Below are 88,476 nucleotides of genomic sequence, written 5' to 3'. Positions count from 1 at the left end.
CACATCGTCGACGGTGGGTGACGGGCCCTCGGCCGCGTGTGCCGAAGTGGTGGGGTGGTGACCGGGCCGGGGGTGGCCCGCACCACAGCCCTCACCCGTCGTGGCCCGCGCCGTCACCCGCTGTGCCCGGAATAGCCTCGGGCCATGAGCAACGAGAGCGATGCAGGGGCCGTCGGCGGCGCCGAGGAGCCTGTCGGGGAGCCCGGCGCGGCGACCGCGCCGGCCGGGTTCGAGCTGGGTACCGACGGGCCCGGGGTGATCCTGGCGGGCCTGGACGGCTCGGACTCGTCCTGGCGGGCCACCGCCTATGCGGCCGGCCTCGCCCGCCGGCAGAACGCGACCCTGGCCGTCGCGTACGTACAGCCCGTTCTCGGTGCGGCCACCGCGCTCGCGGGCGCGGCCGTCGAGGAGACCACCCGGGAGATCGCCGACGAACTGCTGGGCGCCCTGCGTGAGGCCGAAGACCGGCTGCGCGACGTCTGGCGGCTGGACTGGCGCTTCCTGACCGTCCGCGGCGATCCGTTCACCGGGCTGGCGCGGCTGGCGGACCAGCTGCGGGCGGACGCCGTCGTCGTCGGGGCCTCGGAGCAGGCCGGGCACCGGGTGATCGGCTCGGTGGCGGTGCGGCTGGTGAAGGCGGGGCGGTGGCCGGTGACGGTGGTTCCGTAGCGCATCCCGTCGGGGAGGGGGCGGAGCAGGGTGGGGGACGCCCCCCGGGAGGACGGAAGGGCTGCGTTGCCGGCCGGAAGCCGGGAACGCAGCCCTTCGCTCTACGGAGGAAGCGGGAAACGATCGGGAAAGCGGCGCAGGCCTGTCAGCCGAGGAGCGAGATGCTGTTGCCGCAGATGTTGAACTGCGCGTTGATCGGGATCTGGATCTGGTTTCCGGAGAGCACGCCCGGGGAGCCGGTGACGATGCCGCTGGCGGTGGCGCTGCCGGTGTTGATGCAGGTGGTCCCGCCCTGCGAGCCGTCGAGCAGCACGCTGTCGGCGAGCGCGGCGGCGGGGTTGCCGGCGACCACCGAGGCGGGGGCGCTGAACCCGGCGCTGTCGCAGTCGCCCGCGAACGCGGGGCCGGCGGAGAAGACGGCCAGCGCGGCGCTGAAGCCGGCGGCGATCAGGTACTTCCTGGTGTTGGTCATGCCGGAAGGAATAGCCAGGCGACACGCCTGACACGACACAATCCGCCCATACGACCACCCGAATGCAGTCCTGATCCGCCCCCGATGCAGGAGCCGCGCCACCCGGTCGGAGCAGCGCCGCCCCCGCCGGAGTGCGGACGGCCCACCCCCGGGGCCGTCGGCCGCCCGGCGATAGGGTTCGTGACCATGACGGACACCCGGACCGCCACCCCGACCGCGGCGTCGGCCGCCACCCCGACCGACACCGCCGCCACCCCGGCCACAGGCGTGGCCGCCACCGACGACACCGCCGCCACCCCGGCCACAGGCGTGGCCGCCACCGACGACACCGCCGCCACGACCTCCGGCAGCGACCTGCACCTCGAACTGCCCGCCACCGGCGGCCGACGCGCCGCGCTGATGGCCGCCCTGCGCGAGGCGATCCGCAGCGGCCGCCTCGCCCCCGGCACCCGGCTGCCGCCCTACCGCGCGCTCGCCGCCGACCTCGGCATCGCCCGCAACACCGCCGCCGACGCGTACGCGGAGCTGGTCGCCGAGGGCTGGCTCACCGCCCGGCAGGGCTCGGGCACCACCGTCGCCGACCGGGCCGAGCCCGTCGCCGCGAACCGGGCGCGCCGGGCGTCCCCGCCCCGGCGGCTCGCCCACGACCTCCGCCAGGGCCAGCCCGACGCCGCCTCCTTCCCGCGCACCGCCTGGCTGGCCGCCGGGCGCCGGGCGCTCACCGCCGCACCCAACGAGGCCTTCGGGCCCGGCGATCCGCAGGGGCGGCGCGAACTGCGGGCCGTCCTCGCCGACTACCTGGCCCGCGCCCGCGGAGTGCGCACCGACCCCGAACGGATCGTCGTCTGCTCCGGCTTCGCCCACGCGCTGCGGCTGCTGTTCGACGGCGCGGGCGCCGTGCTGCCCGCCCGCAAGCACGGTCCGCTGGCCGTGGAGGCGTACGGGCTGGCCTTCCACCGCGCGCTGCTGGCGAGGGCGGGGGTGACCACCGTGCCGCTGCCACTGGACGAGGACGGCGCGCAGGTCGGCGGGCTGGCCGCGCTGCCCGACGTCCGGACGGTGCTGCTCACCCCCGCCCACCAGTTCCCGACCGGGGGGCCGCTGCACGCGGCCCGGCGCGCGGCGGTGGTCGACTGGGCACGCGGGCGCGGCGGGCTGGTCCTGGAGGACGACTACGACGGCGAGTTCCGCTACGACCGGCAGCCGGTCGGCGCGGTGCAGGGGCTCGACCCGGAGCGGGTGGTCTACCTCGGCACCGCGAGCAAGAGCCTCACGCCCGCCCTCCGCCTCGCCTGGATGGTGCTGCCCGACCACCTGGTGGACCGGGTGCTGGCCGCCAAGGGCGAGCGCGAGGCCTGGGCGAGCACGCTCGATCAGCTGACGCTCGCCGAGTTCATCGACTCGGGCGGCTACGACCGGCACGTCCGCCGGATGCGCCGCCGCTACCGGGACCGCCGCGACCACCTCGTGGCCGCCCTCGCCGCGCGGGCGCCGCACATCGAGGTGTCCGGCATCGCGGCCGGCCTCCACGCGGTGCTCCGGCTCGCACCCGGCACCGAACGCTCGGTGCTCAAGGCGGCCGCGTACCGGGGGCTGGCCGTGGACGGGATGGCGGACTACCGGCACCCGCTGGCCGGGCAGGACGCGATGCCCGCGACGGACGGCCTGGTGGTCGGGTACGCCACGCCGCCGGACCACGCCTACCAGGCGGCCGTCGCCGCGCTCTGCGACATCCTGCCGTCGCCGGTCTGATCGCAGCCCGAGGGCCGAGCGCGGCTCCACACGGGCCGAGCGCGGCTCAACGGGGGCAGCGTGCGGCTCGACGGGCCGAGCGGGCTCGACCGGGGCGGGGTGCGGCCCGAAGGTAAGGGGGCGGGCCGAGGGTAAGGGGGCGGCCCCGCTGCGGGGAAGGCGCGGCGTAGGCAATGGCCCGCCGCGTCCGCTCCACTGTCATATGCCCGTACGGGCATGGGCGGAGACCGGCGCCGGCCGCGGCCGCGCCCCCTACGCTCCCTGGTCATGCGCAGAACACATGTGAGCCGCTTCGGAATTGCCGCGATCCTGGCCCTCGTCATCGGTCTGCTCCTCTCGGCCGCCCCCGCCCAGGCCGACACCCCGTTGCTCGTCGTCAGCTCCGACAGGGCGACGGCGACCCCGGGTTCATCGGTCACGCTCACGCTGACCCTGAGCAATCCGCACGACACCCCCGTGCAGTTCGTCTACCAGTCCATCCAGCCGACCTACGGCACCACCCAGATCGCCGGGCTGAAGTACGCGTTCTCCTCCTGCGGCGGCAATGTGAGCGGGTGCGACACCGGCGCCACCAGCGGGCTGGTCCACCACACCGTGCCCGTCGCGGCCGGTGGCAGCACCACCGTCACGCTCACCTACGACATCGCCGCCGACTCGGCCTGCGGCTCCGGCGCGCGGATCGACTTCTACACCTACATCTACGACGAGTACCAGGCCGGTGCGGCCTCCGACTCCGGCATCCTCGACGTCCCCGGCAACGAGGTCACCTGCTCCTGAGCCGCCCCGCAACCGGCAGTCCCGGACTCCCCGGGATGCCCCCGAACCCCCGTCAGGTGCCGGCCGCCCCCGTACCGGCACCTGACGGGCCGTCCAGGCGGAAGCGCGGAAGTGCGGAAGCGCGGGAACGGAGAAGCCCGGAAGCACGGACGTGCAGAAGCCCCGAAACACGGACGCGGGGACGCGGGATGCACGGACTGTCAGACCCGGATGGCAGGCTTGGGCCCATGGCCGAACCGCTGACCACCGACGCGCCCGAGCCCGGCACGCCGACCGGGACCACCACCGCGACCAGCCCCGATGGTGCCCTCCCGGACTGGAGCGCCGTACGTCCGGGCGAGACGCTGCCGACCGACCTCGGGCTTCCGATGCCCTTCGCCGTGTACGAGGCGATCCGCGCGCGGGCGGACGCCGACACCGCGCCGCTGGTCGACCGGCTGTTCCGGCCCTCCCTCGCACTCGATGCGGCGGCGGCCGGCCCGGAGGCCGGACGGCTCGGCGGACTGCCCGCGCTGCCGGAGGGTACCGAGTGGCCCGAGTTCGCCGGCCGGCCGATGCAGTTCCTCGCCGGGCTCGACTGCGGCGGGCTGGCGGAGGCCTTCCGCGCCACCGGCGACGGCGGTGACTGGCCGCTGCCCGAGGACGGCCTGCTCCTCTTCTTCCACGACGACTGGATCTCCGACTTCGGCGGCCGCGGCTGCCGTGTCCTGCACGTCCCCGCCGGCGCGCCGCCCCGGCCCGCGCCGGAGAGCGAGCTGAGCACGCCCGCCGTCGCGGCCGTCCCCGTCCGGGCCCGCTGGCAGCTCTCCGCTCCCTCCTACCAGGACCAGGAACTGGAGAACCTCTTCCCGGACGACTTCATGATCGCCCTCGACCTCGCGGCCGACTTCCGGGACCACCTGCCCCGCCCCGACGTGCGCGTACTGGGCTGGTGCGACACCGACACTGGCCGCCCCGCCGGACACCGGCCGCTGCTCCAGGTCGAGAACCAGGCCCTGGACGTGGAGTGGGGCGAGTGCGTGAACGTCTCGTTCTGGATCACCGACGAGGACTTGGCGGCCGGTCGCTTCGACCGGGTCCGGCACGGGTTCGAGGTGGCCTGAGCGGCGGCGCGAGCGCGTCCGGCGCGTCGCCACTAGGCTGCTGGGAGAGGCCGCGGCACCCGCTCGTGGCGGCCCGCGGCGGAGGCCGAGCGGCCCGGGGGAGGGGCCGGGGCGGAGCGGGCCGGAGCGGGCCGAGGTGAAGCGGTGAGCGCCGAAGCGGTGAGACGGACGTGGCACCAGAGGGATCGTCGGTACCGGTACCGGAGCAGCACGACGCGCCCGAACCCCCGGTGGCCGAGCTGCTGCGCACGTTCCGGGCCCACCCCGCCCAGCTGCCCGAAGTGCTCGCCGTGTTCGCCGTCCGCCACCGCGGTCCCCGTGCCGCCCGCCGGGTCGCCGCGCTGCGGGCCGCGCACCCGGACGCGCCGCAGGGCGAGCTGGTGGCGCGGTCCGTCCAGCACGCCCGGCGGGTGAGCCAGAGCGAGGGCGCATTCGTCGGCGGTCCGTTCCTGTGGCTGGTGCCGTTCGCGTTCTGCACCGCCCTGCTGGAGCAGGGGCAGCTGCTGCTCGAACTCGCGGCCCTGGCCGGCAGGGACCCGGCCGCGCCCGCGCGGGCCGCCGAGGTGCTGGTGCTCCAGGGCGCCCACCCGGACGTCGCCGCCGCCGAGCGCGCCCTCGCGGCCCCGCCGACCGCGGGGAGCGGACGCCGCCGCCGCGGGATCTGGTCGCTGATCTGGCGGATGGCCCGGCTGCTCGGGCTGACCAGCGAGGGCGTCGACCCGCCGCCTTCCCGTTGGCGGACGGCCGGCTCGTGGCTACTGGTGATGGTGGTCCTCCTGGTCGGCATGGTCGTTCCGCTGGTGTGGCTGCCGTATATGGCGGTCTCCTACGCGCGCGCCACCGACCGCGTCGGGGTCCGCGCCGTCGACTTCTACTTCGGTGGCGACCCGGCCGGCTGGGCCGAGCATCGCCGCGCGCGCACTGACCCCGGGATCGTCGCGGCGGGCGTCCGGGCGGGGGTGTCGCTGGTGCTCCCGGTGGCGGCCGTGGTCACCTTGCTGCTCGCCGACGTCCGAGTCGCCGGGAGCCGGTGGCCGGTCCTCACCGTCGTGCTGTTCGGCCTGTCCGGGCTGGTGGGCGCGCTCTGGTACCGGCGCCGCCGGCGTACGCGCAGAGGCTGAGCCCGGGGGCGTGCCGGTGGCGGCGGTGGGCGCGGGCCGGGCCGTGCCGGTGGCGGCGGTGGGCGCGGGCTCTGGTCGGACAGTCCGCCGTCCGCCGTCCCGGGCGTTGTCCGTTCGGGGATCGAACGCCTGTCCGCACGGTTGGTGTCTCCCCGGCCGGGCCCCCCATCCGGCCGCTGCTCCGTTCGGATGGATGGGATGGTTCCGGGCCGGGGGCGATTCGCATGCACAGGAATTCGGGGTTCCGCCTGGGGGCAGTTGACGGATTCCAACCGCCGCACGGTCGAGATTCACCCTATCGGGCGGCACTCGCTGTGCGTACGAGATCTGCCGGGTGGCGGTGATCTAGGGTTCCCGGTGGGCCGCCCGAGAGGGCGGAGAAGAGCGCGGATCATTCGCCAACGCCCCCACCATGACGCCTATCTGACGATCTGCCACGGCAGCTGCCGAGGCGGGTCGGCGTGACCTGACCAGATGAAGGAGAACCCTGCCGATGCCGGTGGACACCAGCCCGGAGACACAGCAGGTTCCGCAGCAGTCGAGCCTCACGACGGCCGCTGCCCGCAATCTCGCGACCACCACCAAGTCCGCGCCGCAGATGCAGGAGATCACCTCCCGCTGGCTGCTCAAGGTACTGCCCTGGGTGCAGGCCGCGGGTGGCGCCTACCGCGTCAACCGACGCCTCACCTACACCGTGGGCGACGGCCGCATCGAGTTCATCAAGACCGGTTCGGAGGTCCGGGTCATCCCGCGCGAGCTGGGTGAACTCGCCCTGCTGCGCGGCTTCGAGGACGACGACGTGCTGACCGCCCTGGCCGACCGCTGCGAGCAGCGGGACTTCGGTCCGGGTGAGGTGCTGGCCGAGCGCGGCGCGGCCGCCGACCGCATCTACCTGATCGCCCATGGCAAGATCAACCAGGTCGGCACCGGCAAGTACGGCGACGAGACCGTCGTCGGTGTCCTCGGCGACGGCGACCGTTTCGGCGAGCAGGCCGTGCTCGACTCCGACGCCGTCTGGGAGTACACCGCCAAGACCGCCACCGCCGGTACCGTGCTCTCCCTGCCCCGGCGGGAGTTCCAGGCGATCCTGGACGGCTCGACCGCCCTCCAGGACCACATCCGTGACTTCCTCGCGCTGCCGCTCCAGCGCCAGAACGAGCGCGGAGAGGCCGAGATCGCCATGTCGGCCGGCCACCGGGGCGAGTACGAGCTGCCCGGCGCCTTCGTGGACTACGAGCTGAAGCCGCGCGAGTACGAGCTGAGCGTCGCGCAGACCGTGCTGAAGGTCCACACCCGGGTCGCCGACCTCTACAACCAGCCGATGAACCAGACCGAGCACCAGCTCCGGCTGACCATCGAGGCGCTGCGCGAGCGCCAGGAGTTCGAGCTCATCAACAACCCGGAGTTCGGCCTGCTCAACAACGCCGACTTCGACCAGCGGATCCAGACCCACTCCGGCCCGCCCACCCCGGACGACCTGGACGAGCTGCTCAGCCGCCGCCGCGACCCGGACTACCTGCTCGCCCACCCGCGCGCCATCGCGGCGATCGGCCGTGAGCTGAACGCGCGCGGGCTCTACCCCCACCATGTCGACCTCGGCGGGCAGCAGGTGCCGGCCTGGCGCGGGGTGCCGATCCTGCCGTGCAGCAAGATCCCGATCACCAAGGAGAACACCAGCTCCATCCTGGTGATCCGGACCGGCGAGGACAACCAGGGCGTCATCGGCCTGCACCAGACCGGCATCCCGGACGAGTACCAGCCCAGCCTCTCGGTCCGGTTCATGGGCATCAGCGAGAAGGCGATCATCTCCTACCTGGTCAGCGCCTACTACTCGGCCGCGATCCTGGTGCCGGACGCGGTCGGCGTCCTGGAGAACGTCGAGATCGCGCACGGCCGCCACTGAGCGGTCCGCCGGGCCGTCGGCCACTGACGGCCGGACAGGACGCGGTCCGGCCGTAACCCGGCCCACCGGAAGATCGTTTCACCTGATGTCGGACGGCCCGCCCTTCGAGGCGGGCCGTCCGGTGTCGGCCCTCCCGGCGCCGGCCGATCCTCCCCGACGACGCTCCCGACGATGCGAGAGGTGCATGGAGCCCATGCTGAAGCGACAGCAGTCCCAGCGGCCACGACGGATACCGGTGGACGGGCAGCCGTGACCGCAGACCTGATCATCGTGAGCGGTGACGGCGGCGTCCTGCGCGGACGCCGGGTCCGGTTGGCCGGAGCGGCGGCCGGGGTCGCCGCGCTCTGTGCGCTGCTCAGCGGCGCGGCCGGAGCCCGCGCCCCCGAGCACCAGAGCGGGGGTAAACCCCACGGCCCGGTGGTCGAGACCTGTGTCGACACCGACACGGACGTCTCGGTGTCGGTCGGCAAGGGGGGCGTGGACGTCGAGGTCGACGTCGACGTGGAGGTCGGCGTGACGGTCGACCTCTCCGGGGTGCTGCACCACCCCAAGCCGCACCCATACCCGCACCCGCACCCGCATCCGCACCCCAAGCCCGGTCACCACCACCCGTGCCCGACACCCACCCCTACTCCTACGCCCACCCCCACTCCTACGCCCACCCCCACCGCAAGCCCGAAGCCGACACCGACGTCGACACCCGTTCCGACGTCGCCGCCCAGACCCACGCCGGCGCCGTCACCGCCGCCGGCCCCCGCTCCGGTAACGCCGGCCGCGCCCACCCCGACGCCGAGGCCCACCCCGCCGCCCGCGTCACCCCGGCCGACGCCGCCACCCGCGCCGAAGCCCACCGCGCAGCCGGTCGTCCCGCCCCCGGCGCCCGCACCCGAGCCGCCCGCGCCGACGGTCGCCCCCAGCCCGCCGGCCCCCAGCCCGGTGCGGCCCCAGCCCGTGGTCAAGCCCGTCCGGGTGCCGCTGGCCCCGCCGGTGCCCACGCCGCAGCGCCACCACGGCAGTTCGCCGACCAGGACGATGCTGCTGGTCACCGTGCCTGCCGTGCTCGCGGCGGCGGCCCTGCGCCCGCGCGGCGGCGGCCGGTCCGGTCGCGGTGGCTCCGGCCGTTCCTGACCGCGGCACGGGCGCCGACACCGCCCCGCGCCGAGCACGTCCCCCGGCGTGCGGCCGCTTCCTACGACGCGGCCGGACGGACGCCGGACCGACCGGCCGGTGAACCCGGCCGGAAAACCCCAGCCGAAGAAGGGAGTTCCCATGTCCGAGTGGTTAGCGCTGGCCATCGCCATGTCTGCGGCCTGCGTCGTCGTGGTGGCGGTGGTGCTGCTGAGGCACCGCCGGGCCCGCCAGGACGAGGACACCGACGAGACGCCCGACGTCATCGAGTACATGACGATGATGATCGGCGTGGTCTACGCGATCGTGCTCGGCCTCGCCATCGCAGGTGTCTGGGAGGCGCGCGGCGCCGCCCAGGACGACGTCCTGCGCGAGGCCCAGTCGCTCCACGAGGTGAGCGAGCGCGCCCAGGTCTACCCGGTCGAGTTCCGCGACAAGGTCCGGGCCGATGTGGACGCCTACGTCTCGTACGTGGTCGACGTCGAGTGGAAGTACATGCGGGACCACGGCGAGATCTCCGAGCAGGGCACCGCGCTGCTGGAGAAGCTGCGTACGGACGTCGCGACCCGCACGCCCGCGTCGGACCTGGAGGCCCAGGCCTATCAGCCGATCATGGACCGGATCGGCATCGCCGACGAGACCCGCAACGCCCGTGGCCAGAACGCCGGACCGACCATGCCGGGCGTGGTCTGGTTCGGCCTGATCGTCGGGGCCGTGGTGACGGTGGGCATGGTCTTCGCGCTCCAGATCCGGCGCTCGACCCGGGAGTTGCTGCTCGCGGGGGCGTTCAGCGCGCTGATCGCCTTCCTCCTCTTCCTGATCTGGGACTTCGACGATCCGTTCGGACGGAGCGTCTCGGTCACCACCCAGCCGTTCACCGACCTCTTCCCGACGCTCGGTGGCGGCCAGGACTGACCCGTCCGGGCCGGTCCGCTCGGATGCATCCTTCGATAATCTGATCGATCCGTCGGGGATCGATCCCGTCGGGTGTCTCCGAAGGGATCGTGAGCCGTGGCCTACCCGCCGCCGCACCAGCCTGCCCCCCATCCGCCGCGGCGCCCCGAGCGGGCGTGGTGGTGGCTGCCCGAGAAGGAGCGTCGGCGGCGGCAGTTGCAACGGCGGGAGTGGCTGGCGTACAAGCGGCAGAACCGCAGGAAGAAGGACCGCGACTGGTCGGACGCCTGCGACGCCTGTGACTGCTGTGACCTCGGCGATCCCTGCCTGATCGCGCTGGTCCCGGTGATGACGGTCGCGGGCGTCCGGTTCGCCCTCACCGGCGGCCGCGGCCCGCGCCGCGGTCACGCCGACCCGGCGGCGCCGGCGCCGGGCGGATTCGCGGCCGGCGTGCTGTACGGCGCGGTGCGGTACTACCGGACCGACATCAGCCCGAAGCGCCCGGCCTGCTGCCCGTACACGCCGACCTGCTCGACCTACGCCGTCCAGGCGCTGCACCGGCACGGTGCGGTGCGCGGGGCCCGGCTGACGGTCGGCCGCCTGCTCCGCTGCCGCCCGGGCGTGGCGCGCCGCGGCAACGGGGCCGACCCGGTGCCGGAGCGCTGACGCGGGACGGCTGACAGCGGAGCACTGACGGCGGAGGCGACCCGGGGGCCGCGCGGATCATCGTGATCCGCGCGGCCCCCGGCCGTATGTGACGAAGCGTCAGCGCTGGAAGAAGATCAACACGGATCCGGATAGCCTGCGGCCGAGAATCGCCGAGCGACCAGCAGCCCAACTCATCCTGAAAGGATCAGCAAGGCCGACCATGGCTGAGCCGGTTCCCTTCTCAACTGGCCTGCGCCTTGTCAGTACCGCCGACCCCGTTCGCGCAGCCGGCGGTTGCGCCTTGCTCGTCGTCGAACTTCCTCCTGACGCGCCCGCTCGGCTTGCGCACGGGCGCGCTCAGCTCCTGCATCCTTCCGCTTGGCTTCCGCACGGGCCCGTCGCCGGGCCTCAGCGTCCGGGGCCTCTGCGGCACGCGGGGTCTGGAAGTGCCTCTGCTCGTCGGAGCGCGGAGGAGGTGGCACGTCCGTCCTCCAGGTATGCCCGCCGGACTGCGGCGGTTCCTGCTCGGCTCGCGCGTACGGCCCAGGAGGAAGCGGTTCCGCCGGACTCCCGGCTGGGCCGCCGGCGATCCACCGGCGCAACGCGACGCAGGCGACCAGCGGCCCGACGACCAGCGAGAGCAGCCACAGCATGACGACCGTGGACCAGAGGGTGCCGTGGGGCCTGGGGCCTGGCAGAAGCGATCCCAGCAGCACCATCAGCACGAACAGCGCCAGCCAGGTAGCGACGACCACAGCCGCCGCCCGAGCGGCAGCCACCACATACCCCATAGGTCCCCCTCGTGGCAGTATCGGCATCGGATTGCGCCCACAACTGATCGCCTACCGTTGGTCATTACTCCTGACGCAGCAGCACACCCACCGTGTCTTACCCGCTCGCTAACAGGCTATCTGCGGTTCACGTTCGCCAAAAGAACAGGTTGACGCACAGAGCGGCATGGTGGCCCCAAAGGATCAGATGTCAGTGAACCCACGTACGGTCTGCCCATGGATGATCAGCGGTCGCATTCTTTCTCGACAGACGATGTCAGAACCTTGAAGCCGGTTCTGCGGTTCCCGGGGGGCCAGTAACGCGAGCGGGCGTACTCCTACGGTTGGGGGGCGGACATGAGCGAAATACCGACGCACGAGAAAGAAGACGTGGGACAGGCGTGGGGCCGTGTCACCAGCTGGCTCAGGCAGAACGCTCCCAGCGTTTTCGCTGGTCTGGGCGGCCCGGGCAGCCAGACGGCCATCAGCGATGCTGAAGAGCACATGGGGCTGAAGCTGCCGAGGGAGATGGTGCAGTGGCTTCTGGCCAACGACATCGATGGTGAGGAGCAACCCAACGCCGGCTCGTGCCTGGTGGCGCTGGGGTGTGAGGGAGTCATCCCGAACGGCGGTCTCCTGCTGGGACTCACAGATATTCAGCGTGTCTACCTGCACATGTGGGGCTTGGAGAAGAGGGAACCGTCCGCAGACCCCGAACGGCCATTCTGGCGCCGGGAGTGGGTACCGTTCGCCGCGGAGAGCGACGGCTTCTACGGCAGGTTCCTGGACACACGCACCGGAACCGTCGGTTCTTGGAGCGAGGAGCAGAACCCTGAGGAAGGACGCTTCGCCTCACTGGCCGACTTCTTCCACGATGCGGCGGACCACCTCGAAGGGGTGTCCTCAGAACATCCGAGGGGAACCGTCAGGGGCCCCGTGGGGGACAGCGGTGCGGAGGACGAGGCGATACGGCTATGGGCCCGAGCGAACGGCTACCTCGTCAATGACAAGGGACGTATCCCTGCCCCCATCCGAGAGGCGTACGAAGCCTCGCTGTGAGCACCGAGGCTGCCCCGTTGCTGACCAAGCCAGCGGCTCACACGCCGGTTGGCAGCCTGGTTGGCTCCTGAAGCCGTCAGTCCGCACCCTCCTCGCCATTGTCGGCACACCGGACGATGATCAACTTGAACTGTCCACATAAACTCCGACATGGCGTTCGGCCTGTACAAGACGGGGCGAACATGCGGGCCGCGACGCGGCCGGTGGGCGCCGGGGAAGACACGCCCTGCCGCATGGATGGTGGCCCGATACTCCCGGCCCCCGGCGCGCTCGGCCATGAAGGCCAGAGCGGCAACCGTCCCATGACCGCACGCAGGCAGTTCTCCCTCGGCGGTGAAGAAGCGGAGGGACACGACCGGACCGCCCCGTCGGCTGTCGTGCACCGACACGAAGACGGCATGCGACGTTCCCGTCAGAGCCGGCACACGACGGCGCTCATCGTCACTCAACGGCTCCTCGACCAGCACCGCGGTGGGACTACCGCCGTGGCCGTCGCGCAGACACGCGCGGACGATCGTGACGGGCAGACCGTATCTACTCATCGCAGTGCCGGGATCCTTGTGCCGGACCGGCGTCCGCTTCCTCCGCCCACCGCTGGCTCCACGCAAACAGCGGTTGGAGGGCGTCGACAAGGTCCCCACCGAGCTGGGTGAGGTGATATCCGTCCTCGCGCAGAGTGAGCAGGCGGACATCGGTCAGCTCGCCGAGCCGGGTACTGAGCACACTGGAGGACATGCGCTCGCACCGGCGCTGCAACTCGCGGAAACCGCCCGGGGCTTGACTCAGCTCCCACAGGATGCGCAGCGTCCAGCGCCGTCCCAGCAGATCGAGTGCGGCCATGACCGGGAGGCCCGACGTGGACCCCCGCACCGGTACGCCGGGCCGCGGTGTTCCGCCTCCCATGTTCCCCTCTCCTCCTTGCGCTTCGCTTCTCGAAGCAGCATAGTGATTCGAAAACAGAAGCACTGGCAACGGGAGTGTCGATGTCGCGATTAGCCCTGCTGGAACCGCCGTACGCCGACCAGGCCGGCGCGCTGCTCGCGCGCATGATGCCCGGGGACGTGCCGCCGATCGGGCTGTTCCGGATGTTCGCCGGGAACCTCCCGATGGCCGGCGCCATGCACGGATGGGGGCGCTATGAGCTGGGCCGACAACTCACCCTGACCATGAGGGAGCGCGAGATCGCCATCGACCGGACACGCGTGCTGTGCGGCTGCGAGTACGAGTGGGGCGTGCACCGAGTTCGGCGGGGGTCGAGCTCCCCGGTGCCGCAACCCTCGCTCACGTCAGAAGGCTGCGACTGTGAGAGCGCGGCTGCCACCCAAGCTGGGCAGCTGCACCCACTTCACCGGATGCACGAATTTCGCGTCTTCCCTGCCGGGGGCTCCCGATGAATGAAATCGATACGCAGGTCCGAGAGTCGGCGGTGGGAACCGCGCTGGCTGAGGACTGCGCCGGCGACGACGTCACCACGCTCTGGGCGGTGCCCGCCGACGCGCGTGCGCACGCGCGCATCCTGGCCCGACAGGACGGCGTGGTCGCCGGCCTCCCGCTTCTCGGTGAGTTCTACCGACAGCTCGGCCACGACGTCGAGGTGAGTGTGCGCCTAAAGGACGGAGAACGTGTTCAGGCGGGACAGAGCCTGGCGGAACTGACCGGACCGTCGCGCGCCATCCTCACCGGGGAGCGCACCGCATTGAACTTCCTGATCCGCCGGCGCCATCACCCACAGTGCGCCGGCGTTCGACCTCGGTCTGCTGCTGGCGCCGACGGCACCAGCGGGTGGCGGACACCCGGCGAGGTTCGGATGAGGCCGTGTCTCCTCCGGTGAACCAGGCCGGATCAGTACGTCCTCACAAATGCCCGGTGCTCTGTCGCCGGGATCGAGCAATCTGAGCGTCAATTCGCAGCCGGACATGTCCGGCCGAACACAGGAGGTTTCCATGGCCAAGGGCTACTGGGTCAGTGTCTACCGCGCCATTTCCGACCCTGAGAGGCTGACTGCCTACGACAAGCTGGCCGGTCCGGCTGTCCGGGCTGGGGGCGGGCGCCTCCTGTCCCGTGGCGGTCGAGTCGTCGCCCACGAGGCCGGAAACACGCAACGTGTCGTTCTGATCGAGTTCGACAGCTTCGAACAGGCCGTCGCGGCCTACGAGAGCGAGGCATACCAGAAGGCGCTGGTGGTCCTCTCCGACAGCGTCGAGCGCGACTTCCGCATCATCGAAGGCACCGACTGACCGACAGGCTCAGCCATCGCGGAGCATCCGTCACCTGATACGCCGGACAGAAGCAGGCCAACCAGAAGCCCGACCTGATCATCCCCACCGGCAAGCGCAAGGGACAGAACCCCTCGGTGGCGAGCATCTATCGGGCGCCCGCCGAACACACCAAACGCGAGGCGTACCCCGAAGCCGTCGAGCAGGCCCACGCCGACTTCGCCGACCTCCCCGCCCCAGACGTCCCCCGGCCCCGCCCGGACGCCGCGGTGCTCAGCAGCTCATGACCATGATCGTTCTCGCCGGGATCGCCTGTACCGCAACTGCTCACACCCGGACCACCGGTCCGTACGCATCGACGACATCACAGATCGGACTGGACCAATATTCGCCGTCAAGGACGTCCGCCCGCCGGATGGCCGGAAGCCGCCGCGCCGGTACGGTGGCGGACGGGGCGGCCCCGCCGGACGGACGGGCCCCACCGAACGGAGGACGAGCGATGGACAGCCGGGACTGGGACGAGCGCTACGCCGCGAGCGAGCTGGTCTGGGGAGCGGAACCCAACCGCTGGGTGGTCCGCGAGATCACCGGGCTCGCCCCCGGCCGGGCCCTGGACCTCGCCGCCGGGGAGGGCCGCAACAGCATCTGGCTGGCCCGCCAGGGCTGGCAGGTCACCGGCCTCGACTTCTCCGCCGTCGCCCTCGAACGCGCCGGGCGGCTCGCCGCCGGACTCCCCGGGGAGGTCGCCGCCCGGCTCACCTGGCGCCACGGCGACGCCCGCACCCTCCCGGCCCCGCCCGCAGGCTACGACCTCGTCGTGGTCGCCTACCTCCAGCTCCCCGCCGACGACCGCCGGACCGCGCTGCGCCGAGCCGCCGCCGCGCTCGCCCCCGGCGGCACCCTGCTGGTGGTCGGCCACGACACCACCAACCTCACCGAGGGGGTCGGCGGCCCCCGGGACCCGCGCGTCCTCTTCACTCCGGACGACATCCTCGCCGACCTCGCCGACTCCGGCCTGCGCACCGTCCGTGCCGAGCGTGTCCGCCGCCCGGTCGCCGCGGAGGCCGGCCACCGCCACCCCGCCGAGGACGGCTCGGTCCGGGCCGAGGCGATCGACGCGCTGGTACGGCTGGAGCGGGCCGGCTGACGGGGGGCTGCCGCAGGGCAGGGTGCTCTCGGGAGAGTGGTGTCGATCCTCGGGATCTCTGCTCCGTGCTCGGATGATGTGGTGTTGATCGTAGGAGTGGGGTACCTGGTCTTCTGGGAACGAATGCCGCGCGCGCGGATGGAACGTCGGCCCAGGGAATCTCTACAGTGCTGTAGATTCGAGGCGCGCACGGCGGAGGAACGAGGAGGGCACGATGAGCGTTTCGCTGGCCAAGGGTCAGAAGCTGAGCCTGGAGAAGCCGGGCGGGGGTCGGCTGGGTCTGGTGCGGATGGGCCTCGGCTGGCGCGCCGCGCAGAAGAAGGGGTTCTTCGCCAAGCTGCTGGCCTCGCAGGAGATCGACCTGGACGCCTCGGCGGTGCTGTTCGCCGAGGGCAAGCCGGTGGACGTGGTCTTCTTCCAGCACCTGCAGAGCAACGACGGTTCGGTGCGGCACAGCGGGGACAACCTGACCGGCGGCGCCGGTGACGCCACCGACGACGAGTCGATCACCGTGGACCTCTCCCGGGTGCCGGCCGAGGTCGACCAGATCGTCTTCACCGTCAACTCCTTCACCGGGCAGACCTTCCAGGAGGTCGAGAACGCCTTCTGCCGGCTGGTCGACGAGCAGACCGGCGCCGAGCTCGCCCGCTACACGCTCACCGGCGGCGGCCCGTACACCGCGCAGATCATGGCCAAGGTGCAGCGCACGGCGGGTGGTTGGCAGATGGCCGCGATCGGCCAGCCGGCCAGTGGCCGGACCTTCCAGGACCTGATGCCGGAGCTCGTCAAGCACCTCTGACCCCACCCTTTCGGCTGGCCCCGGCGGCCGGCCTCCGGAAGCAGCGGGGCCCGTCCGATCTCCCCCCGGACGGGCCCCGCACCCGTAGCGCCCTGTCCGCCCGCGGGCAGGGACGATCACACCGCCCCGCCTGGCCGGGGTCGGAGCCGCCGACCCCGGCCGTCGGGGTCAGTGCGCCGAGGGCGAGGGTGCGGCCGAGGGGGAGAGGGCGGCGGAGGGGGTGGCGGTCGCGCTCGCGCTCGCCGACGGGGTTGAGGTCGGGGCAGGGCAGCCGGGAGCGGTGGGCGTGGCCGTCGCGGTGGCGGTGGCCGAGGGGGATGCCGTCGCGCTCGGCGTGGCCGTGCCCGTGGCGGTGGGGACGGGGCAGGTGGTCGGCGTCGCGGTCGGTGTGCCGCTGGGGGTGGTGCTGGGCGTGCCGCCGGGAGTCGTGCTCGGTGTCCCGGTGGGCGTCGCCGTCGGCGTGGGAGTCGCGGTGGGCGTGGTGGTGGGCTTCGCGGTGGGCGTGGCGCTCGAGGTCGGGCCCGGCGTCGGACCGGTCGTCGGTCCCGCGGTGGCCGAGGGGGAGGGCTGCGAGGTGGGCGTCGCCGTCCCGGACGGTGCGGCGGACGGCGTGCCCGAGGCCGTGGCCGACGGGACCGGCGTGGTGGGCGCCGTGGGCGGGAGGGGGGCCGTCGGCACGGTCGCCGGAGCCGGGCGGTCCGGGGTGGTGGCCGGGGTTCCGGTGCCGAAGTGGGCCATCCAGTCCTTGACGGTCCGCAGGTACTCGCCCGAGTTGTTGTAGCCGAGGACCGCCCGGTCGAGCTGGGCCGGGTCGGAAAGGTCGCGGCCGCCCGCGCAGAGGTAGCGGCCGGCGCCCTCGGCGGCGTCGAAGACGTTGTTCGGGTCGGCCTGGCCGTCGCCGTTGGCGTCGACGCCCCAGGTGGCCCAGGTGGAGGGGATGAACTGCATCGGCCCGACGGCCCGGTCCCAGACGCGGTCGCCGTCGTGCCGGCCGCCGTCGGTGTCGGGGATCGCGGCGAAGCCCTTGCCGTCGAGCACCGGGCCGAGGATCGGCCGGTACGTCGTCCCGGCGGCGTCGACCGCGCCGCGGCCGGCCTGGCCGGACTCGACCTCGCCGATCGCGGCCAGCAGCTGCCACGGCAGGTGGCAGCCGGGCGAGCGCTGGGCGAGGGCCGTCTCGGCCTTGCGGTAGGCGGCGAAGACCGTCTCCGGCAGGGCGGGCCCGGTGCGGAACGGTCCGGCGGACGGCCCTTCCGGCAGGGAGACGGGCGGCTGCGGCAGCGGGCTGGTGCCACCGCCGTCGACGGGGAGGCCGCCGCCGGTCGTGTTGGCGAGCGTCGGCTGTGCGGTGCCGGGGAGCGCGGCGCCGGGCAGGGTGGTGGAGGCGGAGACGGCGGTGACCGGCTCGCCGCCGGCGGTGGCCGTGCCTGCCGCCGCGACGGGCACGAGCCCGAGGCCGGTCACCTGAGAACCGGTCAGCGCCGCCAGCGCGGTGAACGCCGCGGCCGTCCCGGTGACGCGCTTGCCCAGTCGCAGCCGGCGCCCCGGGCGCCCCGTGCCGCCGTGTCCAGCGTTGCCCAGCCCTGCCCTCATACCGTGCCCCTCCCCTGACCGTCCGGACCCTCGGGGAACGGACGGGCTGTCACCATCGTGCCTGCCCGTGCATGACAGTTCGCATTGCCGCAATGATTAGTATCACGACGATCTGACGCGGCCCGGGTGAGCGGAGGGCGTCCTGGGCGCCACCGTTCGGTGAACGCGCAGGTGGTGAGGGGGTCGGTCGGCGAGCGGGAGTCAGAGTTCGATCAGCATCCCGTCCTCGGCGACGGCCGCGCCCGCCGCCGCCAGCGCCCGGGCGAGGGCCTCGGTGCCGGGGGAGCCCGGGCGGGCCAGCGGGTTGGTGTTGTTGAGGTGGGTATAGAGGTAGCGCGGTCCGGGCCGGCGGGCCAGGTGGGGGAGCGAGTCCCGGACGGCCAGGTGGCCCATGCCCCGGGAGGAGCGCGAACCGCCGGTGTGCCCGGCGAGTTCGTCGTCGGTGCTGAAGGTGCCGTCCAGGATCACCACGTCCGCGCCGGCCACCGCCCGGTCCATCGCCGGCGTCCACTCGGCGAGCCCGGGCGCGTAGACGGCGCCGGCCCGGCCGTCGGCGTCGGTGAACCGGAAGCCGCAGACCCAGTCCGCCCGGCCCTCCCAGCCCTCGCCGGGGAGGTCGGCCGTGTAGCGGGGCCGCTTGCCGCCGAGCGCCAGCGGCTCGGCGCGCAGGCCACCCGCCAGCTCCACCGTGCGGCCCGGGGTGAGGGTGTGCCAGCCGGCCTTGGTGTACGGGGCGAGCAGAGGTCCGGCCGGGAAGGCCGAGTGGAGCGCGTAGCGGACCGGCAGGGTGGCGTGCACGGTCAGTTCGGCGGCCTCGCGCAGGGTCAACAGGCCGAGCGTGTGGTCGAGTTCTCCGCTGGTGAGCAGGACGCCGCGCAGCGGGGTGTCCCGGGTGCCGCGGGCGGGGGCGAGTTCGGGGGCGGCGAGCAGTTGGCCGCGCAGGTCGGGCGAGGCGTTGACCAGGTACCAGGCGGCGCCGTCGGCGCTGATCGCCAGGCAGTCCTGGCTGCGGGCGGCGCCGGTGCGGCGCGCGGTGGCGCAGCCCGCGCAGCCGCAGTTCCACTGGGGCAGTCCGCCGCCGGCGGCCGTGCCGAGGATCCGGATCTTCAGCGCATTCTCCGGGGGGCGGGGGCGGGGGCGGGGGCCGGGGTGCGCGCGGGAACGGGCCCGGTGACCAGATGATGGTGCGGGGAGAGGTGGCAGGCCGGGTCGGTGGCGCCGGGGTCGCCGGTGAACTGGAAGGCCTGGCAGCGGCAGCCGCCGTGGTCCACCTCGCGCAGCGCGCAGCTGCGGCACGGCTCCGGCATCCAGTCGGTGCCGCGGTAGCGGTTGAACGCGGGCGAGTCGTGCCAGATCGCGGCCAGGCCGGCGGTGACCGCGCTGGGCACCGTCAGACCGGGCAGCTGAGCCGCGGCGAGGCACGGCAGCACGTCGCCGTTGGGCGCCACCACCAGCTGGCGCTGTCCCCAGCCGTCCATGCAGGGCTTGGCGGTGCCGCCGTGGTGGTCGGCGGCGACGTGCACGATCTCGATCCGGTCGCCGTGCCGCTCCCGGGCGGCGGCCACGTCCAGCTCGGCCTGCCGGACCTGCGCCTCGCTCGGGGCGAGGTGTGCGCGGTTGCGCCAGGCCCAGCCGTAGAACTGGGTGTGTGCCAGCTCGACCCGGTCGGCGCCCAGCGTCACGGCGAGGTCGGCGAGCGCGCCGAGCCGGGCCACATTGCCGCGGTGCAGCACGGCGTTGACGGTCAGCGGCAGGCCGGTGCCGGTCAGCAGCGCCGCGGCGGCGAGCTTGCGCTCGTGCGCGGCTAGGCCGGCCACGGCGTCCGCTCGTCGCGGGTCGGCGTCCTGGACGGAGAGCTGGACGTGATCGAGGCCCGCGCCGGCGAGTTCGGCGGCGCGGGCGGCGTCCAGCGGCAGGCCGCTGGTGACCAGATTGATGTAGAGGCCCAACCGGTGGGCGTGGCCGACGATTTCGGCCAGGTCGCGGCGGAGCAGCGGTTCGCCCCCGGTGAGGTGGACCTGGAGCACGCCCAGCCCGCGCGCCTGGTCGAGCAGGCGAAGCCACTGTCCGGTGTCCAACTCGTCGCGCTGAAGGGTGAGTTCGAGTGGATTGGCGCAGTAGGTGCACTGCAGCGGGCAGCGGTGGGTGAGTTCGGCGACCAGGCCGAGCGGTGCCGGCGGGCGGGCCGGGGCACCGGGCAGGCCGGCGGCCTGCCGGGGGCGGGCCGGGGCGCCGGTGCCGTCCAGGGTGAGCAGCCGGCGCCCGGCGAGGTCGGCGAGCAGGTCACCGACCTGGCCGGCGTCCACCCCCTCGTACTCGGCGGCGAGTTCGGCGGTGATGCCGTCCGCGCCGCGGCGGCCGTCGCAGTGGCGCAGTACGGCGGCGGCGGTGTCGTTGAGCAGCAGCACGCCCTCGGGGTAGAGCAGGGCGCCCCGGCCGCGGACCGGGTCGTGCACCAGCCGCACGCCGCGCCGCAGCCCGGGCACCCGGTCGGTCCGGGCGGGGGCGCTCACCGGTCGGCGCCGTAGTCGACCGCGTCCAGCATGGCGCGCAGGACGTCGCACTTGAACGCCAGCGCGTCCAGGGCGGCCTGCTGCTGGGCGGCGGTGACGCAGTGGTCCAGGACCAGTTCGAGCGTGCGGGCGCTGTCCTTGCGGGCGGTGGGGATGCGGTGCTCGAAGTAGGCGTACCCGGCCGGGGCGATCCAGTCGTAGTGGGTGCGCCAGGCCGTGACCCGCTGGGCCATGTGGTCGGGCGAGAACATCTCGGTGAGCGCCGCCGCCACGCCGTCGGTCCACGGCCTGCTCTGGCAGAAGTGCAGGTAGCCGTCGACGGCGAAGCGCACCCCGCGGGCGACGTGCCGCTCGTCGGTGACCTCGGCGCGGTCCAGGCCGACGGCTTCGGCGAGCACCAGCCAGTCGGCCAGCCCGCCCTCGTCCCCGCTCGGCCCGTCCTGGTAGGCGAGCCGCTCCACCCAGGTGCGACGGACCTCCGGCAGCGGGCAGTTGGCGATGATGGCGGCGTTCTTGCGGGTCAGGCAGAGCTGGTAGTACCAGCGGTTGGCGACCCAGCGCCGCAACTCCGGTGGCGTGCAGCCACCGGAGTGCAGGCGCAGGTGGAACGGGTGGGTGTCCCAGTACCGTCCGCGCAGGTCGTACAGCCTGGCCGCGAACCTCTCGCGGGTCAGCGCTTCGGTCACCGAGTGGTCCGTGCGGCGTAGGCGGTGACCTCGGCGCCGGTGCGGTGGCACTCCACCGCGGGGGCGGACCAGGCGGGCTTGGCCGCGGCGGCGGTGGCGTCGCCCGCCGGGCGTTCGGCAGGGACGGCGGGGGCCGGCTGGGGCGTGGTGGTGCACTTCATGGGGGTCCTCCTCGGGACGAGGCCGGGTGGGGGTGGGGCGCATCGGGCCCCGTGGGTCAGGACGCTACGAGCCGCCGGGCCCGGCCGCTGGTCCAACCCGCGCGATCCGCCGACAAACGCGCTCGAACGGGTGACGGACAGGGCGGGCGGGGCCGGGCCCGGGGCGGTTGCTCAGCTGCCGGCGCGGCCGAACGCGATCAGGTGCCCGTCCTTGGTGCCGACGAACACCCGCCCGCCGTCCGTCGCCGGGACGGAGAACCTGGTCACCGTGCCGAGGGCGAAGCTGCGGCGCATCTTGAGCGTGCCGTTCACCGGCACCGGGTCGTACACGCGCAGTTCGCCGTTCTGGCCGCCCGGACCGGTGCCGGAGTAGATCAGCCAGACCAGCGCCGAGCCGGAGGCCGTCCCGTTGGAGGTCACCACCGGTGAGCCGGACGCGTAGCCGAAGCCCTCGGCGCTCGTCCCGGCACTGGTCAGCTGCGGGTTGCCGGAGCCGTCCACCGAGTACTTGAGCGCCCGCAGCGAACCGTAGTTCTCGATGAGGTAGACGTAGCCGCCGTCGCCGCCCCAGACACCCGGGTGGCCCCAGACGCCCTTGTAGGGGCCGGTCGTGCCGACCACCGCGTCGGTGCCGTTCGGGCCCTGGCCGGTGCCGCCCAGGTTGTCGCGGTCCAGCAGGAAGATCCGCCCGTCCTTGCCGACCTGCACCAGCAGGTGCGGGTGCGCGCCGGCGCCGAAACCGGACGGGAGCGCGGCCGGGCCGCCGGAGCCGAGGTCCAGGTCGTTGTGGTCGAGATCCCGGTTGTTGGTCGGGCTGAAGAAGTCCTTCGGGGCGAGGCTGCCGTCGCTGTTGACGCCGAGCCGCACCACGGAGTCGGCGAAGTGGCCCTGCGGACTGCTGCCCGGCCCCTTGGCCGGGGAGGAGCCCGTGCCCGCGCCGTTGCCGGTGGCCACGATGATCCGCCCGGCGCCGTCCGAGACCAGGCCGCCGCCGCTCATCCAGACGCCGCCGTTCTGCGAGTTCGAACCCGACTCGGTCGACCAGAGGGTCAGCTTCCGGCTGGTGGTGTTGACGCCGCCGACATGGCCGACGTAGGTGCCGACCCCGCAGTCCGAGGCGAAGCCGAAGTAGACCGCGCCGTCCAGCAGCAGCAGCCCGGCGCGCTGGGCGGAGGTGGCCGCGTTGAACGGGACGCCGGGGCTGTTGACCGGGTCGCCCTGGACCGGCACCGGCCAGCCGCTGCGCTCGGCGCCCGAGGCGGCGTCCAGGGCGTGCACGGAGAAGTGCGCGCCGCCTTCGTTGGACTTGGCCACCAGGTAGACCGTGCCGGTCGCCTTGTCGTACACGGGCGTCGAGGTGATGCCGGTGCCCGGAGAGAGGCAGGCGGTGGAGGACGGCACGGTAGTGCCGAGGGCGCGCTGCCAGAGGATCTTGCCGTCGGTGGCGCCGACGCCGTAGACGTGGTTGGTCTCCGTGGCGACCACCACGGTCGAGCCGGCCACCAACGGTTGTGCGTACACCGCGCCGTCGACGGCGGTGGACCAGCGCCGGCCGAAGTCCGAGGCCGAGACCTGCGCGGGGCCCAGGCCCGGCTCGGCCGCGTCCCAGGCGTGGCGCATGTTGGTCACCGAGATGGTCGGATTGTCGGCCCGTGCGGGTATCGCGGTGGCCAGGGACCCGGCCGCGGCGGTGGGGGTGAGCAGTGCGAGGCCGGCCAGCAGGGACGCCGCTCTGCGCCGACCCTTCGGGGGCCGGGGTGGGGACGGGTGGAATCGGCTCATGCGATCCGCCTTGGCTGTCGGGGGAGTACGGGGTACGGCGCCGTGGCGTCATTCTGTGAACGCCCGCGCCGTACCCGCATCCGCCCGCAGCCCAGGCCGGGCCCCGTTCACGCCCCGGAGGGAACGGGATGCGCCGCCCGGCGCCCCCGGTCGCCTTCGAACGGCCAGGCCGCCTCCGGGCGGTCCGGGCCGCCGGGCCCCGGCCCCGGGAGCCGCGGCGGCCGGGGATCAGCCCAGCGACTTGGCGAGCACCAGGGCCAGCGTGCTCTCGGCCAGAGCCTCCGCAGGGGCGTTGACGTTGTCGCCGGGGCCGCGGTCCTTCACCACCTCGACGGAGTAGGCCTGGCCGTCGGCGACGAAGTAGACCACCGGGTGGGTGCCGTCCTTGCGCTGCGCCAGCAGCGCCTCCTGGCCCACCCCCGGCACGGCGGTGATCTGGTAGTCCGGGTTCGCCTTGACGGAGGCGAGGACGGTCGGCTTCACCTCGCGGATCGACGCGTACGACTGGCGGGAGCCCCAGGTGCATCCCCAGACCGGGCTGCCGTCGCTCGCCGGGTCGGGGTGGGTCCCGGCGAACGGCCCGCCGGTGCCGACGGCGGTGATCACCTGGGGGGAGTTGAGCAGCGTGCAGGCGTCCGCGGGCCGCTTGGGGGCGGCCCCGGTCGGCGCCGTGGTGGCGGGGGCGGCCGGGGTGGACGCGGCAGGCGCGGACGCCGGGGCCGAGGTGGTGGGCGCGGCGGCCGGGGCGGACGCCGCCGTGCCGGCGGGGGCGGAGGTCGCCGCCGACCCGCCCCCGCCGGAGGAGGAGCACCCTGCCAGCGCCGCGCCCGCGAGCGCCAGCGCGGGCAGCCAGAGGTGCCGACGGCCGTACGGGAGCGGTGACTTGAGCTGCATGGGATCCCCCTCCGATGGCGTCCACCGCGGCGGCGGACTGCCTCGGGCAGGATCCTAGTGGCCCGGTGAGTCCAGTATTTCCGGTTTCGGCAACGGGAGTTGTACGGATCCGTCACGGCCGGCGCCCGGGGCGGACGTGAACCGGGCGCGGCCGGGAGCCGAACGGGCGGTCCGGGGCACGGCGGTGGTGCGCCCACGTGCGGTCGGGCTCCGGGCGGCGCCCGCCGGCGAGCGGCCTGACCTGGCCCGATGTGCCGGCCACCTCATACCAGGGCACGCCCGGAGACGTCACGCTCTACACCATCCGCTCCCCGGACGGGTGATGTTCCGGTGAAAGTGGTCATGCCAGGAACGGGGACCCGTCATCCTGGGCCCGTGACCAGGCGCACCCTGTGACCGAACAGGCGGACCCCATCCCGGTGAACCCGATTCCGGTGAACTCGATTCCGGCGGACCCGATCCAGGCAGATCCCGTGACCAGGCGGACGGAGGCCCTGACAGTGAGCACGAACCTGCCGGAGACCGTGACGGAGCGTCCGGCCGTACTGCCGGCCCCGCCCCGGGTGGTCGACGACCTGGCCCGCGACCTCACCCGCGCGGCGGCCGCGGTCAGGGCGGTATCCCGGGCCGGGCGCAGCGGCGGCGACGTCGCGGTCGCCGCCTACACCGCCGTGGTCTGCACCGGGCGTTCGGCGGCCCGGGCCCTGGAGGAGGCCGCCGCCTGGTGCCGGCAGGCGCCCGAGGCCGAGGTGCACTCGCTGGCCTGGGCCCGCGTCCCCGGCCACTGCGACGACGTCTTCGAGTACCGCGTCACCCTCGCCGTCAGCTTCCCCGACCACGAGACCGGCGAGCACACCGGCGACACCCACCACGCCCCGCGCTGACGTCGGGTTAGGATCCCCTTCATGGATTCTGGGGGCACGAACGAAACGCGGGAAACGGCTGCGGAGGAACGCGAACTCTCCACCGGCGCGGCCGTGATGGTCACCATCGTGGCGGCGCTGGGCGCGGCCGGGGTGCTGCTGGCGGTCTTCCACTGGCTGGGCTGGACCCTCCCCGGTCTCGGCTGGCTGCTCGCCAAGGGCGCCGTCAAGCTCTGTGCGGGCGGCGCCGTCGGGCTGGTCGCCGCCCTCGCCTGGCTCCGCCGACACCGCGCCGGGCGCGAGTAGTCCGAAGGCCTGTCGGCAGGCCGGGCCCGGCACCATTACTCGGCGTGGACGCCCGGCGGGGCGTCCGGCCGGTTGCGCAGGCGGGGGTGGGGTGGACTACGCGTTCACCCCGCCCCTGTCTCAGTTCCCGTCCCGTCCCGTTCCCGACTCCGTCCCCGTCCCCGTTTCCCTCCCCAAGGCGGAGGCGGAGGCGGAGCCGTGCGCGGGGCAGCGCTGCGGCGGGTGCGAGCGCGGGCCCGGGGGGATCCCGGTTCTCGGCCCAAGATCACCAAGGAGTAGGATCGGCCCGCAACACGACGCGAAGGGGAGCCAGTGGCGCGGGTTGCGATCATCGGCGGGGGTATCAGCGGGCTGGGGGCGGCGCTCATGCTCGGCCGGCGGGGCCACACGGTCACGCTGTTCGAGCAGGACGCACGGCAGGCCGGGGAGGACCTGGACGGGGACTTCTTCGACTGGCACAGGCCCCGGATCCCGCAGGCCGTCCAGCCCCACTCGCTCCTCGCACCCGTACGCACCGTGCTGCGCACCGAGGCCCCCGACGTGTACGCGGACCTGCTGGCGCGCGGAGCCTGGGAATACCACGAGTTCGACTGGTTCGGCGAGCACCCGCCGTACCGGGACGGCGACGAGGAGCTGGTGACCCTGCGCACCCGCCGCATCGTGCTGGAGGCCGCTCTGACGGCGGCCGTGCGACGGGAACGCACCGTCGAGGTACGGCGAGGGTGCCGGGTGCGCGGCCTCGCCGTCGAGGAGGGCCGTCCTGCCCGGGTCACCGGCGTGCAGGCGGGTGCGGACGTACACCGGGCGGACCTCGTCGTCGATGCGTCCGGTCGCCGCTCGCCCGTCCCCGCCTGGCTGATCGCGGCCGGCTGCCGCCCGCCCGTGGTCGACAGCCACCGTGCCGGGATCGCCTATCTGTGCCGCTGGTACCGCCTGCGCGCCGACGGCCCCCGTGACCCCGGGCGGGTGAAGAACGGCTCGGCCGCACCGTTCGCGCTCGCCGGCGTCTTCCCTTCCGACAACGACACCTTCGCGGTGAACCTGGTGCTCTCCACGGGGGATCCGACCCGCGGCGCGCTCACCGACCCGGCCGTGTTCGAGGCTGCCGCCCGCCGGTTCCCCGCCACCGCCGCCTGGCTAGGCCTGGCCCCCGAACCGCAGTCGGCCGTCCTGCCGATGGCCGGACTGGACAACCGCTGGACCGCCCTCGCCGATGCTGACGGACCTGTCGTCACCGGCCTGGTCAACGCCGGGGACAGCCTCATCCACACCAATCCCACCCTGGGCCACGGCGCGGCCCTCGGCCTGCGCGCCGCCCAGCACCTCGCCACCCATGCCGACCGGATCGCCGCGGACCCAGTCGGCTACCACACCTGGACGGTACAGGCCCTCCGCCCGTGGTTCGACGCCCAGGTGACGGCCGACCGTCTCAACGCGCAACGCCTTGCGGAGAGTTCACCGATGTCGGACCGGCGGGCCGCCGCCCTCGCCGCCTGCGCCTTCGACGATCCCGTGGTCATGAGGGCCCGGGCCCAGGTGCGCCATCTCCTGCGATCGGCCGACGACGCCTACGGCACGGACGAGGTGGACCGGCACGTCACCGCCTGGCTGGCCGCCAACCCGGACTTCTCGCCGACGTACGACGGCCCGACCCGGGATCAGTGGGACGCACTCATCCCGGCTGAGCGCCCGACCGGCACCTCACCCTCGGCGCCCGGGCCCGTCACCGCTGGACGGTGACGGCCTCGACCCCGCTGAAGTCGCCGGCGGCCAAGTCCTCGTCGCGGATGACGAAGTAGAGCGGGCACTCGGTGAAGTCCGGGCGGCCCGCATCGAGCAGGATCCGTTCCGGGCCCCGGCCGTACGGCGCCACCACGTACTGGTCCGTCTCGCGGTCGGGGCCGAGCAGCACCATGGAGGCGCCGTGCTCCGGCGCGACGTCGAGGGCCGCGGGCCCCAGCGTGGCCAGGCGCTCTGCGGCCTCCTCGGGGAGGTCGACGAGCGGGTCGTCGTAGAACCGCTCGATCCGCGCCGTCATGGCCTTGCCGGCCGCGTACAGCGGGGCGGGCGGGCCGGTGAACTCCCATGGTGGGGCGCCCCACCCGGCGGTGGGGTCGGCGAACGCCGGATCGGCGGCCACGTCGAAGGGGGCGGTGTCGGCGGCCGCCCGGAGCCGGGCTCCGAAAACCCGGTGACCGCGGTCGGCCTCCTTCCCTAGACTCGGCTCGCAGACATGCGCCGCCACCGTTCCGGGGGCGGTGCCACCGTGACGAGTCGAGGGAGGGCAGGCCGTGCGCTACCGCACCGCTGTCGTCGTTCCCTCCTCGCGGTACGAGGTGATCCTGGTGTCCTCGTGCGCCCGGTGCCCGCTGCGCGGCCGGCATCGGATTCCTGCGACGAACGCCTGAACTCACCACCGCGGTGTCCCGGTTGACGGGGTGCCCGGGTGAGGTCCCGCGTGGCCGAGTGCTCTCCGGCCCCGCGTCGTGGCCGTTCCGTCGCCGCAATCGCGCCGCCCTTTTCCGGAACACCCCGAAAGGCACCGGGCCATGCGCACCGACCTCGCCACCACGACCGTCCAGACCATCGCCAGCGTCCGCAACCTCGGCATCCTCGCCCATGTGGACGCGGGCAAGACCACCGTCACCGAGCGCATCCTGTTCCTGACCGGGGAGACCCACAAGCGCGGTGAGGTCCACGACGGCACCACCGTCACCGACTTCGACCCGCAGGAGCGCGACCGGGGCATCACCATCTTCGCCGCGGCGGTCAGTTGCGCCTGGGACGGCCACCGGATCAACCTGATCGACACCCCGGGCCACGTCGACTTCGCCGACGAGGTGGAGCGCTCGCTGCGGGTGCTCGACGGGGCGGTGGCGGTGTTCGACGCCGTCGCCGGCGTCGAACCGCAGAGCGAGTCGGTCTGGCGGCAGGCCGACCGGCACGGCGTGCCCCGGATCGCCTTCGTCAACAAGCTCGACCGTGCCGGCGCCGACCTGGACGCGGCCGTCGCCTCCATCCGCGAGCGGCTGCACCCGGCCCCGCTGGCCGTCCAACTGCCGATCGGGCGGGAGGACGGTTTCACCGGCGTGGTCGACCTGCTGACGATGCGTGCCCTGACCTGGGAGGACCAGCCCGGCCCGGACCCGTACCGCGAGGGGCCGGTGCCCGAGGAGCTGCGGGAGGAGGCCGAGCGGCGCCGCCATGCGCTGGAGGAGGCGGTGGCCGGGCTCCATCCCGGCGCACTGGAGGAGTTCTGCGACCGGGGGTCGCTGGCCCCGGGCACGCTGGCCGCCGCCCTGCGCGACCTCACCCGCACCGGCGAGGCCGTGGTCGTGCTCTGCGGCTCGGCCTACCGGAACCGGGGCATCGAGCCTCTGCTGGAGGCCGTGGTGGCGTACCTGCCCTCGCCGCTGGACGTGCCCGCCGTGCGCGGCACACCGGTCGGCCGTGCCAAGGGCCTTCCCACCGGCCTTTCCACCGGCCTTCCCGCAGGCGATTCCACGGGTGATCCCGTGGGCGGTCCCGAGGGCGGTTCGACGCGCGGTCCCGACGGCACGGTGCTGGAGCGCGCCGCCGACCCGGCCGGGCCGTTCGCGGCGCTGGTCTTCAAGGTGAACGCCACCTCCACCGGCCGGCTCACCTATCTGCGCGTCTACTCCGGAACACTGCGAAAGGGGGACACGGTGCTGGACGCCGGCACGGGACGCACCGAGCGGATCGCCCGGATCCTCCGGGTGCAGGCCGACCGGCACGCCGAGACCGGGTCGGCGGTGGCGGGGGACATCGTCGCGGTGGTCGGTGCGAAGGCCGCCCGTGCGGGCGCCACGCTCTGCGCGCCCGGCGCGCCGGTGCTCCTGGAGCCGACCGTCGCGGCCGACCCGGTCGTCACGGTGGCCGTCGAGGCCCGGCGGGCCACCGACACCGACCGGCTCGCCACGGCGCTGGCCCGGCTCGCCGAGGAGGACCCGTCGCTGGTGGTCCGCACCGACCCGGAGACGGGCCAGCGGGTGCTGTCCGGCATGGGCGAGCTGCACCTCGAGGTCGCGGTGGAGAAGATCCGCCGCACCCACCGGCTGGAGGTCACCGTCGGGCGGCCGCAGGTCGCCTACCGGGAGACCATCGCCGGCGGCGTCTCCGGCCTGGTGTACCGGCACGTCAAACAGGACGGCGGCGCCGGCCAGTTCGCCCACATCGTGCTGGACGTGGCGCCGCTGGACGGCGAGGGGGCCGAGGGTTTCGTGTTCCGTTCCACCGTCACCGGCGGGCGGGTGCCCAAGGAGTACGTCCAGGCGGTCGAGGGCGGCTGCCGGGACGCCCTCGCCGAGGGCCCGCTGGGCGGCCACCCCGTCACGGGCGTGCTCGTCACGCTGACCGACGGGGCCACCCACCCGAAGGACTCCTCGGACCTGGCGTTCCGCACCGCCGGGCGGCTCGCCCTGCGCGAGGCGCTGCGGAAGTCCGGCCCGCTGCTGCTGGAGCCGGTCGCCGAGGTGACGGTGAGCGTGCCCGAGGACGCGGTGGGTGGCGTGCTCGGTGACCTCGCCGCCCGCCGCGGCAAGGTCCAGGGCTCGGCGCCGAGGGCCGGCACCGCGGTGGTCTCGGCGACCGTTCCGCTGGCCGAACTCTTCGGCTACGCGACCAGGTTGCGCAGTCGCACCCAGGGCCGGGGCACCTTCACCACCCGGCCCGCCGGTTACGCCCCGGCGCCGCGGTAGCGGCCGCCGGCCGGGGGTAGGTCCTGCCAGGACAGGACCTCCCCCCGGCCTTGGCCCGGCCGTGCGGGAGCGGAGGAGTACGCCTCGGGGCGGGCGCCGGGCCGGGGTGGCCACGGGCCGGTACGGCTCGGTTGCCGGCGCCGAGCCGCGGTGGTCGAGAACCGGGCGGTGCCCGTCGCGCGCCGTGCGGCTCCCGCAGGTGCCGGCCGCCGGCCGTGGAACCGCGGGCCGCATCATGATCGTCTCTGCTCGGTAGGCGTGGACGAACGATCTGGCGGGGGACGGGCATGGCAGGGACGGCGACCGCGGCACGGGTGGCCTCGACGGCGCTGCTGCTGGGACTGGCCGGTGTGGTCTGGTTCCTCGGCATGATGGCCGGCTTCGACACCCGCCCGACCCGGCCGTGCGTCAACGCGATCGAAGGCGGCTGGAGCGCCCAGGGGTACCGGGCGCCGGAGCACCAGGGGATCCGGTTCGAGGAGGGGTTCTTCCCGCCCTCGCACGTCTGCCGCTGGCCGGACGGGCGCTCCGTCGAGCTGGTGCCGTGGTGGAACGCCCCACTCTTCTTTGGGGCGCTGGCCGGGGCGGTCGCGGTACCGGTTGTCCCCCTGATCCGGCGGCGCCGGCCGGCGCGGAGCGATGGCCTCAGAGCGCCCCGGCATCGCGGGCCGTCCACACCGACGGGTAGAGCGGGCGCCACCCCAGCTCCCGGCGGATCGCCGCGGTCGAGACCTGCCCGTCCCACGGGTCGGGCAGGTCGAGCCCGGCCACGCCCTCCGGCTGCGGCACCCCGTTGATCTCGTGCAGGTCCCAGGCCGTCACCGGCGCGTCGTCGCCCACGTTGTACGTCCGGCCCTCCGCGCCGGGCATGACCGCCGCGCGCCACAGCGCCTGCGCCACGTCGGCGTGGTGGACCACGGCCAGCCGACGGTGCGAAGGCCACCGGCCCGCCCAGTGCAGCGAGGCCGCCAGATGCGGGTCGCCCTCGCCGTAGACGAACGCCAGCCGGGTGACCACCAGCGGCAGCCGGCCTCCCAGCTCCCGCAGCCCCGCCTCCGCCTCGGCCTTCGACGCGGCGTACGCGCCCCAGGAGGCATCCGGGTTCAACCGGTCCGCCTCGACGGCCGGGCGGCCCAGCCCGCACCCGTACACCAGGTTGGTGCTGGTGTGCACGAACCGGCGCACGCCGGCCCCGGCCGCCTCCCGGCCCAGCGCCACCGCCGCGTCCCGGTTCACCGCGAACGCCTCCCCGTCGGGCACCCCGCGCAGCGCCGCCGCCACGTTGACCACCACGTCCGCGCCGTCCAGGGCACGGGCCCGGTCCGCCTGCTCCCGCAGGTCGCCGACCACCACCTGCACGCCGAGCGCCGCCAGGGCGGCGGCCCGCGCCTCGTCCCGCACCAGCACGCGGACCGCGTCCGCGCCGGCCCACTGCGCCAGCCGCGGCACGAACCTGCGGCCGACCTGTCCCGTCGCCCCGGTCACCAGAAACACCGTCATCGTCGACTCCTCGTCGGCCGTTCGTCCGCCGGTCGGCCCGTCCGGCCGCCGCGACAGACTCTTCCGGGCCGGCCGCGGCGGCGGGAGAGACCTCCTCAACCAGGGATCGGCGATCCCTGGCTCGGCGTGCCGCCGGTGCGCGATGCTGAACGCATGATCGACCGACCGGCCCTGGCCGACTTCCTGACCCGTCGTCGCGCGCGCCTCGCCCCCGCCGACGTGGGCCTGCCGCCCGGCGCCCGGCGTCGCACGCCGGGCCTGCGCCGCGAGGAGGTCGCCCAACTGGCCGGGCTCTCGGTCGACTACTACGCCCGGCTGGAACAGCGGCGCGGCCCCCAGCCGTCGCCGCAGCTGGCCGCCGCCCTCGCCCGCGCGCTACGCCTGACCGACGACGAACGCGACCACCTCTTCCACCTGGCCGGCCACGAACCGCCGCGCCGGCACAGCCCGTTGAGCCACATCCGGCCCGGCCTGCTGCTGATCCTGGACCGTCTGCACGACACCCCGGCCCAGGTCGTCTCGGACGTCGGCGACGTCCTCGCCCAGAACCCGATGGCCGCCGCGCTCCTCGGCGACGCGGCGGACCGGGCGCCCCACCTGCGCAACGTGACGGTCCGCTGGTTCGCCGACCCCGCCGCCCGCGCCCTCTTCCCACCCGAGGAGCACGACGCCCTCGCCCGCGCCCACGTCGCCCACCTGCGCGCGGCCCACGCCGCCCGGCCCGGGGACCGGCACCTCGCAGCCCTGCTCGACCGGCTGCGGGCCACCGGCGAGGAGTTCGCCGCCTACTGGGAACGGCACGACGTCGCCGTCCGGCGCAGCAGCCGCAAGACCCTCCTGCACCCGGTGGTCGGCCGGCTCGACCTCGACTGCGAAGTCCTGGCGACCGGCGGCCAGGACCAGCTGCTGCTGGTCTACACCGCCGACCCGGGTTCGGACACGGCGGAACGGCTGGAGCTGCTGCGCGTCGTCGGCAGGCAGGACCTCGGGGCCCCGGAGCCGGGGGGCGTCCTGCCGTGACCACGGCCGACCCGCCGGCTCCGGCCGATCCGCCAGCTCCGGCGGGCCGCCCGGCGGTCGCCGGAGGAGCTCGAAGGGGACCCTGTCATCTGTCAGGGACCGCTCCCGCCGCACCCCTCCTACGCTGCTGACCACTGGCCAGACCAGCCACACCAGAGGGAGATCCACCCATGCGCAAGATCATCCACGCCGCCGCCGCGCTCGCCCTCGCGACCGCCGCCATGACCGCCCTCGGCACCACCGGCGCCCAGGCCGCCGACGGCTCGTGGGACGGCTGCCCGTACGGGGCGGTCTGCGTCTACGGCGAGGGCGCGCCCACCTCCACCCCGCCGACCGACGTGTTCTGGAGCTACGGCGCCCACAACCTGCAGAACAAGACCGGCTGGCACTGGGTCCTCAACAACCAGTCCGGCGGCGCCCACTCCCACCTGTGCCTCGGCTACAACGGCACCAACTGCAACTACGACATGCCCGCCCAGAACGGCGTCTGGGCCGACCTCGGCCCGGTCAACTCCATCACCCTCGAACGCCCCTGAGTACCTGACCGCCCCTGAGCGCCCCGACACCCGCCCCTGCCCCGTGGCCGCCGGATTCCGTCCGGCGGCCACGCCGCGTCCGCGGGCCATGTCCTCATGAGGCCGACATGAGCGCGGAGGCCGGATGCCCGGATGCCAGCTGCCGATGCACGGCTCCGCCCGCGACCTGCTGGGCGAGGCGCTGCCGTCGGTCGACGGCCCGCCGCTGGAGTACGTCGGCGGCGGACCGGTCAACTCGTCTGCGGGGAAGGGCAGGTGAGGTCACGCGCGGGTATCCGGCCGGCGAGCAGGTAGGACTCGACGACGCCGCGGACGCAGGTGTTCGGGCCGGGGTACTGGCCGTGGTCGCCGTTGCCGGTGACCGTCACCAGACGGGAGCCGCGCAGCGCGCGGTGGGCGGAGAGGGCGGCCTCGTAGTACGTCGCCGGGTCGTGGACCGAGTTGAGCATCAGCGTGGGCGGCAGCCCGGCGCCGGTGACGCGGACCTCCGGCGCCGTGGGGGCCGGCCAGGTGGCGCAGACGGCGGCGAAGGCCAGTGTCCGGGCGCCCACCAGCGGCCACCGGGCGGTGTTCTCGGCGCCCCGGGCGGCCCAGACGGAGAGGTCGCGGCTCCAGGCCGTGTCGTTGCAGGTCACCGAGAAGAACTCGGCGAGGAACTCCGGGCTGAGGTACTCGCCGAAGACCCGCCGCGCCGTCGCCCGTGCGGCCGGGTCGGCACCGGGCCAGTCCTCCAGTGCCGTCAGCGAGGTGGCCAGCAGCGGGAAGCCGTTGTCCCTGCTGTAGATGCCCTGGATGGTGCCGTTGTCCAGTTGGTTGGGGCCTATCGTCAGCGTGCCGTCGACGAGCGGGTTGTCGTGCAGGGCGGCGCGCCGCTGCTCCCAGCGGGCCTTGGCCTCGGCGGGGGTGGAGCCGTAGTGGTAGGTGCTGTCGCGCGCCGCGAGCCAGGGCAGGAAGTCCTCGTCGAAGCGGCGCTGGAAGCTCATCGGCTGGCCGAGCTGGAACTGCTCCCAGCTGCCGTCGAAGCCGATGTTGCTGTCCAGCACCATCCGCTCGACCCGCTGCGGGAAGAGCGTCGCGTAGTACGCCCCGATCATGGTGGCGTAGGACGGGCCGTAGTAGGTGATCCGCCGCTCGCCGAGCAGGGCGCGGAAGAGGTCGATGTCGCGGGCGGTCTGCTCGGTGGTCAGGTAGGGCAGCAGGCCGCCGCTGCGCTGCTCGCAGTCGGCCGCGAGCTTGCGGGAGTTGGCGATGACGCGGTCCCGTGCGGCGGGGGAGTCGTCACGGAAGTCCCCGGCGAAGAAGGCCTGGAACTCCTCGGGGGTCTGACAGACGGCCTGGGTGCTGTGGCCGACCCCGCGCTGGTCGAAGCCCACCACGTCGTACGCCGCCCCGAGGGCGGGCGCGTCGTGCGCGAAGCCGGCCGGGCGCAGCAGACCCTTGCCGCCGGGGCCGCCGGCCGCCATGAGCAGCGTGCCGCGCCGCTGGGCAGGGTCGGCCACGCGGTGCCGGGAGACCGCGACGGTGAGGTCCGGGCCGCCCGCCGGGTGGTGCCAGTCGCGCGGGACGGCCATGGTGGCGCACTCCAGCGAGGGCTCCTCGGCGCAGGGCTGCCAGGCGAGGTGCTGCTGCGCGTACCGGGCGGGGACGGCAGGTGTGGCGGGCAAGGCCGAAGTGCCGGCGGCCCCGGCGGTGGCGGGCAGGGTGACGGCGGCGAGCAGCGCGGCCGTCAGGGCGGCGAGCGGCGTCAGGCGCCGGCGCGTGCCGGTGCGGGCGCCGGTGCCGGTACGGCTGTCGGCAGGGGTGGACGGGTCAGGGCGGGTCACGTTCGCGTTCACGTCCATGATCCTGGCCGCCCGGAGCCGGGTGATCGATGGGGTGGGCACCCGTCTTGGGGGTGTAGCTGGAGACACCCCCCGGACGGTGGTTGTCCGGGGGGTGTCCGGGGCGCGCGGCACAGCTGTCGGAGCATCGGCAGCCCCTGGTGGAGTGCCCAGGGGACGAACACCGGGGCAGGACGGACGGTGCCCGCCCTCGACGGCGGCCCGTTGTCCGTGACGGCCGCTAGGCTGCCGTCCGCAGCGATCAGGACGGCACCACAGCAGGGCGGGCGGTACAGACATGACGACGGACCAGGGCATGGACCGGGGGACGGATCACGGCACGCACCGGGGCGCCGGGCGGGGCGCGAGCCAGGCGCAGCGGGCGCTTGCCGCGCTGCGCGCGCTGGCCGAGGAGCTGCCCGACGAGGTGGAGCTGCTGGCCGGCTTCACCGACGAGCAGATGGACTCCTGGCCGGTCTTCGTCCCCGAGGCCTGCCGGGCGGTACTGCGTGAGGTCGGCGGTGTCGAGAGTGACGAGTGGGGCACCTACTCCTTCGGACCGTCCGGACCGGGCGGCTTCGGAGACGGCTACCTGGCCGTCGGCGGGACCGGGTACGAGGGTGGCGAGGTGCTGGTCGGCGTAGGGACCGGGCAGCGTGACGACTGGGGCCCGGTGCTCCTGATCGAGCCCTGGGACGAGGCGGAGAGCACCGTCGAGGCGCCCGGATTCGTCGGGTGGCTGCCCGAGTTCGCCGGCCGGCTGGCCCGGGGCGGCGAGGCCTGGGAGGAGACCGCCCGGGCCGGGACGGTGGCCGCCGTCCCCTCGCTGCGCGCGGCCGCCGACGACCCCGGGCTGGCCCGGCTCGCGGGCCCCGGCGACAGCCTGACCGACGTCGTGGACCTGCGGGCGCTGCCCGGCTACCCGTGCCTGCTCGCCTGGGAGCCCTACTACTCCTTCTCCTACGACACGGCGGACACCGGCAGCAGCGAGACCGGGTTCGCGCTCGCCGGCGACGGCCAGGTGCTGCTGATCCGCAGCCTCGTCAGCGGTGACTTCCTCGGCCGCCCGGTGGCGCGCCCCGCCGTCCCGGCCGACGCGCCCGAGCGCGCGGTGGCCGAGCTGCGGGCCCTGGCGGCGGAGCTGCCCGGTCTGGTCGAGCTGGACGAGGGGTGCGGTGAGGCCGAGCTCGATGCCTGGCCCGTGCCGCTGCCCGGCGACGTGCGCGCCGTGCTGCGGGAGCTGGGCGGCGTCCGGATCGCCGGGCTGGCCCCGGTCGAACTGCGCGCCGGCTCGGCCGCCGCTCGGCTTTCGCCCGCGCTGGTGGAGATGGTCGGTGGCGTGGGGTCCTTCTGGCCGGTCGCGTCGATCGAGTACGGCCGCCGGAGTGCCTCGGTCCAGGTGCGGATCGACCAGGAGTCGGGGGCGTGGGGCTACGTCGTCTCCGTCCCGGCGGACGCGGAGCGGCTCGCGGAGTCCCCGGAGCTCACCCTGCTCGCCGAGTCCTTGCCGCACCTGCTGCTCCGTCTCGCCCGGATCGCCCGCGGCGCGGCGCAGCGGGCGAGGACGGCGGAGGGCGGCGTGGACGGCACCCGCTTCGCGAGCCGGGCGCTGGCGGGCGGTCAGCACTTCTTCCCCAACACCGGCGAGCCGTGGGTCCACCCGGCCCCGCCGCACGGCTGGTCGGCGGACGGTGACCCGCTGCGGGCCGCGGCGGCGGCCCGACTGCCGGCGAACGCGCTGGTGGCGGACCTGCGGGATGCCCCCGTCCCGGCCGACCTCTGCTTCCACCGGGTCAAGGGGTGGGGTCATCGGGCGCGGGCCGAGCGGCTGCGGTTCTTCGGCGGCGGCCGGATCGCCGCCGTCGTCCCGGATCCGGCACCGGACCGGGCCCCGCGGTAACCGGCCGGGCGGGCGCCGGGCGTTCCGCCGGGCCGGGGTCTCCCGCGCCGGGCCGTCGGCCGGTCTCCAAGCGCGACCGGTCGACTACTGTATGCGCGGAAAAGCGGGGGCGGCTGCGGCTCGACCCCCGGCCCTTCGACGCAGGAGACAGACGGTGGCTGAGAGCCTCATCGCGACGCTGGACACGACCCTCGGCACGATCAAGGTCAGGCTGTTCCCGAACCACGCGCCCAAGACCGTCCGCAACTTCGTGGAACTCGCCCAGGGCGAGCGGGAGTGGACGCACCCGGAGACCGGAGAGACGTCGAGCGACCGGCTCTACGACGGCACCGTCTTCCACCGGGTGATCGCCGGCTTCATGATCCAGGGTGGTGACCCGCTCGGCCTGGGCGTCGGCGGCCCGGGCTACAAGTTCGACGACGAGATCCACCCCGACCTCTTCTTCAACCGGCCCTACCTGCTGGCCATGGCCAACGCCGGGAAGCAGAACGGCCGGGGCACCAACGGCTCGCAGTTCTTCATCACGGTCGGCCCGGCCCCGCACCTCAACACCAAGCACACCATCTTCGGCGAGGTCGTCGAGGGCACCGACGTGGTGGACGCGATCGCCAAGACCGAAACCGGTGCCAACGACCGCCCGGTCGAGGACGTCGTGCTCCGGACGGTCACCATCGAGCGCGTCACGTCCTGACGCCGTCGCGCCCGGGCCCCCGCATCGTCGGACCGACGACGTGGGGGCCCGGGCGCACGGTTGTGCCTGCGCGGCGTCCGGTGCGGCACTCCCCGGCCACTCAGTAGGCCGCGGTGAAGCGGGTGCGGTGGTGGGCGGGGTGCTCGGCCTCGTCGATGAGCACGACGGCGAGGTCCTCCATGGAGATGGCCGAGGTGCCCGCGGCGTCCACCACCAGCTCGTCCCGGCCGAGGCGGTAGCGGCCGGTGCGCTCCCCCGGTGCGAGGAGCGCGGCGGGGCTGAGGTAGGCCCAGTCGACCGCGGTGTCGGCCCGGTAGAGGCCGAGCTGCTCGCTGCAGGCGAGGGCGATGGGGAGCCAGCCGGCCGGGAAGTCGGGGCCGTCGACGACGGTGGCGCCGTTGCCACCGGGCAGGGTGAGGCTGCCGGCGCCGCCGACGGCCAGCAGGCGCACGCCCGTTCCGGCCAGGCCGGCCAGCAGGCCCTTGGTGGCGGTGGCCAGTTCGCCCTCGCTGCCGGGTGCCGGGCGGGTGGCGCTGATCACCACATCCTGGCCGGCGGCGAGCCGGGTGACGTCCTCGGCGTTGCGGGCGTCGCCGGTGGCGATCGTGGCCTCGGCCGGCAGACCGTGCGGCCGGGACGGGTCGCGCACGACGGCGGTGACCTGGTGGCCGCGGGCGAGGGCCTCGGCGATGACGCGGCTGCCGACGTTGCCGGTGGCGCCGAACACGGTGATGCGCATGGGGTTCTCCAGAGATCGGTGGGAAAGGGGAAGCGGGTGGCGGGATGCCCGGCGTCGTGCGCGCGGCGGGAAGCGTCAGACAAGCCCTAAGCGGCGTGCTCGCGCGCGGGGTGCTGCTCGTCCGCGGGCCGGGGGAGCGGCGCCGGGGCGGCCGCGCGCGGCCGCTGGGTCTGGGCGGCGACCAGTGAGCCGAGCACGATGACTGCGCCGACCGCCTGGACGGGCGAGAGGTCCTGTCCGAGGGCGAGCCAGCCGAGGGCGGTGGCGACCACGGGGCTGAGCAGTCCGAGGAAGGTGACGGAGGTCGGCGGCAGCGCGTGGATCCCACGGAACCAGAGCGCGTACGAGACGGCGGCGCCGATCAGGCCGAGGTAGCCGTAGCCGAGCAGGTTGGCGCCGGTGAGGTGGGACGGCGGTGCGCCCTCCACCAGGAGCGCCACGGGGACGAGCATCAGGCCGCCGGCGGTGAGTTGCCAGCCGGTGGTGGCGAGCAGTGGGGCGGGTGAGGTCCACCGCTTGGACAGGACGACTCCGGTGGCCATCACGACGGCGCCGCCGAGCGCGGCCGCGACGCCGAGGGCGTCGAGCTGGGCGTTGGCCCGCAGCACCAGCAGGCTGACGCCGGCCACGCCGGCGATGCCGGAGATCAGGGTGCGCAGCGAGAGCCGGTCGCCGAGCAGTCCGGCGGAGAGTCCGGCGGCGATCAGCGGCTGGACGGCGCCGACGGTGGCGGCGACCCCGCCGGGCAGGCGGTAGGCGGCGATGAAGAGGAGGGCCATGAACGCGCCGATGTTGAGCGCGCCCAGCACCAGTGAGCGCCACCACCAACTGCCCGTCGGCAGGCGGCGGGTGACGGCGAGGAGGAGGATTCCGGCGGGCAGGGCGCGGAGCACCGCGGCGAGCAGCGGGCGGTTGGGCGGGAGCAGTTCGGTGGTGACGAGGTAGGTCGACCCCCAGATGGCGGGGGCGAGGGCGGTCAGCAGCACGATTCCGAGGCGATTCCTTAGCACTAAGCCAATGTATCTCAGCGCTAAGGCAGATTGGGGCCGGCCGGGCGAATCAGGCGATGTGAGGTATCTCACCGCTAAGGCATCGCATAGGCTGGACCCGTGGCAGATCATGTGGACCGACTGGTGCGGCAGTGGGGCGCGGAGCGCCCCGACCTCGACGTTTCCCCGATGGAGGTGATCGGCCGGCTCAAGCGGGTCTCCCGCCTGGTGGACGCCGAGCTGAAACGCAACTTCGCCGAACACGACCTGGACGCCGCCTCCTTCGACGTCCTCGCCACCCTGCGCCGCAGCGGCCCGCCCTACCGGCTCACCCCCACCGGGCTGATGCAGTCCGCGATGGTCACCTCCGGGGCGATCAGCCAGCGCCTCGACCGGCTGGAGGCCCGGGGCCTGGTCACCCGCACCCCCAGCGGCTCCGACGGCCGCAGCCGCGACGTGGCCCTCACCCCCGAGGGCCACGCCCTGGTCGACCGCGCCCTCCCCGACCACCTCGCCACCGAACGGCGCATCCTGGCCGACCTCGACCCGCAGCAGACCGAGGCCCTGATCGACGCCCTGCGCACCCTGCTCACCACCCTGGGCGACGGGGACGACGGGGCCCGGTAGCGCGCCCGCGTGCTCGGTGGACCGACCCGTGAGCCCTGTCATCGACCCCGATGGTCAGTGCACCCGGGAGTTGACCGCCACCGCCTTGAAGAAGGTGTAGTGGAACGTCCCGCCCTCCTCCGCGGTGCGGCGCAGGTCGGCGATGCCTTCATCGAAGGCGGCCGCCGTGGTGAGGCCGGCCGCGAGCGCGGCGGCGCGGACGGACTCGACCATCGCGACGAAGGTGCGGCGGGTGAACCCCTCGACCAGCTCCGGGCGGCTCCCGTCCGCATAGACGGTCCGCGGGCGGACGGTGACGTCGTGAAACCCCGCCTCCGTCAGCAGCGGGTACAGGCGCCGCCCGAGCTCGCCGTCGCCGCCCGCGCCGGCCTGCAGCCGGACGAGGTGGTCCACCGTCGCGCGGGCGGCGGGGCTCTCCGGGTGGAAGAACGCCGAGCCGTGGTCGCCCTCGATCACGGTGATCGTCCCGCCCGGCCGCAGCACCCGCCGCAGGGCGGCCAGCGCGGCCACCGGGTCGGCCAGGTGCTCCAGCACGAAGCAGACGAAGAGATGGTCGAAGGAGCCGTCGGCGAACGGCAGCTCGTGCAGGTCCCCGTGGTGCCACGTCACCTGCGCGCCGGGCGCGTGCGCCGCGACCCGGGCGCGGGCCTGGGCGAGCGAGTCGGCCGAGATGTCGGCGGCCGTCAGCCGCACCCCGGGGCTGCCCGCCAGCAAGTGCAGCGTCTGGGCCCCGACGCCGCAGCCCGCCTCCAGCACCCGGCTGCCGGCCGGGTACGCCGTGCCCGCGTGCAGCAGCTCCGCGAGGGTGTCCGCCTGGTCGCCGAGCCGCTGGGCCTCGGTCGTCGAATAGCCGTGCACATAGGCGTGGTCCTCCGTGGGGCCGGTGGCCCGCGACTGCGAGATGGTCTCCGGGAATGTCGTTTCCGTCGTCATGGCCCCAGCCTGGCCCGCACAATGGACCGGTGAACAGGTCCAAAGAGCCGGTCCTCGACAGGTCCAAAACCGCCGGGGCCGACTTCCTGCAGCTCGACACCGCCGACGCCCCGGCCGGCGGGCTCGCCGACTGGCTGGCCCGGCGGCTGCGCCGGGCGATCACGGACGGCCGCCTCCCCCCGGGCAGCCGGCTGCCCGCCACCCGCGTGCTCGCCGCGGAGCTGAAGGTCTCCCGAGGGGTCGTCACCGACGCCTACCGGCGGCTCACCGAGGAGGGCCAGATCGCCGGCCGGGGCAGGGGCGGCACCGTCGTCGTCGCCACCCCCGCGCCGCCGCCCCCGCCGGCCGGGCCGCCCGCCCCGGTGCCCGCCCTGTTCGACTCCGCGCCCGTCCCCGAGAGCTTCGACGCGCTGCGGGCCACTCCCGCCCGGATCGACCTCTCGCCCGGCGTACCCGACCTCGCCGCCTTCCCGCGGGCCGCCTGGCTGCGCGCCGAACGCGCCGTCCTCGACGGGCTCCCCGCCTACGAGTTCGGCTACGGCGACCCGCGCGGCACCCCCGCGCTCCGCCTGGCCGTCTCACACTGGCTCGCCCGTAACCGGGGCATCCGCGCCGACCCCGACGAGGTCCTGATCGTCGCCGGTGCCGCCCAGGCCCTCGCCCTGCTCGGCCAGGTGTTCGGCCGGGCCGGCATCACCGAGGTCGCCGTCGAGGACCCGGGCTCGCTCGGCACCCGCCAGCACCTCGGCCACTGGCTCGCCGCGACCCCGCCCGTCCCGGTCGACGCCGACGGCATCCGGATCGACGCGCTGCGCGCCACCGGCGCCCCGGCCGTGCTGCTCACCCCCGCCCACCAGTTCCCGGCCGGGGTGGTGCTCGGCGGTGAACGGCGCCGCGACCTGCTCCGCTGGGCCGGCGAGGGCGGCCTCGTCATCGAGGACGACTACGACGCCGAACACCGCTACGACCGCGCCCCCGTGCCCGCGCTGCGCGCCGTCCTCCCTGAACAGGTCTGCTACACCGGCAGCGTCTCCAAACTGCTCGCCCCCGCCCTGCGCACCGGGTGGCTGCTCGTGCCGGCCCGCCACCGCGAGGCAGTCCTCGCCGCCAAACGCTTCGCCGACCTCGGCAACGCGGCCCTGCCGCAACTGGTGCTGGCCAGGCTCATGGAGACCGGCGAGCTGGAGCGCCACCTGCGCCTGCTGCGCCCGCGGCACCGGCGGCGCCGGGACGCCATGATCGCCGCGATCGGCGCCCACCTGCCGGGCGCCGTCGTGCACGGCGCGGCGGCCGGTCTACACCTGATGGTCACCTTCCCGGCCGGGCTCGACTGCTCCGACACCGAACTCGCCACGGCGGCGCTCGCGCACGGCGTCAAGGTGCAGCCGCTCTCCTGGCACGCCAGGCTGCCGCACCCGCCCGGGCTGGTGCTCGGCTACGCGGCCGGCGCGCCGGGCGACATCGCCGAGGGCGTCGCGGTGCTCGGCCGGTTGTTAGGGCGGATGGGGTAGCGGGGGCGCGTCGCGCCCGGCCCGGCCGGGCCGGATCCCGATAGCCTGGCGCACCGGATCGCCCGGCCCCCGCCGGTCCCCGTTCCGTCCGCGTTCAGTCCCCGCTCCCTTCTCCATCCGCCCCGAGCCCCGTGCTCAGCCCGATCTGTCGGACGCCCCACCGTCCGGCGCCCCACCGTCCGACGCTCTGCCCGTCCGACGCGCTGTCCGTTCCAGCCCTGTCTGTGCCAAGACCTGTGTCAAGCCCCGTCCCCTACCCGGGAGGCCCGATGCCGTCGCTCCGGCGGACCGTCCGCTGCGCGGGGCTGGCCCTGCTGCTGACCGCCCTGACCCCGGCCCCGGCCGGTACGGCGCGCGGCACCCACCGGCCGCCGCCGCCCATCGCGGAGAGGAACACCCCCATGCCGACCGAGGACTCCCGGCTGCTCGCCGGCCGGCGGATCGTCTACTCCTACCCCGGCCCGACCCCGCCGCCTGCCCTGATCCAGGCAATCCGCGAGGGCCGGGCGGCCGGCGTCATCCTGTTCGGCGACAACACCGCCGTGACCGCCCAACTCCACGCCGCTGTCGAGCAGATGCACCAGGCCGCCGCCGAGGCACCGGGTGGCCGGCCGCTGCTGCTGATGACCGACCAGGAGGGCGGCAAGGTCCGGCGGCTCCTCGGTGCACCCGAACTCTCCGCCCGCCGGACCGGGTTGGCCTCCGACCCGGTCGGCGAGGCCGCCCGGTCGGGCGCCGGCGCCGGCCGCAACCTCGCCGACACGGGCCTGAACACCAACCTCGCCCCCGTCCTCGACGTCTACGACACCCCCGACAACTTCATCGACCACTCCGAACGCTCCTACGGCCAGGATCCCTCCGTGGTCGCCACCTTGGGCGCCGCCTTCCTCACCGCCCAGCAGGGGCTCGGCGTCGCCGCCACCGCCAAGCACTTCCCCGGCCTCGGCTCCGCCGCACGTGACCTGAACACCGACCTGGGCCCCGTCACCCTCCCGGTGCCGCTCGCCGAGCTCCGCGCCCGCGGCGAGGAGCCCTACCGCGCCGCCATCGCCGCCGGCGTCCGGCTGGTCATGACCTCCTGGGCCGTCTACCCCGCTCTCGACCCGGCCCGCCCGGCCGGCCTCTCGTCCGCCGTCGTCCAGGGCGAACTCCGCGAGCGCCTGGGCTTCCAGGGCGTCACCATCACCGATGCCCTCGAAGCCGGCGCGCTGGATTCCTTCGGCGACACCCCCGCCCGGGCCCTCGCCGCTGCCGGGGCGGGTATGGACCTGCTGCTCTGCTCGGCCCGCGACGTCGGCCAGGGCGACGCCGCGGCCGCCGCCCTGGCCGACGGCCTGGACAGCGGCCACCTGGACCGCCGGGCCTTCCTCGATGCCCTCTACAGGATCGACACCCTGCGCTCCTCCCTTGCCGGGCGCGGCCGTTAGAGTGAGGAGCGTACCGGGGAGCAGAACCGAGTGAGGGGCCCGTGGCCGTGGAATGGGTGCGACTGAAGCTCGACCTGGAGGCGTTCGACGGGGCCCGGTTCGCGCCGTACCTCGACGGCGCCCGGCAGGCCGGGATCGTGTTCACCACCATGGCCGCCGTCGGCGACACAGCCGAACACCGACGCGCCCTCTACGAGTTGAACAAGACCTGCGCCGCCGACATCCCCGAGCGGGTGGTCAACCCGGCTCCCTCATAGGACAGTTCGGGCGGGGTGGCGGGGCAGTGGGCGACAGACAGCAGGCGGGGCCGGATGGCCGGGCCCGCCGAGGATCGTCTCGCCCCGGGCCTCGCGGTGCCTGGTCGCTCGGCAATCCCGCCACCCCGATGCTCCACCACCCCGATGCTCCGTCAGTCCGTCAGTCCGTCAGCCTGGTAGCCCGTCGCCTCCTCACTCAGCGTCGAGCAGTTCGCGCAGGTCCAGGAAGCGGTAGCCGCGGGCGCGGACGGCGTCGATGATCAGTGGGAGCGCCTCGGCGTCCAGGCACCGGTGGTCGGGGCTCTCGTCGGGTGCGCCGACGTGGAGTTGGAGGATCGCGCCGGGCACGAGGGCGGCGAGCGCGCGGTCGACGGCCTTGGCGGTGGTCATGCCCCCGGCGGGGCCGAGGTAGCCGTTGGTGTCGGCGGTGAACTCGAGGTCGGCGAAGCCGAGAGCGTTGACGTCGGCGATCCGCTGCGGCGTCGTCTCGCTGTAGGGGAAGCGGAAGACCGGGAGTGGCTCGGCGCCCGAGGCGGTTCGGATCGCGGCGTCGGCGCGCAGCACCTCGGCGCGCGCCTGCTGCGGGCCGAGGTCGGCGAAGAACGGGTGGCTGTAGGAGTGGTTGCCGAGGCCGTGCCCGGCGGCGGCCACCGCGCGGACGGCGTCCGGATGCTGCTCGGCGAACTGCCCGGTGGGGAAGAATGCGGCGGGCGCGGCACGCTCGCGCAGCTCGGTGAGGACGGTGCCGAGCCCGGTCTCGTCCCAGGCGGCGTTGAAGGTGAGCGCCACGACCCGGTCCTCGGTGGGGAGCCGGCGGACCTCGCCGCCGAGCAGTGACGCGGGCGGCGCGGCGACCGCGGTCAGCGTGAGGGCGGCGGTCACGGCGGCGGCGATCGCGAGGAGACGTTTCACGCCGGCTCAACGCCGGCGGCCGGTCAAGGACACGGGTTCGAGCCGGTTCGGGTGTTGCGGTCGGCCCACCAGGCGGGGAGGGCCGGGATCGCGCCATCGAAGGCTGCTTTCCGGTCTGTCCGGTGAGTCGATGCCGGATCGACGGCCAGGCGTTCGAATCGTGTGCGAGGGTGGCGGCACGCCACATGTGAAATGTCACATGTGGTGCTATGAGAAATTGGGAAACGGAGAACCGCATGAACCGAATCACTCTGCTCGCCGCGGGCGTCGCCGGCGCGGCGACCCTGCTGGCCGTTCCGGCCGAGGCGGGTGCGACCACTGCGACGACCACGGCCACGACCGTCACCTGTGGTGCGGCCGGGCTGCAGGCCGGGCTGTCGACCAAGGTGTGCGCCGAGGTCACCGGCGACGGCGTCCAGTTCTACGGGCAGGTCGCCCTGGCCGGGCCGCCGAGCCCGGGTGGTCCGCAGCCGCAGACCCGCGAGCTGCTGACCGGGCTCTCCGGGCAGATCGTGGGCGGCGCCTCGCTCGGCTCGGTGAACGGGCGGACGCTGTTCACGGCCAGCACGGTGCAGGTGCGGGGTGTCGGCGGCACGGTGCCGTGCGGGTCGACCGTGCACGGCAGCTTCAGTGTGGCCGCCTACCCGTGGAACCCGGCGCCGGTGACCGTGGACGTTGTGGTCCCGTGCTGATGACCGGCCGGTAGTGCGTACGGCGGGGCCCGGGAGGCGGCGGACTCCCGGGCCCCGCCCGTTCGGCTGCGAATACTCGGCCGGAGAAGGTGCGGCTGCGGGCGATCGCGGGCGCTGCCCGCGGGCTCGGGCGGTCGCGATGCGATGACGACTTGAAGAATTCTTCATCCGCAGGGGATGATGCTCCACGGCCGAACCGGCCGAACCGGCCGAACCGGCCGAACCGGCCGAACCGGCCGAACCGGCCACCGGCCGGTGGCGGCACCGGCCACCGCCCATCGGGTACCCCGCCCACCGGGCGCCACGGTGCGCAGGCGAGCACCAGGGAGGGAGCGGACGATGCCGGTCCCGCTGTACCAGGCGAAGGCGGAGTTCTTCCGCACCCTCGGGCACCCGATCCGCATCCGCGTGCTGGAGCTGTTGCAGGACGGGCCGAGGCCGGTGCGCGAGCTGCTGGCCGAGATCGAGGTCGAGCCGTCCAACCTCTCCCAGCAGCTCGCGGTGCTGCGCCGGACCCAGCTGGTCACGGCCACCCGCGAGGGCAACACCGTGGTCTACGCGCTGAGCACGCCGGACGTGGCCGAGCTGTTGCGCGCCGCCCGGCGCATCCTCACCGACCTGATCACCGACCAGGGCGCGCTGCTCACCGAGCTCCGCTCGCCCGGTGCCCGCGCCGTGCAGGCCGCGGACGCCGGGCGCGCCGCCCGCACGACCAGCAGGTGAGAGCCGGGAGGGCGGCGTCCCACACCCGCCCGGACCAAGCCCACGCGGCACGACCGCCCGACCCGAAGGAGAACCCGGCCATGGCCGACGGCATCAGCGACGAGAAGAGCAGGCGCAAGGCCATGCTGATCCGCGCGGGCATCTACATCTTCGCCACACACCTTTTCGCCGGATTCGTCATCCTGCTCTTCACCCTCGGCGACCGCCACTGAGGTGGTGCCCCTGATCGGGGGCACGACCGTCACCGAGGCTGTGACCATCGCTGAGGCCGTGGACGTCACCGAGGCCGTGACCATCGCTGAGGCCGTGACCGTCACTGACGTACCGGCGGGTGGTGCTGGTCCACGCGTGGACGCCGTCGACCAGCTCCCGGGTGCCGTTCAGATACCAGTGGCCGGCCGGGTGTCGGAGCAGCAGGCGCCGCCGGAGGGTGTCGCTCTCCTCCCTCAGACGTGCGACCCGGGCACGGACCGCCGCCGCGGCCTGGGTGCGGGTGCAGCCGCGGATGCGTTGCAGGGCCAGCACGGTGTTGAAGGCCACTGCCGCCTGGCGCTCCTCCCGCTCCAGTGAGTACAGGTCGTTGATGAGCGTCGCCGCGTCGGCGGTGTGCGCCCGCAGCCGGTGCAGCGCGGGGTCGGCGTGCAGCCTGGCCGGCGCCTCGGCGCCGTGGACCCGCTCCAGTATGTTCATGAACGGGTAGAGACAGCTGGCGTGGCGGCGCAGCCGCACGGTCTCCGGCAGGCCGGGGGAGGTGCGCCCGGCCCGGTGGGCGGACTCGGCGAGGAAGGTCTCCAGGCAGGACCGCCACTCGACGGTGCTCCGCCCGCGCCAGGCGGGGGACATGGCGTCGCACTGGCGTTGCCACAGCTCCCGCCACGAGTGCAGCAGCGGCGGGTCGCCGGCCGCGGCTGCCGGGGCGTCCCCGTCCAGGACGGCGAGCAGCGGCTCGACGACGGCGTGCGCCTCCGTCGGCCGGCGGCCGGGAGGGCCGTCGAAGCGGTCGTCGAGGATGGTGAACCAGCCGAGCACGTCGACCAGCAGGTCGAGTTCGGCGCCCCGGGCCCGCGGGTAGGAGTGGCCGATCAACGCGGGGAGCGCGTAGGCCTGGTAGCGCGGCAGCTCGGCGGGGGAGAGCAGACGGTGGTGGAGCGCCCAGTCGGCGTGCCGGTCCGTGGCGGTGCGCAGCTCGCCGGGGAGGCGGCGACGGGCGGCCGCGGCGGGCAGGCGAGGCGCCGGGTACGCGGGCCGCGCCGGCCGCGGTACGGCGGCGACGGCCGGTGCGGCCGTGCCCGGTGTGGCGGCCGTGCCCGGCGCGGTTGCCGCGGCGGCTTCGACGGCTGCTGCGGCGGCCGGTCGCGAGGTGGCGGGCCGTGCGGCGGCCGGCCGTACGGTGGGCGCCTTCGGTGCGCCGGGGGTCTCGCGCGGGGCGAGTCGGACGCGTAAGCCCTGGGCCTGGACGGTGGTCCAGACCACCTCGCGGGCCCGGGTGCCCGGGACCGCCGTCGGCCGCCAGCGGCGCAGGATCGCGGCGGCGGCCACGGTCAGCTCCGCCCAGGCGAACGCCTCGCCGATGCACTTGTGCTTGCCCGCGCCGAACGGCAGAAACGCATGCCGGCCGGCGCTCGCCGTGCCGCCGCCCCCGTGCCGCCGGCCGGGCTGGAAGCGCAGTGGATCCGGGTAGAGCAGCGGGTCACGGTGCAGCGCGGTGAGGCTGTAGAGCAGCTCGGTGCCGGCCGGGATCCGGTACGGGCCGAGCTCGACCGGCACGCCTGCGGTCCGCATCAGGAAGGCGTTCGGCGCGTGCAGCCGGACCACCTCCCGGGTGACGCTGCGGGTGTACGTGAGCCGGGCGAGCGCCTCCGGGGTGGGGACGGTGCCCGGTGGGAGGTGCTCGTCCAGCTCGGCGAGGACGCGGGCCTCCACCCGGGGGTGCCGCAGCAGCTCGTCGATCAGCCAGGTGAGCGTGGTGGAGACGGTCTCCGTGCCCGCGCCGAACATGGTGATCGCCTCGGAGCGGACGTCCGCCTCGGTGAGCGGGCGGCCGGTGGCCGGGTCGCTCGCGGCGCGCAGCAGCCCGGGCAGAGTGGTGTCCGCGGTGCCGCCGGACCGCCCGGAGCCGTCGGCCGGGCAGCCGGTCGGCCGCGCAGCGCCGTTGACGGCCTGGTCGACCACCTGGTTCAGCACCCGGACGGCAGCGTCGAACCGCCGGTTGAGCGGCAGCGGCAGCCGGGCGAACGCCGGGTGCGGGTAGAGCGACTGGACGATCTGGCCCTTCACCATGTCGGGCAGAGCCCGGTGGAAGGCGAGCGCGGCGTCCTCGCTCAGCCGCGCGTCGAACAGCGTCCGGGTGACGATCTCCAGTGCGAGGTGGTTCATCTCCATGGCGACGTCGAGGACTTGGCCCGGCCGCCAGCGTGCGGCGCGCTCCTCGGTGACCTGGTGCATCACCGCGAGGTATCCGGCCATACGGTCCGGGCCGAATGCGGGCTGGACGACCCGTCGGCGGTCGCGGTGCGCCTGGCCCTCGGACATCAGCAGGCCGTCGCCGAACGCGGTCTTGAGGGTGTCCTGGACGGCGCCGCGCGGGCAGTCGTGGGCGAGCGTCACCAGCAGGGTGTGCACCAGGCGGGCGTCGGTGACCACACAGACCGTGCGCGGCCCGAGCCGGATGCGTACGACGCCGCCGTGGCGGGAGAGCGAGCCGAGGAAGCCGAGCGGATCGCGCAGCAGGGCGGGGGCGTGGCCGAGGCCCGGGAGCGCGCCCGGCGCGAGCGGGGGAGCGGCCGAGGCGGCCGGCCGGGGGGCGCTTCCGAAGGGAACGATCGGTCTACGAAGCTCGGTCGTCAGGGGCATGACATCACCTCTCATCAGGGGGACCGGCGCGGCGGGCCCGCCGGAGCCGCCGCCGCGACAGGCGGGATCCGAGGGCCCCCGACCAGGGCGGACCCCCACGCACGCCGTGAACAGAGGGGCGCACGCCATAGCAAACGCGCCGGTCCGGCGAGCGTTGCGCCATACCTCGGGGGATCACTCCATCGGCGGATCGAGCGCGCCGTCCCCAGGACTCGGCGCGCGGGGTGGGCGAGTCGGGCGGCGGAGGTGTGGTAGGCGCGCCGGCCGGTGGGCGGTGCGGCCGGGGGAGGGTGCTGAACCGTTCCCGCGCCGTCAGGCCCGGTGGCGCGGCGGAAAGTCGGCGTCCACCCGGTCGAGCCATCGGTCGGCCGCCGCGGCCAACCCCTCGGCGGCCTCGACGGGGTGCTCGAACCACTCCTCCCAGTCCTCCACCACCTCGCCCGCCACCTCGACCTCCACCATGGCCCGCCACGGCGGCCCCCAGCGCAGGTCGAACCCGCAGCGGCGCGGGAACCCGAGCGCGCAGACCACGAGCAGGCCCGGCGCCTCGACGAAGCCGGTGACGGTCGCCGCCACGATCGGGCCGGTGCGGTGGTACTCCAGCCCGGCCCCGGTCCTGCCCGCCCGCACGCCGAGTCCGGCGGCAGACCGGCGCAACCGGCCGGCGGCGAGGGCGAGTGCGGCCTCGACGGCGGGGGCCTCGGCCTCGGTGAGGGCGGGGAAGACCCAGCGCGGGTCGCCCCGGTCGAGCGGGATCGTCCCGGTCTCGGTATCGGTCTCGGTCTCGTTCACGGGCGGAGTCTGGCCGGGGGTGGACGGTGTCCGCAACCGGCCCTCGGACGGGACGGCCGGCGTGGTGGGTACCCGCATCATGCCCGCGACCGGGCGCCCGCTTCCGTGTGCAGGGCCTGACCTGGGCGGACGGCCTCGGCCGAAGGCGCGTCCGCCCTTGCCTCCCGGGCAGGGTCCTTCGGCCCTCGGCCGGAGGGCCCCCGCCGGTCCAACATGGTCCGGGACCCGTCCGGTCGGTCCGACGCCCGTCAGTACGGCCCGCGATCCGTCCGTACGGTCCGCAACCCGTGTGCACGTCCGGAACCGAGGAGGAGCCTGATGACCCGTCCGGGCGGCCTCACCCGTGGGCGGTTCGGCATCCATGTCGATCCGGGCGGCGGTGTCGGCCCTGCTTGTCCGCCGCCGCCACGACGGGCACGAGGGCCACGACGGCCTGATTGCGCCGGTGGAGACGGCCTTCTGACGGGCAGGACATGATCGGGTCGGGGCCCGGGCCCGGGGCAGGCAAGCAGACGAGCGACGACAACCACGCGACGAGAACCACGCGACGAGAACGCGAGCGACGAGAACCCAGGCGACGAGTAAAGAACGACGAGTACACCCACCGACGGGCACACCCGAAGCAGAAGGCGGAACAGGACCATGGACTGCGAAGAAGTCATGCTGACCGTCCGGATCACCGCGGCCGAGCGGGCGCTGCTGCGCGCACTCGCGCGCGGCCACGGCAGCGACGTGTCGGAGGTGGCGGCGGACGGCCTGCTCGACGTCATCCCCGCGCTGCACGGCGACGCCGCCGCGCTCCGGCTGACGCGCGTCCTGGCCCGCCCCGCACCCTGCGCCGTCACCCTCTGGCTGCCCTCGCCCGTCGCCGACCTCCTCCCGCTGCTCGGTGACCGGGTCGCCCTGGACTGCGGGCTGTCGACCTGTCCGGCGAGCGCCGCGCTCGCCGCCGCGTTGCGGCTCTGGCTGGCCGGCGACCCGGCCCGGCTCGCCGCCTCCCTCGCGACCATGCACGCGCCGAGGGCCTCCCGGACCGCCGTCCCCCTGCTGGATGTGGCGGCCTGAGTGCCCTCTCCCGCCGCCGGCGTGGTCACCCGGCCCCCGGTCCGCGGCAGTTTGTGCACGGCAGCACGGCAGCACGGCACTACGGCAGCACGTCGGGCTGCGCGCACGGGCGTGTCCCGCTGCTCGGCCGGGACGTCGGAGACCCCCCGTCCGGAGGCTGCCGTGGCAGCCGGAGTGACGCTTCGTCGGAGGTGTCCCGGAAGGTCTCCCTGAACGTCTCCCTGAACGTCTCCCGGATTGCTTCCCGGGTGGTGTCGCGGGTGGTGGTGCGGGTGTGCACGGTGAGTTCGAATGGCATGTCCGGGGCGGGAAGTCTGCTGGTCAGGGCTCTGGTCAGGGCTATCTGGCGGGTCTAGCATTCCGGTCACGGCAGCCGGAGCCCGGACCCCCCGGGCGGCCCGGCCGGGTGGCCGCCACCACCTCCTGTCGGGGAGCGCGTACCCCCCGAGCGCGCTCCCCGGCACCGCCGCGCGCCGACTGCTCTGGGCCGCTCGCGGCCGGACGGGGCGGCACGATCATCATCGCCGGATCCCCCGGCCGGGCTGACGTCTGCGCCCGGTCGCGCCGGCAGCCGCGCCGCTCGTGGCAGGCCGTTTCAGGCCGTTGCACGCCCAGCACGGAACCTCTCCCGACGGCCGTCCGGCCGGGCGCCGCGGCCGCGTGTACCGAAGCCGGACGGAACGGGCCCCAGTCCGTGTGCGACCGGAGCCACCGTCAGGCCCGGAGAAGGGCCGGTGGCGGCGTCCGCGGCCGGGGCCGCCGATCCGCCTGATCGAATTTCGAAAGAGGTTTCTGTTATCCCCTCCCGTCGTGCCCGGTCTCCGTGGTGTCGGAAGGCCCGGCAGCCACGTTGCGTGGCGCGGGCCTCGTACCGAGGACAGGAGAGAGCGCGATGGGACACCGGAGCACGGAACACCGGCGCAAGCGGCGCACGAGGTCGGGGCGCCGCACGGCGCTGCTGGCGGTGGCGGTGGCGGCCGGACTGGTCGCGGGCGCACTGGGCATCCAGACCGCGCTGGAGCCGGCCGCCGTTCGGGCGGGCGTCACGGCGGCGGTGGACGGATCGGCCGACCGGGCGGAGGCGGGCACGGCCGGAGTCGTCGCCGACGACGGCGGGCCGGGGGAGACCGGTACCGCCGAGGGTGCCACCCAGGCGCCCGCCCCGAAGCGTGATCAGAAGGCCGCGCCGCTGCACGAGATACCCAAGGACCAGCCGGAGCGCGGTCTGGTCTATGCCGGTCTGACCCTGCCGACCGGCGACCGGTGCGCCGGTTCGCTGGAGGTGACGGGCGGGCAGCTGTGCAGCCACGGGCCGGACGCGCCGCCCAAGGAGGTGGACATCCACAAGGACGTCCCGCCGGTCGCCGCCGCGGCTGCCCAGGTACCGGCGCTCACGCCGCCGGCCGACGCCCAACCGCCCGCCGCCGCCGACCTGTTGAAGGGTTCGGTGCCCGTCCTGGACGCCGGCCAGAAGGCGCTGCTCAGCGACGCCGGCACCCCGGCGGCGGGCGCCCCCGCGGCGCCGCAGCAGACGCCCGCCGCCGGCTCCGCCGTGGTCTGCGACGGCGACGGCAGCGCCGGCAACCGGGTCCAGGTGGTGTACGTCCACACCGCGAGCAGCGACCGCTTCGCCCAGTACCTGCCCTCGTTCAAGAAGTGGGCGGCGGAGGTCGACACCATCTACAACGCCAGTGCCCAGGAGACCGGCGGCGTCCGGCACGTCCGCTTCGTCACCGAACCCGACTGCACCGCCTCGGTGTTGAACGTGCAGATCTCGGACTCCGAGATCGGCGACTTCAACGCGAGCAACCGCGCGCTCGCCGCGCAGGGGTTCAACCGCAAGGACCGCAAGTACATGATGTTCACCGACGCCAAGGTGTACTGCGGCATCGGCACCTTCGCGGGCGACGAGCGGCCCGGCCAGGACAACCTGAGCAACTTCGGTCCCTCGTACGGCCGGACCGACTCCGGCTGCTGGGGCGGAAACACGGCGGCCCACGAACTCGGCCACAACCTGGGTGCGGTGAGCAACAGCGCACCCAACTCCAGCAAGGGTGGCCACTGCGTCGACGAGTGGGACCTCATGTGCTACTCGGACACCCCGTACTACCCGGCGATGAAGACGGTCTGCCCGGACAACGCCAGTGACAGCCGGCTCGACTGCCGTCACGACGACTACTACAACACCGCGCCCGCGCCCGGCAGTTACCTGGCCACGCACTGGAACGTCGCCAACAACCGTTTCCTGATCGCCGGCGGCGGTACCGGCCCGAACCCCACCCCGACCCCCACGCCCACCGCGACGGCCTCGCCGACCCGCACCCCGACCGGCACGCCGACCGCGACGCCGACCCGTACGCCGAGCCCGACCCCCACGGCCACCGGGGGCACCCCGAGCCCGACCGGGACCCCGTCGCCCACCGGGAGCACCACCCCGACCCCGACCCCCACCCCGACCGCCACGCCGACCGGCGGCACCACCGGCCCTGACACGACGGTCAGTCAGATCACCCAGAACTCGGTCGTGCTGAGCTGGCCCGCCGTCCCGGCCGCCGCCGGCTACGACGTGCTGCTGAACGGCCAGGCCATCGGCACCGTCCGCGCCACCGTGGTGGGCCTGGTCCGGCTCGCCCCCGGCACCTCGTACACTGTGGCCGTCGCCGTCCGCGACAGCGCGGGTGCGGTCTCCAAGCCCGGCCGCGCGGCCACCTTCCGCACCCTCGCCGACGCCGGCCGTCCGCAGCCCGGCGCCAAGTACACCCTGGTGAACGGGCTCACCGGGCAGGCCGCCGACCTCTGGGGCAGCTCGCTGAACGACGGCACCGTGGCCATCGCCTACCAGCGCACCGGTTACGCCAACCAGAAGTGGACCTTCGAGGACGCCGGATCCGGCGCGGTGCGGATCAAGTCCGCCCGCTCGGACAAGTGCCTCCAGCTCGGCGGCGGCCCGGTGGCCGGCCAGTACCTCGCCCAGCAGCCCTGCTCCGACGCGGCCGCCCAGAAGTGGACGCTCACCGCGTCGGGTGGTGGGTTCACCCTGAGCGCCGAGGGCTCGACCCTGGTGCTCGGCGTCAGCAACCGCTGGTACTACGGCGGTTGGCTGCTGGAGCTGCAGAAGCCCAACGGTCAGGCCTACCAGTCCTGGTCGCTGCAGAAGACCTCCTGACCTGACCTCGGGCCCGTCCTCGAACACCGCTCTGCCCGAGGGTGTTCGAAGACGGGCCCAGGCCCGTTGACACCCACCCGGGTGCGGCCGCCGCCCGTGTCACCGCGGCGGCGGCCGCACCCGGGTCACCCCCACGAGGAACCCCGCCATGCGTACCCGACCGCTCGCCGCCGCCCTCGCCCTCGCCGGGGCGGTCGTCCTCGGACCCGCCGCCCTCCCCGCCGCCGCTCACGGCGACACCGTCCACCTCGACGTCACCGGCCAGGAGGGCGGGCACGTCACCACCGTCGCCACCTTCGAGAACGACCACGAGCCGGTCGTCGAGGAGTTCGCCGGATCACTCTCGGCCACCTCCGCCGACGGCCGCTCGGCCGGCCCGTGGCGGCTGGTCGCCGTCGCCGGCCACCCCGGCTCCTACACCACCCGGGAGATCCTGCCGGCCGGCCACTGGCGGATCAGCGTCGACTGCGCCTTCCCCTCGCTCGGGCACGGCGAGCGTGAACTCGACGTCGAGGCGGCGGCCATCACCGACCCGCCGCTGCCGACCCCCACGGCCGCCGTGCCGACCCCGACGACCACGGCCGCGCCCACCCAGGCCGTCACCGCCGCGCCCACCCCGGCCGTCACCGTCGGCCCCACCCCGGCCCAGGGCGCCGGCCCGTCCGGCACCGTCGGCCCCACCCCGGCCCAGGGCGCCGGCCCGTCCGGCACCGCCGCGCAGCCCCCGCAGCGGTCGGAATCGGGCAGCACTCCGGACGCGGCCACCTGGGCGGCCATCGGTACCGCCGTCGCGGCCGTCTTCCTGGTCAGCCTCGGCTACTGGCTTCGCCGCCGCTGCCGCAGGAGCTGACCCGCAGCCCCACGGAGTGATCCGCGGCCCGGTGGAACCGATCGTTCCCGTCCGGCAGTCCCCACTGTCACCGGACGACGACCGAGACGTCCGACCAGGCAAGGGAGCAACCGCATATGAAGAAGGTCCTGATCACCGGTGGCGCGGGTTACATCGGCAGCACGGTGGCGTCCGCGCTGCTCGACCAGGGCATCACGCCCGTCATCCTCGACGACCTGTCCAAGGGCCGGGCGGAGTTCGTCGAGGACCGGGCGTTCTACCAGGGCGACATCGCCGACGGCGCGCTGCTCGACCGGATCTTCGCCGAGCACCCGGACATCGACGCCGCCCTGCACTGCGCCGCCCGGATCGTCGTCCCGGAGTCGGTCGCCAAGCCGCTCTTCTACTACCGCGAGAACGTGGCCAAGACCGTCGAGCTGCTCGACTCCCTCCAGCGCAACGGCTGCACCCGGGTCGTTTTCAGCAGCTCGGCCTCCATCTACGCGCCCACCCCGGACGCCCGGGTGGACGAGACCTGCGCCGTCGACGCGAACAGCCCGTACGCGCGCACCAAGCAGATGATGGAGCACGTCCTCCAGGACTGGACCCGGGGTGACGGCGCCGAGGGGATCCGCGTCATCGCCCTGCGGTACTTCAACCCCGTCGGCGCCGACCCGCAGCTGCGCACCGGCCTCCAGGACCTCAACCCCACCCACGCGCTCGGCAAGCTGATCGAGGCCCACACCAGCGGCACGCCGTTCACCGTCACCGGCACCGACTGGGCGACCAGGGACGGTTCGGGCATCCGCGACTACATCCATGTGCAGGACCTCGCCGAGGCCCATGTCGCCGCGCTCATCCGCTTCGACGAGGTGGTCAAGCCCGCCGCCGCCGACCGCTACCGGGTGATCAACGTCGGCACCGGCGAGGGCACCACCGTCCGCGAACTGATCGCCGCCTTCGAAGCGGCCGCCGGTACGAAGCTCGACGTCCGCGAGGCCGACCCGCGCCCCGGCGACGTCATCGGCTGCTACGCCGCCGTCGACACCGCCCGCGAGCTGCTCGGCTGGACCGCGCGGCGCACCATCGCCGAGGGAGTCACCGACGCCCTCGCCTGGCGCGCCAAGTGGTCGGCCCGCCTCGCCTCCGCCTGACCCAACGGGGCCCCGGCCCGGCGCCCGCCTGGCCCTGTGCCCGCCCGCCACCGGCGCCCGTCCGGCCCGGCGCCCGTCCGGCCCGGCGCCCGTCCGGCCCGGCGCCCGTCCGGCCCGGCGCCCGCCCGCGACCGGGGGGCGCCGGGCCGGATGGCAAGGGCGGTGGTGCCCGAACCGGCCGTCACCGGCTGAGAGCGAAGGCCTGTCGTCAGGCCCGGCCGGCCGCCTTCTGGGAGCGGCGGGCCAGCGAGTCGATGACCACCGCGGCCAGCAGCACCGCGCCGGTGACCATGAACTGGATGGCGTTGCTGAGGCCCTCGATGTTCATCCCGGACTGGATCGAGCCGATCACCAGCGCGCCGAGCAGGGCCGACCAGGTCGAGCCGCGTCCGCCGAAGAGGCTGGTCCCGCCGATGACGGCCGCTGCGATGGCGTTCATCAGCAGGTTGCCGCCGCCGGAGGTCTGGCTGGCCGACTGGATCTGCGCGGCGAGGAAGAGACCGCCGACGGCCGCCATCGTGGAACAGATCATGAAGACGCTGATCCGGATCCACGAGACGTTGATACCGGCCCGGCGGGCGCCCTCGATGTTGCCGCCGAGCGCGAAGACCTGCCGGCCGTAGCCGGTGCGGCGCAGCACGAAGTCCAGCACCACGATGAAGATCAGGAAGATCAGGAGCGCCAGCGGCAGCCCCTTGTACTGGTTGAGCGTGTAGGCGGCGAGGAAGGCGATGATCGCCAGCACCACGGTCCGTACCGCGATGTCCGACGCGGGGCGGGACGGCACGCCCGCGGCCTGGCGGCGTCGCGCGTCGAACAGCGAGGCCCCCAGGAAGATCAGGACGCCGATCGCCGCCGCGCCGTAGGCGGCGATCTGCTGCCCGTAGATCGTGCTGTAGAGCCGGGAGACGATGTCGTTGCCGGGCAGGTTGACCGTGCCGGTGGTGCCGAGAATCTGCAGCATCAGGCCGTTCCAGCCGAGGTTACCGGCGAGGGTGACCACGAAGGCGGGGACGCCGACCTTGGCGAAGAAGACGCCCTGGATGCAGCCGACCACCGCACCGCCGACGAGGGCGGTGAGCAGCGCGACGTACTGGTTGACGCCGTCGGTGACACTCAGGACGGCGTAGATCGCCGCGCACAGGCCGCTGACCGAGCCGACCGAGAGGTCGATCTCGCCGAGCAGCAGTACGAAGACCACGCCGATCGCGATCATGCCGGTGCCGACGATCTGCTGGGACAGGTTGGAGAGGTTCTGGGCGGAGAGGAAGCTGCTGTCGAGGCTGCCGAACACGGCCCAGATCACGATCAGGGCCAGCACCACCGGCAGTGAGCCGAGTTCGCCGCTGCCGAGGCGGCGGCGGAACTCGCTCAGGTACCCCTTGATGCCCTCCTGGCGGACGATCAGCCGGGGATCGACGGCTGGGGTGGCCTCGGCCGCCACCGGGACGGGCGCGTTGACGCCGCCCTTGGGCATGCTGTCCTCGGGCAGCGGGACGTGGTGGCGCTCGGGCTCGCCGCCCCCAGGGCCCCCGGGAAAGTTCTCGCTCACTGGGAATCCTCCTGGCCACGGGCCTTCCGACGGGTCACGGCGTTGTCCGTGGCTCCAGTGATGGCCGAGATGATCTCTTCCTGGTTGGTGTAGCGCCTGTCGAAGACCCCGTTGTTGCGGCCCAGGCGCAGCACCGCGACGGTGTCCGCGACGGCCATCACGTCGGCCATGTTGTGGCTGATGAGGATCACGCCGTGGTCCTGTTCGCGGAGCCGCTCGACCAGGTCGAGGACCTGGGCGGTCTGCTCGACCCCGAGGGCTGCGGTGGGTTCGTCCAGCATCACGACCTTCGGTGAGCCGATCAGCGCGCGGGCGATCGCGACCACCTGGCGCTGACCACCGGAGAGCGAGGCGACGGGGATCCGCACGCTGGGGATGCGGATGGACAGGGTGTCCAGCAGCGTGCGGGAGCGCTTCTCCATCGCGACCTCGTCGAGGATGGTGAAGTGCCGGATCTCGCGGCCGAGGAAGAGGTTCCCGACCACGTCGAGGTTGTCGCAGAGCGCGAGGTCCTGGTAGACGGTGGCGATGCCCAACTGCTGGGCGTCCTGAGGGCGGTGGATGGCGACCGGCTTGCCGTGCCACTCGATGACGCCGTCGTCCGGCTGGTGCACGCCGGCGATCGCCTTGACCAGCGTCGACTTGCCGGCGCCGTTGTCGCCTACCAGTGCCAGGACCTCGCCCGCGTGTACCTCCAACTCGATGTCGGTGAGCGCCTGGACGGCGCCGAACCGTTTGGAGACCCCGCGCAGGGCCAGTACGGTCTCACCTGCCACAGTGACCAACTCCCTTGCCCCGTCTCCGGCTTGGAGACGGGGCATGCTCGTGACGGGGTAGCGTCGGGCTACTGGAGGCCGGCCGCGGTGCAGGCGGCGGCGTAGTCCGGCGTGCAGATCTGGGCGACGGTGTAGAGGCCGTCCTGGACCACGGTGGTCTTGATGTTGTCCTTGTTCACGACGATCGGCGTGATCAGGTTGGCCAACGTCTTGTTGTTGCTGCCGTTGGTCGCCGTCGTCGGCACGACACTGGGGCTGAGGGACGCACCGCTGGCCAGGCCGACGGCCATCTCGGCCGCGGCGTCGGCCTCCGGCTTGAATGGCTTGTAGATCGTCATGGTCTGGGTGTTGATCAGGATGCGCTGGATGGCGTCGAGCTGGGCGTCCTGACCGGTGAGCGGGACGTTGATCCCGGCCGCCTTCTGCGCGGTGGCGACGCCGGCGGCCATACCGTCGTTGGCGGAGTAGATGCCGACGACGTTGTTCGCACCGATCGCGGTGATGCCCGCGGCGGCCTCCTGGTTGGCGGTGTTCGGATCCCACTGGGGAGTGTCGTACTCCTTGCCGATCTTCAGCTTGCCGTCGATGGCGCTGTGTGCGCCGGCCTTGAAGTCGGCCGCGTTCGGGTCGGTGGGCGAGCCGTTGATCATGATGATCTGTCCGGCGTTGGCCTTGTCGCCCACCGCTGCCACCAGGGCCTGGCCCTGCAGCTGGCCGACCTTGTGGTTGTCGAAGGACACGTACGTGTCGACCGGGCCCTGGGCCAGGCGGTCGTAGGAGACCACCTTGACACCCGCGTCGTGGGCCTTCTGGACGGAGGACTGGATCGACTTGGAGTCCACCGGGTCCAGGATGAGGACCTTGTCGCCCTTGGTCAGGGCGGTGTCGACCTGGGTCTGCTGGGTGGTCGCGTCCTGGTTGGCGTTGTAGTAGTCGATCTGCGCGTCCGGCGCCAGTTCCTTGATCTTCTGTTCGATCAGCGGGCGGTCGAACTGCTCGTACCGGGTGGTCTTGGTCTCCGGCAGCAGCAGGCCGATCTTGACCGCCCCGACCGAGGTTCCGCTCGCGCTGCCCGAGGATGTGCTGCCGGTCGACTGCTTGGCGCTGCCGCAGGAAGTCAGGCCGACTCCGACGGAAACCACTGCGGCCACCGCGAGGGCGCGGCGAAGAGCGATGCTCATGAGGATGCCTCTCCGGTTGAGTCCACCCCCGCCTACGAGTCTGTGAACACCGGGCCGTCCCCACGATTCGGATTGCGCCGAACGGGTACGGCGGGTACCCCGGACGGCCGCTGCCGGAGGGCCCGTCGTCGTCCGCCGGCCGCGACGGCCCGCGGACCGCCGTGTCCGCGGGCCGGACGCGGCCGGGCGTCGTCGTCCACCACCGGACGGACGGCGGGCCCTCCGGTCAGAGGAGCGTCTGCCGCCAGTCCCACGCGGTGACCGTGGCTCTGCCCGGGTCCAGGGCGGCGCCCCGGCGGCGGGCCACGGATGCGGGATCCAGGGCCCGCCGCAGGGCCTCGTGGAGGGCCTCCCGTTCGGACCGCGCGTGGACGGCGCAGATCTGCCGGCCGTTCCCGGTGTTGTCGGCCACCGGGATCTCGACGATCCAGAGCGGCCCGGCCGACTCGGCCCGGTTCGGACGGGTGGCGGGGGAAGTGCGGCCGGAGGTCCAGGGCACTTCGGAGGCAACAGCGTCCACGGATGGCACCGCCTGTTCGGGGGCTCCTTCCGCCCTCGGCGAGGGTGCTCGGCAGGAGGCCGTCTCGTGTTCCGGTGCGTCGCACCGGACTCGGGCGGTGCGGCCCCCTGCTGCACCAGAGGTCCCGCCATCTAAACCGGCCCGGGCGCCGGCGTCAATGGTCTAGGCCTTTACGGCGGGTCGCTGCACGTCGGCCCCCGGCGTGTCGGGGGTCCCGGGCGTGTCGGGTGCGCCCGGTGCGCCGGGCCCGGCGTCGTGGCCGCCGGCGAAGTACGGGGACTTGCGGACCCACCGGGCCCAGGCCGCGGCCGGCAGCCCGGAGCCGATCATCAGCGCGGGCACCAGCAGCTGGAACCAGCCGTTGTCGGCGCTGAGCTCGAAGTGGTCGGCCGAGCGGTAGAACGTCCAGGCGAGGTAGCCGCCGACGGCGAGCAGCACGGCCGCGCCGAGCAGCGGTGCCACCACCGCCCGCAGGCCCTCCCACGGGGAGGTGCGCAGCAGGTGGCGGAAGCGCACCGCGGCCGCGACGGCGGTCAGCGCGTAGGAGAAGGCGACCACGATGCCGCTGGCGTTGACCGCGGCGGAGATCAGGTCGCTCACGGTCGGGACGGTGAGCGAGGCCAGGGCGATCGCGGTCGCCAGCACGCTGATCAGGACCGTGCCGGTGGCGGGTGTGGCGAACCGGGGGTGGAGCCGGGTCCACACCGGGCCGAGGGTGCCGTCGCGGCCCATGGCGAACATGCCGCGGGCGGTCGGGATGACCGAGGCCTGGAGGGAGGCGGCGGCGGAGAGGGTGAGCGCGACCAGCGGCAGCGCCGCGAGCGGCTGGCCGGCGAGCTTGGCGCCGAAGTAGCTGAGGCCCTGGGCGCCGTTGCCGGCGAGCTCGTCCAGCGGCAGGACGCGCTGGAAGGCGGTGCCGGCGAGGAGGAGCAGCAGCATGATCATCGTGAGGGCGATGAACCCGCCCCGGGAGGCGTCGCGCGGGTCCCGGACCTCCTCGCCGATCGAGAACACCGACTCGAAGCCCCAGTAGCAGAACACCGCCAGCACCATGCCCTGGGCCAGGGCGGAGAGCGAGGGGATGGCGAACGGGTTGTACCAGTCGAGCGAGAACGGCTGGTCGCCGGCGACCAGGCCGTAGCCGCAGAAGCCCAGCAGCACCGCGTACTCGAAGACCAGCAGGTACTTCTGCAGCCGGGCGGCGAGGTCGAGGCCGCGGACCGCGACGACCGTGGCGGCGGCCAGCACCGCCAGGCCGATCAGGGTGGTCTGCAGGGTGGAGTCCGGGTCGAGGGCGAGGCCCGCGAGGCGGTGCAGTCCGGCCTGGCCGGCCAGTTGGAGGACGGCCGAGCCGGTGACCGCCGTGGTGTAGGCCATGAAGAGAAGCGTGCCGACGAGGCTCGCCCAGCCCGACAGGAAGCCCAGCCAGGGGCTGAGGGTGCGGCCGACCCAGCTGTAGCTGTTGCCGGCGTTGGGCTCGACCCGGCTCAGCCGGCCGTAGCCGCCGGCGATCGCGAGCACCGGCAGGAACGCCAGCAGCGTCAGCGCCGGCAGGTGCAGGCCGACCACGCCCGCCGTCAGCCCCAGGCCGATGCCGATGCTGGTGGTGGCCGCCGTGGTCGAGGCGGCGATGACCACGCCGTCCTGGATGCCGACCGACCTGCGCATGGTCGCGTGGGAGTGCGCGACCTGGGTTCTCCGGGCGTGGCCCCGGTCCCGGACCGATGGTGCCAAGGGTGTACCGCCTCGCGTGTGGGGGGAACCGGCCGGACTCGGGGGCGGCCGGTGGCTGGAAATGAAACCGTCCGCGCGCTTCACACGTCAATGCCGTTGTCATAAGCTCCGCGGCATGAGCGAGCGAGTGGTCCCGGAGTCGCAGCGGCGGCGCAGACGGCCGACCCGCCACGGCACGGTGCTGTCCGCGCAGGTGATCGTGGAGACGGCGCTGAAGCTGATCGGGCAGCACGGCGCGGACGCCCTCACCGTGCGCAGGCTCGGCGCGGCCCTCGGCGCCGACCCCAGCTCGCTGTACCGGTACTTCCGCAGCACCGACGACCTGCTGCTGGCCATCGCCGACGAACTGATCGGACGCGCCCAGCACGGCCGGCAGGCCACCGGCGACTGGCGGGCTGACCTGCGGGACATCGGGCTGCGCATCCACGCCGCGTACCAGGCGCACCCCCAGGCGGCCATGCTGGCGGCACACCGGACGACGGGCCGGGAGAACGAGACGCGGGCGGTCGAGGCGATCCTCGGGGTGCTGCGGACGGCCGGGTTCCCGGACGGTGAGGCGGTGCGGATCTACCACGCCTTCGTGGACCAGGCGCTCGCCTTCGCCGCCCTGGACGCGGCCGCACTGGCCCTCCCGTCGCAGGCGCAGGCGGCCGACCTCGGGGTCTGGCGGGCGAGTTACGCGACGCTGCCGGCCGCCACCCACCCGAACATCGCCGCGACGGCCCGGCTGCTCGCGGCCGACATGCGGCGCAGCGGATACCCGTTCGCGCTGGAGCTGCTGCTGGACGCCGCCGCCGCCCGGCTGGAGCCGCCGGCCGGGTGAGCTGCCGGGCCGGCCCCGGTCGAGGCGGTAGAGGCGGGCGACGGCGGGTGGAGCAGGCGAGGCGGGCGACGGCGGGTGGAGCGGGCCCGGCCGGGCGGCCGGACCCCGACGCCCGCGCGCAGGCTCAGAGCCGGGCGATGCGCTGCCAGGGCCGGACGGCCTCCAGGGCCGCCGCCGCGCGGAAGACCGTCACGTCGTCGTACGTCCGCCCGACCAGCTGCACGCCGGTCGGCACCCCGGTCGAGGCCACCCCGGACGGCACGCTCAGCACCGGGCAGCGCCCGGCGATGTTGAACACCGTGGTCAGCGCGGCGTCCATGTAGTGCTCCAGCTCCTGGCCCCCGACCGACACCCTGGTCACGGTGTAGTCGTCGTCGGCCAACAGGGCCGGAGTGCCGATGGTCGGGCAGAGCAGCAGGTCGTAGCGGTCGAGCAGGTCGCCGAGCACCGCCTGGATCCGCGCCTCGATCTCCAGGCCGGCCAGGAACATCCCCGGCTCCCGGCAGGCCTCGCCCACCTCCTCGGCGAAGGCCAGCGCGTAGGGGGTGAGCAGCTCGCGGTGCTCGGCCGCGACCGAGGAGACGTACGGGCCGAAGATCGCCCCGAAGTGGATCATCGCGGCCTCCCGCACCTCGGCCCGGGAGAGTTTGACGTCCACCTCCTCCACCACGGCGCCCGCCGCGCGCAGCGCCTGTGCGACGGCGCGGGTGTTGGCCTCGACCTCGGGGTCGACGGGCCAGTCGCCGAGGTCGACGGAGAGGGCGATCCGCAGGCCCCCGACGCCCTCGAACCGCTCGGGCAGCACCAGCTTGGGCCGCAGCGAGACGCCGTCCAGCGGGTGCGGTCCGGCGATGACGTTCTGCAGCAGCGCGCAGTCGGCGACGGTGCGGGCCATCGGGCCGTCGTGGCAGTAGGTGTCGAGGTTGAACGGCGCCATCGCTGGCACCCGGCCGTACGGGGGCTTGAAGCCGACCGTTCCGGTGCACGAGGCGGGGAGCCGGATCGAGCCGCCGATGTCCGAGCCGGTGGCGAGGGTGGTCTCGCCGGCCGCGAGGGCGGCGGCCGAGCCACCGGAGGAGCCGCCGGGGGAGTAGGCGAGGTTCCACGGATTGCGGGTGACGCCCCAGAGCCGGGACTGGGTGAATGCCGCGCAGCTGAACTCCGGTGTGGTGGTGCGGGCGTGCACGATCCCGCCGGCGTCGAGGATGCGCTCGACCACCGGGTGGGTGCGGTCGGCGGTCTCGTGCGCGAGGGCCAGCGAGCCGTCGGTGGCGCGGCGCCCGGCGATCGGCTGCTCCTCCTTGGTGGCGACGGCCAGGCCCTCCAGGGGGCGCGGCGGCTCACCCCTGCCCGCGTACCGCGCCTCGGCGGTGCGGGCGGCGGCGAGCGCCTGCTCGAAGGTGCGCTCGGCGAGCGCGTTGACCCGGGGCTCGACCGCCTCGGCGCGCTCGATGACGGCGGTCATCAGCTCGACCGGCGACAGCGAGCGGTCCCGGAAGCGGCGCAGCGCCTCGGTGGCGGACAGGTGGGCGAGTTCGGTGGAGTCGGTCATGCGAGGCTCTTCCGGTCGGACGGGTGGTTCAGTGCGCGGCGGCCCTCGGCGATGCGGGCCGGGGCCCAGCCGGGCTGCGGGACCGAGTCGAGTAGCAGTCGGGTGTAGGCGTGCTGCGGGTTGCCGAGCACGTCGGCGGTCGGGCCGGACTCGACCACCCGGCCGTCCCGGAGCACCACGACCCGGTCGGTGATGTGCCGGACGACCGCGAGGTCGTGGCTGACGAAGAGGAAGCCGATGCCGGCCTCCCGGCGGATGCCGGCCAGCAGGTCGAGGATCTGGGCCTGGATGGAGACGTCGAGCGCGGCGACCGCCTCGTCCAGGATCAGCACCCGCGGTTCGGCGGCCAACGCCCGTGCGATGGCGACCCGTTGGCGCTGCCCGCCGGAGAGCCCGCGTGGCAGTGCGGCGGCCTCGCGGGCTCCCAGCCCGACCTGGTCGAGGAGTTCGGCGACCCGCGCGCGCCGTGCGGAGGCGTCCAGTGCGGTGTGCAGCCGCAGGACCTCGCCGACGCAGGCGGCGACGCTGATCCGCGGGTCGAGCGAGAGGTACGGGTCCTGGAAGACCATCTGGATCTCCCGGGCGCGGGCCAGCCGTTCGGTGCGGCCGCGGGCGCGGGCCGAGCGGTCGCGCCCGTCCAGGCGGACGGTGCCGCCGTCGGGCCGCTCCAGGCCGACCAGCATCCGGGCGGTGGTGGTCTTGCCGCAGCCGGACTCGCCCACGATGCCGAGCGAGCCGCCCGGCGGCAGGGTGAAGGAGACCCCGTCGACCGCCGGGTGATCGCCGAACCGTTTCCGCAACCCGTCCACGACCAGGCCGGGGGAGGAGCTCACGACAGGATCCCTTCGTCGGCGCGCAGGCACGCGACGAAGCCGTCGTCGTGCGGTTCCAGGACGGGCCGCGCGGCCGTGCAGCGCTCCTCGGCGAAGCCGCAGCGCGGGGCGAAGGCACAGCCCGGCGGGGACTCGGCGAGCGAGACCGGCCGGCCGGGGACGGGGCGCGGCGGTGCGGCGTCGGGCCCGAGCCGCGGCGTGCAGGCGAGCAGGCCCGCGGTGTACGGGTGGCGGGGGCGGTCGAAGAGGGCCCTGGCGGACCGGGTCTCCACGATCCGCCCCGCGTACATGACGTAGACGCGGTCGCAGATCGCCGAGGCCAGCTCCAGGTCGTGGGTGACGAAGAGCATCCCGGTGCCGCGCTCGGCCTGCAGCCGGGTGAGGATCGCGATGACCTCGGCCTGGGTGGTGACGTCGAGTGCGGTGGTCGGCTCGTCGGCGAGCAGCAGGGACGGCTCGCCGGCCAGCGCCGCCGCGATGACGACGCGTTGCAGCATGCCGCCGGAGAACTGGTGCGGGTAACGCCGCAGGGCGCCGCGCGGATCGCGGATGCCGACCGCCTCCAGCAGCTCCTCGGCCCGCCCGGCGGCCCGGTCGGCGGGTGTGCCGGCCGCCCGCAGGCCCTCGGTGAGGAAGTCGCCGACCCGCCGAAGCGGGTTGACGCAGGCCCGCGGGTCCTGGAACACCATGGCGACCTGACGGGCGCGGAGTTCGCGCAGGCCCGCCCGGTCCAGGGTCAGCACGTCGCGGCCCCCGACCCGGACCTGTCCCTCGGTGCCGGCGTGTTCGGGCAGCAGGCCGAGGACGCTGCGACAGGCGACCGACTTCCCGGAGCCGGACTCGCCCACCAGCGCGACCGTCTCGCCGGCCCCGACGTGCAGCGAGACACCGTCCAGGATCGGGCGGGCGGCCCGCCCGTCCGGCAGCCGTACGCAGAGGTTCTCGATCTCCAACAGGGGTGTGGTCATGGCTCTCACCGCTCCCGCTTCGCGACCCGGTCGGCGATGCCCTCGCCGACGATTCCGAACGCCACGACGGCGATCACGATGCACGCGGACGGCGCCAGCGCGGGCAGCATCGCGCCCTGCTGGACGGCCGACTGGCCCTCGTTGATCATCGCGCCCCAGTCGGCGGTCGGCGGTTGCACGCCGAAGCCGAGGAAAGAGAGCGCCGCCAGGTCCATCAGCGCGTACCCGAAGTTGACCGCGGACTGCGCGAGGACCGTCGGGGCGATGTTGGGCAGCAGGTGCCGCAGGCAGATGGTCCGGCCCGACCAGCCCTGGACCAGGTAGGACTCGATGTACGGCCGGCTCTTCTCCTGCCGGGCGATCCCGCGCACCAGCCGCCCCACGTACGGGGTGTAGGCGACCGCCATGGCGATGACCGGAGCGGTCATGCCCGGGCCGGTGACCGCCACGAACATGATCGCCAGCAGGAGCCCGGGGAACGAGAACACCACGTCCAGCGCGCGTGACAGCAGGGCGTCGGCCCAGCCGCCCCGCCAGCCGGCCACCACGCCGAGCAGGATGCCCAGCAGCGTCGACACCCCGACCACCAGCAGCGGCCCGAGCAGGCCGGTGCGTGCGCCGTACAGCAGCCGGGAGAGGATGTCGCGGCCGGACTGGTCGGTGCCGAGCAGGTGGCCGGCGCTGCTTCCGGCCAGGCCGGACTGCAGGTCGATCAGGTCCGGCTCGTACGGGGCGAGCAGCGGCGCGAGGGCCGCGGCCAGGACGAGCACGGCCAGGACCACGACGGCCGCGGTGAACAGCGGGCCCTGTCCGAAGGCCCGCAGGCGGCGCAGGCCGGGGCGGCCCGGCGGGGCCAGGGTGGCTGTGGTCATGAGGCACCTCGGCGGGTGAGGGAGAGCCGGGGGTCGACCAGCGGCGCGAGGAGGTCCACGGCCAGGTTGACCACGACGAAGCCGGTCACGGTGAGCAGGGTGAGCGCCTGGACGACGGGGAAGTCCTTGACCGTCACCGACTGCACCAGCAGCGAGCCGATGCCGGGGACGTTGAAGGCGGTCTCCACGATCGAGGTGGAGACCAGCAGGCCGGCCAGCATGGTGCCGCCGACGGTGACGATCGGGCCGAGCGCGTTGCGCAGCACGTGGCGGCGGACCACCGTGCGCTCCGGGACGCCGCGCGAGCGGGCCACTTCGACGTGTTCGCGGCCGAGTTCGTCGAGCATCGCCGAGCGGGTCACCCGGGCCAGCAGGCCGGCCAGGGTCACCGCCAGCGCGGCGGCGGGCAGCGTCAGGTGGTAGAGCCGGTCCGCGAGGCCGGTGCCCTGGGAGCCGGGGCCGGGGAACCAGCCGAGCTGCACCGAGAAGAGCGAGACCAGCGCGATCGCGGAGACGAACGGCGGGGTCGCGGTGGTGACGCCGGTGCCCAGCAGCACGGCCCGGTCGAACCAGCCGCCGCGCAGCGCGGCGAGGACGCCGGCCGGCACGCCGACCACGCAGACCAGCGCCGCGGCGTACCCGATCAGCAGGGTGGTGCCGGGCAGCCGGGAGGAGATCAGCGCACCGACGTCCTGGCGGAACTGCACCGAGCGGCCGAAGTCCCCGTGCAGGACCCCGCCGAGCCACTTCAGGTACTGGGTGAGGAACGGGTCGTCCAGGTGGTACTGGGCGGTGATCGCGGCCCGGGCCTCGGGCGTCGCCGGATGACCCTTGAGCAGGAAGGCCACTGGGTCCCCGGGGGCGAGGTGCACGGCGCTGAAGACCACGAAGGAGGTCGCCAGCAGCACACCCGCCAGGCCGAGGAGCCGGCCGAGGAGGTAGCGGGTCATCGCTTCGCGGCGCCGATCGTGGCCGCCCACGGGTAGTACAGCTGGGCGATGCCGGTCGGCGCGCCGGTGATCCGCTTGTTGAGGAACACCGAGTACGGCTGCTCGTACAGCGGGATGCCGGGGAGCTCGCGCACGGCGATCTGCTGGAGTTTCGCGGTCAGGTCGGCGCGGGTGACCGGGTCGGTGGAGGCGATCGCCTGGTCGAAGAGCGCGTCGTACTCGGCGTTCGACCAGCTGCCGTAGTTGGCGAAGTCGCCGGTGTGCAGCGACTGGTAGAACTCCAGCGGGTCTGGGGTGCTGTCGTAGCCGTTGGTGACCACCAGGTCGATGCCCTCCCGCGCGGCCGGGTCGGTGAAGAGCGCGGTGTACGCGTCGGGAGCGACGGGCCTGAGCTCGACGTCCAGGCCGATCTGCTTGCCGGCCGCCTGCACGGCGTTGGCGACCACGCCGATCTCGGGGGCGAGCGTGCTGGTGGCCATGACGACCTTCCTGCCCGCGGCGCCGGCCTCCTGGACCAGTTTCCTGGCCGCCGCCGGGTCGTAGGCCGGCTCGGGCAGGGCGGCGAAGTAGCCGGCGGTGCGGTCCGGCGCGATGCCCCAGGCGGCCTGCGCGGCCGGGGCCTTGGCCGGGGTGCCGATCCCGCCGATCGCGGCCTTGATGATGCCGGGCCGGTCGAGCGCCTCGGAGAGCGCCTGACGGACCTTCGGGTCGCCGAGGGTGCCCTTGAGGTCGAGGACGGCGAGGTCGGTGGCGGCGGTGTTCGGGCCGAAGTGCACCGTGCCCTGCGCGGAGGCCTTGAGCTGCGCGAGCGAGGCGGACGGCACCATGTAGCCGCCGTCGACCGATCCGGAGAGGAAGGCGTTGGCGCGGGCGGCCGGGTCCTGGATGAAGACGAACCTGACGCTGTCCGACTTGGGGGCGAGCGAGGTGTCCCAGTAGCCGGGGAACTTCTTCAGGGTGAGGCTGTCGCCCTGCGCCCACTTGTCGACCGAGAACGGGCCGGTGCAGTCGACCCCGCCCTTCGGGGTGCCGTAGTCCTTGCCAGCCTTGGCGAGGAAGGCGGCGCTCTCGATGGTGCCGGGGGAGGCCGCCAGCAGCTCGTTCAGCAGGACGTCGGGCTTGGTGAGCCTGATCGTCACCTCCAGCGGGCCGGACTTCTCGATCGAGGCGACGTTCTTGAAGGCGGTGCCCCAGGCCGAGCCGGTGTCCGGGTCGAGGTGACGCCGCAGCGAGGCGACCACGTCGTCCGCCGTCATGGTCGAGCCGTCGTGGAACTTCACGCCCGAGCGCAGGGTGTACACCCAGGTCAGCGCGTCGGGGTGGGCGAATCCGGCGGCCAGGGCCGGCACGGTCTTCATGTCCGGGGTGACCCGGAACAGCTGCTCGCAGACGTTGGCCAGCACGGTGTTCGGGGGGTAGTCGTAGGCCAGCGCGTAGTCGAGGGTCTGCGGTTCCGCATACAGCGACCAGGTGAAGGACGGGATCGGGCCCTGGGCGGCGGGGGTGTCCGGGGTGACCTGGTAGGCGGCGCCGCTCGCGGAGTCGGTGCCGCTCCTGGTGGCACCGGAGCAGCCGGTGGCTGCCGAGGCGACCAGGACGGCGGTGGCGAGCAGGCCGGCGGATCTGGGCATGCGCAAGGAGACCCACCCCTTTCAGGGGGTTGTGGGGGCGCTGGGAGTTGGTGGCGAGTATTGATGCGGGAACGTTCCCGCACAAGGGTTTGCGGGAACGATTTTCCACAGGTCACGGGAGGGTGACGCGGAGCCCTCGGGGCTGGCAGCATCAGCACATGACCGATACCCCCCGCCCCGGCGGCCCGGCGGCCGTGCCCCGCGTCCGCCTCGTCGACGTCGCCCGCGAGGCCGGCCTCTCCAAGACGACGGTCTCGGCCGCGCTCAACGGCACCGGCCGGATGTCGGACGCCGTGCGCGAGCGCGCCCGCGAGGCCGCCCGCCGGCTCGGCTACCGGCCGAACGCCACCGCGCGCCTGCTGCGCGCCGGGCACGCCCGGCTGATCGGCTGCGCGGTCGGGGAGTTCGCCACCGAGCCGTGGGCCTGCCTGGACTCGCCGTACTACGCGCAGCTGACCGGTGCCACCGCGCGGGAGGCGCTGCGGCACGGCTACGCACTGGTGATGCTGCCCACCGGCTCGGCGCCGGAGGCCTGGGCCGACCTGCCGTTGGAGGCCGCGATCGTCGCCGACCCGGTGGCCGGCGACCCGCTGGTGGAGGACTTCATCGCGGCCCGCATCCCGGTGTTCACCGACCGCTCGGTCGAGGGCCGACCCGGCGCGCACTGGGTGGACATCGACACCGAGGCCGCCGTGACCGAGGTGCTGGACCACCTGCGCGCCGAGGGCGCGCGACGGGTGGCGGCCGTCGTGCCGGACACCGCGATCCGCTTCCACATCGAACTGCTGAACGCCTACCGCGGCTGGTGCGCCCACCACGGGGCGGAGCCGCAGGTGGTGCTCTCCACCGCGCCCGGCAGCGGCCCGGCGATCGCGGCGGTGGAGCAGGCGCTGAGCGGCGCCGAGCCACCGGACGCGCTGCTGGTCGCCAGCGAGGCGAGCCCGCCGCTGGTGCTCGACGCGGCCCGGCGGCACGGCCGTTCGGTGCCCGGTGACCTGCTGCTGGTCTGCGTCAGCGAGGACGCTTCGGCGGAGCACGCCGACCCGCCGGTGACCACCCTCAGCCTCCAGCCGGAGCGGGTCGCGGTGGCCGGGATCGAGCTGCTGGTGGCCGCGTTGGAGAGCGGCAGCCAGGAGCCGACGGGCACGCTGGTGGAGACCAGGCTGGAGATCAGGGCCTCCTCCCGGCGCTCCCGGCCGTAGCGGTCGCCGCCGGGCGCGGTGGCGGCGGACGGCCCGCCGCGGCCCCCCCCGCCGCCGGCTCGCGGGCGCCGCGCCGGATCGGCCGGCCGTCGGCGGGGGCCTGCGGCGGGGGCCGCCGACGCCCCGGGGCGGGGGACTTCCCGCGAAAGGTCTGGCCGCGGGGAAGCCGAAGGGGCGGCCCGCTCGTTGGTCAGGGTGTGGCAGACGAGGCGGATGGTGGTGCCCGGCGGGCGCCGATGGTGTGGGCGTTCGCGGTGCGCGAGTCGGCGGGCGCGCTGGTCGCCGAGGCGATCGTGGAGGTCGGTGTGCGGCTGCACGGGGAGCTGGTGGTGGACGCTGTGGACAGTGGCTTCGTCCTCGCGGCGGGGGAGCCGCCGCCGACCACCGGCGTGGTGGAGGTGGGCGGGCAGCGGTTCGAGCGGCTGGTGCTGGTGGGCGGCCGGCAGGTCTGGGAGCCGGCCGCGGGGGTGGCGGTCTCGCCCGGCTGGCTGGCGGCCGCCGAGGGGCGCGGTGGCGTGGTGGTGATCGTGGTCCCGCCCGGTACGTGGCCGGCGGGCCTGATGAGCCTGGAGCCGCAGGAGCGGGTCGCGGCGTTCACCCGGAGCCTGGACGAGGCGCGGGCGGCGGGCCGGCTGCTGCACGGGACGGTGGGTATCGAGAGCCGGTGAACGGCCGCCGCCGGCGGAGCGGTTCACCCGGCCGGGTCAATGCCGAGGGGGTCGCCGTGGCCCCGGTACGACCGCGCGGGAGGGCGGTTCCACGGCGTGTCCGCCGGCCGGAACGCGAGGGTGCCCGGGCGCCGGGGCGGGCGCGGTCGTAGCGTCGGGGGCATGACTGCCGACGAGACGACGATGGTGGCGGTGGGGGTGCGTTCCGCGGCGGAGGTGTTCGCCGCCCTGGAGGCGGCGAACAACCGCCGACAGCCGTGGACGCGTTACGAGCACGGCGTGCTGGGTGCCTACCGCTGGGCGGTGGGTGCCCAGGTGGGCGCCCCGGTGACCGCGTCCGCGGCCGTCGGCGCCGTCGGGCCGTGCCGGGCCCAGCTGCTGGCGGAGTTCCAGGCCGCCGCCGTCCAGATCCGCGCGGGCGCCGGGCGGGGCGTGGACGCCGACTACGCCCTGGGCGCCTACGGGGCACTGGCCTGGCTCTGCGGCCACCACGAGGAGCATCCGTAGACCGGGCCCCCTCGCAGCGCTCCACCGCCCGACGGTGGTACCGGACGCCGAGCGCGTGAAGACCGCGGCAATCCGGCGTCGGTGTGCCGGGCGACCGGCCCCGGCCCCCGGCTGTTCTCCGCCCCGGCCGGTCTCCGGCGGCCGGAGAGCAGCCGAGGCCGCCCCGGAACCCGGGGCGGCCTCGGCCGGTCCGACGAGGTGTCAGTTCACCGTGTAGGTGTACGGGATCGCCGCCAGGACCGAACCCGTGGTGCCGAGCTGGTTGTTGGCGGTGGCCACCGTGGTCGGGCCGGAGACCAGGTACAGCACGCCGTGGACGGTGCCGCCCTTCGGACCGGTCGGGGTGAGCGTGACCTGCAGCGTGCCCGTGGCGCCGGGCCGGACGGTCACCGGGACGGCGGCCGGGGCGGTGGCGCTGACCGCGGCGGCGAACGGGTCGCCGGTGCTGGAGGCCACCGCCGGGTCGAACGCCCGGGTGTGGGCGGTGGCGGTGATGGTGGCCGTACCGGCCGGGGCGCCGGCGGCGCCGAACGGGCCGATCTGCTGCACGAAGGTGCTCCACCTGCCCGGGACGACCGGCTGCCCGGGGCTGCCGGCGTCCCTGGCGACCGAGACGGTCGAGCCGTTGCGGGCCTTCTTCAGGTCGCCGAACAGGTCGGGCGAGCCGGCGGCGCCGCTGATCTCCAGGTGGGCCGGCACGGAGGACGCCGACACGGCCGTCAGCGCGTCGGTGCCCGGCGGGACCAGGAACGACGGGGTGGTCGAATCGGCGGTCAGCGGCAGGCCGACCGTCGCCGAGGTGCCCTGCGGCACCAGCGGAAGGTCGACCCGGCCGTCGAGCCGGGCGTTGGTCGCGACGTTCTGGGTGGCGACGGTGTTGTTGGTGTAGTTCACGCTCACCGTCACCGGCTTGCCCGCCGCCAGCTTCGTCCGCGGGTCGTTCGGCAGGCCGGCCGCGGTGGCCCGGTCGAGGTCGAGGCCGATCGTACCGGTGAACTGCTGGCTGAGCTCCGCACCGCTGACCGGGCCGACCACGGTCAGGACGAACCGCCAGCGGCCCGCGACCGGGTCGACCGTGGTCGCCGAGACACCGGCGGTGGTGCCGGTGAGGTGGCCGCTCGCGTCGAGGAGCGCGTTGCCCTCGATGTCGACCGGTGTGCCGTTCGGGCTGATCAGCGCTCCCTGCATGAGCAGCTTCGGGTCCTTGGCGACCGTCACGCCGACCCGCAGGTCGTGCCGGCCCTTCGGGACGTCGAAGGCGTAGGCGAAGCTCTGGGTGGGCGAGCTGCCGCGGGCGTTGCCGCCGGTGAGGGTGCCGGTGAAGCTGCCTGTGCCCTGGCTGACCGGGACCAGGCTGCGCAGGACCACCGGCACGCTGGTGGTGCGGCCGTCGGAGGTGGCGACGGTGACCGACTCGCTGGAGTCGCCGCCGGTCGCCGGCGTGGTGACCTGGACGTGAAGGGTCCTGCTGGCGCCCGGCGCCAGCTCGACCACCTGCGGGCTCACGCCGCCGGCCGGCACCGCGCGCTGGGTGGCGGTGTCCAGGAGGACCGGGCCGGTGTAGCCGCTCTTGCCGGCCGGGGTGTAGAGGACCGCGGTCCAGTCACCCGCCACCGGGTGCGGGACGTCCACCAGGCCGAAGTCGGCCGGGGTCGCACCGCCCTGTGGACGGGTGTTGGTCTCGAACCGTCCGGACGGGTCGAGCAGCGTCATCCGGACGACCGGGCCGTTGCCGGCCGGGCCGGCCGCGCCCTGCCAGGCGATCGACGCGGCCAGGCGGTCGGCGCCGGACGGAACGCTGAACCTGACCTTCTGCTGGACCCAGGTGGCGCCGTTGGTGGCGTACGGGAAGGTCTGGTCGGAGGAGGAGTCCAGCCGGACGGTCCGCCGGTCGTCGGAGAGCGGGGCGAAGCTGCGGGTGGCTCCGCTCACCGTCTGCGGGGTGGAACCGGTGTTGGTGACCGTCACGTCGGCGGTGTGGGCTGAGCCGGGGGCACCGGTGACGTCGATCTGGCCGGTGGTGACGACGACGGTGTTGCCGTCCTTCGCGCCCGCGCCGCTCTGGTAGCCACGGGCGGCCTCGACCGCCGCGCGGACGTTCAGCAGGCCCGCGCCCTGCTCCTCGGCCGGCAGCCCCAGGTCCTGGGCGGTGCCGGTGAGGAACTTCTTCACCAGTGCGGGAGCGGGCGAGTCCCCCTTGTGGGTGTCGCGGTACGCCTGGATGACCAGGGCCGCGGCTCCGGTGACCATCGGCGCGGACTGGCTGGTCCCGCCGAACGGCTGGATCGGGGAGCCGGCGCCGCTGAAGCCGTTGCAGTCGGTGTACTTGGCGGTGTCCGGCGAGCACAGCGCCCAGTCCGACTCACCCGGGGCGACCAGGTCGACCGTCCGGCCGGCCTGGGTGAAACCGCCCGAGGAGAGGGCGGAGATCCGGTTGTCGTCCCACGTGCCGTTGGAGAACCGGGCCGCCGCGTACCCCGTCTGCTGGTAGTTCTGGTTGTCGGTGGAGGCACCGACCGCGATCACGTTCGGGTCGGTGGCCGGGGTGCCGATGGTGCCGCTGATCCCGGCGTCGCCGGTGGACACGGCGATGGTCACGCCGGCCCTGACGGCCTGGTCGTTGAAGAGCGAGATGGTGTCGTGCGCACCGCTGTCGGGGGTGACGTTGCCCCCGAAGGACTCGTTCAGGACGTCGACGTGGTTGGTGACCGCGTAGTCGATGGCCTGAAGGATCGCGGAGTTCGGCAGGATCTCGCCGCCGGCCCTCAGCGCGACGAGCGAGGCGTCGGGGGCGATGCCCCGGACCCGGATGTTGCAACCGGCCGGCAGCGGGAGCGCGGGGTTGACGAACTTCGAGACGTCGTACACCTGGCGGCCCTGGGCGATCACCGCCGAGGCGTCACCGAAGGCCTCCGCACCACCGGTCGGTGCGTCGGTGCCCTCGCCCGAGAAGTCCTGGTAGTCGACGACCGCGTGCGAGCCGTCGGCCCGGATGAAGTCCGGGTTGTCCGGGTCGAGCCCGTCCGCGATGTACGCGACCTTCACGCCCTTGCCGGTGGCCAGGTCGGCGGCTCCGGGCGAACCGGCGGTGCCGACCGTGCGGGTGGAGTACAGCGCCTCCGGCTCCAGCAGCGGCTTGGCCGGGTCGGACGGGCAGACCGTGTTGGTCGCGTTCTCCTCGCCGCCCTTGCCGCCCCCGGTCGCTCCGGGAGCGGCGGCGGTCGCCTTCGGCGTCTGGGCACCGGGGGCGGCCGCGGGGGCGTCCGTCCGGTCCTTGCCCGTGCCCTTGCCCCCGGTCGGCGGGGTGACGGCGACCTGGTCGTCCGTCACCACCGAGGCGACCGCCGGGTCGGCCTGCAACGCCGCCCGCAGTACCGGGCCGACCGTGGCGGAGAAGGCGTTTCCGACCACGAAACTCTTGATGTTGGTGCCGCCGCCGGCCCTGACCCGATCCAGCAGTGGCGCCTGGGCGGACGCCGCCTTCTGCTTCCGTGCGCCCAGGTGCCCGGCGTCCGCCGGGGCCTCGGCGATCTGGTCCCTGAGAATCACGATCACCGGTGCCGGAGCTCCGTCCGCCGAGGCCGCCGGGGCCGCCTGGGCGTTCGTTGAGTCCGGGACGGGCGCGCCGTTCGCGCTGGTCCCGAAGGTCAGGACCATGGACGCGGCGGTGACCGTGACGGCAGTTGCCAGCTGGGATTTCCGCCAGCCGATCATGGACATCCTTTCGTCTGGTGAGACGTCAGGTTGCATGGCCCGGGCGCGCGGATCCGGTAGGACGCGCGATGCCTCCGGACCGCGCGTCCCGACAACGCTCGAATTCCAGCGCATCGAACACCAAGGCAACAAGGGGGCTCATGCCATCGGAAAGTAAAGAAAGGAGAAGGAAATCCGGCTATTTGCAGACGTTTTCGTCATGCGGAGCCGGGGGCGTCGCCGGGTCGCGATCACGGGGAAGTGGCGGACTCCGGACGGCGGCGAACACTCGCCACCCGGGTCCGTCGCGGGTCGCCCCATGGGGCCATCCGGGGGTGAGCCGGATCGCCCGTGGCGAGCCCCGGTGCCAAGTCGGGTGGGTGTCCGACGATCGGACTGCAAGTCACCTGACGCAGAGTCATCGTACGTACGGTGACGGGGCGATCGGCCCGGGGGCGCGTCGCCCGCGACCGCGGCCGCCTCCTTCGATGCCGGCGCCGGCGGGCGGACGCGGGTCCGAGGAATCCGAACTGGGGGGCAATCCCCGTTTCCTGGTACGGTCGGACCATTAAGCGGGGAACAGTCCCCGCTTGCTCCGCCGGGAGGGACCCCCGTGACCGCTCCAACGCTTCAGGACCTCGCCCCCGCAGGCCTCGACGTCACCACCGACCCGTACCCCGTCTACGCCGCGCTCCGCGCCGAGGGGCCCGTCCACCGCGTCCTGGTGCCGGAGTCCGGGGAGGTCTGGCTGGTCGTCGCCCGCGACGAGGCCCGGGCCGCCCTCACCGACCCCCGGCTGCGCAACGACATCCGCCACTCCTCCTCCTGGAACGACGACGGCGGCCACGCCATCGGCCTCAACATGCTCCAGACCGACGCGCCCCGGCACACCCGGCTCCGCACGCTCGTCGCCCGCGACTTCACCCCCGGCCGGATCCAGGCGCTGCGCCCCCGCATCCAGGAGATCGCGGACGGCCTGCTCGACGAGCTGTCCGACGCCATGCCGCCCGCCGGCCGCGCCGACCTCGTCGCCTCCTACGCCCTGCCGCTGCCGATGACCGTCATCTGCGAACTGCTCGGCGTGCCGGCGGCCGACCACGGCGACTTCCACGCCTGGTCGGCGGAGATCGTCGCGCCCGGCTCCGCCGAGGCCGCCAGTGCGGCGGTCGCCGGCATGACCCACTACCTGGGCGCCCTCATCGAGGCCCGGCGCTCCACCCCCGGCAGGGACCTGCTGAGCGCACTGGTGGCCGCATCGGCCACCGGCGACGGGCCCGGGGGCGACCGCGTGCCCCCGTTGTCGGCCGAAGAACTCCTCGGCATGGCCTTCCTGCTGCTCGTCGCGGGGCACGAGACGACCGTCAACCTCATCTCCCGCGCCACCCTCGCCCTCCTCACCCACCCGGGCCAACTCGCCGCCCTGCGAGCCGATCCCGGCCTGGTCGACGCCGCGATCGAGGAGACCCTGCGCTACGACGGGCCGGTCGGCGCGGCCGCCTTCCGTTTCGCGGCCGAACCACTGGAGATCGGCGGCACCGCCATCCCCGCCGGCGACAGCGTCCTCGTCTCACTCGCCGCCGCCTCCCGCGACCCGCGCCACTTCCCCGACCCCGACCGCTTCGACATCCGCCGCGAACGCCGCGGCCACCTCGCCTTCGGCCACGGCATCCACCACTGCCTCGGTGCCCCGCTCGCCCGGACGGAGGCCGCCATCGCCCTGCGCTCCCTCCTCGGACGCTTCCCCGACCTCGCCCTCGACGCCGAGCCCGCCGACCTCCGCTGGCGGGCGAGCACGCTCCTGCGCGGCGTGCAGAGCCTTCCGGTGCGCCTGCGGGGGTGAGGCACAGCCGCCCCCGCTCCGGGCACCCCCGGCAGCCGGGCCGGGGGTCCGCCCGCACCTCCCCGCCGCTCTCGGCCGGACGGGACCTAAACCGCCCGGCGGTAGAACCAGACGCCAAGCGGCGCGAAGACCGCGACGATCCCGGCGTCCCAGGCGAGCGCCTCCCAGACCGCGGAGACGGCCGGTCCGCCGAGCACCAGGACCCGGACCGCCTCGGCGGTCTTGGAGACGGGCTGGTGGTCGGCGAAGGCCTGGAGCCAGCCGGGCATGGTGCTCACCGGGACGAAGGCCGCGGAGGCGAACACCAGCGGCGCCAGCACGGGGAACGCGGCGGCCTGGGCGGTCTCCGGATCGCCGACCGCCAGACCCACCACCGCGAAGATCCACGACATCGCGAAGCCGAACGCCAGCACCAGCAGGACCCCGCCGAGGAACGAGGCCACGCCCGCGTGGATCCGGAACCCGAGGGCGAAACCGACGGCGGTCATCAGCGTCACCACGAACACGTTCCGCGCCAGGTCGGCCGTCGTGCGGCCGGACAGCACCGCCGACCGCGCCATCGGCAGCGAACGGAACCGCTCCATCAGCCCGGTCTGCATGTCGGTCGCCAGACCGATCGCCGTGTTCATCGAGCCGAAGACGGCGGTCTGCACGAAGATGCCCGGGATCAGGAAGTCCACGTAGTCGACCCCGGGCGGCAGCGCGGGTCCGACCACTCCGCCGAAGACATAGCGGAACATCAGCACGAAGACCAGCGGCTGGATGGTGGAGAAGACGAGCAGCCGCGGCACCCGGCGCAGCGCGATCAGGTTGCGCCAGGCCACCGCGAGGCCGTCCCGCACCGGCGCGGCGATGCGGGTGCCGAGCTGCCCGAGCTGCCCGGCGTCGATCACGGTCATGACGGGCCCCCGGGAGAGGCGGGGCCGTCGACGGGTGCGGAGTCGCCGGTGGGCGCGGGGGAACCGACGGACGCGGGGTCGCCGGTGGGCGCGGAGGCCTCGCCCGGCGCGGGCGCCCCGGCCGGCCCCGCATCACGCGTCCTGCGTCCGGTCAGGGCCAGGAAGACGTCGTCCAGGCTGGACTCGCGGACGGTCACCGTGTGCGGGACGAGACGGCCGGCCTCCAGTGAGTGCAGGACGTCGAGCAGCAGCCGCGACCCGTCCCGGGAGGCCAGCCGGAGCAGCGCGCCCTCGCGCTCGGGCGGTTCGCCGACGCGGCTCGCGATCAGGGAGGCGGCCCGGACGGCCCGGGCCTCGTCGCCCATGCCCAGCTCGATCACCGTGTTCCCGAGCCGCGTCTTCAGGACGGCGGGGGTGTCGTCGGCGATGATGCGGCCCTCGTTGACGACCACGACCCGGGTGGCGAGCCGGTCCGCCTCCTCCAGGTACTGGGTGGTGAGCAGGACGGTCGTACCGTCCCGGACCAGTTCGCGGATCAGTTCCCAGAGGGCGGTGCGGCTCTGCGGGTCCAGGCCGGTGGTCGGTTCGTCGAGGAAGAGCACCGGCGGCTCCGGCACGAGGGCCGCGGCGACGTCGAGCCGGCGCCGCATGCCGCCCGAGTAGGTGCGGACGGGGCGGTCGGCGGCCTCGGCGAGGTCGAAGCGGTCCAGCAGCTCGGTCGCCCGGGGGCGCCGACGGGCGCGGGGGAGCTGGGTGAGGCGCCCGATCAGGCGCAGGTTCTCCCGCCCGGTGAGGTTCGGGTCGACGGCCGCGTACTGGCCGGCCAGGCCGATCAGCCGCCGCACCGTCGCCGCCTCGCGGACCACGTCGTGCCCGAGGACGGCGGCGTGGCCGCCGCTCGGCCGCAGGATGGTGGTCAGGATCCGGATCGCCGTCGTCTTCCCCGCGCCGTTGGGCCCCAGCAGGCCGAACACCGTTCCGGCCGGGACGTCGAAGTCCACCCCGTGCAGGGCGGTCACCGACCCGAACCGCTTGCTGAGACCGACGACGCTGATGGCTGCCTGTCCCATGGGCACGTCCCCACTCGCGATGACGGTTGCCGCCGGGACCGGCCCGGCCGGACCTTCTTCCATTGTCGCCTCCCCCGCGGTCCACGCCCACGGCAGCGCCGCGGCCCCCCGTTCGCCCCGTCGGCCACCCCGGCCGGCCGCAACGCCGCGCCGAATCCCGCCGGACGTGTCCGCTGCCCGCAGGCCGGCCGCGGCCCGGCGAACAGTCGGTTCCACCGTTGCCCGCCCCCGCGGTCGGCTGAACCGGTGGTCGGATCCGGGGCGTTATCTCCTACACAACCGTGTTCTTGTCCGTCCCCGTACAGGAGTCATCGCGCCGCATGTCTGTCCAGGCCTCCAGCCCGCTGCCCCTGACCGGTCTCCACCGGCCTCCCGCGGTCCCGGGTGCCGCCGCCCGCCCACCGGCGGGGAACCCGCCGCTCGTACGGTCGCCCCGGTCCGGGGAAGGGGCGGTGCGGGCCTTCGCCGGATCCTGGCGCAGCGATGCCTACCCGCCGGACCGTGCGAGCGGGCGCATCCGCCAGTGGAGGGTCTGGAGGGATGCGCTCGCCGTGGTGGTGATCGCCGCCGCGCCCGCCGGCCTGCTGTCGTGGCACCCGTGGAGCCCGGACGACATCGGCCGGCAGAAGCCGACGGAGTTCACGACGGCCCCCGACACCTCCCCCCGCTTCGGCACCGACGAGCAGCTCTACCCCGACAAGATGCGGGCCGGGAACGGACTCGACGAGAGCCCCGAACAGTCCGCCGCCGAGGTCGATGCGGCCCTCGGCGACGAACGGAACGGCCGGGGCGCGGACACCACGTGTCCGGCCGGCCCTGACGGCTGCGCCGGTCCGGCGGCAGGCCCAGCCGACCGGTAGCACGGGACGCGATTCCCTCGTCCTCCCGGACGTACCGACGAGTCGTAGGGCCACGGGTCACGCCCGACCCGGTCCCTGTCAGGACTTCCTAGAAGCTGGTGAGGCTGACGCTCTCGAAGCTGGGCTGCGGGCCACCCGTCGTCGGCTGCGGGATCGACGGCACGATCGAGACGGTGAGCGGACCGTCCGGCAGCAGTCCCTGTTCCTCCAGCCGTTGGACCTGCTCGGTGACGTCGTAGCTCGCGTCGTGCCCGCCGGCCTTGGCCATCCCGAAGAAGGAGATCCAGCCGACGAAGTAGGGGCCTTCCGGGTCGAGGTCGCCGTCGGGGCCGTTGAGGAAGACGTGGAACGGTGTCCCGGGCGGCATGTCGGTGTGCACGTTGTGCACCGTGAGGATGAGGTTGGTCTGCGGTTGGTCGCTGGCGGCGAGCGAGCGCATGGCCCCCTCGACGCCGCTCGGTTCCAGGGACACCGTGGTCGCCGCCCGGACATCGAGCAGCTGCCGGGGGTTGGCGACGGAGGCCGCCAGGACCCGTTCGCCCGGCTGCGGGGCGGTGGCCGGCGGTACGATCACCGGGCGGGTGCCCACCCCGTCGGTCAGCGACTCGTAGGTGTAGTTGAGCGCATCTTCCAGGACCACCTTGCTGGAGGTCCTCTTCTCCTTCCCGTTCTCGTCGAAGAAGATGAACTCGTGGTCCAGCCAGGACGTGTGGTCCGGGTTCTGGTTGCCCTTGTCCAGCCAGCCCGACCAGAGTCGGTCGAGGTTGGAGTGGTGCAGCCAGAAGATGGGATCCCGGGCGGAGCCGTCCACGAAGCCCATCCAGCCGCCCACGCCACCGTGGACCTGGTTGTGCGGGACGTTCTCCAGGTCGCCGAAGGCCGGCTGGAAGTGGGGCATGTCGGTGTAGGTGATCTCGCTACCGAAGGTCGGCTGGACGTCCAACCGGCTCTTGGTCGAGGCGAAGATCGTCTCGCTCATCGCTCTGAAGGGATTGATGTCCGAGTAGCGGATGACTTCCTTGGCGCTGTTCGTGCCCGCGCTGCGATGCGGGGTTTTCCAGAAGTCCGCCTGGGTCGTCGGGGTCAAGTCGTCCCTGAGGAAGAGCGGGTTGTCAACCGTGAGGTCGGTTCCGCCCGGGCGGTCCGGCATCTTCGGACTGCGGAAGGCCGCCGGAAGAGCGCGCGAGGTGAAGTTCGTGGGCAGGGCCTCGGTGGGTGCGTCCAGGCCGTAGTTCCAGTAGGGCAGGGCCCACGTGGCGGAGGGGTCGGGGGTGATGTTCTCCTCGGCGGCGATCTCCTTGATGGCCGCCCGGATGATCCGCTCGAAGTACCAGAGGTAGCCCCGGTGCCACGGGAGGAAGAACCAGCCACCGTGCGGGCATTGGCTGAACGCGTCGTTCCTCTCCGTGATGGTGGGCGGGATGCCGTGGATGCAGCCCTGGAACTCCCAGCTGGTCGGGTCGGTGACGGGTCGCTGCTGCATCCGTCCCACGGCCCGGGCGTACCAGTACAGCACCGGGTCCCACTCGGCCATCTTGCTCGCGTCTCGTCGCACGAACGTACCGTTCGCCATGTCACTCCTAAGGTCCGGGCCGGGCACCCTCGTTGGGTGCCCCTGATTGCTACCAACGACGACGGCCGCCCCCACGGCATTTCGTCCACAAACGTCCGGAGGGGTGATCGGCGCGCGTCATCCGGACGAGCAGCAGTGGCGGAGCGGGGCGATCGCAGGACCCTGGAGCGAGGTGCTCGATCTGCCTCACCTTGTCCAGGAGGGACGAAATGAACGTCATGGATTTGACCGGGACGTACACGTACCGGAGCTTTCTTGAGTTGCCGGATCCCGTCGACGACTTCAACAAGCTCCGGTTCGCACAGGCGAAGCTGAAGCTGGTGGCTGAACCGGACGGCGCCGTCAACGGTCAGCTGATTCTCTCGGATCCGGGAGAGGAGCCGTTGATCGTCATGGATATGGCCGGAACGGCATCGGCCTCGTCCCGCGTCGCGTTCACCCTGAGTGGTCGGGGCCGGTCGCCCATCGCGGACTTCCACTACGAGTACGACGGCATCATCCTGCGCCACTGGGAGACCGGGATCGACCAGCGGTTGGTCCTTGCCGGGACGGTGCTGCGGGCGGAGCCCCACGGGGGCGCACCCGCCGGGCAGACCGCGAGCTTCCTCGCGGTGCGGCGCGACGGCGCGTGACCCGGTCGACGGACAGCCCGCCGTCAGCTCATGCCGAGCAGCATGTAGACCATACCGATCGACATCACCGTGCGCCGCGCGGAGACCAGGCCGGGTGAGGTCACAGCGGGCGAGTTCGGCGCGGCCGGTCCGCGGGTGCGGGCCGGCGGTGCCCCTGCGGGCCGGGCGCCGGCCGCCGGGCGCGGCAGCATCGCGCCGGCGCCGGAGGCGGCGTGGCCCAGGAAGTACGCGGCCAGGGTGAGCAGCGTCCATTCCGGCACCGCCGCATGGGTGCCCACGTGGGCGGCACCGCCACCGGAGTGGTGGTGCGCCGGCGCCATGAAGAGCATCAGCGCGGCCATCGCGGCCGCGCTGAGAACGTGGTGGGGGTAGTGGTGCCAGGTACCGGCCGACGCCGAGCCGGAGTGGTGGCCCACCCGTTCCGCCAGGAGGAGTGCCGGCCAGACCGCAGAGGCGGCGAGCAGGGCCGCCCACAGGACGTTCGGCAGCGGGTCGAACGCCGGAGCCATCATCGCGACCATGGCGAGCGCCATCACGATCTCGGTCGCTTCCAGCCGGCGGTCCGGACAGCGACGCCCTGCGATGACGAGCACGCAGTGGACCGCGCACCAGCCGGTCAGGGTGATCAGGAGGGCGGTGGCGATCACGGGTTCTTGCACGGGAACCCCCGTTCCATGGCCGTACTCCGGCCCGGTGAGGAGCTGCCGGCAGCGGAGCCGCCCTCGCACTGCCGGGCAGTCGGCCGCGGGTTGCCGGCTCTCCTACCACCACGGTAGGCCGGGGTGCCGTTCGCCGCTCGCGGGGACCGCACGGGTGCGGAGGCGATCCGGTCACCGTCCGTTTCCGCGCCCAACTCACCCACCGTGCAAGGCGACACCGCTTCGCTCGGACAACCGGTCAGCCTGTGGAGCGGCCCCGTCCGCGCCGCCACCACCGGGCGCCGGCGACGGCCAGGACGATGACGGCGACGCCGACACCGACGGCGATGGGGACAGCGGGTGAGGAGCCGTCCCCGTCACCGGCGGTGCTCGCGACGGCCGTGACGGAGCCCGTGGGGCCGGTGCTTGTCACAGCGGCGGACGTGGCCGGCGGCGTGGTGACGGGCGATGCCGGCGTGGCACCGGGCGACGCCGGCGTGAGCTTCAGGACGGGGGCCGGGTGCGCGGGCTCCGAGCCGTTCTGCGGCAGTTCGATCCAGCGGTCGACATGGCCGTCGCTGTACGTCTCCAGGGTCTTGAAGACCAGTTCGTCCGTGTTGGGCAGCCGGCTGATCGTGACCTTGTACACGGCGTCCTGGCCCACCGCGAGGGCCGGTCCGCCCACCGTGTAGCCGTCGGTGGTGGCGGCGAACGTCCAGCCGGCGGGGGCGTCCGCGAGCGTGACGTCGCCCGGGCTGATGCCCTCCGGAAGGACGACCCGGAAGTTCGCCAGACCCGCGGTGCTCGACTCCGCCTCGGCGGTGAAGGTGACCGTGACGTTCGTGGCCAGGGCCCTGGCGTTGTCCGACTCGACCTCGACGTGCGCGAGAGCCGCGGTGGCGGTCAGTGCGACGGCGGCGGCGGTCGACGCAGCAATGGTCGCGGCGCGGGTGACAGTGCGTGAGCAGAGGACGGACACGGCGTTCTCCCGGGCGACGGTGGCCGCTCCGAGTACGGCCGTGACGCAGCCATCGTGCACCAGCCGGGTCCGGCTCGCCTCCACGACGGGCCGGACCGGACCGCGGAAGCGGAGGGATCGATGCCGTGCCGACCCCGCAGCGGCACCGAGGCGGTGGCAGCAGACGCGGTGCTCGGCCCTCACGTCGCGCAGCGGCCACGCGCACCCGACGTCGCGCTTCACGCTCGGCCCCCGGGAGACCGGCTGTCGCCGTGATGATCGGCGTGCGGCCGGTGATCAACACCGGTCGGCCGCAACGCCGTGTCCGAATCCCGCCGGACACCGCGCGCGACCACCCGCAGAGTGGATGCAGAACGACACGGAAAAGACGGACAGTTGAGAAAGGGGCGCGCCACGATGACCGCCTACACCACGATCGACACCCCGGTGGGGGAGCTGCTGCTGGTCGGCGAGCCCTCCGCCACCGCCACCGGCGGCACCGCGCTCGTCTCGGTGTCCATGACGGGGCAGAGGAACGCCGCCGTCGTCCAGGACGGCTGGACGCACCGGCCGGAGGCCTTCGCCGAGATCGCCCGGCAGATCCGGGCGTACTTCGCCGGCGGGCGGAGCACGTTCGAGCTGGAGTACGCCACTCGCGGCACCGACTTCCAGCGACAGGTCTGGGCGGCGCTGGAGACCGTCCCGTACGGCACGACCACCACCTACGGCCACCTGGCCGAAAGGGCCGGCATCCCGCGCTCGGCCGTGCGCGCGATCGGGGCGGCGATCGGCGCCAACCCGCTGCTGCTGGTCCGCCCGTGCCACCGGGTGATCGGCGCGGACGGCTCGCTGACCGGCTACGCCGGTGGCCTCGACCGCAAGCAGCAGCTCCTCGCCCACGAGGGCGCGACCCTGGCGGCCTGAGCGCGGCACCGGGCGGCCCTCGAACGGGCGCCGCCCGCCACTCCCTTCGGAACCCGCCCCTGACCTCGGACGAGACGAACCCATGACCCTCACCACCCAGCCCACCGACCGCCTGGCCGCCACCGACTGGCCGGCGCTGGCCGGCGAGCTCGACGCCTTCGGCTGCGCCCCGACCGGGCCGCTGCTCACGCCCGAGGAGTGCGCCGCGATCGCCGGCCTCTACGACGAGGTGGGGCACTTCCGCTCCACCGTCGACATGGCCCGCTACCGGTTCGGCTCCGGCCAGTACCGCTACTTCCAGGAGCCCTTCCCCGCGCTGCTGGCCGAGTTGCGCCAGGCGCTCTACCCACGCTTGCTGCCCGTGGCCCGTGACTGGGCCGCCAGGCTCGGCCGTCCGGCCCCGTGGCCGGACGGCTTCGCCGAGTGGCTGGACCTGTGCCACGAGGCCGGGCAGACCAGGCCGACCCCGATCCTGCTGCGCTACGGCCGCGGCGACTGGAACGCCCTGCACCGGGACCTCTACGGCGACCTCGTCTTCCCGCTCCAGGTGGTGATCGGCCTCGACGCCGCCGGGGCCGACTACACCGGAGGGGAGTTCCTGATGGTCGAGCAGCGCCCGCGCGCCCAGTCCCGCGGGACGTCCGTCACTCTCCGCCAGGGCCACGGCCTGGTCTTCACCACCCGTGACCGGCCCGTGGCCTCCGCGCGCGGATGGTCGGCCGCACCGATGCGCCATGGGGTGAGCACCGTCCGCAGTGGGCGCCGCCACACCCTCGGCCTCGTCTTCCACGATGCCGCCTGACCCGCCGTGGCCGTGACCGACGAACCCCCGCCCCCGCCCGCGAGGCCGGCGTTCACGCTGCTCGGCGCGGACGGCAGCAGCTACCGCAGCACCACTCCCGGCACGCTCGGCGGCCACCGCCGGGCCCGCCTCTACGGACGGCTCGACTGCCCGTCCGCGCTGCGCGCCCTCGCGGCCGGCGGGTACGTGCGGCACCGGGTGTTCTTCGCCGACGAGCCGGCGGCCGTCGCGGCCGGCTACCGCCCGTGCGCGGTCTGTCTGCCCGCCAAGTACGCGGCCTGGAAGGCCCGGAGAAAGGAGGAGACGTGAGCACCGCGCGCAGCCGTTCGCCCCTCGCCCCGCGTCCGGGAGGCCGACCGCCACTGCCCGAGCCGCACACCGAGGCCGAACTCTCCGCACTTCTAGGCCTGTTGGCGTCACCTCGGCCGCGGATCGGCATGGTCGTGATCGGCCACGGCCGCGACGCCGCCTCCGTGGCCGCCGCGAACGCCTTCGCCGGCGCCTGGCGCGGAGCCGGCAGGACCGTCCTCGCCGTCGTGGACTGGCCCGAGGACGCCGCCTCCTGGCTGCGGCCCGCGCGCCGTTTCACCGCCGCCACCCCGGACGCGTGGGTCGTCGCCGGCGGGCCACGGGGCTGGTCCCAGATGAGCAGGCGGCTGCGCCACAGCACCGACTGGGATCCGGCCCGGACCTTCGGTTTCGCCTCCACCGGCAGCATCACCGCCGTCGAACCGGCCGGTGCCGCAACCCTCTCGGGCATGCGGGGAGCCGCCGCCGACGGAGGCTCATGGCGCATCGGCGGCGAACTCATCGCCTACTACCCGCCGGAGCCGGCCGGGCGGTGACTCCCGGGTGGTGTCTCCCGGGCGGCAATCCAGGGCGGCAATCCGGGGCCGGTCCGGAGCACCGGTGCCTGACAGTGCGCCGGTTGACGGTGGCTCAGTTCGGCGCGACGACCGTCTCCGTCGGAGCGGGAGCGGGAGCGGGAGTGGAATCGGGAGCCGGGGTCGGGGCCGAAGCCGGGGCCGGAGCGGGCCGGTTGCGGCGGGCCAGGGCCGGCAGTGCTGCGCCGGCCGCCACTCCGGCGAGCAGGACGACGGCGCCGACCGTGGCCGCGTGGCCGACGGCCCCGGTGAAGGCCTGCGCCACGTCCTGGGGTCGGGGGCGCGCCAGGCTGCCGAGCCGGTCCTCGAAGCGGGTGGTCATCAGGGTGCCGAGGATGCTGGTGCCGAGGACCGCGCCGACCTGGCGGGCGGCGTTGACCGTGCCGGCCGCCACGCCCTCCTTGCCACGCGGCACGTGGCCGACGGCCAGCGCGGTGGACGGCGCGTTGGCCAGGCCGCAGCCGAAGCCGAAGACCACCAGCGCCGGGGCGTAGCCGCCGAATCCGTCGGCCGGTCCGACGCCGGCGAACAGTGCGGCGCCGGCCGCCGCCAGCAGTAGTCCGGTGAAGATCAGCCGTGTGGCCCCGACCCGCCGTCCGAGCACCCCGGCCAGCACCGAGGCGGCGATGAACATGCCGAACTCGGCAAGGAGTCGGACGCCCACCTGGAGCGCGGTCAGCCCGCGCACCTGCTGCAGCCAGAGCACCTGGAGCAGCGAGAGGCCGACGAAGCCGAACAGCACCGTGGCGGCCAGCAGCAGGGCGGCGCTGTACGAGGGGTTGCGCATCAGCCGCAGGTCGAGCAGCGGGTGGTCGCGGCGCAGCTCGACCACGGCGAAGGCGGCGAGCAGGACGACCGCGGCGACGGCGGCGGCCAGCGGTGCGCCCGCGAGGTAGCCGTGGTGGCCGCCGTCGATCAGCCAGTAGATCAGCAGGGCCAGCCCGGCGGTGGCGAGGAGCTGCCCCGGCCAGTCCAGCCGGCCGCCCTCGACCCGGGACTCCGGCACGCCCCACAGGGCGGCTGCCGCGGCTGCCGCGGCGACCGCCGGGCCGAGCCAGAAGGCGGTGTGCCAGGTCGACCAGCGCAGCGCCAGCCCACCGGCGATCGGTCCGAGCGCGAGGCCGAGGCCGGAGGCGGCGGCCCAGGCGGAGATCGCCCCGGCCCGGCGGCGCGGGTCCGGGAAGGCGTGGGTGACCAGGGCGAGCGAGCTGGGGGTGATCAGCGCGCCGCCGAGGCCGGCGACCGCCTGCCCGGCGAGCACGGCGGCGAGGCTGTCGGCCGAGACCAGCAGCAGGCCGCCGGCGGCCATTGCCACCGTGCCCAGCAGGAAGATCCGCCGCCGCCCCCAGCGGTCGGCGAAGGCACCGGCGCCGAGCACCACGGATGCCACCACCAGGGTGTACATGCTCGGGATCCAGACCAGCTCGGCGGCGTCCAGGCCGAGGTCGGCGCGGACGGCGCCGAGGGTGCCGATGGTCTGGGTGGTCTGCACGAAGACGGTGAACAGGCCGAGGCAAGCGGCCAGCAGGACGGTCCCGCTGCGGTCAGTGCGCGGCATCGGGCACCTCCCGGACGCGGGTCGTGGCAGGGCGGGGGAGGGTCACGAGGGGCTCCCGGGCGGTGGAGGGCCAGTGGGTTTGAAATCGCGACCCACCCTAGCGTCAGTGCGTTTGAATATCCAACCGCCAGATCGGTTCCGACAGAACGGCGGCGGGGGGGCGCGGGGGGGGCGGGGGGCCCCCCCCCCGGGGGGACGGGCGGGGGCGCGGGGGGGGGCCCCCGGGGGGGGGGGGGGCCGCGGGGGGGGGGGGGGGGGGGCGGGCC

The 88,476-nt window shown here is 74.1% G+C and carries 84 protein-coding genes and 1 pseudogene; 47 read left to right on the top strand and 38 right to left on the bottom strand.

Translation table 11 applies throughout. The features are described from left to right. Window positions 1-144 precede the first annotated feature (144 nt). Window positions 145-669: a universal stress protein gene (locus ACZ3YO_RS30645; protein WP_465575735.1), complete on the top strand. Its 525-nt coding sequence runs from the start codon at window positions 145-147 to the stop codon at window positions 667-669. Between the two features lie 145 nt (window positions 670-814). Here the strand turns inward: ACZ3YO_RS30645 and ACZ3YO_RS30640 are convergent, their stop codons facing one another. Then, entirely contained in the window at window positions 815-1,141 is a 327-nt protein-coding gene (locus tag ACZ3YO_RS30640) for a chaplin (RefSeq protein WP_465575733.1), read from the bottom strand. A gap of 186 nt (window positions 1,142-1,327) precedes the next feature. On the opposite strand from ACZ3YO_RS30640, the gene pdxR (ACZ3YO_RS30635) reads away from it, so the two are divergent. The 9 genes from pdxR (ACZ3YO_RS30635) (at window position 1,328) to ACZ3YO_RS30595 (ending at window position 12,296) form a co-directional block, all read left to right on the top strand. Further along, complete coding sequence (gene pdxR / locus ACZ3YO_RS30635; protein WP_465575730.1) at window positions 1,328-2,893, top strand: MocR-like pyridoxine biosynthesis transcription factor PdxR; 1,566 nt, start codon at window positions 1,328-1,330, stop codon at window positions 2,891-2,893. Between the two features lie 267 nt (window positions 2,894-3,160). After that, entirely contained in the window at window positions 3,161-3,670 is a 510-nt protein-coding gene (locus ACZ3YO_RS30630; protein ID WP_465575727.1) for a hypothetical protein, read from the top strand. Window positions 3,671-3,897: 227 nt separating this feature from the next. Continuing rightward, the gene (locus tag ACZ3YO_RS30625; RefSeq protein ID WP_465575725.1) at window positions 3,898-4,773 is read left to right on the top strand and encodes a DUF1963 domain-containing protein; all 876 of its coding nucleotides are present in this window, start codon (window positions 3,898-3,900) and stop codon (window positions 4,771-4,773) included. Window positions 4,774-4,943: 170 nt separating this feature from the next. Beyond that, window positions 4,944-5,894 (top strand): hypothetical protein, encoded by a 951-nt coding sequence (locus ACZ3YO_RS30620; protein ID WP_465575724.1) that lies wholly within the window; start codon window positions 4,944-4,946, stop codon window positions 5,892-5,894. A 493-nt stretch (window positions 5,895-6,387) separates the two neighbouring features. Then, entirely contained in the window at window positions 6,388-7,797 is a 1,410-nt protein-coding gene (locus ACZ3YO_RS30615; RefSeq protein ID WP_465575723.1) for a family 2B encapsulin nanocompartment shell protein, read from the top strand. A gap of 249 nt (window positions 7,798-8,046) precedes the next feature. Further along, on the top strand, window positions 8,047-8,925 hold the full coding sequence (locus ACZ3YO_RS30610; protein ID WP_465575721.1) for a hypothetical protein: 879 nt from the start codon (window positions 8,047-8,049) through the stop codon (window positions 8,923-8,925). A gap of 141 nt (window positions 8,926-9,066) precedes the next feature. Next, window positions 9,067-9,840 carry a bestrophin-like domain gene (locus ACZ3YO_RS30605; RefSeq protein WP_465547228.1) on the top strand — a complete coding sequence of 258 codons (774 nt, stop codon included), beginning with the start codon at window positions 9,067-9,069 and terminating at the stop codon, window positions 9,838-9,840. A 96-nt stretch (window positions 9,841-9,936) separates the two neighbouring features. Then, a complete protein-coding gene (gene yidD, locus ACZ3YO_RS30600; RefSeq protein WP_465575718.1) occupies window positions 9,937-10,485 on the top strand; it encodes a membrane protein insertion efficiency factor YidD in 549 nt (182 codons plus the stop codon). A gap of 1,109 nt (window positions 10,486-11,594) precedes the next feature. After that, the gene (locus tag ACZ3YO_RS30595; protein ID WP_465575715.1) at window positions 11,595-12,296 is read left to right on the top strand and encodes an Lsr2 family DNA-binding protein; all 702 of its coding nucleotides are present in this window, start codon (window positions 11,595-11,597) and stop codon (window positions 12,294-12,296) included. Here the strand turns inward: ACZ3YO_RS30595 and ACZ3YO_RS30590 are convergent. Together ACZ3YO_RS30590 and ACZ3YO_RS30585 are read right to left on the bottom strand one after the other, a co-directional pair. Next, entirely contained in the window at window positions 12,230-12,838 is a 609-nt protein-coding gene (locus ACZ3YO_RS30590; RefSeq protein ID WP_465575712.1) for a PhzF family phenazine biosynthesis protein, read from the bottom strand. The two genes, ACZ3YO_RS30595 and ACZ3YO_RS30590, sit on opposite strands and share 67 nt — an antisense overlap. Next, window positions 12,831-13,199, bottom strand: a complete 369-nt coding sequence (locus ACZ3YO_RS30585; RefSeq protein ID WP_465575709.1) for a winged helix-turn-helix transcriptional regulator — start codon at window positions 13,197-13,199, stop codon at window positions 12,831-12,833. The genes ACZ3YO_RS30590 and ACZ3YO_RS30585 overlap by 8 nt, the downstream gene beginning before the upstream one ends. 80 nt (window positions 13,200-13,279) lie before the next feature. On the opposite strand from ACZ3YO_RS30585, the gene ACZ3YO_RS30580 reads away from it, so the two are divergent. From ACZ3YO_RS30580 to ACZ3YO_RS30555, 6 genes are all read left to right on the top strand, one after another. Next, window positions 13,280-13,690 (top strand): hypothetical protein, encoded by a 411-nt coding sequence (locus ACZ3YO_RS30580; RefSeq protein ID WP_465575707.1) that lies wholly within the window; start codon window positions 13,280-13,282, stop codon window positions 13,688-13,690. Continuing rightward, entirely contained in the window at window positions 13,687-14,127 is a 441-nt protein-coding gene (locus tag ACZ3YO_RS30575; protein ID WP_465575704.1) for a nicotinate-nucleotide diphosphorylase, read from the top strand. Before ACZ3YO_RS30580 ends, ACZ3YO_RS30575 begins: the two co-directional genes overlap by 4 nt. Window positions 14,128-14,239: 112 nt before the next feature. Then, window positions 14,240-14,533, top strand: a complete 294-nt coding sequence (locus ACZ3YO_RS30570; protein WP_465575701.1) for a DUF1330 domain-containing protein — start codon at window positions 14,240-14,242, stop codon at window positions 14,531-14,533. A gap of 116 nt (window positions 14,534-14,649) precedes the next feature. Beyond that, window positions 14,650-14,799: a hypothetical protein gene (locus ACZ3YO_RS30565; RefSeq protein ID WP_465575699.1), complete on the top strand. Its 150-nt coding sequence runs from the start codon at window positions 14,650-14,652 to the stop codon at window positions 14,797-14,799. A gap of 212 nt (window positions 14,800-15,011) precedes the next feature. Beyond that, complete coding sequence (locus ACZ3YO_RS30560) at window positions 15,012-15,659, top strand: class I SAM-dependent methyltransferase (protein ID WP_465575696.1); 648 nt, start codon at window positions 15,012-15,014, stop codon at window positions 15,657-15,659. Window positions 15,660-15,873: 214 nt separating this feature from the next. After that, the gene (locus ACZ3YO_RS30555) at window positions 15,874-16,458 is read left to right on the top strand and encodes a TerD family protein (protein WP_465547220.1); all 585 of its coding nucleotides are present in this window, start codon (window positions 15,874-15,876) and stop codon (window positions 16,456-16,458) included. A 168-nt stretch (window positions 16,459-16,626) separates the two neighbouring features. Here ACZ3YO_RS30555 and ACZ3YO_RS30550 read toward each other — a convergent pair whose 3' ends face one another. The 7 genes from ACZ3YO_RS30550 to ACZ3YO_RS30520 all read right to left on the bottom strand — a co-directional run bounded on the left by ACZ3YO_RS30550 (window position 16,627) and on the right by ACZ3YO_RS30520 (window position 24,087). Then, window positions 16,627-18,051 carry a lytic transglycosylase domain-containing protein gene (locus ACZ3YO_RS30550; RefSeq protein WP_465575692.1) on the bottom strand — a complete coding sequence of 475 codons (1,425 nt, stop codon included), beginning with the start codon at window positions 18,049-18,051 and terminating at the stop codon, window positions 16,627-16,629. A 201-nt stretch (window positions 18,052-18,252) separates the two neighbouring features. Beyond that, on the bottom strand, window positions 18,253-19,149 hold the full coding sequence (pqqB, locus tag ACZ3YO_RS30545) for a pyrroloquinoline quinone biosynthesis protein PqqB (RefSeq protein ID WP_465575752.1): 897 nt from the start codon (window positions 19,147-19,149) through the stop codon (window positions 18,253-18,255). An 8-nt stretch (window positions 19,150-19,157) separates the two neighbouring features. Beyond that, window positions 19,158-20,564, bottom strand: coding sequence for a pyrroloquinoline quinone biosynthesis protein PqqE (pqqE, locus tag ACZ3YO_RS30540; RefSeq protein ID WP_465575689.1), 1,407 nt, complete (start codon window positions 20,562-20,564; stop codon window positions 19,158-19,160). Continuing rightward, the gene (gene pqqC / locus ACZ3YO_RS30535; RefSeq protein WP_465575686.1) at window positions 20,561-21,250 is read right to left on the bottom strand and encodes a pyrroloquinoline-quinone synthase PqqC; all 690 of its coding nucleotides are present in this window, start codon (window positions 21,248-21,250) and stop codon (window positions 20,561-20,563) included. Before pqqC ends, pqqE begins: the two co-directional genes overlap by 4 nt. Next, a complete protein-coding gene (gene pqqA / locus ACZ3YO_RS30530) occupies window positions 21,247-21,411 on the bottom strand; it encodes a pyrroloquinoline quinone precursor peptide PqqA (protein ID WP_465575683.1) in 165 nt (54 codons plus the stop codon). The genes pqqC and pqqA overlap by 4 nt, the downstream gene beginning before the upstream one ends. A 171-nt stretch (window positions 21,412-21,582) precedes the next feature. Continuing rightward, complete coding sequence (locus ACZ3YO_RS30525; RefSeq protein ID WP_465575681.1) at window positions 21,583-23,193, bottom strand: outer membrane protein assembly factor BamB family protein; 1,611 nt, start codon at window positions 23,191-23,193, stop codon at window positions 21,583-21,585. Between the two features lie 228 nt (window positions 23,194-23,421). Then, entirely contained in the window at window positions 23,422-24,087 is a 666-nt protein-coding gene (locus tag ACZ3YO_RS30520; protein ID WP_465575678.1) for a hypothetical protein, read from the bottom strand. Between the two features lie 500 nt (window positions 24,088-24,587). Here ACZ3YO_RS30520 and ACZ3YO_RS30515 point away from each other — a divergent pair, with 500 nt between their 5' ends. From ACZ3YO_RS30515 to ACZ3YO_RS30505, 3 genes are all read left to right on the top strand, one after another. Then, window positions 24,588-24,971 carry a hypothetical protein gene (locus tag ACZ3YO_RS30515; RefSeq protein ID WP_465575676.1) on the top strand — a complete coding sequence of 128 codons (384 nt, stop codon included), beginning with the start codon at window positions 24,588-24,590 and terminating at the stop codon, window positions 24,969-24,971. A 21-nt stretch (window positions 24,972-24,992) separates the two neighbouring features. Next, complete coding sequence (locus tag ACZ3YO_RS30510) at window positions 24,993-25,256, top strand: hypothetical protein (protein ID WP_465575673.1); 264 nt, start codon at window positions 24,993-24,995, stop codon at window positions 25,254-25,256. A 312-nt stretch (window positions 25,257-25,568) separates the two neighbouring features. After that, window positions 25,569-26,996: an NAD(P)/FAD-dependent oxidoreductase gene (locus tag ACZ3YO_RS30505; RefSeq protein WP_465575671.1), complete on the top strand. Its 1,428-nt coding sequence runs from the start codon at window positions 25,569-25,571 to the stop codon at window positions 26,994-26,996. Here ACZ3YO_RS30505 and ACZ3YO_RS30500 read toward each other — a convergent pair. Beyond that, on the bottom strand, window positions 26,980-27,501 hold the full coding sequence (locus ACZ3YO_RS30500; protein WP_465575669.1) for a hypothetical protein: 522 nt from the start codon (window positions 27,499-27,501) through the stop codon (window positions 26,980-26,982). The two genes, ACZ3YO_RS30505 and ACZ3YO_RS30500, sit on opposite strands and share 17 nt — an antisense overlap. Window positions 27,502-27,805: 304 nt before the next feature. Here ACZ3YO_RS30500 and ACZ3YO_RS30495 point away from each other — a divergent pair, with 304 nt between their 5' ends. Next, window positions 27,806-29,974: an elongation factor G gene (locus tag ACZ3YO_RS30495; RefSeq protein ID WP_465575666.1), complete on the top strand. Its 2,169-nt coding sequence runs from the start codon at window positions 27,806-27,808 to the stop codon at window positions 29,972-29,974. A 645-nt stretch (window positions 29,975-30,619) separates the two neighbouring features. Here the strand turns inward: ACZ3YO_RS30495 and ACZ3YO_RS30490 are convergent. Continuing rightward, window positions 30,620-31,474 carry an NAD-dependent epimerase/dehydratase family protein gene (locus tag ACZ3YO_RS30490; RefSeq protein ID WP_465575663.1) on the bottom strand — a complete coding sequence of 285 codons (855 nt, stop codon included), beginning with the start codon at window positions 31,472-31,474 and terminating at the stop codon, window positions 30,620-30,622. Window positions 31,475-31,630: 156 nt separating this feature from the next. Between ACZ3YO_RS30490 and ACZ3YO_RS30485 the strand changes: the two genes are divergently transcribed. The 3 genes from ACZ3YO_RS30485 to ACZ3YO_RS30475 all read left to right on the top strand — a co-directional run bounded on the left by ACZ3YO_RS30485 (window position 31,631) and on the right by ACZ3YO_RS30475 (window position 33,289). Continuing rightward, complete coding sequence (locus ACZ3YO_RS30485; RefSeq protein ID WP_465575750.1) at window positions 31,631-32,494, top strand: helix-turn-helix transcriptional regulator; 864 nt, start codon at window positions 31,631-31,633, stop codon at window positions 32,492-32,494. A gap of 170 nt (window positions 32,495-32,664) precedes the next feature. Then, entirely contained in the window at window positions 32,665-33,030 is a 366-nt protein-coding gene (locus ACZ3YO_RS30480) for a hypothetical protein (protein WP_465575661.1), read from the top strand. A 124-nt stretch (window positions 33,031-33,154) separates the two neighbouring features. Continuing rightward, window positions 33,155-33,289, top strand: coding sequence for a hypothetical protein (locus tag ACZ3YO_RS30475; RefSeq protein ID WP_465575659.1), 135 nt, complete (start codon window positions 33,155-33,157; stop codon window positions 33,287-33,289). Here the strand turns inward: ACZ3YO_RS30475 and ACZ3YO_RS30470 are convergent. Beyond that, entirely contained in the window at window positions 33,261-34,865 is a 1,605-nt protein-coding gene (locus ACZ3YO_RS30470) for an alpha/beta hydrolase (RefSeq protein ID WP_465575656.1), read from the bottom strand. The two genes, ACZ3YO_RS30475 and ACZ3YO_RS30470, sit on opposite strands and share 29 nt — an antisense overlap. Before the next feature lie 283 nt (window positions 34,866-35,148). On the opposite strand from ACZ3YO_RS30470, the gene ACZ3YO_RS30465 reads away from it, so the two are divergent. Both ACZ3YO_RS30465 and ACZ3YO_RS30460 read left to right on the top strand, forming a co-directional pair. Next, on the top strand, window positions 35,149-36,750 hold the full coding sequence (locus ACZ3YO_RS30465; RefSeq protein WP_465575654.1) for a hypothetical protein: 1,602 nt from the start codon (window positions 35,149-35,151) through the stop codon (window positions 36,748-36,750). A 154-nt stretch (window positions 36,751-36,904) separates the two neighbouring features. Then, a complete protein-coding gene (locus tag ACZ3YO_RS30460; RefSeq protein ID WP_396322185.1) occupies window positions 36,905-37,441 on the top strand; it encodes a peptidylprolyl isomerase in 537 nt (178 codons plus the stop codon). 100 nt (window positions 37,442-37,541) lie between these two features. On the opposite strand, the gene ACZ3YO_RS30455 is transcribed toward ACZ3YO_RS30460, so the two are convergent. Then, window positions 37,542-38,180: an NAD(P)-dependent oxidoreductase gene (locus ACZ3YO_RS30455; RefSeq protein ID WP_465575651.1), complete on the bottom strand. Its 639-nt coding sequence runs from the start codon at window positions 38,178-38,180 to the stop codon at window positions 37,542-37,544. A gap of 86 nt (window positions 38,181-38,266) precedes the next feature. Then, the gene (locus tag ACZ3YO_RS30450) at window positions 38,267-39,190 is read right to left on the bottom strand and encodes an EamA family transporter (RefSeq protein ID WP_465575648.1); all 924 of its coding nucleotides are present in this window, start codon (window positions 39,188-39,190) and stop codon (window positions 38,267-38,269) included. Between the two features lie 99 nt (window positions 39,191-39,289). Here ACZ3YO_RS30450 and ACZ3YO_RS30445 point away from each other — a divergent pair, with 99 nt between their 5' ends. Continuing rightward, window positions 39,290-39,796 (top strand): MarR family winged helix-turn-helix transcriptional regulator, encoded by a 507-nt coding sequence (locus ACZ3YO_RS30445; RefSeq protein WP_465575646.1) that lies wholly within the window; start codon window positions 39,290-39,292, stop codon window positions 39,794-39,796. Between the two features lie 54 nt (window positions 39,797-39,850). Here the strand turns inward: ACZ3YO_RS30445 and ACZ3YO_RS30440 are convergent, their stop codons facing one another. Next, window positions 39,851-40,729 (bottom strand): methyltransferase domain-containing protein, encoded by an 879-nt coding sequence (locus tag ACZ3YO_RS30440; protein ID WP_465575643.1) that lies wholly within the window; start codon window positions 40,727-40,729, stop codon window positions 39,851-39,853. A gap of 29 nt (window positions 40,730-40,758) precedes the next feature. Between ACZ3YO_RS30440 and pdxR (ACZ3YO_RS30435) the strand changes: the two genes are divergently transcribed. The 3 genes from pdxR (ACZ3YO_RS30435) to ACZ3YO_RS30425 all read left to right on the top strand — a co-directional run bounded on the left by pdxR (ACZ3YO_RS30435) (window position 40,759) and on the right by ACZ3YO_RS30425 (window position 43,924). Continuing rightward, the gene (gene pdxR, locus ACZ3YO_RS30435; RefSeq protein WP_465575641.1) at window positions 40,759-42,240 is read left to right on the top strand and encodes a MocR-like pyridoxine biosynthesis transcription factor PdxR; all 1,482 of its coding nucleotides are present in this window, start codon (window positions 40,759-40,761) and stop codon (window positions 42,238-42,240) included. Window positions 42,241-42,509: 269 nt separating this feature from the next. Continuing rightward, window positions 42,510-43,667: a glycoside hydrolase family 3 N-terminal domain-containing protein gene (locus ACZ3YO_RS30430; RefSeq protein WP_465575639.1), complete on the top strand. Its 1,158-nt coding sequence runs from the start codon at window positions 42,510-42,512 to the stop codon at window positions 43,665-43,667. A gap of 47 nt (window positions 43,668-43,714) precedes the next feature. Beyond that, on the top strand, window positions 43,715-43,924 hold the full coding sequence (locus ACZ3YO_RS30425; protein WP_465575636.1) for a hypothetical protein: 210 nt from the start codon (window positions 43,715-43,717) through the stop codon (window positions 43,922-43,924). 192 nt (window positions 43,925-44,116) lie between these two features. On the opposite strand, the gene ACZ3YO_RS30420 is transcribed toward ACZ3YO_RS30425, so the two are convergent. After that, window positions 44,117-44,836, bottom strand: coding sequence for a polysaccharide deacetylase family protein (locus ACZ3YO_RS30420; protein WP_465575634.1), 720 nt, complete (start codon window positions 44,834-44,836; stop codon window positions 44,117-44,119). 236 nt (window positions 44,837-45,072) lie between these two features. On the opposite strand from ACZ3YO_RS30420, the gene ACZ3YO_RS30415 reads away from it, so the two are divergent. The 3 genes from ACZ3YO_RS30415 (at window position 45,073) to ACZ3YO_RS30405 (ending at window position 46,463) form a co-directional block, all read left to right on the top strand. Continuing rightward, window positions 45,073-45,528 carry a hypothetical protein gene (locus tag ACZ3YO_RS30415; RefSeq protein WP_465575631.1) on the top strand — a complete coding sequence of 152 codons (456 nt, stop codon included), beginning with the start codon at window positions 45,073-45,075 and terminating at the stop codon, window positions 45,526-45,528. Window positions 45,529-45,867: 339 nt separating this feature from the next. Continuing rightward, the gene (locus ACZ3YO_RS30410; protein WP_465575629.1) at window positions 45,868-46,251 is read left to right on the top strand and encodes an ArsR/SmtB family transcription factor; all 384 of its coding nucleotides are present in this window, start codon (window positions 45,868-45,870) and stop codon (window positions 46,249-46,251) included. Window positions 46,252-46,331: 80 nt separating this feature from the next. Further along, the gene (locus ACZ3YO_RS30405; protein WP_396322195.1) at window positions 46,332-46,463 is read left to right on the top strand and encodes a DUF6126 family protein; all 132 of its coding nucleotides are present in this window, start codon (window positions 46,332-46,334) and stop codon (window positions 46,461-46,463) included. On the opposite strand, the gene ACZ3YO_RS30400 is transcribed toward ACZ3YO_RS30405, so the two are convergent. Together ACZ3YO_RS30400 and ACZ3YO_RS30395 are read right to left on the bottom strand one after the other, a co-directional pair. Further along, window positions 46,441-49,104, bottom strand: coding sequence for a cytochrome P450 (locus ACZ3YO_RS30400; protein WP_465575625.1), 2,664 nt, complete (start codon window positions 49,102-49,104; stop codon window positions 46,441-46,443). The genes ACZ3YO_RS30405 and ACZ3YO_RS30400 overlap by 23 nt on opposite strands. A 312-nt stretch (window positions 49,105-49,416) precedes the next feature. Further along, entirely contained in the window at window positions 49,417-49,896 is a 480-nt protein-coding gene (locus tag ACZ3YO_RS30395) for a hypothetical protein (RefSeq protein WP_465575622.1), read from the bottom strand. 642 nt (window positions 49,897-50,538) lie between these two features. Between ACZ3YO_RS30395 and ACZ3YO_RS30390 the strand changes: the two genes are divergently transcribed. The 4 genes from ACZ3YO_RS30390 (at window position 50,539) to galE (ending at window position 56,110) form a co-directional block, all read left to right on the top strand. Further along, window positions 50,539-50,961, top strand: coding sequence for a hypothetical protein (locus tag ACZ3YO_RS30390; protein ID WP_465575620.1), 423 nt, complete (start codon window positions 50,539-50,541; stop codon window positions 50,959-50,961). An 892-nt stretch (window positions 50,962-51,853) separates the two neighbouring features. Continuing rightward, window positions 51,854-54,127, top strand: a complete 2,274-nt coding sequence (locus tag ACZ3YO_RS30385) for an RICIN domain-containing protein (protein WP_465575618.1) — start codon at window positions 51,854-51,856, stop codon at window positions 54,125-54,127. 148 nt (window positions 54,128-54,275) lie between these two features. Next, window positions 54,276-54,977, top strand: coding sequence for a hypothetical protein (locus ACZ3YO_RS30380; RefSeq protein ID WP_465575615.1), 702 nt, complete (start codon window positions 54,276-54,278; stop codon window positions 54,975-54,977). Window positions 54,978-55,093: 116 nt separating this feature from the next. Then, window positions 55,094-56,110 (top strand): UDP-glucose 4-epimerase GalE, encoded by a 1,017-nt coding sequence (galE, locus tag ACZ3YO_RS30375; protein ID WP_465575613.1) that lies wholly within the window; start codon window positions 55,094-55,096, stop codon window positions 56,108-56,110. 208 nt (window positions 56,111-56,318) lie between these two features. Here the strand turns inward: galE and ACZ3YO_RS30370 are convergent, their stop codons facing one another. The 5 genes from ACZ3YO_RS30370 to ACZ3YO_RS30350 all read right to left on the bottom strand — a co-directional run bounded on the left by ACZ3YO_RS30370 (window position 56,319) and on the right by ACZ3YO_RS30350 (window position 61,807). Then, window positions 56,319-57,587, bottom strand: coding sequence for a sugar ABC transporter permease (locus ACZ3YO_RS30370; protein ID WP_465575748.1), 1,269 nt, complete (start codon window positions 57,585-57,587; stop codon window positions 56,319-56,321). A gap of 71 nt (window positions 57,588-57,658) precedes the next feature. After that, window positions 57,659-58,483 carry an ATP-binding cassette domain-containing protein gene (locus ACZ3YO_RS30365; protein ID WP_465575610.1) on the bottom strand — a complete coding sequence of 275 codons (825 nt, stop codon included), beginning with the start codon at window positions 58,481-58,483 and terminating at the stop codon, window positions 57,659-57,661. Between the two features lie 23 nt (window positions 58,484-58,506). Then, window positions 58,507-59,619: a sugar ABC transporter substrate-binding protein gene (locus tag ACZ3YO_RS30360; RefSeq protein WP_465575607.1), complete on the bottom strand. Its 1,113-nt coding sequence runs from the start codon at window positions 59,617-59,619 to the stop codon at window positions 58,507-58,509. A gap of 226 nt (window positions 59,620-59,845) precedes the next feature. Beyond that, entirely contained in the window at window positions 59,846-60,139 is a 294-nt protein-coding gene (locus ACZ3YO_RS30355; protein WP_465575605.1) for a hypothetical protein, read from the bottom strand. Window positions 60,140-60,301: 162 nt separating this feature from the next. Beyond that, complete coding sequence (locus ACZ3YO_RS30350; RefSeq protein WP_465575602.1) at window positions 60,302-61,807, bottom strand: APC family permease; 1,506 nt, start codon at window positions 61,805-61,807, stop codon at window positions 60,302-60,304. Window positions 61,808-61,988: 181 nt separating this feature from the next. Here ACZ3YO_RS30350 and ACZ3YO_RS30345 point away from each other — a divergent pair, with 181 nt between their 5' ends. Continuing rightward, complete coding sequence (locus ACZ3YO_RS30345) at window positions 61,989-62,696, top strand: TetR/AcrR family transcriptional regulator (protein ID WP_396322205.1); 708 nt, start codon at window positions 61,989-61,991, stop codon at window positions 62,694-62,696. 124 nt (window positions 62,697-62,820) lie between these two features. Here ACZ3YO_RS30345 and ACZ3YO_RS30340 read toward each other — a convergent pair whose 3' ends face one another. The 7 genes and pseudogenes from ACZ3YO_RS30340 to ACZ3YO_RS30310 all read right to left on the bottom strand — a co-directional run bounded on the left by ACZ3YO_RS30340 (window position 62,821) and on the right by ACZ3YO_RS30310 (window position 69,502). After that, on the bottom strand, window positions 62,821-64,248 hold the full coding sequence (locus tag ACZ3YO_RS30340; RefSeq protein WP_465575599.1) for an amidase: 1,428 nt from the start codon (window positions 64,246-64,248) through the stop codon (window positions 62,821-62,823). Beyond that, window positions 64,245-65,081, bottom strand: a complete 837-nt coding sequence (locus ACZ3YO_RS30335; protein WP_465575596.1) for an ABC transporter ATP-binding protein — start codon at window positions 65,079-65,081, stop codon at window positions 64,245-64,247. Before ACZ3YO_RS30335 ends, ACZ3YO_RS30340 begins: the two co-directional genes overlap by 4 nt. Then, the gene (locus ACZ3YO_RS30330) at window positions 65,078-65,371 is read right to left on the bottom strand and encodes an oligopeptide/dipeptide ABC transporter ATP-binding protein (RefSeq protein WP_465575745.1); all 294 of its coding nucleotides are present in this window, start codon (window positions 65,369-65,371) and stop codon (window positions 65,078-65,080) included. Before ACZ3YO_RS30330 ends, ACZ3YO_RS30335 begins: the two co-directional genes overlap by 4 nt. A gap of 123 nt (window positions 65,372-65,494) precedes the next feature. Further along, window positions 65,495-66,049, bottom strand: a pseudogene (locus tag ACZ3YO_RS30325) (ATP-binding cassette domain-containing protein); the annotation flags it as partial. 5 nt (window positions 66,050-66,054) lie between these two features. Then, window positions 66,055-66,921 carry an ABC transporter permease gene (locus ACZ3YO_RS30320; protein WP_465575593.1) on the bottom strand — a complete coding sequence of 289 codons (867 nt, stop codon included), beginning with the start codon at window positions 66,919-66,921 and terminating at the stop codon, window positions 66,055-66,057. Next, on the bottom strand, window positions 66,918-67,871 hold the full coding sequence (locus ACZ3YO_RS30315) for an ABC transporter permease (RefSeq protein ID WP_396322210.1): 954 nt from the start codon (window positions 67,869-67,871) through the stop codon (window positions 66,918-66,920). Before ACZ3YO_RS30315 ends, ACZ3YO_RS30320 begins: the two co-directional genes overlap by 4 nt. Continuing rightward, entirely contained in the window at window positions 67,868-69,502 is a 1,635-nt protein-coding gene (locus ACZ3YO_RS30310) for an ABC transporter substrate-binding protein (RefSeq protein ID WP_465575590.1), read from the bottom strand. The genes ACZ3YO_RS30315 and ACZ3YO_RS30310 overlap by 4 nt, the downstream gene beginning before the upstream one ends. Before the next feature lie 158 nt (window positions 69,503-69,660). On the opposite strand from ACZ3YO_RS30310, the gene ACZ3YO_RS30305 reads away from it, so the two are divergent. The 3 genes from ACZ3YO_RS30305 (at window position 69,661) to ACZ3YO_RS30295 (ending at window position 71,879) form a co-directional block, all read left to right on the top strand. After that, window positions 69,661-70,704 carry a LacI family DNA-binding transcriptional regulator gene (locus ACZ3YO_RS30305; RefSeq protein ID WP_465575587.1) on the top strand — a complete coding sequence of 348 codons (1,044 nt, stop codon included), beginning with the start codon at window positions 69,661-69,663 and terminating at the stop codon, window positions 70,702-70,704. A gap of 197 nt (window positions 70,705-70,901) precedes the next feature. Further along, a complete protein-coding gene (locus ACZ3YO_RS30300) occupies window positions 70,902-71,372 on the top strand; it encodes a hypothetical protein (protein WP_396322213.1) in 471 nt (156 codons plus the stop codon). A 162-nt stretch (window positions 71,373-71,534) separates the two neighbouring features. Then, a complete protein-coding gene (locus ACZ3YO_RS30295) occupies window positions 71,535-71,879 on the top strand; it encodes a hypothetical protein (RefSeq protein ID WP_465547173.1) in 345 nt (114 codons plus the stop codon). Between the two features lie 201 nt (window positions 71,880-72,080). Here ACZ3YO_RS30295 and ACZ3YO_RS30290 read toward each other — a convergent pair whose 3' ends face one another. Then, window positions 72,081-75,434, bottom strand: coding sequence for a S8 family peptidase (locus ACZ3YO_RS30290; protein ID WP_465575583.1), 3,354 nt, complete (start codon window positions 75,432-75,434; stop codon window positions 72,081-72,083). A 751-nt stretch (window positions 75,435-76,185) separates the two neighbouring features. Between ACZ3YO_RS30290 and ACZ3YO_RS30285 the strand changes: the two genes are divergently transcribed. Continuing rightward, the gene (locus tag ACZ3YO_RS30285) at window positions 76,186-77,412 is read left to right on the top strand and encodes a cytochrome P450 family protein (RefSeq protein ID WP_465575581.1); all 1,227 of its coding nucleotides are present in this window, start codon (window positions 76,186-76,188) and stop codon (window positions 77,410-77,412) included. Between the two features lie 86 nt (window positions 77,413-77,498). Here ACZ3YO_RS30285 and ACZ3YO_RS30280 read toward each other — a convergent pair whose 3' ends face one another. Continuing rightward, on the bottom strand, window positions 77,499-78,311 hold the full coding sequence (locus ACZ3YO_RS30280) for an ABC transporter permease (RefSeq protein ID WP_396322217.1): 813 nt from the start codon (window positions 78,309-78,311) through the stop codon (window positions 77,499-77,501). After that, window positions 78,308-79,381, bottom strand: a complete 1,074-nt coding sequence (locus ACZ3YO_RS30275; protein ID WP_465575577.1) for an ATP-binding cassette domain-containing protein — start codon at window positions 79,379-79,381, stop codon at window positions 78,308-78,310. The genes ACZ3YO_RS30280 and ACZ3YO_RS30275 overlap by 4 nt, the downstream gene beginning before the upstream one ends. A 452-nt stretch (window positions 79,382-79,833) precedes the next feature. On the opposite strand from ACZ3YO_RS30275, the gene ACZ3YO_RS30270 reads away from it, so the two are divergent. Next, window positions 79,834-80,241 (top strand): hypothetical protein, encoded by a 408-nt coding sequence (locus tag ACZ3YO_RS30270; protein ID WP_465575575.1) that lies wholly within the window; start codon window positions 79,834-79,836, stop codon window positions 80,239-80,241. Between the two features lie 88 nt (window positions 80,242-80,329). Here ACZ3YO_RS30270 and ACZ3YO_RS30265 read toward each other — a convergent pair whose 3' ends face one another. Continuing rightward, window positions 80,330-81,814: a tyrosinase family protein gene (locus ACZ3YO_RS30265; RefSeq protein WP_465575572.1), complete on the bottom strand. Its 1,485-nt coding sequence runs from the start codon at window positions 81,812-81,814 to the stop codon at window positions 80,330-80,332. Window positions 81,815-82,023: 209 nt separating this feature from the next. On the opposite strand from ACZ3YO_RS30265, the gene ACZ3YO_RS30260 reads away from it, so the two are divergent. Next, complete coding sequence (locus tag ACZ3YO_RS30260; RefSeq protein ID WP_465575569.1) at window positions 82,024-82,446, top strand: hypothetical protein; 423 nt, start codon at window positions 82,024-82,026, stop codon at window positions 82,444-82,446. Window positions 82,447-82,469: 23 nt separating this feature from the next. Here the strand turns inward: ACZ3YO_RS30260 and ACZ3YO_RS30255 are convergent, their stop codons facing one another. Next, a complete protein-coding gene (locus ACZ3YO_RS30255) occupies window positions 82,470-83,105 on the bottom strand; it encodes a DUF5134 domain-containing protein (protein ID WP_465575567.1) in 636 nt (211 codons plus the stop codon). A 238-nt stretch (window positions 83,106-83,343) separates the two neighbouring features. Next, window positions 83,344-84,123 carry a DUF1775 domain-containing protein gene (locus tag ACZ3YO_RS30250; protein WP_465575564.1) on the bottom strand — a complete coding sequence of 260 codons (780 nt, stop codon included), beginning with the start codon at window positions 84,121-84,123 and terminating at the stop codon, window positions 83,344-83,346. A 336-nt stretch (window positions 84,124-84,459) separates the two neighbouring features. On the opposite strand from ACZ3YO_RS30250, the gene ACZ3YO_RS30245 reads away from it, so the two are divergent. The 4 genes from ACZ3YO_RS30245 to ACZ3YO_RS30230 all read left to right on the top strand — a co-directional run bounded on the left by ACZ3YO_RS30245 (window position 84,460) and on the right by ACZ3YO_RS30230 (window position 86,613). Continuing rightward, window positions 84,460-84,966 carry a methylated-DNA--[protein]-cysteine S-methyltransferase gene (locus ACZ3YO_RS30245; RefSeq protein ID WP_465575561.1) on the top strand — a complete coding sequence of 169 codons (507 nt, stop codon included), beginning with the start codon at window positions 84,460-84,462 and terminating at the stop codon, window positions 84,964-84,966. Between the two features lie 82 nt (window positions 84,967-85,048). Continuing rightward, window positions 85,049-85,768: a 2OG-Fe(II) oxygenase gene (locus tag ACZ3YO_RS30240; protein WP_465575559.1), complete on the top strand. Its 720-nt coding sequence runs from the start codon at window positions 85,049-85,051 to the stop codon at window positions 85,766-85,768. Window positions 85,769-85,780: 12 nt separating this feature from the next. Further along, window positions 85,781-86,077, top strand: a complete 297-nt coding sequence (locus tag ACZ3YO_RS30235) for an Ada metal-binding domain-containing protein (RefSeq protein ID WP_465575556.1) — start codon at window positions 85,781-85,783, stop codon at window positions 86,075-86,077. Further along, window positions 86,074-86,613 (top strand): hypothetical protein, encoded by a 540-nt coding sequence (locus tag ACZ3YO_RS30230; protein ID WP_465575554.1) that lies wholly within the window; start codon window positions 86,074-86,076, stop codon window positions 86,611-86,613. The genes ACZ3YO_RS30235 and ACZ3YO_RS30230 overlap by 4 nt, the downstream gene beginning before the upstream one ends. 94 nt (window positions 86,614-86,707) lie before the next feature. On the opposite strand, the gene ACZ3YO_RS30225 is transcribed toward ACZ3YO_RS30230, so the two are convergent. Continuing rightward, on the bottom strand, window positions 86,708-88,210 hold the full coding sequence (locus ACZ3YO_RS30225; protein ID WP_465575551.1) for an MFS transporter: 1,503 nt from the start codon (window positions 88,208-88,210) through the stop codon (window positions 86,708-86,710). Window positions 88,211-88,476: the final 266 nt, after the last annotated feature.

This window comes from Kitasatospora sp. NPDC022785, from assembly GCF_055561295.1.
This window is presented reverse-complemented; position numbering and strand designations above follow the sequence as displayed.

Excerpts from the sequence above, each read along its gene's own strand:
- ACZ3YO_RS30570 (WP_465575701.1), top strand. The coding sequence starts at position 14,240 with ATGGCCAAGGGCTACTGGGTCAGTGTCTACCGCGCCATTTCCGACCCT.
- ACZ3YO_RS30260 (WP_465575569.1), top strand. The coding sequence starts at position 82,024 with ATGAACGTCATGGATTTGACCGGGACGTACACGTACCGGAGCTTTCTT.
- ACZ3YO_RS30625 (WP_465575725.1), top strand. The coding sequence starts at position 3,898 with ATGGCCGAACCGCTGACCACCGACGCGCCCGAGCCCGGCACGCCGACC.
- ACZ3YO_RS30605 (WP_465547228.1), top strand. The coding sequence starts at position 9,067 with ATGTCCGAGTGGTTAGCGCTGGCCATCGCCATGTCTGCGGCCTGCGTC.
- pdxR (WP_465575730.1), top strand. The coding sequence starts at position 1,328 with ATGACGGACACCCGGACCGCCACCCCGACCGCGGCGTCGGCCGCCACC.
- ACZ3YO_RS30330 (WP_465575745.1), bottom strand. The coding sequence starts at position 65,371 with ATGTACGCGGGGCGGATCGTGGAGACCCGGTCCGCCAGGGCCCTCTTC.
- ACZ3YO_RS30490 (WP_465575663.1), bottom strand. The coding sequence starts at position 31,474 with ATGACGGTGTTTCTGGTGACCGGGGCGACGGGACAGGTCGGCCGCAGG.
- ACZ3YO_RS30240 (WP_465575559.1), top strand. The coding sequence starts at position 85,049 with ATGACCCTCACCACCCAGCCCACCGACCGCCTGGCCGCCACCGACTGG.
- ACZ3YO_RS30555 (WP_465547220.1), top strand. The coding sequence starts at position 15,874 with ATGAGCGTTTCGCTGGCCAAGGGTCAGAAGCTGAGCCTGGAGAAGCCG.
- ACZ3YO_RS30390 (WP_465575620.1), top strand. The coding sequence starts at position 50,539 with ATGGACTGCGAAGAAGTCATGCTGACCGTCCGGATCACCGCGGCCGAG.
- ACZ3YO_RS30630 (WP_465575727.1), top strand. The coding sequence starts at position 3,161 with ATGCGCAGAACACATGTGAGCCGCTTCGGAATTGCCGCGATCCTGGCC.
- ACZ3YO_RS30415 (WP_465575631.1), top strand. The coding sequence starts at position 45,073 with ATGAACCGAATCACTCTGCTCGCCGCGGGCGTCGCCGGCGCGGCGACC.
- ACZ3YO_RS30585 (WP_465575709.1), bottom strand. The coding sequence starts at position 13,199 with ATGGGAGGCGGAACACCGCGGCCCGGCGTACCGGTGCGGGGGTCCACG.
- ACZ3YO_RS30550 (WP_465575692.1), bottom strand. The coding sequence starts at position 18,051 with ATGAGGGCAGGGCTGGGCAACGCTGGACACGGCGGCACGGGGCGCCCG.
- ACZ3YO_RS30615 (WP_465575723.1), top strand. The coding sequence starts at position 6,388 with ATGCCGGTGGACACCAGCCCGGAGACACAGCAGGTTCCGCAGCAGTCG.
- ACZ3YO_RS30305 (WP_465575587.1), top strand. The coding sequence starts at position 69,661 with ATGACCGATACCCCCCGCCCCGGCGGCCCGGCGGCCGTGCCCCGCGTC.
- ACZ3YO_RS30590 (WP_465575712.1), bottom strand. The coding sequence starts at position 12,838 with ATGAGTAGATACGGTCTGCCCGTCACGATCGTCCGCGCGTGTCTGCGC.
- ACZ3YO_RS30495 (WP_465575666.1), top strand. The coding sequence starts at position 27,806 with ATGCGCACCGACCTCGCCACCACGACCGTCCAGACCATCGCCAGCGTC.
- ACZ3YO_RS30360 (WP_465575607.1), bottom strand. The coding sequence starts at position 59,619 with ATGAGCATCGCTCTTCGCCGCGCCCTCGCGGTGGCCGCAGTGGTTTCC.
- ACZ3YO_RS30455 (WP_465575651.1), bottom strand. The coding sequence starts at position 38,180 with ATGCGCATCACCGTGTTCGGCGCCACCGGCAACGTCGGCAGCCGCGTC.
- ACZ3YO_RS30400 (WP_465575625.1), bottom strand. The coding sequence starts at position 49,104 with ATGCCCCTGACGACCGAGCTTCGTAGACCGATCGTTCCCTTCGGAAGC.
- ACZ3YO_RS30595 (WP_465575715.1), top strand. The coding sequence starts at position 11,595 with ATGAGCGAAATACCGACGCACGAGAAAGAAGACGTGGGACAGGCGTGG.
- ACZ3YO_RS30510 (WP_465575673.1), top strand. The coding sequence starts at position 24,993 with ATGGATTCTGGGGGCACGAACGAAACGCGGGAAACGGCTGCGGAGGAA.
- ACZ3YO_RS30465 (WP_465575654.1), top strand. The coding sequence starts at position 35,149 with ATGACGACGGACCAGGGCATGGACCGGGGGACGGATCACGGCACGCAC.
- pqqA (WP_465575683.1), bottom strand. The coding sequence starts at position 21,411 with ATGAAGTGCACCACCACGCCCCAGCCGGCCCCCGCCGTCCCTGCCGAA.
- ACZ3YO_RS30580 (WP_465575707.1), top strand. The coding sequence starts at position 13,280 with ATGTCGCGATTAGCCCTGCTGGAACCGCCGTACGCCGACCAGGCCGGC.
- ACZ3YO_RS30645 (WP_465575735.1), top strand. The coding sequence starts at position 145 with ATGAGCAACGAGAGCGATGCAGGGGCCGTCGGCGGCGCCGAGGAGCCT.
- ACZ3YO_RS30370 (WP_465575748.1), bottom strand. The coding sequence starts at position 57,587 with ATGCCCAAGGGCGGCGTCAACGCGCCCGTCCCGGTGGCGGCCGAGGCC.
- ACZ3YO_RS30405 (WP_396322195.1), top strand. The coding sequence starts at position 46,332 with ATGGCCGACGGCATCAGCGACGAGAAGAGCAGGCGCAAGGCCATGCTG.
- ACZ3YO_RS30520 (WP_465575678.1), bottom strand. The coding sequence starts at position 24,087 with ATGCAGCTCAAGTCACCGCTCCCGTACGGCCGTCGGCACCTCTGGCTG.
- ACZ3YO_RS30345 (WP_396322205.1), top strand. The coding sequence starts at position 61,989 with ATGAGCGAGCGAGTGGTCCCGGAGTCGCAGCGGCGGCGCAGACGGCCG.
- ACZ3YO_RS30245 (WP_465575561.1), top strand. The coding sequence starts at position 84,460 with ATGACCGCCTACACCACGATCGACACCCCGGTGGGGGAGCTGCTGCTG.
- ACZ3YO_RS30275 (WP_465575577.1), bottom strand. The coding sequence starts at position 79,381 with ATGGGACAGGCAGCCATCAGCGTCGTCGGTCTCAGCAAGCGGTTCGGG.
- ACZ3YO_RS30365 (WP_465575610.1), bottom strand. The coding sequence starts at position 58,483 with ATGCCCCGTCTCCAAGCCGGAGACGGGGCAAGGGAGTTGGTCACTGTG.
- ACZ3YO_RS30340 (WP_465575599.1), bottom strand. The coding sequence starts at position 64,248 with ATGACCGACTCCACCGAACTCGCCCACCTGTCCGCCACCGAGGCGCTG.
- ACZ3YO_RS30280 (WP_396322217.1), bottom strand. The coding sequence starts at position 78,311 with ATGACCGTGATCGACGCCGGGCAGCTCGGGCAGCTCGGCACCCGCATC.
- ACZ3YO_RS30575 (WP_465575704.1), top strand. The coding sequence starts at position 13,687 with ATGAATGAAATCGATACGCAGGTCCGAGAGTCGGCGGTGGGAACCGCG.
- ACZ3YO_RS30350 (WP_465575602.1), bottom strand. The coding sequence starts at position 61,807 with ATGCGCAGGTCGGTCGGCATCCAGGACGGCGTGGTCATCGCCGCCTCG.
- ACZ3YO_RS30380 (WP_465575615.1), top strand. The coding sequence starts at position 54,276 with ATGCGTACCCGACCGCTCGCCGCCGCCCTCGCCCTCGCCGGGGCGGTC.
- ACZ3YO_RS30265 (WP_465575572.1), bottom strand. The coding sequence starts at position 81,814 with ATGGCGAACGGTACGTTCGTGCGACGAGACGCGAGCAAGATGGCCGAG.
- ACZ3YO_RS30310 (WP_465575590.1), bottom strand. The coding sequence starts at position 69,502 with ATGCCCAGATCCGCCGGCCTGCTCGCCACCGCCGTCCTGGTCGCCTCG.
- ACZ3YO_RS30315 (WP_396322210.1), bottom strand. The coding sequence starts at position 67,871 with ATGACCCGCTACCTCCTCGGCCGGCTCCTCGGCCTGGCGGGTGTGCTG.
- ACZ3YO_RS30225 (WP_465575551.1), bottom strand. The coding sequence starts at position 88,210 with ATGCCGCGCACTGACCGCAGCGGGACCGTCCTGCTGGCCGCTTGCCTC.
- ACZ3YO_RS30560 (WP_465575696.1), top strand. The coding sequence starts at position 15,012 with ATGGACAGCCGGGACTGGGACGAGCGCTACGCCGCGAGCGAGCTGGTC.
- ACZ3YO_RS30295 (WP_465547173.1), top strand. The coding sequence starts at position 71,535 with ATGACTGCCGACGAGACGACGATGGTGGCGGTGGGGGTGCGTTCCGCG.
- ACZ3YO_RS30440 (WP_465575643.1), bottom strand. The coding sequence starts at position 40,729 with ATGACGACGGAAACGACATTCCCGGAGACCATCTCGCAGTCGCGGGCC.
- ACZ3YO_RS30640 (WP_465575733.1), bottom strand. The coding sequence starts at position 1,141 with ATGACCAACACCAGGAAGTACCTGATCGCCGCCGGCTTCAGCGCCGCG.
- ACZ3YO_RS30430 (WP_465575639.1), top strand. The coding sequence starts at position 42,510 with ATGCCGTCGCTCCGGCGGACCGTCCGCTGCGCGGGGCTGGCCCTGCTG.
- ACZ3YO_RS30480 (WP_465575661.1), top strand. The coding sequence starts at position 32,665 with ATGCGCAAGATCATCCACGCCGCCGCCGCGCTCGCCCTCGCGACCGCC.
- ACZ3YO_RS30525 (WP_465575681.1), bottom strand. The coding sequence starts at position 23,193 with ATGAGCCGATTCCACCCGTCCCCACCCCGGCCCCCGAAGGGTCGGCGC.
- ACZ3YO_RS30475 (WP_465575659.1), top strand. The coding sequence starts at position 33,155 with ATGCCCGGATGCCAGCTGCCGATGCACGGCTCCGCCCGCGACCTGCTG.
- galE (WP_465575613.1), top strand. The coding sequence starts at position 55,094 with ATGAAGAAGGTCCTGATCACCGGTGGCGCGGGTTACATCGGCAGCACG.
- ACZ3YO_RS30410 (WP_465575629.1), top strand. The coding sequence starts at position 45,868 with ATGCCGGTCCCGCTGTACCAGGCGAAGGCGGAGTTCTTCCGCACCCTC.
- ACZ3YO_RS30320 (WP_465575593.1), bottom strand. The coding sequence starts at position 66,921 with ATGACCACAGCCACCCTGGCCCCGCCGGGCCGCCCCGGCCTGCGCCGC.
- ACZ3YO_RS30385 (WP_465575618.1), top strand. The coding sequence starts at position 51,854 with ATGGGACACCGGAGCACGGAACACCGGCGCAAGCGGCGCACGAGGTCG.